General features: G+C 70.7%; 95 protein-coding genes, 2 tRNA genes and 1 pseudogene (1 of these 98 running past the window's edge). 34 read left to right on the forward strand and 64 right to left on the reverse strand.

What is annotated here, in order from left to right; all coding sequences use genetic code 11:
• Positions 1 to 182 precede the first annotated feature (182 nt).
• Positions 183 to 1856 carry a threonine/serine exporter ThrE family protein gene (locus ACFVYL_RS18875; protein WP_389717307.1) on the forward strand — a complete coding sequence of 558 codons (1674 nt, stop codon included), beginning with the start codon at positions 183 to 185 and terminating at the stop codon, positions 1854 to 1856.
• Positions 1857 to 1928: 72 nt separating this feature from the next.
• Here ACFVYL_RS18875 and ACFVYL_RS18880 read toward each other — a convergent pair.
• The 7 genes and pseudogenes from ACFVYL_RS18880 to ACFVYL_RS18910 all read right to left on the reverse strand — a co-directional run.
• Positions 1929 to 2556 (reverse strand): annotated as a pseudogene (locus tag ACFVYL_RS18880) (DedA family protein); the annotation flags it as partial.
• Between the two features lie 208 nt (positions 2557 to 2764).
• Positions 2765 to 3523: a MerR family transcriptional regulator gene (locus ACFVYL_RS18885; RefSeq protein WP_389717310.1), complete on the reverse strand. Its 759-nt coding sequence runs from the start codon at positions 3521 to 3523 to the stop codon at positions 2765 to 2767.
• Between the two features lie 93 nt (positions 3524 to 3616).
• Positions 3617 to 4258 carry a PadR family transcriptional regulator gene (locus ACFVYL_RS18890; protein WP_389717312.1) on the reverse strand — a complete coding sequence of 214 codons (642 nt, stop codon included), beginning with the start codon at positions 4256 to 4258 and terminating at the stop codon, positions 3617 to 3619.
• 72 nt (positions 4259 to 4330) lie between these two features.
• Positions 4331 to 4879 carry a DinB family protein gene (locus tag ACFVYL_RS18895; protein ID WP_389717315.1) on the reverse strand — a complete coding sequence of 183 codons (549 nt, stop codon included), beginning with the start codon at positions 4877 to 4879 and terminating at the stop codon, positions 4331 to 4333.
• A gap of 130 nt (positions 4880 to 5009) precedes the next feature.
• Complete coding sequence (locus tag ACFVYL_RS18900) at positions 5010 to 5744, reverse strand: S1 family peptidase (RefSeq protein ID WP_389717317.1); 735 nt, start codon at positions 5742 to 5744, stop codon at positions 5010 to 5012.
• A gap of 100 nt (positions 5745 to 5844) precedes the next feature.
• A complete protein-coding gene (locus tag ACFVYL_RS18905) occupies positions 5845 to 7302 on the reverse strand; it encodes an aldehyde dehydrogenase family protein (protein WP_389717319.1) in 1458 nt (485 codons plus the stop codon).
• 78 nt (positions 7303 to 7380) lie between these two features.
• Positions 7381 to 8244 carry a helix-turn-helix domain-containing protein gene (locus ACFVYL_RS18910; RefSeq protein WP_389717322.1) on the reverse strand — a complete coding sequence of 288 codons (864 nt, stop codon included), beginning with the start codon at positions 8242 to 8244 and terminating at the stop codon, positions 7381 to 7383.
• A 298-nt stretch (positions 8245 to 8542) separates the two neighbouring features.
• On the opposite strand from ACFVYL_RS18910, the gene ACFVYL_RS18915 reads away from it, so the two are divergent.
• Positions 8543 to 9031: an ATP-binding protein gene (locus ACFVYL_RS18915; protein WP_389717324.1), complete on the forward strand. Its 489-nt coding sequence runs from the start codon at positions 8543 to 8545 to the stop codon at positions 9029 to 9031.
• Positions 9032 to 9212: 181 nt separating this feature from the next.
• On the opposite strand, the gene ACFVYL_RS18920 is transcribed toward ACFVYL_RS18915, so the two are convergent.
• From ACFVYL_RS18920 to rpmG, 4 genes are all read right to left on the reverse strand, one after another.
• Positions 9213 to 9452, reverse strand: coding sequence for a DUF397 domain-containing protein (locus ACFVYL_RS18920; RefSeq protein ID WP_361725630.1), 240 nt, complete (start codon positions 9450 to 9452; stop codon positions 9213 to 9215).
• Between the two features lie 320 nt (positions 9453 to 9772).
• The gene (locus ACFVYL_RS18925) at positions 9773 to 10948 is read right to left on the reverse strand and encodes a CobW family GTP-binding protein (protein ID WP_389717326.1); all 1176 of its coding nucleotides are present in this window, start codon (positions 10946 to 10948) and stop codon (positions 9773 to 9775) included.
• A gap of 158 nt (positions 10949 to 11106) precedes the next feature.
• Complete coding sequence (locus ACFVYL_RS18930; protein WP_389717329.1) at positions 11107 to 11361, reverse strand: type B 50S ribosomal protein L31; 255 nt, start codon at positions 11359 to 11361, stop codon at positions 11107 to 11109.
• A gap of 5 nt (positions 11362 to 11366) precedes the next feature.
• A complete protein-coding gene (gene rpmG, locus ACFVYL_RS18935) occupies positions 11367 to 11531 on the reverse strand; it encodes a 50S ribosomal protein L33 (RefSeq protein ID WP_052836384.1) in 165 nt (54 codons plus the stop codon).
• Positions 11532 to 11720: 189 nt separating this feature from the next.
• Between rpmG and ACFVYL_RS18940 the strand changes: the two genes are divergently transcribed.
• Positions 11721 to 12272 carry a hypothetical protein gene (locus ACFVYL_RS18940; RefSeq protein WP_389717332.1) on the forward strand — a complete coding sequence of 184 codons (552 nt, stop codon included), beginning with the start codon at positions 11721 to 11723 and terminating at the stop codon, positions 12270 to 12272.
• Between the two features lie 63 nt (positions 12273 to 12335).
• Here ACFVYL_RS18940 and ACFVYL_RS18945 read toward each other — a convergent pair whose 3' ends face one another.
• The 3 genes from ACFVYL_RS18945 to ACFVYL_RS18955 form a co-directional block, all read right to left on the reverse strand.
• The gene (locus ACFVYL_RS18945; protein ID WP_389717334.1) at positions 12336 to 14861 is read right to left on the reverse strand and encodes an FUSC family protein; all 2526 of its coding nucleotides are present in this window, start codon (positions 14859 to 14861) and stop codon (positions 12336 to 12338) included.
• 159 nt (positions 14862 to 15020) lie between these two features.
• On the reverse strand, positions 15021 to 16190 hold the full coding sequence (locus tag ACFVYL_RS18950) for a DUF2786 domain-containing protein (protein ID WP_389717337.1): 1170 nt from the start codon (positions 16188 to 16190) through the stop codon (positions 15021 to 15023).
• A gap of 120 nt (positions 16191 to 16310) precedes the next feature.
• Entirely contained in the window at positions 16311 to 17153 is an 843-nt protein-coding gene (locus tag ACFVYL_RS18955; protein ID WP_389717340.1) for a nitrilase-related carbon-nitrogen hydrolase, read from the reverse strand.
• 103 nt (positions 17154 to 17256) lie between these two features.
• Between ACFVYL_RS18955 and ACFVYL_RS18960 the strand changes: the two genes are divergently transcribed.
• Positions 17257 to 18969, forward strand: coding sequence for a bifunctional 3'-5' exonuclease/DNA polymerase (locus tag ACFVYL_RS18960; RefSeq protein WP_389717342.1), 1713 nt, complete (start codon positions 17257 to 17259; stop codon positions 18967 to 18969).
• A 38-nt stretch (positions 18970 to 19007) separates the two neighbouring features.
• On the opposite strand, the gene ACFVYL_RS18965 is transcribed toward ACFVYL_RS18960, so the two are convergent.
• From ACFVYL_RS18965 to ACFVYL_RS18985, 5 genes are all read right to left on the reverse strand, one after another.
• Positions 19008 to 22082, reverse strand: a complete 3075-nt coding sequence (locus ACFVYL_RS18965; RefSeq protein ID WP_389717345.1) for a BTAD domain-containing putative transcriptional regulator — start codon at positions 22080 to 22082, stop codon at positions 19008 to 19010.
• 426 nt (positions 22083 to 22508) lie between these two features.
• On the reverse strand, positions 22509 to 24740 hold the full coding sequence (locus ACFVYL_RS18970) for a sensor histidine kinase (protein ID WP_389717347.1): 2232 nt from the start codon (positions 24738 to 24740) through the stop codon (positions 22509 to 22511).
• Positions 24730 to 25569: a response regulator transcription factor gene (locus ACFVYL_RS18975; RefSeq protein ID WP_389717349.1), complete on the reverse strand. Its 840-nt coding sequence runs from the start codon at positions 25567 to 25569 to the stop codon at positions 24730 to 24732. Before ACFVYL_RS18975 ends, ACFVYL_RS18970 begins: the two co-directional genes overlap by 11 nt.
• Before the next feature lie 199 nt (positions 25570 to 25768).
• Positions 25769 to 26362 carry a hypothetical protein gene (locus tag ACFVYL_RS18980; RefSeq protein ID WP_389717351.1) on the reverse strand — a complete coding sequence of 198 codons (594 nt, stop codon included), beginning with the start codon at positions 26360 to 26362 and terminating at the stop codon, positions 25769 to 25771.
• Between the two features lie 95 nt (positions 26363 to 26457).
• Positions 26458 to 27852 (reverse strand): PLP-dependent aminotransferase family protein, encoded by a 1395-nt coding sequence (locus ACFVYL_RS18985; protein WP_389717354.1) that lies wholly within the window; start codon positions 27850 to 27852, stop codon positions 26458 to 26460.
• 80 nt (positions 27853 to 27932) lie between these two features.
• Between ACFVYL_RS18985 and ACFVYL_RS18990 the strand changes: the two genes are divergently transcribed.
• Positions 27933 to 28730, forward strand: coding sequence for an alpha/beta fold hydrolase (locus ACFVYL_RS18990; RefSeq protein ID WP_389717356.1), 798 nt, complete (start codon positions 27933 to 27935; stop codon positions 28728 to 28730).
• A gap of 9 nt (positions 28731 to 28739) precedes the next feature.
• On the opposite strand, the gene ACFVYL_RS18995 is transcribed toward ACFVYL_RS18990, so the two are convergent.
• The 3 genes from ACFVYL_RS18995 to ACFVYL_RS19005 form a co-directional block, all read right to left on the reverse strand.
• Positions 28740 to 29516 (reverse strand): SDR family NAD(P)-dependent oxidoreductase, encoded by a 777-nt coding sequence (locus ACFVYL_RS18995; protein WP_389717723.1) that lies wholly within the window; start codon positions 29514 to 29516, stop codon positions 28740 to 28742.
• A gap of 76 nt (positions 29517 to 29592) precedes the next feature.
• Positions 29593 to 30093, reverse strand: coding sequence for a cupin domain-containing protein (locus ACFVYL_RS19000; protein WP_389717725.1), 501 nt, complete (start codon positions 30091 to 30093; stop codon positions 29593 to 29595).
• 175 nt (positions 30094 to 30268) lie between these two features.
• Positions 30269 to 30862, reverse strand: a complete 594-nt coding sequence (locus ACFVYL_RS19005; protein WP_389717358.1) for a TetR/AcrR family transcriptional regulator — start codon at positions 30860 to 30862, stop codon at positions 30269 to 30271.
• A 210-nt stretch (positions 30863 to 31072) separates the two neighbouring features.
• On the opposite strand from ACFVYL_RS19005, the gene ACFVYL_RS19010 reads away from it, so the two are divergent.
• A complete protein-coding gene (locus ACFVYL_RS19010) occupies positions 31073 to 33055 on the forward strand; it encodes a protein kinase (RefSeq protein WP_389717360.1) in 1983 nt (660 codons plus the stop codon).
• A 159-nt stretch (positions 33056 to 33214) separates the two neighbouring features.
• Here ACFVYL_RS19010 and ACFVYL_RS19015 read toward each other — a convergent pair whose 3' ends face one another.
• The 3 genes from ACFVYL_RS19015 to ACFVYL_RS19025 all read right to left on the reverse strand — a co-directional run bounded on the left by ACFVYL_RS19015 (position 33215) and on the right by ACFVYL_RS19025 (position 35605).
• Entirely contained in the window at positions 33215 to 34126 is a 912-nt protein-coding gene (locus ACFVYL_RS19015) for a sulfotransferase domain-containing protein (RefSeq protein ID WP_389717363.1), read from the reverse strand.
• A gap of 29 nt (positions 34127 to 34155) precedes the next feature.
• The gene (locus tag ACFVYL_RS19020) at positions 34156 to 34944 is read right to left on the reverse strand and encodes a class I SAM-dependent methyltransferase (protein ID WP_389717364.1); all 789 of its coding nucleotides are present in this window, start codon (positions 34942 to 34944) and stop codon (positions 34156 to 34158) included.
• A 106-nt stretch (positions 34945 to 35050) separates the two neighbouring features.
• Positions 35051 to 35605, reverse strand: coding sequence for an adenylyl-sulfate kinase (locus ACFVYL_RS19025; RefSeq protein WP_389717367.1), 555 nt, complete (start codon positions 35603 to 35605; stop codon positions 35051 to 35053).
• Between the two features lie 275 nt (positions 35606 to 35880).
• Here ACFVYL_RS19025 and ACFVYL_RS19030 point away from each other — a divergent pair, with 275 nt between their 5' ends.
• On the forward strand, positions 35881 to 36792 hold the full coding sequence (locus ACFVYL_RS19030) for a LysR family transcriptional regulator (RefSeq protein WP_389717371.1): 912 nt from the start codon (positions 35881 to 35883) through the stop codon (positions 36790 to 36792).
• Between the two features lie 62 nt (positions 36793 to 36854).
• Here ACFVYL_RS19030 and ACFVYL_RS19035 read toward each other — a convergent pair whose 3' ends face one another.
• Both ACFVYL_RS19035 and ACFVYL_RS19040 read right to left on the reverse strand, forming a co-directional pair.
• Positions 36855 to 38414 (reverse strand): MFS transporter, encoded by a 1560-nt coding sequence (locus ACFVYL_RS19035; RefSeq protein ID WP_389717373.1) that lies wholly within the window; start codon positions 38412 to 38414, stop codon positions 36855 to 36857.
• A gap of 162 nt (positions 38415 to 38576) precedes the next feature.
• Positions 38577 to 38939 carry a YybH family protein gene (locus tag ACFVYL_RS19040; RefSeq protein ID WP_389717375.1) on the reverse strand — a complete coding sequence of 121 codons (363 nt, stop codon included), beginning with the start codon at positions 38937 to 38939 and terminating at the stop codon, positions 38577 to 38579.
• Positions 38940 to 39405: 466 nt separating this feature from the next.
• Here ACFVYL_RS19040 and ACFVYL_RS19045 point away from each other — a divergent pair, with 466 nt between their 5' ends.
• From ACFVYL_RS19045 to ACFVYL_RS19055, 3 genes are all read left to right on the forward strand, one after another.
• Positions 39406 to 39804, forward strand: a complete 399-nt coding sequence (locus tag ACFVYL_RS19045) for a hypothetical protein (protein ID WP_389717377.1) — start codon at positions 39406 to 39408, stop codon at positions 39802 to 39804.
• A gap of 190 nt (positions 39805 to 39994) precedes the next feature.
• On the forward strand, positions 39995 to 41095 hold the full coding sequence (locus ACFVYL_RS19050) for a phenazine antibiotic biosynthesis protein (RefSeq protein WP_389717379.1): 1101 nt from the start codon (positions 39995 to 39997) through the stop codon (positions 41093 to 41095).
• Between the two features lie 68 nt (positions 41096 to 41163).
• The gene (locus ACFVYL_RS19055) at positions 41164 to 42525 is read left to right on the forward strand and encodes an aldehyde dehydrogenase family protein (RefSeq protein WP_389717727.1); all 1362 of its coding nucleotides are present in this window, start codon (positions 41164 to 41166) and stop codon (positions 42523 to 42525) included.
• Between the two features lie 113 nt (positions 42526 to 42638).
• On the opposite strand, the gene ACFVYL_RS19060 is transcribed toward ACFVYL_RS19055, so the two are convergent.
• The gene (locus tag ACFVYL_RS19060) at positions 42639 to 43697 is read right to left on the reverse strand and encodes a streptomycin biosynthesis protein (RefSeq protein ID WP_389717382.1); all 1059 of its coding nucleotides are present in this window, start codon (positions 43695 to 43697) and stop codon (positions 42639 to 42641) included.
• Between the two features lie 513 nt (positions 43698 to 44210).
• Here ACFVYL_RS19060 and ACFVYL_RS19065 point away from each other — a divergent pair.
• Positions 44211 to 45158 carry a LysR family transcriptional regulator gene (locus tag ACFVYL_RS19065; RefSeq protein WP_389717383.1) on the forward strand — a complete coding sequence of 316 codons (948 nt, stop codon included), beginning with the start codon at positions 44211 to 44213 and terminating at the stop codon, positions 45156 to 45158.
• Between the two features lie 94 nt (positions 45159 to 45252).
• Here ACFVYL_RS19065 and ACFVYL_RS19070 read toward each other — a convergent pair.
• The 11 genes from ACFVYL_RS19070 to bldG form a co-directional block, all read right to left on the reverse strand.
• Positions 45253 to 45326 (reverse strand) — tRNA-Thr (locus ACFVYL_RS19070).
• Between the two features lie 84 nt (positions 45327 to 45410).
• Positions 45411 to 46982 (reverse strand): alpha/beta hydrolase, encoded by a 1572-nt coding sequence (locus ACFVYL_RS19075; RefSeq protein ID WP_389717386.1) that lies wholly within the window; start codon positions 46980 to 46982, stop codon positions 45411 to 45413.
• A gap of 175 nt (positions 46983 to 47157) precedes the next feature.
• Positions 47158 to 48363 (reverse strand): DNA polymerase III subunit delta', encoded by a 1206-nt coding sequence (locus ACFVYL_RS19080; RefSeq protein WP_389717387.1) that lies wholly within the window; start codon positions 48361 to 48363, stop codon positions 47158 to 47160.
• 122 nt (positions 48364 to 48485) lie between these two features.
• Positions 48486 to 51767, reverse strand: a complete 3282-nt coding sequence (tmk, locus tag ACFVYL_RS19085) for a dTMP kinase (RefSeq protein WP_389717390.1) — start codon at positions 51765 to 51767, stop codon at positions 48486 to 48488.
• A gap of 165 nt (positions 51768 to 51932) precedes the next feature.
• On the reverse strand, positions 51933 to 54767 hold the full coding sequence (gene topA / locus ACFVYL_RS19090; protein WP_389717393.1) for a type I DNA topoisomerase: 2835 nt from the start codon (positions 54765 to 54767) through the stop codon (positions 51933 to 51935).
• Between the two features lie 470 nt (positions 54768 to 55237).
• Positions 55238 to 55435, reverse strand: a complete 198-nt coding sequence (locus tag ACFVYL_RS19095) for a hypothetical protein (protein ID WP_361725907.1) — start codon at positions 55433 to 55435, stop codon at positions 55238 to 55240.
• 178 nt (positions 55436 to 55613) lie between these two features.
• Complete coding sequence (locus ACFVYL_RS19100) at positions 55614 to 57137, reverse strand: methyltransferase (protein ID WP_389717395.1); 1524 nt, start codon at positions 57135 to 57137, stop codon at positions 55614 to 55616.
• Positions 57138 to 57365: 228 nt separating this feature from the next.
• Positions 57366 to 57935, reverse strand: coding sequence for a small secreted protein (locus ACFVYL_RS19105; protein WP_389717397.1), 570 nt, complete (start codon positions 57933 to 57935; stop codon positions 57366 to 57368).
• Positions 57936 to 58183: 248 nt separating this feature from the next.
• Entirely contained in the window at positions 58184 to 60586 is a 2403-nt protein-coding gene (locus tag ACFVYL_RS19110; RefSeq protein ID WP_389717400.1) for a sodium-translocating pyrophosphatase, read from the reverse strand.
• Between the two features lie 774 nt (positions 60587 to 61360).
• Positions 61361 to 61795 carry an ATP-binding protein gene (locus tag ACFVYL_RS19115; RefSeq protein WP_389717401.1) on the reverse strand — a complete coding sequence of 145 codons (435 nt, stop codon included), beginning with the start codon at positions 61793 to 61795 and terminating at the stop codon, positions 61361 to 61363.
• Positions 61796 to 61913: 118 nt separating this feature from the next.
• The gene (gene bldG / locus ACFVYL_RS19120) at positions 61914 to 62255 is read right to left on the reverse strand and encodes an anti-sigma factor antagonist BldG (RefSeq protein ID WP_003975386.1); all 342 of its coding nucleotides are present in this window, start codon (positions 62253 to 62255) and stop codon (positions 61914 to 61916) included.
• 80 nt (positions 62256 to 62335) lie between these two features.
• Here bldG and ACFVYL_RS19125 point away from each other — a divergent pair, with 80 nt between their 5' ends.
• Positions 62336 to 64786 (forward strand): DEAD/DEAH box helicase, encoded by a 2451-nt coding sequence (locus tag ACFVYL_RS19125; protein WP_389717403.1) that lies wholly within the window; start codon positions 62336 to 62338, stop codon positions 64784 to 64786.
• 318 nt (positions 64787 to 65104) lie between these two features.
• Here ACFVYL_RS19125 and ACFVYL_RS19130 read toward each other — a convergent pair whose 3' ends face one another.
• From ACFVYL_RS19130 to ssd, 7 genes are all read right to left on the reverse strand, one after another.
• The gene (locus tag ACFVYL_RS19130; protein WP_389717406.1) at positions 65105 to 65635 is read right to left on the reverse strand and encodes an Rv3654c family TadE-like protein; all 531 of its coding nucleotides are present in this window, start codon (positions 65633 to 65635) and stop codon (positions 65105 to 65107) included.
• Positions 65632 to 66045, reverse strand: coding sequence for a TadE family type IV pilus minor pilin (locus ACFVYL_RS19135; RefSeq protein WP_389717409.1), 414 nt, complete (start codon positions 66043 to 66045; stop codon positions 65632 to 65634). Before ACFVYL_RS19135 ends, ACFVYL_RS19130 begins: the two co-directional genes overlap by 4 nt.
• Entirely contained in the window at positions 66032 to 66169 is a 138-nt protein-coding gene (locus ACFVYL_RS19140; RefSeq protein ID WP_355810965.1) for a DUF4244 domain-containing protein, read from the reverse strand. The genes ACFVYL_RS19135 and ACFVYL_RS19140 overlap by 14 nt, the downstream gene beginning before the upstream one ends.
• A gap of 178 nt (positions 66170 to 66347) precedes the next feature.
• Positions 66348 to 67148, reverse strand: a complete 801-nt coding sequence (locus tag ACFVYL_RS19145) for a type II secretion system F family protein (RefSeq protein WP_389717412.1) — start codon at positions 67146 to 67148, stop codon at positions 66348 to 66350.
• Entirely contained in the window at positions 67145 to 67987 is an 843-nt protein-coding gene (locus ACFVYL_RS19150) for a type II secretion system F family protein (RefSeq protein WP_389717730.1), read from the reverse strand. Before ACFVYL_RS19150 ends, ACFVYL_RS19145 begins: the two co-directional genes overlap by 4 nt.
• Before the next feature lie 8 nt (positions 67988 to 67995).
• The gene (locus ACFVYL_RS19155) at positions 67996 to 69171 is read right to left on the reverse strand and encodes a TadA family conjugal transfer-associated ATPase (protein WP_389717415.1); all 1176 of its coding nucleotides are present in this window, start codon (positions 69169 to 69171) and stop codon (positions 67996 to 67998) included.
• Entirely contained in the window at positions 69168 to 70298 is a 1131-nt protein-coding gene (ssd, locus tag ACFVYL_RS19160; RefSeq protein WP_389717417.1) for a septum site-determining protein Ssd, read from the reverse strand. The genes ACFVYL_RS19155 and ssd overlap by 4 nt, the downstream gene beginning before the upstream one ends.
• A gap of 524 nt (positions 70299 to 70822) precedes the next feature.
• Here ssd and ACFVYL_RS19165 point away from each other — a divergent pair.
• Complete coding sequence (locus ACFVYL_RS19165) at positions 70823 to 71647, forward strand: HAD family hydrolase (protein ID WP_389717419.1); 825 nt, start codon at positions 70823 to 70825, stop codon at positions 71645 to 71647.
• Between the two features lie 413 nt (positions 71648 to 72060).
• Here ACFVYL_RS19165 and ACFVYL_RS19170 read toward each other — a convergent pair whose 3' ends face one another.
• On the reverse strand, positions 72061 to 72915 hold the full coding sequence (locus ACFVYL_RS19170) for an oxidoreductase (RefSeq protein WP_389717420.1): 855 nt from the start codon (positions 72913 to 72915) through the stop codon (positions 72061 to 72063).
• Between the two features lie 101 nt (positions 72916 to 73016).
• Here ACFVYL_RS19170 and ACFVYL_RS19175 point away from each other — a divergent pair, with 101 nt between their 5' ends.
• A complete protein-coding gene (locus ACFVYL_RS19175) occupies positions 73017 to 73997 on the forward strand; it encodes an ATP-binding protein (protein ID WP_389717422.1) in 981 nt (326 codons plus the stop codon).
• A gap of 26 nt (positions 73998 to 74023) precedes the next feature.
• On the opposite strand, the gene ACFVYL_RS19180 is transcribed toward ACFVYL_RS19175, so the two are convergent.
• Complete coding sequence (locus ACFVYL_RS19180; RefSeq protein WP_389717424.1) at positions 74024 to 75295, reverse strand: hypothetical protein; 1272 nt, start codon at positions 75293 to 75295, stop codon at positions 74024 to 74026.
• A 296-nt stretch (positions 75296 to 75591) separates the two neighbouring features.
• Here ACFVYL_RS19180 and ACFVYL_RS19185 point away from each other — a divergent pair, with 296 nt between their 5' ends.
• The 6 genes from ACFVYL_RS19185 to ACFVYL_RS19210 all read left to right on the forward strand — a co-directional run bounded on the left by ACFVYL_RS19185 (position 75592) and on the right by ACFVYL_RS19210 (position 83502).
• A complete protein-coding gene (locus tag ACFVYL_RS19185; RefSeq protein WP_389717426.1) occupies positions 75592 to 77919 on the forward strand; it encodes a bifunctional SulP family inorganic anion transporter/carbonic anhydrase in 2328 nt (775 codons plus the stop codon).
• A gap of 126 nt (positions 77920 to 78045) precedes the next feature.
• A complete protein-coding gene (gene acs / locus ACFVYL_RS19190; protein WP_389717428.1) occupies positions 78046 to 80004 on the forward strand; it encodes an acetate--CoA ligase in 1959 nt (652 codons plus the stop codon).
• A 247-nt stretch (positions 80005 to 80251) separates the two neighbouring features.
• A complete protein-coding gene (nhaA, locus tag ACFVYL_RS19195) occupies positions 80252 to 81652 on the forward strand; it encodes a Na+/H+ antiporter NhaA (protein WP_389717430.1) in 1401 nt (466 codons plus the stop codon).
• A 51-nt stretch (positions 81653 to 81703) separates the two neighbouring features.
• The gene (locus tag ACFVYL_RS19200; protein ID WP_389717432.1) at positions 81704 to 82201 is read left to right on the forward strand and encodes a phage holin family protein; all 498 of its coding nucleotides are present in this window, start codon (positions 81704 to 81706) and stop codon (positions 82199 to 82201) included.
• Positions 82198 to 83139: an alpha/beta fold hydrolase gene (locus ACFVYL_RS19205; protein WP_389717433.1), complete on the forward strand. Its 942-nt coding sequence runs from the start codon at positions 82198 to 82200 to the stop codon at positions 83137 to 83139. Before ACFVYL_RS19200 ends, ACFVYL_RS19205 begins: the two co-directional genes overlap by 4 nt.
• Positions 83140 to 83313: 174 nt before the next feature.
• Complete coding sequence (locus ACFVYL_RS19210; RefSeq protein WP_389717436.1) at positions 83314 to 83502, forward strand: hypothetical protein; 189 nt, start codon at positions 83314 to 83316, stop codon at positions 83500 to 83502.
• 33 nt (positions 83503 to 83535) lie between these two features.
• Here the strand turns inward: ACFVYL_RS19210 and ACFVYL_RS19215 are convergent, their stop codons facing one another.
• From ACFVYL_RS19215 to nth, 3 genes are all read right to left on the reverse strand, one after another.
• Entirely contained in the window at positions 83536 to 84741 is a 1206-nt protein-coding gene (locus tag ACFVYL_RS19215) for a MarP family serine protease (protein ID WP_389717438.1), read from the reverse strand.
• 49 nt (positions 84742 to 84790) lie between these two features.
• The gene (locus tag ACFVYL_RS19220; RefSeq protein ID WP_389717733.1) at positions 84791 to 85450 is read right to left on the reverse strand and encodes an NUDIX hydrolase; all 660 of its coding nucleotides are present in this window, start codon (positions 85448 to 85450) and stop codon (positions 84791 to 84793) included.
• A gap of 281 nt (positions 85451 to 85731) precedes the next feature.
• Complete coding sequence (gene nth / locus ACFVYL_RS19225; RefSeq protein ID WP_389717440.1) at positions 85732 to 86709, reverse strand: endonuclease III; 978 nt, start codon at positions 86707 to 86709, stop codon at positions 85732 to 85734.
• A gap of 360 nt (positions 86710 to 87069) precedes the next feature.
• Here nth and ACFVYL_RS19230 point away from each other — a divergent pair, with 360 nt between their 5' ends.
• Complete coding sequence (locus ACFVYL_RS19230) at positions 87070 to 87744, forward strand: Crp/Fnr family transcriptional regulator (protein ID WP_016642758.1); 675 nt, start codon at positions 87070 to 87072, stop codon at positions 87742 to 87744.
• Between the two features lie 110 nt (positions 87745 to 87854).
• Here ACFVYL_RS19230 and ACFVYL_RS19235 read toward each other — a convergent pair whose 3' ends face one another.
• From ACFVYL_RS19235 to ACFVYL_RS19250, 4 genes are all read right to left on the reverse strand, one after another.
• Positions 87855 to 88685, reverse strand: a complete 831-nt coding sequence (locus ACFVYL_RS19235; protein WP_389717442.1) for an MBL fold metallo-hydrolase — start codon at positions 88683 to 88685, stop codon at positions 87855 to 87857.
• Positions 88686 to 89032: 347 nt separating this feature from the next.
• On the reverse strand, positions 89033 to 89905 hold the full coding sequence (locus ACFVYL_RS19240) for an NUDIX hydrolase (protein ID WP_389717445.1): 873 nt from the start codon (positions 89903 to 89905) through the stop codon (positions 89033 to 89035).
• Positions 89906 to 90009: 104 nt separating this feature from the next.
• Positions 90010 to 90480, reverse strand: a complete 471-nt coding sequence (locus ACFVYL_RS19245) for a RidA family protein (RefSeq protein ID WP_389717447.1) — start codon at positions 90478 to 90480, stop codon at positions 90010 to 90012.
• Positions 90477 to 90638, reverse strand: coding sequence for a DUF4177 domain-containing protein (locus ACFVYL_RS19250; protein ID WP_003975360.1), 162 nt, complete (start codon positions 90636 to 90638; stop codon positions 90477 to 90479). Before ACFVYL_RS19250 ends, ACFVYL_RS19245 begins: the two co-directional genes overlap by 4 nt.
• 82 nt (positions 90639 to 90720) lie before the next feature.
• On the opposite strand from ACFVYL_RS19250, the gene ACFVYL_RS19255 reads away from it, so the two are divergent.
• Complete coding sequence (locus ACFVYL_RS19255) at positions 90721 to 91701, forward strand: ArsA-related P-loop ATPase (RefSeq protein ID WP_389717450.1); 981 nt, start codon at positions 90721 to 90723, stop codon at positions 91699 to 91701.
• The gene (locus ACFVYL_RS19260; protein WP_389717453.1) at positions 91698 to 93086 is read left to right on the forward strand and encodes an ArsA family ATPase; all 1389 of its coding nucleotides are present in this window, start codon (positions 91698 to 91700) and stop codon (positions 93084 to 93086) included. Before ACFVYL_RS19255 ends, ACFVYL_RS19260 begins: the two co-directional genes overlap by 4 nt.
• Positions 93087 to 93273: 187 nt before the next feature.
• Here the strand turns inward: ACFVYL_RS19260 and ACFVYL_RS19265 are convergent, their stop codons facing one another.
• Positions 93274 to 93618 (reverse strand): WhiB family transcriptional regulator, encoded by a 345-nt coding sequence (locus ACFVYL_RS19265; RefSeq protein ID WP_030782081.1) that lies wholly within the window; start codon positions 93616 to 93618, stop codon positions 93274 to 93276.
• A gap of 526 nt (positions 93619 to 94144) precedes the next feature.
• On the opposite strand from ACFVYL_RS19265, the gene ACFVYL_RS19270 reads away from it, so the two are divergent.
• Positions 94145 to 96469: a transglycosylase domain-containing protein gene (locus tag ACFVYL_RS19270; RefSeq protein WP_389717454.1), complete on the forward strand. Its 2325-nt coding sequence runs from the start codon at positions 94145 to 94147 to the stop codon at positions 96467 to 96469.
• Positions 96470 to 96681: 212 nt separating this feature from the next.
• Here the strand turns inward: ACFVYL_RS19270 and ACFVYL_RS19275 are convergent, their stop codons facing one another.
• Positions 96682 to 97146, reverse strand: a complete 465-nt coding sequence (locus tag ACFVYL_RS19275) for a GatB/YqeY domain-containing protein (protein ID WP_389717457.1) — start codon at positions 97144 to 97146, stop codon at positions 96682 to 96684.
• Between the two features lie 249 nt (positions 97147 to 97395).
• Here ACFVYL_RS19275 and ACFVYL_RS19280 point away from each other — a divergent pair, with 249 nt between their 5' ends.
• From ACFVYL_RS19280 to ACFVYL_RS19290, 3 genes are all read left to right on the forward strand, one after another.
• Positions 97396 to 98322 (forward strand): metallophosphoesterase, encoded by a 927-nt coding sequence (locus ACFVYL_RS19280; RefSeq protein ID WP_389717459.1) that lies wholly within the window; start codon positions 97396 to 97398, stop codon positions 98320 to 98322.
• 172 nt (positions 98323 to 98494) lie between these two features.
• Positions 98495 to 99205, forward strand: coding sequence for a Pr6Pr family membrane protein (locus ACFVYL_RS19285; RefSeq protein WP_389717461.1), 711 nt, complete (start codon positions 98495 to 98497; stop codon positions 99203 to 99205).
• Positions 99206 to 99251: 46 nt separating this feature from the next.
• Positions 99252 to 99325 (forward strand) — tRNA-Pro (locus ACFVYL_RS19290).
• Positions 99326 to 99450: 125 nt separating this feature from the next.
• Here the strand turns inward: ACFVYL_RS19290 and ACFVYL_RS19295 are convergent.
• Positions 99451 to 100218, reverse strand: a complete 768-nt coding sequence (locus tag ACFVYL_RS19295; protein WP_389717463.1) for a hypothetical protein — start codon at positions 100216 to 100218, stop codon at positions 99451 to 99453.
• Between the two features lie 804 nt (positions 100219 to 101022).
• Between ACFVYL_RS19295 and ACFVYL_RS19300 the strand changes: the two genes are divergently transcribed.
• The 6 genes from ACFVYL_RS19300 (at position 101023) to ACFVYL_RS19325 (ending at position 108293) form a co-directional block, all read left to right on the forward strand.
• Positions 101023 to 101676, forward strand: a complete 654-nt coding sequence (locus tag ACFVYL_RS19300) for a hypothetical protein (RefSeq protein ID WP_389717464.1) — start codon at positions 101023 to 101025, stop codon at positions 101674 to 101676.
• Entirely contained in the window at positions 101664 to 102734 is a 1071-nt protein-coding gene (locus ACFVYL_RS19305; protein ID WP_389717736.1) for a hypothetical protein, read from the forward strand. Before ACFVYL_RS19300 ends, ACFVYL_RS19305 begins: the two co-directional genes overlap by 13 nt.
• A gap of 72 nt (positions 102735 to 102806) precedes the next feature.
• Complete coding sequence (locus ACFVYL_RS19310; RefSeq protein WP_389717467.1) at positions 102807 to 103118, forward strand: hypothetical protein; 312 nt, start codon at positions 102807 to 102809, stop codon at positions 103116 to 103118.
• 7 nt (positions 103119 to 103125) lie between these two features.
• The gene (locus ACFVYL_RS19315; protein WP_389717469.1) at positions 103126 to 107571 is read left to right on the forward strand and encodes a DUF6531 domain-containing protein; all 4446 of its coding nucleotides are present in this window, start codon (positions 103126 to 103128) and stop codon (positions 107569 to 107571) included.
• Between the two features lie 4 nt (positions 107572 to 107575).
• The gene (locus tag ACFVYL_RS19320; RefSeq protein WP_389717470.1) at positions 107576 to 107884 is read left to right on the forward strand and encodes a hypothetical protein; all 309 of its coding nucleotides are present in this window, start codon (positions 107576 to 107578) and stop codon (positions 107882 to 107884) included.
• Positions 107885 to 107990: 106 nt separating this feature from the next.
• Positions 107991 to 108293 (forward strand): hypothetical protein, encoded by a 303-nt coding sequence (locus ACFVYL_RS19325; RefSeq protein ID WP_389717472.1) that lies wholly within the window; start codon positions 107991 to 107993, stop codon positions 108291 to 108293.
• A gap of 59 nt (positions 108294 to 108352) precedes the next feature.
• Here ACFVYL_RS19325 and ACFVYL_RS19330 read toward each other — a convergent pair whose 3' ends face one another.
• From ACFVYL_RS19330 to ACFVYL_RS19355, 6 genes are all read right to left on the reverse strand, one after another.
• Positions 108353 to 108667 carry an SCO5918 family protein gene (locus ACFVYL_RS19330; protein ID WP_389717474.1) on the reverse strand — a complete coding sequence of 105 codons (315 nt, stop codon included), beginning with the start codon at positions 108665 to 108667 and terminating at the stop codon, positions 108353 to 108355.
• A 61-nt stretch (positions 108668 to 108728) separates the two neighbouring features.
• Positions 108729 to 109133, reverse strand: coding sequence for a CBS domain-containing protein (locus ACFVYL_RS19335; RefSeq protein WP_389717476.1), 405 nt, complete (start codon positions 109131 to 109133; stop codon positions 108729 to 108731).
• Positions 109134 to 109179: 46 nt separating this feature from the next.
• Positions 109180 to 110694 carry a DEAD/DEAH box helicase gene (locus ACFVYL_RS19340; RefSeq protein WP_389717478.1) on the reverse strand — a complete coding sequence of 505 codons (1515 nt, stop codon included), beginning with the start codon at positions 110692 to 110694 and terminating at the stop codon, positions 109180 to 109182.
• A 373-nt stretch (positions 110695 to 111067) separates the two neighbouring features.
• Positions 111068 to 111271 carry a cold-shock protein gene (locus ACFVYL_RS19345; protein ID WP_389717479.1) on the reverse strand — a complete coding sequence of 68 codons (204 nt, stop codon included), beginning with the start codon at positions 111269 to 111271 and terminating at the stop codon, positions 111068 to 111070.
• 330 nt (positions 111272 to 111601) lie between these two features.
• Entirely contained in the window at positions 111602 to 111940 is a 339-nt protein-coding gene (locus ACFVYL_RS19350; protein WP_389717481.1) for a MerR family transcriptional regulator, read from the reverse strand.
• 893 nt (positions 111941 to 112833) lie between these two features.
• On the reverse strand, positions 112834 to 113487 hold the full coding sequence (locus ACFVYL_RS19355) for a hemolysin III family protein (protein ID WP_389717483.1): 654 nt from the start codon (positions 113485 to 113487) through the stop codon (positions 112834 to 112836).
• A 1233-nt stretch (positions 113488 to 114720) separates the two neighbouring features.
• On the opposite strand from ACFVYL_RS19355, the gene ACFVYL_RS19360 reads away from it, so the two are divergent.
• Positions 114721 to 115343, forward strand: the start of a protein-coding gene (locus tag ACFVYL_RS19360) for a hypothetical protein (RefSeq protein ID WP_389717485.1). It continues 3556 nt past the right edge of the window; 623 of the gene's 4179 nt are visible here — the first part of the coding sequence; it begins with the start codon at positions 114721 to 114723; its stop codon lies off the right edge, out of view.

Below are 115343 nucleotides of genomic sequence, written 5' to 3' on the forward strand. Positions count from 1 at the left end.
GGGACGCCGCCGCCGAGAGCGAGCTTCCCAACACGCGCTCAATGGCCGCGGGCGCCCATGGCCCGGGCCCCCCCCCCACCGGCCCGCGCCCCCCCCGGGGGTCACGCGGCCCGTTCGTGTATCTGTGCCCATACTGGCCATACGGAGGGTGCATACGAGTCATATGAGAAGTGAGGGCATCAGTGGCCGAGCAGGAGACCGAGGACCGAAAGCCTCAGTCGGACGAGGCCCGCAGTGCCTTTGTGCAGCCCACCGGTGTGGCGGCGCAGACGCCGTCGGTTGAGGACGAGTCCCAGACGACCTCCGAGTTCGCTCTTCCCACCGGGCTCGCGACGCCGGCCCCGACGACCCAGGAGACCGAGAAGTCGGCGTTCACCACGCCGCACACCTACAGCGCCCGCAACGCCCCGCAGGCCTTCACGCCCGCACAGGGCATACCGCTGGTGCGGCTCACCAAGGAAGTGCCCTGGCAGGACCAGATGCGCACGATGCTGCGCATGCCGGTCACCGAGCGGCCCGCTCCGGAGGCGGCGCAGAAGCAGGAGGACGAGACCGGCCCCGCCGTGCCGCGCGTGCTCGACCTGACGCTGCGTATCGGCGAGCTGCTGCTCGCGGGCGGCGAGGGCGCCGAGGACGTGGAGGCGGCGATGTTCGCCGTCTGCCGCTCGTACGGTCTGGACCGCTGTGAGCCGAACGTGACGTTCACGCTCCTGTCGATCTCGCACCAGCCCTCCCTGGTGGACGATCCCGTCACGGCCTCCAGGACCGTGCGCCGCCGCGGCACCGACTACACCCGGCTTGCGGCCGTCTTCCACCTGGTGGACGACATCAGCGACCCGGACCTCGACGTCTCCCTGGAGGAGGCCTACCGGCGTCTTGCGGGCATCCGGCGTAACCGTCACCCCTACCCCGGATGGGCGCTCACGGCCTCCAGCGGGCTGCTCGCGGGCTCCGCGTCCGTGCTGGTGGGCGGCGGCGCGCTCGTGTTCCTCGTGGCCGCTGTGGGCGCGATGCTCGGCGACCGGCTCGCGTGGCTGTGCGCGGGGCGCGGGCTGCCGGAGTTCTACCAGTTCGTCGGCGCCGCGATGCCGCCCGCCGGGATGGGCGTGGCCCTCAGCTTCGTCCACACCGAGGCGTCGATGGCCTCGGCGGTCATCACCGGTGGGCTCTTCGCGCTGATCCCGGGGCGGGCGCTGGTGGCCGGCGTGCAGGACGGCCTCACCGGCTACTACATCACCGCGGCCGCCCGCCTCCTGGAGGTCATGTACCTCATCGTGGGCATCGTCTGCGGCGTGCTGCTCGTGCTGTCGCTCGGCGTGATGCTCGACGCGACCAATCTGACTCCGGAGACGAAGTTCGGCGTGACCTCGTCGCGGCCGATCATCCAGATCCTGGCGTCGATGGCGCTGAGTCTGGCCTTCGCGATCCTGCTTCAGCAGGAACGTCACACCGTGCTGATCGTGACCCTCAACGGCGGCATCGCCTGGGTGATGTTCGGCGCCCTGGCGCAGACCCCGCTGGAGCTCTCGCCGGTCGCCGCGACGGCTGTCGCGGCCGGTCTCGTGGGCCTGTTCGGGCAGCTTTTCTCGCGCTACCGGTTCGCGTCCTCACTGCCGTACGTGACAGCCGCGATCGGTCCGCTGCTACCCGGTAGCGCGACGTACTTCGGGCTGCTCGCCCTGGCGCAGAACGATCTGAACACCGGCATCAACTCGCTCACCAAGGCCGTCGCGACGGCCCTTGCCATCGCGATCGGCGTGAACCTGGGGAGCGAGGTCTCCCGGCTGATCCTGAAGGTGCCGGGCGCCGCGTCCGCGGCGAATCGCCGTGCGGCGAAGCGGACCAGGGGCTTCTGACCCCGAGGGGCCCGAAGGACCCCTACCGCTTCGCGTGGCGGCCCCGCAGGGCCGGGCCGCCCTCGGCCGCCGCCGCCTTCTTGGACTTGCTGCGCGCCCGCAGGAACTCGATGGCGATCGGCACCACCGAGACGAGGACGATCAGGATGAGGATCGCTTCGATGTTCTTGTGGACGAACTCGATGTTGCCGAGCCAGGAGCCGAGCAGCGTGACGCCCGCGCCCCACAGGACACCGCCGATGACGTTGAACGTGATGAACGAGCGGTACCGCATCCCGGAGACGCCGGCGATGATCGGCGTGAACGTGCGCACGATCGGCACGAAGCGGGCCAGGACCAGCGACTTGGGCCCGTACTTCTCGAAGAACTCGTGGGCCTTGACCACGTTCTCCTGCTTGAAGAGCTTGGAGTCCGGGCGGTTGAAGAGCGATGGGCCGACCTTCTTGCCGAAGAGATAGCCCGCCTGGTCGCCCAGGATCGCGGCCACGCAGATCAGCAGCACCGCGAGCCAGAGCGGGAAGTCCAGCTTGTGCGTGGTGATCAGCAGGCCCGTGGTGAAGAGCAGCGAGTCGCCCGGCAGGAAGAAGCCGATGAGCAGCCCCGACTCCGCGAAAACGATCAGAAGCAGGCCCCAGACGCCGAACTGGTTCAGCAGATGATCCGGATCCAGCCAGCTTGGTCCGAGCGCAAGCGTCGTCACGGTTCCGGGCTCCTGAGGGTGAGGGGGCGGTGCGGCGGCGGGGTGCAGCCGCCCAAAGTTATCAACGCCGGGCGGCCCGGCCGGGTTCCACTGCCCTTCTGAGGGTGCGCTGTGCGACAACTGGGACAAACCCGTGCGCGGTAAGGGGCGCCCGCCATGGTCGGGTGCCCCTTAGAGCCTGTCTTACCGGCTGCTCACAGTGCTCGCGTCACGCGTTGCGCGCCGCGTTCGCCAGGATCGCATCCCGCAGGTAGACCGCGAGACCGGGCCGGATGGCCTCGTAGAAGGCCGTGAAGCGTTCGTCGCTCACGTACATCTCGCCGAGGCAGCCGTGCAGTTCGTGCGAGCACTCGTAATGGTTCGCCGAGATGAAGCGGCGGTGCTCCTCCGCGGCGTCCATGGCCTGCTCCGAGCCGGCGTCGACGCCCTGGGCAAGGAGGTCGCCCACGCGCGCGTGCACCGCGTTGAGCTCGTCGTTGATCCGCTTCCAGTCGTCCTTGGTGTACGAGGCGGACCTGCGCTGCGACTCCCGGTAGGCCTCGGTGTCGCCCCAGCGCCGCTCGACCTCCTCCGCGTACTGATCGGGATCGTGGTCCCCGAAGACCTCGAACTTCTCCTCGGGCGTGAGGTTGATGCCCATCTTCTTCGCCTCCATGGCGGTCTCGACGGCGGCGGCCATCTCCTGGAGCTTGCGGATCCGCGCGGTCAGCAGCCCGTGCTGGCGGCGCAGGTGGTCCCGCGGATCGGTGTCCGGGTCGTCCAGGAGGGCCGACACCGCGTCGAGGGGGAAGCCGAGCTCCCGGTAGAACAGGATCTGCTGCAGCCGGTCGAGGTCGGTGTCGCCGTAGCGCCGGTGACCCGCGTGGCTGCGCTCACCGGGCACGAGCAGGCCGATCTCGTCGTAGTGGTGCAGCGTGCGCACCGTCACTCCGGCGAATCCGGCGACCTGTCCCACGGAGTAGCTCATCGCTTCCGCCCTTCTTCTTGCGGTACGCGGATCAGCCTGCGTCCTCACGTCGCGTGAGGTGCAAGCCCGTCTCCGTCTCCCCGGCGGAGCGGGTCAGCGGTGGTCCTCCGCGTGCGGCTCGCCCTTGCCGTACGGGTTCTCCTCGCCGTCGGCGAGCACCGCGACGAACCGCTCGCCCTCGCCGGCGAAGGTGTAGGCGCCACCCTCGATCCGCTCCATCAGGCTCCGCGCCCACTCCATGCCGCCGTCGGCCGCGTGCACCCAGTAGTTCATGATCTCGCCGATGTGGCCGAGCTGACCGGGGCCTTCGGCGGGCATGTAGTACTCCGTGACGGACGCGCGCCAGGCCTCGATGGCGCGCACCCGCTCCGCGAGCAGCGAGAGCGCCTCGGCGCGCGGCAGGTCGACGATGAAGCCCAGGGCGGAGGTGAGCATGTCGGGCCGCTGGTCGTACGTGGTGAGGGCGCCGCGGAGCAGCGTGAAGTACTCCTCGGTGCCCTTCTCCGTGATCTCGTACTCGGTGCGCGGCGGGCCGCCCGCGGTGGACGGCGCGATCTCGTGCGCGTACAGGAAGCCCTGCTTGGCCAGCTGCTTCAGCGCGTGGTAGATCGAACCCGGCTTGGCGTTGGACCACTCGTGGGCGCCCCAGTACTCCAGGTCGTTGCGGACCTGGTAGCCGTGGGCGCGGCCGTGCTGGCGCACGGCCCCGAGAACGAGCAGCCGGATCGCTGACATGTACCGCGCCTTCCCTGAGCACCTCAGTCATCAACTTTGACTAGGGTACGGCCCATTCCGCTCCCGGCGCGGTCAGATCGAGGACTCGCCCCGCTCCAGGTCGACCAGCTCGAAGGCAGTCTTGCCGTCCAGGGACTCGCGGACGATGTCGGCGTGCCCCGCGTGCCGGGCGATCTCCTCGACGAGGTGCAGCATCACCCAGCGCATGGACACCACGCCGTCCTTCGGGAACCACGGCGCGGGGGGCAGCGGGAAAGTGTCGTCGAGGCTCGGCACCTCGCGGATGAACTCCTCGGTCTCGCGGGCGACCCCGTCCCAGAACGCCAGGATCCCGGCGACCGTCTCGCCCTCCGCGAGCCGGAAGCCCTCGCCCCAGGTCTCCTGCGTGCGGGCGCGCTCGTTCGGCTTCTGCTGGGCCATGCGCAGCCACGTGAGCTCGACCTCGGCGACGTGCTTCACGAGTCCGCCGAGGGTCAGCTCACTGGCACTGGGGCGGGCGTTCGCCTGCTCGCCGGTCAGACCGAGCACCGAGCGGCGCAGGGCGCCGCGCTGGGCCTCCACGAAGTTGATGAGGGCGCCGCGCTCGTCGCCGTGGGTTTCCGCGTTGACGTGGGTGACCATGGTGTCCGCCTCTCTACGGCCCGCTTGCGCGGGCTCCGTTCCGCCGGGCTTCCCGACACCCCAGACGCTACGGAGCCTTGCGGTCAGGTTCTGTCCGCAAGGCTCCGGGAGGTCCGAACCGGCCGTGGCGCTATCGGCGGATGACCGAGCGGATCCACGAGAGCTGCTGCGAGACCTCTCCGGCCTCGGCGCCCTTCTCCCGGTCCGAGCCGTTGAAGACGCCGATGAGGGTTTCGGTGCCCCGCGGGCCGACGGTCATCACGGGTCCGCCGGAGTCGCCCCCGGCGGGAATCCCGGAGACCTTCTTCATGCAGAAGTCGGGGCCGCCCGGCGCGGTGTGGCCCGCGCACCGGGGGTCGTCGGGCCGTACGACCTTCAGGTCCGACTGCTTGAGGACGGGCGACTGGCAGGCGCTCTCGTCCGTGGTGCAGGTGGCGCCCCACCCGTACTGCCGCACGGCCTGGCCGCGGTGGACGCCGACCGTGGACAGCCGCGCGACACGGACGTTCATCGGCGCGACCTTGACGAGCATCATGTCGGCGTGCGCGCTGCCCACGCGCTTGCCGCGAAGGGGACGGACGGTGGTGCCCCTGCGCATGTCGAGATGGCCCACCCGGAAGGAGATCCGCTTGTCGGCGACGGGCAGGGCCTGCTCGTAGAAGCAGTGCGAGGCGGTGAGGATCCACTGGCGGGAGACCGCTGTCCCGGTGCACGCCGGTTTGCCGTCCACGAGCATCCGTACCGCCCACGGGCCATAGGTGCTCTTCGACCCGCCGATGACGGCGGAGGCCGGAGCGGACGCCATCACCGAGCCCGCGACCAACGTCAGGACGGTCAGCAGCAGTACGCGAACGCGACGCACCATGCGGAACAACTCCTCTCAGGGGGGGTACAGCCGTACAGCTACTGAGAGCCCCCTCCGAGCAAAAGCGTTCCGCACGAGCCCCACGAGAACCGACCAACCGTCAGAACGGGAAGCGCGACCTGCCGTGCTGCACGGAGATCCACTTCTGCGTGGTGAAGGCGTCCACCGTCGAGTCGCCGTTCAACCGGCCGACGCCCGAGTGCTTCTCGCCGCCGAACGGCACGATCGGCTCGTCGTGCACCGTGCCGTCGTTGATGTGGATCATCCCGGTGTTGATGCGCTTCGCGAGCCGCACGCCGCGCTCGATGTCGCCGGTGTGCAGGGCGCCGCTCAGGCCGTAGCGGGAGTCGTTGGCGATGCGTACCGCCTCCTCCTCGCCGTCGAAGGGCAGGAGGAGCGCCACGGGGCCGAAGATCTCCTGGTTGAGGACCGGGGAGTCGGCCGGCAGGTCGGTCAGGACCGAGGGGGCCACCAGGTTGCCTTCGGTGCGCCCGTGCAGCAGCGCCGTCGCACCCGCGCCGACCGTCTGCTCGACGAGCGCCGTCACGGCCTCCGCCTGGGAGGAGTTGATGAGCGGGCCGATGTGGGTGGCCGGGTCGGCCGGGTCGCCCACCTTGAGCGTCGCGATCTTGGCGACGAACTTCTCGGTGAACTCGGCCTGGACGGAGCGGTCCACGAGGATGCGGTTGGCGGCCATGCAGACCTGGCCCTGGTGCACGAAACGGCTGAAGACCGCCGCGTCCACGGCGTAGTCGATGTCGGCGTCGTCCAGGACGATCAGGGCGCTGTTGCCCCCCAGTTCGAGGATGGACCGCTTGAAGTTCGCGGCACAGACCGTGGCGACGTGACGGCCGACCGCGTCCGAGCCGGTGAAGGAGATGACGCTCGGCACCGGGTGCTCGATGAGCGCGTCGCCTATCTCGGCTATGTCGGTGATGACGACGTTCAGCAGCCCGCCCGGCAGTCCGGCGTCCTCGAAGACCTTGGCCACCAGGGCGCCGCCGAGGATGGGCGCGTTCTGGTGCGGCTTGAGGACGACGCCGTTGCCCAGGGCGAGGGCCGGGGCGACCGACTTGATCGACAGCAGGAAGGGGAAGTTGAAGGGGCTGATGACACCGACCACGCCCACCGGGACGCGGTACAGCCGGTTCTCCTTGCCGTCGTCCGGCGACGGCAGGATCCGCCCTTCGGCGCTCAGCGAGAGGTGCACGGCCTCGCGCAGGAACTCCTTGGTGAGGTGGATCTCGAAGGCCGCCTTGAGCCGGGTGCCGCCCAGCTCGGCGATGATCGCCTCGGTGATCTCCTCCTCGCGCTCCTCGACGATCCGCAGGGCGCGCTCGAAGACGGCGCGCCTGGCGTACGGATTGGTCTCGGACCATGCCCGCTGCGCGCGCTCGGCCGCGCGGTAGGCCTGGTCGATCTCGTCGGCGGTGGCCACCGTGATGGACGCCAGCTTCTCCCCGTCGTACGGATTGAAGTCGATGATGTCCCAGGAACCCGACCCGGCCTTCCACTCCCCGTCGATGTACTGATGAGCCAGGTCAGTGAAGAAGGACATGAGACGGACCCCTTGCCGCGGCAGCAGACGGACGCAAACGGAAGCAGACACCTGATCTCACGTCATAGTACTTATGTTTCAGGTGAGTTGGAGCAGACCACGCAGAAGATCTCTGCTGCCCACGGAGTCGGGGCTGTCCTTCTGCAACTGCGCCACCACCCGCTCGTACTGGGCGACTTCCTCCGCCTTGTCGAGGTAGAGCGCGCCGGTGAGCTGCTCCACGTACACGACGTCGGAGAGATCGGACTCCGGGAAGCTCAGCATGGTGAAGGCGCCGCTCTCGCCCGCGTGCCCGCCGAAGCTGAACGGCATCACCTGGAGCGTGACGTTCGGGCGCTCGGAGATCTCGATGAGGTGCTGGATCTGACCCCGCATCACCTCCCGGTCGCCGTACGGGCGTCGGAGCGCGGCCTCGTCGAGGACGCAGTGGAAGCGGGGGGCGTGCTCGGAGATGAGGAGCTTCTGGCGCTCCAGACGCAGTGCCACGCGCCGCTCGATCTCGCCTCTGCTCGCACCCTTCATGCCGCGGGCGACGACCGCGTGCGCGTACGCCTCGGTCTGCAACAGGCCGTTGACGAACTGGACTTCGTACACGCGGATGAGGGATGCGGCGCCCTCCAGACCGATGTACGTCTGGAACCACCCGGGCAGGACGTCGGAGTAACTGTGCCACCAGCCCGTGAGGTTGGCCTCTTTGGCGAGCGAGAGGAGTGCGCCCCGCTCGGCCTCGTCCGTGACGCCGTAGAGCGTCAGGAGGTCCTCTACGTCCCTGGACTTGAAGCTCACCCGTCCCAACTCCATGCGGCTGATCTTCGATTCGGAGGCGCGGATCGAGTATCCGGCCGCTTCACGGGTGATGCCGCGCGACTCCCTGAGCCGCCTCAGCTGTGAGCCCAGCAGGATGCGCCGTACCACCGAGCCACTCGACTCCCCTGCGGTCACTTCGCTCAATCCTCCCCATCGACTGGAAGCCAGCAGTCTGCCATTAAACGCTTCGGGCCGTACACGTCCGGTTACAGAAATGGAAAGGCCCCGAAAGTCCTCCACAAGAAGTCGGAGGAAGAAATGGGCAAGAAGCGGCACGGTACCGACCAAGTCCGGCGCGTGCACGTGCATCTGCCCTTGCATCTGCTGTACGCATTCGGAACCATGGTCCGCGCGCCACCGCTGTACGCACCATCGGCGACCGACCGCGCCACCGCTCCATCGCTACGTACCGCGAAACCGGGGAGTGCCTCGCATGGGGACGAATGGATCGACCATGCTCGAGCCGTTACGGCAGGGGCTGCCTCCCATCGACCCCTCGGCCGTCTCCGACGCGGCCTCCGTCGCCCTCCCCGCCCGCTACGAAGCAGTGGGCAGCGCACGGCAGTTCACCCGCAGCACACTGGGCACGTGGGATCTGGAGGAGAGGTTCGACGACATCGCGCTCGTCGTCTCCGAACTCGTCACCAACGCGCTGCGCCACGCACTGCCCGCGGACACCCCGCGCGATCAGCAGGAGCCGCCCGTGCGGCTGCACCTGATGCACTGGGCGTCCCGTCTGGTGTGCGCGGTGCGCGACCCCAGCGACGACAGTCCGGTCACCTGCGACACCGACGACGACTTCTCCGCGGAGTCGGGCCGGGGTCTGTTCCTCGTGGACTCCTTCAGCGACAGCTGGGGATGGCACCCGCTCGCCGGCGCACTGCGCGGCAAGGTGGTCTGGGCGCTGTTCCGCCTGGGTTGAGGCGCCGTTCGGCCCCGCGACACGGGGCGCGGGGGACGGCGCCCTCGACCCGCACATGGCCGGTCAGCCGACCGGTCAGGGGCCATCGGGTCATCGTTCACCGGGCGGACCGACGGGTCCGACGAGTGTGACGAGTGCGAGGAGTCCTTCGGGGCCGACGGGTCCGACGGGTCCGGCGGGGTCACCCACCCGCCAGGTGGTCGAACTCCCCGTCCTTCATGCCCAGCAGCATCGCCTCGATCTCCGCTCGCGTATAGACGAGCGCCGGGCCGTCCGGGAACCGCGAGTTGCGCACGGCGACATCGCCGCCCGGCAGCTTCGCGAACTCCACGCACGAACCCTGCGAGTTGCTGTGCCTGCTCTTCTGCCAGACCACCCCGTGAAGCTCCGTGGCCGCCATGCCGTTAAACGCGTGGTGCACAGATCGCTCCCCGGTGGTGCAGTGCCATCAGTGGCTCTAGATGCAGTGGTCAACTGTCCCGGATCATAGCTGTGTTCACATGCCGATGCATGGGCAGATGCACGTGCACGCGGGGTGTCCCCTTGGTTACAGGCCTGTCACTACGTCCACCGCGCCCCACCTGTCCTACGAACGCCGGGCCCCGCCCCCGAAGTTCCGCGCCGCCATTCGCGCCGGTTCTCCCGGATAGAACCCTTCTTGCACCTGGAGAGACGCAGGCCGACTCCTTTCTGTTCCAGGGTTCAAATAATTGCTTCTCCGGAAAGGTTGGCCGGATCGGCCTACAGGAAGGCGTCGAAGGCGGCGGGCAGGCGCTTCCAGGCATCGCGCCCGGCGGCGTACTCCTCGTCGGTCAACAGGCACGACTCCAGCAGCCGTTCGAGGCCGTCACGGTCCAGGCCCGGCGACGTGAACACCAGGTGGGTGCGGCGGTCGCCGTGCTCCGGGTGCCAGTCGAGTGCGGCGGCCACGCGGCGCACCGCGGGCACAAGGTCCCACGCGGCGTCCGGCAGCGAGGCCAGCCACGGCCCGGCGCTCTCGACGCAGAGCGCGCCGCCCGCCGCGTCCCACCCGAGCAGCGTGTCCGGGTGGCCGGCCAGCCAGAAACGGCCCCGGCTGCGCACGGCGGCGCAGGTCAGATCCTCCAGGGCGGCGAAGAGCCGCTCCGGGTGGAACGGCCGCTCCCGGCGCCATACGAGGGTGGCGACCCCGCGCTCGTCGGCCTCGGCCGGAAGCAGTGCGCAGGCGGGGTGCTGGGCCGCGGCGGCCGCCTGCACGTCGAAGCCTGCCAGCGCCACCGCGGCCAGGCCGCTCCCGCCGGTGCGGGTGCGGGAGCCGGTGCCGGTGTCGGTGCCGCTGCCGCTGCCTGCGATGGCGACCCGGTGGGCCGTCGGGTGGAGCTGGGTGAGCAGGGCGCGGTCCTCGTCGTCGGCCTCCGCCGAGTCCGCGACCGCGAGCACGCGCGCGTACTCCAGCTGGCGCGCCCAGGTGTCGGCGACGGTGCGCCGGTCGGTGGGGGCCGCGGCGAGCCCCGCGTCCATCAGGTCGTCGCCGTTGCCGAGGCAGGGCAGGAGGAGGGCGGGGTCGACCGCCGTGACCACGCCGCTGAGCACGAAGCCGTCACCGGCGTGCGCGGCGACCACCTCGGCCATCGCCTTCGGCTCGACCGAGTCCCACAGCTCGACGACCGCGAGCCGGGTGAGCCCCGCGTCCGCGAGGCGGTGCAGCTCGGGCACCAGGTCCTCGCGGAGCGCGCAGCACGCGCAGTCGTCGACCAGCGGCGTCTCGCCGGTGGAGAGCACGCCGGTGGCGTCGCGGACCGTGCGGACGACCGTGCCCCGCACGGCGCTCGACAGGTCGTGGTGGAGGACGACGCTGCCGGGGACTCCAGCGAGGAGCTCGTCGACGGCGGCCCTGCGGGCGGCCGCGTGAAGACCGCCGACGATCACGACGTCCATGCGGCGCGGCCCACCGGCGCGGGGCGGGGTCGCGCTGTCCGGGTGGGGCTCGGGGCCTTCCCGGTGGGGCGGGGCCGCACGGTCCCGGTGGGCCTCGGAGCCTTCCCGGCGGGGCTCCGGGCCTTCCCGGTGAGGGTGGGGCCGGTCCGTGCCCGCCATCAGCGCTTGCCGAAGCGGCGCTCGAAGCGCTCGACGCGGCCCGCCGAGTCCATCACGCGCGCCGTGCCCGTGTAGAAGGGGTGGCTCGCCGACGAGACCTCGACGTCGACGACGGGATACGTGCGGCCGTCCTCCCACTCGACCGTCTTCGCGCCGGTCGCGGAGGAGAGGGTGGAGCGGGTGAGGAAGGCGAAGCCTGCGGCCTTGTCGCGGAAGACGACGGGGCCGTACTGGGGGTGGATGTCCTTGCGCATGTCGGTCAGCGCTCCTCTCGGAAGTCGACGTGGCGTCCGGCCATCGGGTCGTACTTGCGCAGCGTGAGTCGGTCGGGGTCGTTACGGCGGTTCTTGCGGGTCACGTACGTGTAGCCGGTCCCCGCCGTGGAGCGGAGCTTGATGACGGGGCGGAGTTCGTTGCGGGCCATGGGCCCAGTATATGAAAATGACTCCCGTTTTCAATAGGCGTTCCGGCCCATCGCCCGAGAGGTGCGTCACCTTGAACGAGAAGCGGCGTGCGCACGTCCTGCTGGTAGCTTGGCGCGCGATCTGGCCGGACGATCACATCGGCAACGCCAGCAACGTCGGCAACGTCAGTTTCATGAGGGGGACTTCAAGTGCGTACGTACGTCCGTAGTGTCCGTATGGGCGCCGCGGTGGCCGGTCTGGCCGCCGCGCTCGTGCTGACCGGTTGCAGCAGTGACGGGGACGGTGACGGGGGCTCGGGCGGCGGCAAGAAGGACCGCGGCTCGGCCGGTGCGAGCTCCTCCGGCGGGTCCGGATCCGAGTCCGACGACGAGGGAACGACCGGGGAGTCCGGCGGGTCCGGCGGCTCCGGTGGGTCCGGCGGCAAGGGCGGGAGCCTGGAAGGCACGTGGGTCGCCACGGCCGGCGGGAAGCCGCTCGCCCTCGCCGTCAGCGGCAAGACGGCGACGCTGCTCGGCGAGGACGTGCTGTGCAGCGGTACCGCGGGCGAGAAGGCGGGCTCGCAGATGATCGACCTGACGTGCCCGAAGGGCGATTCGGACCGCACTCAGGGGCGGGTCGAGTCCGTCGACGGCAAGTCGCTGAAGGTCGCCTGGGAAGGGGCCGGCACGGACGAGTTCCTGAAGACCAAGGGCGGCAAGCTGCCCGAGGGGCTGCCGACGGCGGGCATGCCGCAGTCCTGAACGCCCCCCGCCCTGATGTGACGTGGTGTGCCCCGGCGTGACCGGACCTGGTCCGGGGCGCCCTCAACGGGCCGCGGGACCGTCCGGGTTCCGCGGCCCGTCGGCGTCCGGGGCCGCCGTCGGCTGTTTCGTGGCCGCGCCGTCCACCAGCATCGGCGGGGGCGCGGTGTCCAGGGCGTCGGACAGTTCGTCGAGGGTCTCCAGGAGCAGGCCCGCTCCCCTGCGGACCACCCGGTCGGGGACGCCTTCGCCGTCCCACTCCGCCAGTGCCGTGCGGACCGCGTCCCACTTGGGCACGCGGCGTTCACGCACCGCCTTCGCGCCCTGCTCCGTCGCCTTGCGCAGCGCTTCGGCGAGGCGGGCCGCGGCGGGCACGGGGGTGTCGCCGCGCTCCGGCAGGTGTGCCTCCATCAGCATGGCGACGCGGCCCAGTTGAGCGAGCGCCTCCTCCGCGTCGGCGGCGGCCGCGCGGGACAGGCCGCGGTGGCGCACCGGCTCGTTCTTGGCCCGGCTGCCCGCGTCCTGCCAGGCGACCCGGGCGTCGCGGGCGGCGAGCAGGGCCTCCCGTACGTCGGGGCAGGCCTTCCCCGCCGGGTGGGCGTAGTGGTCGACGACCGCGGCGGCGTAACGGCCGTCCGCGATCAGCCAGTCGGCGAGGCGGGTGCGCAGGCGCGGGGTCTCCCAGGCGGGGTACACCGCGTACGCGATCATCGCGAGGACGCCGCCGAGCAGGGTCAGGACCACCCGCTCCGGAACGGTCTGCGTCCACTGCTGGCCGCCCATCCCGAGCAGGAACACGACGTACGCGGCCACGCAGGCCTGCGCCGCGACCTGGCCGGTGCGCATCAGCAGGTACATCATCCCCGCGCAGAGCACGGCGAGCGCGGCGGAGAGCCCCGTGCCGGGGTGGGCCAGCTGGACCAGGCCCGTGGCCAGCGCGACGCCGACGAGCGTGCCGCCGAAGCGGGCCACGGCACGGGAGTACGTCTGCGAGAAGTCCGGCCGCATCACCATGACCGAGGCCATGGGGGCCCAGTAACCGTGCCCGAACGGGAGCCAGGTGCCGAGCAGATACCCCGCGGCGGCCACGGCGGTGACCCTGATCGCGTGCCGGGTCACCGGCGAATCGTGCCGGAAGTCGGCGCGGATGGCCCGCAGGGCGGTGGGGAGCAGGGCGAAGAGGGTGGGGCGGAGGAGGGGGATGGGGGCGTCGGGTTTCGGGGGGACGTCCGGGGCGGGTTTCGGTGAGACGTCCGGGTCGGGTTCGGGTTTCGGCGGGACGTCCGGGGCGGGTTTCGGGGGGACGTCCGGGTCGGGTTCGGGTTTCGGCGGGACGTCCGGGGCGAGCCTTGGCGGGACGTCCGGGTCGCCATCGGGTGGGAGGTCTGGCTTGGCGTCCGGCTTGGCCTTCGGCGGGGCATCCAGCTTGGGCTTCGGCGGGGCATCCGGCCCGCGCTTCGGCGGGGTACCCAGGTCGGGTTCCGCCGAGGTGCCCTGCTCGGGCTCCGGCGACGTGGGCCGCTCGGCCTCCGGCGACGTGGCCGGACCGGGCTCCGGCGGTACGGGAACCGTGGGGGTCGCCGTGTCGTGGGCGGGGGTGTTCTGCGTGTTGCCCGCTGTTTCCAGTACGTCCCTCAGGAGCGCGCCCAGGCGCACCGCCGCCCGGTACGCCGGACCCGTCAGGATCGCCCCCGTGTCCGGGGTCCTGAGCGCGGCGAGCGCCGCCGGGGGGATCCTGACCGGGTCGCCGTGGCGGATCGCCCGGGCCGCGGCGTCCAGGACCGAGCCCGCCGCGGCCAGCAGCTCGCGCACCCTGTCCCGCTCCTTGCCCTCCGGCGGCACGCCGACCGCCGGGTCCGCCAGGGAGGCGAGGACCGGTCGGATGCGTTCGGCGATGCCTCGCGCGCCGTGCAGTTCGGCGGGGCGGGTGCGGGCCTGGCGCGGGGTGATCGTCGCCGCGTCGCGCGCCGCCATCAGGGGTTCGGGGTCGAAGGGTGCCACCGGGTCGTGGCGGAGCCTGCGGGCGTAGTCCGCCTCGGCCGCCAGCGCGTCGGCAAGGGCGTCCCTGTGGGCGCCCCATCTGCGTACCGGGAAGAGAATCACCAGCGCCGCCTGCACGCAGCCGCCGACGGTCATCATCGCCGCGTGGCCCGCCGCCGCGGCGACCGACGTGGGGATCGTGACCGTCACCAGCATGATCGCGACGTTGGACGACGCGATGATGCCGACCGTCGGGCCCGCCGCCCAGCTCAGGCCCGCCAGGAAGGTCCAGAGGCAGAGGAGGGCGAGGAAGAGGAGCAGGTGGGAGCCGGTGAGGTAGCCGAGGAAGGTGGAGACGGCGAGGCTGGTGCCGGAGGCCAGGGCGAGCTCGGGACGGGGGCGCCAGCTGCGCTGGAACGTGGCGATGGCCGCCTGGAACGCGCCGAAGGCGGAGCTCGCGGCCACCGCCGGGCCGAAGAGGCTGAGGCTGACGCCGATGATGATCGCCAGGCCTGCGGCACCGCGCAGGGCGACCAGGGGTTCCAGACGTTTGCGCTCGACGGTCAGACCCGAGCGAGCTGTCTCTTTCAGCGCGCGGAGCCAGGTCACTCTGTGATGATACGGGGCATATAGGGCAACACGGAGAGTGGGCGGGCGTCAGGGCCACGTTCATCGGCATGGTGACGGGTGGCGGGGTCGTACCCCGCCGTCAGGCCGCGCGTCTCCACCCGGCGGTGCCACTGAACGGGAGTTTGACCAGGGGCTTGTTCAGGGCAGCGCCGGGCCCCGGCCGCGCGCGGCCACGTGGGCGCGGTCCGCGGCCGCCGTGCCGTGCGCCCAGCCTTCGCCGTCCGTCACGCCCCGCACCCGGGTCGCGGTCGTCTCGGGGAACATCCGCTCGGTGTGGTCGGTGACGGCGACGTCGCGGGCGGCCAGTACGGGGAGCAGGTCCCCCGCGCCACGCGCCTCCTGCACCGCTTCCGTCACCGCGTGCTCGCCCGCCTCGGCCAGGCGCCCGCCGATCCGGTGCGCGTACGCCATCAGGAAGGCCTGCCGGAACGTCTTCGTGCGCTTGCGGCCCGCGGCGCGCTGGCCCGCCTCCGCCTTGGTCATCGCCGCCGTGCCCTGCACGAGCAGGGAGGTGTGGAGGAGTTCGACCGACTCCAGGTCGGATTCGAAACCGACGACGGTCGAGAAGCCGTACGCCTCGTTCCACACCGCGCGGCAGTGGTTCGCGGCGGCGACGGCGTCCAGAAGGATCGCCTTCGCCGTCTCGTACGGGGCGTCCACGCCGACGCGGCACGCCCCGGGGGTGTCCTTCGCGTGCGTACGGGCGGCGAGCAGCGCCTCGTCGAGGGAGTGCCGGGCCATCAGCTCCTGGGCCTTGGCGGTGAGCGCCTCGGCCTCCTCCGGGTAGCCGGTCGCCTCGGCCTTGGCGAGGAGCGCGCGGATGCGGGTGAGCGTGCGGATGCGGGTGAGCGTGCGGGGCTCGCCCTCGGCGGGGCCCGGGACGGTCTCGCCCGGGGGCGGTCCTGCCGGTTCGAGCGGAGGGAGGCGCAGGAGCAGGCGGTAGAGCTGGAGGTGGGTGGTGGCGCGGGTGAAGCGGTCCCGGTCGCGGGCGGGCTCCGCGGTCGGCCCGAGGTCCGCGAGCTGGGCCGCCCAGCGGGGCGGCAGGTGGGCGTAGCGGCCGGTCTCGGCGTGGATCAGGGCCGCGGTCAGGCGGACGTGCGGGTCGTCCAGGTCACGGCGGACCAGGCGGATCACGTCGGCGGGCTGCCAGCCGTTCCGCCAGGCGCGGCTCAGGTACTCCTCGCCGCGTCGGCGCAGTTCGGGGTCCGCCTGGGGGGCCGCCGCCAGGAGGGACGCGCCGGTGTCGAGGCCGTCGTCGCCGTCGCTGTACAGCGCCGCCGCGAACGCATCGTCGATCACCGAATCCATGGGGACAAGGGTATGGGGGCGCGGTGTGGGCCTGTCGCCACCACCCTTTCGTTCGTCCACAGGCTGTGGATATCGAACTCCTGCGCTAGCTCCAGGCACCAACGCCGTACCCGCCGCCCGTCAGCTGTCGCCGCCCTCGTCGATGAGCCGCCGCACCTCGCGGTCGACCATGCCGAGCCGCGCCTCGGCGACCAGCGGCACGGCGCGGCGCTGCCGGCGGGCCTCGTGCACGTCGATGTCGACCGTCACGAGGCCCGGCTCCCACTTCGGCGCCTGCGCGACGACCGTTCCACGCGGGTCGACGACACGCGAGCCGCCCCAGAAGGAGGCGCCGTTCTCGTTGCCGACCCGGTTCACGAAAACGACCCAGCACTGCAGCATGCGGGCGGTGTACGAGAGCAGCGTGTCCCAGTACAGGCCGGTGTCCATGGCCTCCGGATCCAGGCTCGCCGCGCTGTTGGTCGGTACGAGGATGACCTCGGCGCCGTCCTGCACGGCGAGCCAGGGCAGCACGGGTTGCCACGCGTCGTTGCAGATGAGGGTGGCCGCGCGGCCGAGCCCGCCCGGCAGGTCGTACGCGCGCAGGTGCTGGCCGGGGCTGACGTGCTTGCGCTCCTCCCACGCCAGGTAATTGGGCAGGTACAGCTTCCGGTGGACGTGCAGCAGCCGGCCCTGCGAGAAGTACGCGGAGGTGTTGTACGCCCGCAGGCTCGTGTGCTCGTGGAAGCCGACGAGCACGTCCGGGCCGCCGGGCTCCGTCAGGGCGAGCAGTCCCGGGTCGTCGGTGGTGATCGACGAGTCCTTCTCCAGGCCCCCCAGGTGGTAGCCGTGCAGGCTCAGCTCCGGGAAGACGACGAGGTCGGCGCCCTGGGTGGCCGCGAGGGTGACCTGTTCCCGTGCGGTTTCCAGGTTCTGTCCGACCTCGCCCAGGGCGCAGTCGGTCTGTGCCAGTGCCACGCGCATGGAGCGAGCCTCGCAGTGGAGGTGGGGTGGTGCACGTCGGGGGCGCCCGACCGTGGGTGCGTGCCGCCGGGCGATGTCAGTGGCCGGTGCGACACTCCGGAGCATGGAGAGTGGGCGGTGGGTCATCCGGGCCGGTGAAGGCCGTGGCGCCGAGCTCGTCCCCCTCGGGGACGACGGGCGGCCCGCCGGGCGCGTCGTCCGGGAGCCCGACCTCGCCGAAGCCGTCCGCAAGCGCCCGGCGGTGACCCGATGGGTCTGGCGGTCCACCGCCGACATCTATCCGCGCCTGCTCGCCGCGGGCGTCCGCGTGGAGCGCTGCTACGACATCGAGGCCGCCGAACTCCTCCTCCTCGGCCACGAGGGCCGCCTCGGCGAGCCCCGCTCCGCCGCGGCCGCCCTCGCCCGCCTGCGCGACGCCCCCGTACCGCCCGACCCGCCGCCCCGCGCCGCCGAGCCCGGCGCGCAGGACTCCCTCTTCGGGCTCTTCGAACCCCGCCCCGGCGGCGTCGACGTGTCCCTGACGGACCTCGTCGAGGTCCACGCCGAGCAGCAGCGACGGCACGACGCCACCGACCGCCCCGCCCGCATGCGCCTGCTCACCGCGTCCGAGTCCGCGGGCATGCTGGTGGCCGCCGAGATGAACGCCTCGGGCCTGCCCTGGCGTGCCGACGTCCACCGCGACCTCCTCACCGAACTGCTCGGCGAGCGGTACGGGGGCGGTGGCGAGCCCCGCCGCCTGGCCGAGCTGGCCGACGACGTGTCCGCCGCGTTCGGCCGCCGCGTCCGGCCGGACCTGGCCGCCGACGTCGTGAAGGCCTTCGCGCAGGCGGGCATCAGGGTGAAGTCGACGCGGCGCTGGGAGATCGAGGGGATCGACCACCCCGCGGTGAAGCCCTTCATCGAGTACAAGAAGCTGTACCGGATCTGGACGGCGCACGGCTGGAGCTGGCTCCAGGACTGGGTGCGCGACGGCCGCTTCCGCCCCGAGTACACGCCGGGCGGCTCGGTCAGCGGCCGCTGGACCACCAACGGCGGCGGCGCGCTGCAGATCCCCAAGGTGATCCGCAGGGCCGTCGTCGCCGACCCCGGCTGGCGGCTCGTCGTCGCCGACGCCGACCAGATGGAGCCGCGGGTCCTGGCCGCGATCTCCCGCGACCGGGGTCTGATGGAGGTGGCGGGGAGCGAGGAGGATCTCTACACCCGGCTGTCCGACCGTGCGTTCTCCGGTGACCGCGAGCACGCGAAGATCGCGCTGCTCGGCGCCGTGTACGGCCAGACGTCGGGCGACGGCCTGAAGAACCTGGCCGCGCTGCGCCGCCGTTTCCCGCTGGCCGTCGCGTACGTGGACGACGCGGCGAAGGCGGGCGAGGAGGGACGGCTCGTACGGACCTGGCTGGGCCGGACGAGCCCGCCGGCGGCGGGGTCGGGAGATCAGGACGAGGCGGGCATCCCCCAGGAAGGGGGCGCCGAACGCGCTGCGGCCGAGGACGAGTTCACGCCCGGTTACGCCTCGTCCAACGCCCGCGCGCGGGGCCGTTTCACGCGTAACTTCGTGGTGCAGGGCAGCGCGGCCGACTGGGCGCTGCTGATGCTGGCGGCGTTGCGGCGGGCGATCGCGGAGGGCGGGCTGCGGGCCGAGCTCGTGTTCTTCCAGCACGACGAGGTCATCGTGCACTGCCCCGCCGATGAGGCGGAGACGGTGGCGCTCGCCGTGCGGGAGGCGGGGGATCTGGCTGGCCGGATCGCCTTCGGTCAGACCCCGGTCCGGTTCCCGTTCACCACGGCCGTCGTGGAGTGCTACGCCGACGCGAAGTGAGACGTGCCGCCCAGGGCACGAACCCCTGAGCCCTGTCGTCACCTTCCCGTCGCCTCCAACTCAGCCAGCTGCGCGCGGAGTTCGCCGACCACCTTGCTGTCCGTGCCGTCCAGCGCCCGAAGCGCCGCCGTCCACTGTTCGTACGCCTCTTCGGCGCGGCCCGCCGCGCGGAGCAGTATGCCGCGCTGGTGGCGGGCCAGGCCCGTCATGTGGGTGTCGCCGCGCTGTTCGGCGTGGTCGAGCAGCGCGGCGCACTCGCGCGTCGCGTCGCCGAAACGGAGGAGCTCGCGCAGGGCGCGGACCCGGCCGAGGCGGGCCTGGGACGCGCCGTGCCAGTCCTGGTACTCGCCGTGCAGCCGCAGGCTCTCCTCGAAGTGGGCGAGGGCGGCGTCGGGTTCGCCGAGGGTGAGATGCGCGTAGCCGATGTTGCAGTGGGCGGACTGGCGGACGACGGCGTGCCCGATGGACTCGCCGATCGCGAGGCTGCGTTCGTGGTGGCTGATGGCGGCGCGGGCGTCCGTGTGCTCGTAGAGGTTGCCGAGATGGCTGAGGGTGATGGCCTCGCTCAGCGGGTCGGCGAGCTCCTTGGCGAGGTCGAGGCTCTGGTGGAGCGCGTCGGCCGACTCGGCGTGGCGGCCGAGGCCTTCGAGGAGGAGGCCTCGGTTGCCCAGTCCGCGGCGGACGCAGGACACGATGCCGAGGGTGCGCCAGAGAGCGAGCGCCTCGTCGTTCAGGGCGAGGGCCTCACCGCCCCGGCCGGACATGAAGTGCAGGCCGGCGAGGTCGGTGAGGGCCTGGGCCTCGGCGCCGAGGTCGCCCTGACGGCGGGCGGCGGCCAGGGCGAGCGTGCCGAGCGCGCCGAGCTCGGTGAGGCGGCCGCGGCGCTGCAGGTACGGGAAGAGGCAGCGGACCAGCACCGGGAGCAGCCCGGCGTGGTCCTGGTGCCGTTCGGCGAGGGCGAGGATGTTCGCCAGTTCGGTGTCGCCCCAGGCGAAGGCGGACTGCGCGGACAGGGGTGGTTCGGTGGTCGCGCCGGCTCGACCGGGACCGCCCGGGCGCGCGAGGCAGGTGTCCACGCCGCGCAGCCGGTCGCTCCGGTCCAGGCCCTCGGGCAGGATCGCCAGCAGGGTGCGGCGGGCGGACTCCGCGTACCAGCGGAAGGCCTCTTCCACGATGGCGGCGCCGGTGGCGGAGACGGCGCCCGCGGTCTCCCTCGCGAAGTCGCGTACGAGGTCGTGCGGGGTGTACCGGCCGTAGGACGTCTCGTCGAGGAGGGCGACGTCGACGAGGCGGTCGAGGGCCGCGCCCGCGCGCCGTTCGTCGACGCCCAACAGGCGTGCCAGCAGCGGCACTCCGTACGTCGGCAGGTCGAGCGCGCCGATCCGGGCGAGGGCGCGGGCGGCGTCGCGGTCGGCCTCGCGGTCCGAGGTGCGCAGGGCGTCGAGGGCGACGGCCAGGGAACGGCGCACGCTCAGGTCGTCGTACTCCAGGTGGTGCAGGCGGCCCCCGCTGGCGGTGAGGAGTTCGACCAGGGCGTCCGGGGTGAGGGCGCGCCGGGCGGCGAGGCGGGCGGCGACGATGCGCAGGGCGAGGGGGAGGCGGCCCGCGAGTTCGACGAGGGGGTGCCCGGCGTCGAGCCCGGCACGGCCGGAGACGGCGCGCAGGAGTGCGGCGCTGTCCCCGTCGGTGAGGAGATCGAGCGGGAAGCGCGCGGCGCCGTCGAGGGCGGTCAGGGGCGAGCGGCTGGTGACGATGACCGCGCAGCCGGGGCCCGCGGGCAGCAGCGGGCGGACCTGCGCGGCCGTCGCGGCGTCGTCCAGGACCAGGAGCGTACGGGTGGGCGCGAGCAGCGAACGGAGCAACGCGCTGGCCGCGTCCGGGGATGCGGCGCTCTCCGGGGTGTGGCGCGGTTCGGCGCCGAGGTCGTGCAGGAGCGCGGCGAGGGCCTGGCCGGGGGTGAGCGGGGTCATGCCCGGGGTCGCGCCGCGCAGGTTGACGTAGAGCTGGCCGTCCGGGAACTCCTCCCGCAACGCGTGGGCCACGTGCAGGGCGAGGGCGCTCTTGCCGACGCCCGCCATGCCGGAGACGACCGCGACGCGGGCGCCCTCGCCGAGGGCGCGCCGGAGGGCCCGGACGGTTCCGGCCCGGCCCGTGAAGTGGGCGGGGGCGGGCGGCAGTTGGGCGGGCCTGGCCGCACCGGGGCGGCCGGGACGCTCCGGGCCTCTACAGTCGGGGCCACCCCCGCCCTCTCCCGCCCCGCTCGGCTCCCCGGCCTCCGGCGCGGCGGGATCGCCCTCGGGTACCGGGCCGGTGACGGTCGCACCGCCGCTCTCCCCCGCATCGGGAGCCCGGCCCGCGACCGACCCCCGCAACACCTCCTGGTGCGCGTCCCGCACGTCCGCCCCCGGCTCCACGCCGAGTTCCTCGACCAGCCTGCGCCGCAGTTCCCGGTGGACGGCGAGGGCCTCGGCCTGCCGGCCCGTGCGGTGCAGGGCCAGCATCAGCTGGCGGTGGAAGGCCTCGCGCAGGGGGTGTTCGGCGACGAGGGCGGCGAGTTCGGGGACGTGCGCGGCGAGGCCGGTGCCGAGTGCCAGCTCGGCGTCGTACCGCCACTGGAGGACAAGGAGGCGTGCCTCCGCCATGCGCGGTACGAGGGGGTGGGCGGCCAGCGGGTCGGGGAGGCCGCTCAACGGCGCGCCGCGCCACAGCGCCAGCGCGTCCGCGGCGTGCTCCGCGACCCGCGCCCAGTCCCGCTCGCCGTGCGCCGCCCGCGCCGCCGCCACCAGGCGTTCGAAGACCCGTACGTCCAACTCGCCGTCACCGACCCGCAGCCGGTACCCGGGCGGCACCGCGTGCAGCCGCCGCGGATCGTCGAGGAGCCGCCGCAGCCGTGTCACGTGGTTCTGGAGGGAGGCCTGCGCGGACGCGGGCGGAGCGCCGTCCCACAGCGCGTCCTTGAGGGTGCCCAGGGAGACGGCCTTGTCGGGTTCCAGGAGGAGCGCGGCGAGCAGGGCGCGGCCCTTGGCGCTGCGCACGGGGTGCGGCTCGCCCGCGGCGTCGTACACAGCGGGAGCCCCGAGCAGGCCGAACCGCAGCCCGCGTCGCTCACTCACGCCTGCCCCCCGTGCCGTCCCGCCATGTCTCGCCCGTCCCGGCGGCCGCACCGCACCGCACCGTACCGGTGGACGGTGGACCGTTGGCCACATGTTAGCGATCTGTTGGTGAGTCCTGATCTGATCACTACATCGGACCTGGCCCGCCGGTACTCGCGCACAGCGCGTAGCTCGGGGGAGTGTCGCCGCCGCGGCCGGGTCCGGGGGCAGAGAGAGCCCCGGTCGGCGGAGGTGAACGACCGGGGCTTTCGCCCTGCCGCGCGCGGGTGCCGCGGGCCTGGACCGCGTCCTGTGCCGTGACTTGGGACGGTCCCGTGCGGCCCGTGACTTGGGACGGCCCCGTGCGGCGTGCACGGCGCTCTCCCGTGCGGCGTGCACGGCACGCTCCCCTCTCCTCCGCTCCCCCACGCCATCTCTGCGCGGCCCTCACGCCACCGGCAGCCGCACGGTGAACAGCGACCCCTTCCCCGGCACGCTCTCCGCCGTGACCGTGCCGTCGTGCGCCTCGACCAGCTTCCGCACGATCGAGAGGCCGAGCCCGCTGCCGCCCGTCGCACGGGTCCTGGACTTGTCGGCACGCCAGAAACGGTCGAAGACGTGCGGCAGATCGGCCGCCGCGATACCCGTACCGGTATCGGCGACCTCGATCAGTACCGCGTCGTCCGCGGTGCGGCAGCTGATGCGGACGCTGCCGCCCTCGGGGGTGTGGCGGACGGCGTTGGAGACGAGGTTGCCGATCGCCTGACGCAGCCGCAGCGGGTCGGCCCGCACCCACGGATCGCCGAACACGGTGGCCCTGAGCCGCACCCCGGCCGCGTCCGCGCGCGCCTGGTGCGCCGCCGCCACCTGGTCGGCGATCTCTGCGGCGCGCACCGCCTCGCGGTGCAGCCGGAGGGTTCCGGCGTCGGCGGCCGCCAGATCCTGCAGGTCGTCGACGATGTGCTGGAGCAGCAGGGCCTCTTCGAGGAGCGAGGTGACCAGCTCCGGGTCGGTGTCGACGACGCCGTCCTCCGCGGCCTCCAGCCAGCCTCGGATGTTGGACAGCGGAGTGCGCAGCTCGTGCGCCACGTCGCTCACCATCGCCTTGCGCTGTTCCTCCAGGGCCTTGCGGTGGGCCGCCATGTCGTTGAAGGCGGCCGCGAGTTGGCTGATCTCGCCCGCCGAGCGGGTGACCCGCGCGGGGACCGGCTCGCTCGTCTCGCCCGCCTTCATGCGCCGCGTCGCGGCGGTGAGTGCGCGCAGCGGCCGGGTGAGCCGGGTCGCGGCGAGCGCGGTGACGGCGACCGTGACGGCGAGCACGGCCGCGGCGAGTCCGGCAAGACGTGCGGTGTTGCCCCGGGAGAGGCTGAAGCCGGGCGTGCTGCGGGTGCCGTCGGAGCTGGTGATGAAGAGCAGTGCGGGCGAGGAGACGTAGGGGCCGAGCTGCTCGCGGCGCGCGGTGTCGACGCAGGAGGCGGTGGCGGCGGCCGTGGCGGCAGCGGCGGGATCGACGGCGCCGCTTTCGGCGGCTCCTGCGGGGCCGAGTTCCGCTTCGGCCCTCGCGGGGCCGCCCTCGGGCGCCACGGACGGGGTGGACGGCACGGCGGCGGTGACCGGCCTCGGCCCGGCCCGTCCGGTCAGGTCGAGGCCGACCATGACGGGGGCGAGGCCGTGCCGCTTCATGCAGGCCTCGGCGAGGGAGTTGAGCTTCTTGAGGGCCTTCTGCTCGGTCTCGGTGGGCATTTCGAGCGGGGGCATGCGGCAGCGGTACTTCAGGAACTCGTCCGGGTCGTGGCCGACCTGAACGGTGGGGCGTCCGCCCGGCCCGACGACGACTTGGGCGCTCGCGCCGAGGTCGGCCAGGCAGCCCGCGCTCTTGTCGGCCGCCGCCTTGAGCAGGTCGCGTTCCGCCGCGGTGAGGCGGTAGGGGCCCACCGCGCGCGGGTCGATGCGGTCGGCGGTCGCGTCCCCGGTGCCCGTGCCCGTGGCCGTACCCGTACCCGTACCCGTACCCGTGCCCGTGCCCGTGCCCGTGGCCGTGGCCGTGTTCGTGTCCTCGTCCGTACGTCCCGGGGACAGCGTGGAGTCGACGGCGAGTGGGTCGAGGACGGCGGAGGCGGTCGGGGGGAGGGAGGTGCGCCTGGAGTCGTCCTTGGTGGGGCCGTTCTTGGCGTGGTCGTTCTTGTGGGGGGATCCCTTGGCGGGGTCGCCCTTGCTGGAGTTGCCGCCGGACGGGCTGCCCTTGTCGGTGTCGTCCTTGCCGGAGCCGCCCTTGCCCGGCCCCCCCTTGCCCGCCCCGTCCTTCTTGGAGCCGCCTGCCGATGAGCCGCCTCCCGAGGAGCCCCCCGCCGCCGAACCCTGCCCCTTCGGAGCCGCCGAGTCCGCGATGATCCGGCGGTCCTGCGTGGTGAGGGCGATACGGCGCCCGGTGCTCCGGGCCAGTTCCCGCACGGCCTCGTCGGCGCCCCGCCACTCCGGGGCGCTCGCGCCGACGCCGAGGAGCCGGTCGTAGATGCGGGCGTCGTCGGCGAGGACCTGCCCCTGCTCCTGCCGCAGCGCACCGGACGTCGTCTGCGCCGCGAGCCACGCGGTCGCGGCGATCGAGCCGATGGAGACCAGGACGGAGACGGCGAGGAGGCGGGCGAGCAGGCTCTTGCGGAGCGGGATGTCACGCGCCACGCCGTGCCGCCGCCCCGTCCGTGGCCGAGCCCTCACCCGCACCGGTACAGGTACGGGTACCCACGCTGGCCCCCGAACCCGAGAGCGCACCCGCACCCGCACCCGCACCCGCACCCGCACCCGTCAGCTTGTACCCGACCCCGAAGACCGTCACGAGGCGCTCGGGATGGCGAGGGTCGGCCTCGATCTTCTTGCGCAGGTTGAGGATGTGCACGTCGACCGTGCGCGCGGATATGTAGCCGGACGAGCCGTGGATCCGGTCCAGGAGCTGCGGGCGCGTGAAGACGCGGTCCGGTTCCTCCGCGAGCGCCGAAAGCAGGTCGAACTCGCCCGGCGTGCAGTCGACGTGGCGCCCGTCAACCGTCACCTCGTGCCGCAGCGGGTCGACGACGAGACCGGCGACGCGCAGGACCCGCCGGCCGGCGCCGGGCAGCGGCACGTGGATGCCGCCCGCGCGGCGCAGCAGCGTCCGTACCCGGGCCATCAGCTCGCGGGGGCTGTACGGCTTGGTGAGGTAGTCGTCGGCGCCCAGGTCGAGCCCTTCGAGCAGGTCGTCCTCGGTGGAGCGGGCGGTCAGCATCAGGATCGGCAACCGGGACAGCTCGGGGGGCCCGTCGGCGTGCCGCAGGAGCCGGGTGACCTCCAGGCCGTCGGTGCCGGGCATCATCACGTCGAGGATCAGCAGATCCGGCGGCCGGTGCCGCACGGCGGCGAGGGCGGCGGACCCGTCGTGGACGACGGCGACGGCATGGCCCTCGCGCTCCAGGTAGCGGCGGACCAGCTCGGCCTGCTTCTCGTCGTCCTCCGCGACCAGGACAAAAGCGCACATGGCGTTGAGGATAGGCACGCCTGCCCTGTTGCAGGAGAGGCAAATGGGATTCGCATGGAGGCCTGACAGGATCCTCATAAGTGCCTGCCACTCTGAGCGCGCCGGGGCTCGGGCCGTGTCCGCGAAAGTCCTGCCCGTCCCGCTGGCCCTTGTCACGCCCCGCCTAGCCCTTGCCACGCCCCGCCCCGCCCCGCCCCGCCTAGCCCTTGTCACGCCCCGCGGCCGACCCGTCCACCGCCATGGAAAGGCCCCCGTTCGTCCAGGCGTAGACGGTGTCCCCGAGGACCGCGACCCGGTACTGGAGGAAGTCGCCGCACTCGGTGCGGGACCGGGTCGGCGTGCGGTCCGGCCACCACGGCGCGTCGAGCTCCGGCGCACCGACCCGGGACGCGCCGGCCCCGCAGTCCCTGCCCCGCCCCGCCCACGTACCCGCGCCACCGTGCTCGCCACGGCCGTCCGCACCGAGCGTGAAGCGGATGAGCTTCGCTCCGCCGGTCGTCTTCACCTTCACCCTGACGTTCTCGGCGTCCTTCGGGATCCAGGCGGGCAGCACGAACGCCAGGTCACCCCTGTCCGGCGCGTCCGCCGCCGTCGCGAAGGACTTCGTCTTCTCCTTGAAGACGTGCTCGCTGACGGCGTCCGGCATCAGCGCGCTGTCCTTGAGCGCGGGCGCCGCGACGGCGACGGTGCCGACGGCGACCAGGCATCCGGCCGTAGTGAGGACGACGGCACCGGCCTTCTTCTTGCTCAGGGGCGTGTTCAGGGGTGTGCTCGGGGGCGTGCGAAAGGGCATACGACCAGTCTTCGGCCCCCGTCCCCCGATCTCGTACGGCCACAGAACGAAAAGCCGCCCCCACCGCAAGACAGAGGTCGTACCCGGCGTCCCCCTCAAGACGTACGGGAAGCCACCCCCGGCACCCCGGACACTCCCGACATCCCCAGCTCCCCCAGCACTCCCAGCGCCTGCGCGAGGACCTCCGGCGGCGGTGACGCGAGGCCGATCCGTACCGCGTCGGGCGCCGAGTGGCCGTCCGCGACGAAGGCCGAGCCCGGCGTGACGGCGATGCCCCGGTCGGCCGCCGCCGCGACGAACGTCTCGGCGCGCCACGGCGCGGGCAGCTCCCACCAGCAGTAATACGCGCGGGGATCGGTACGGAACCGGCCCTTCACGCCCGCGTCGATCAGCCGCTCCCGCACGATGCGGTGCCGTACGGCCGCGTCGGCGCGCTTGGCCGCCGTCAGCGTCTCCACGGTCCCGTCGGCGACCCACCGCACGGCTGCCGCCAGGTTGAACGCCCCCGCCGTCCACGCCCCGGAGCGCAGGCCGCGCGCCAGGGCATCCGCGTGGGCGGGCGGGGTGACGAGCATGCCGACGGTGAGGCCGGGCGCCAGACGCTTGGAGAGGCTGTCCACGAAGACGACGCGTCCGGGCAGCAGGGCGGCGAGCGGAGTGGGCGCGTCCGGTGCGAGGAACCCCCACGTACCGTCCTCGACGGCGAGCACATCCAACTCCTCGATGGTGTCGGCCAGTTGCCGCCGCCGCTCCTCCCCCGCCGTGACCGACAGCGGATTGTGCAGGGTCGGCTGTACGTAGACACCGCCGAGGGGCGCCTTCCGGTGGGCGTCGGCGAGCGCGCCGGGCACCATGCCCTGATCGTCAACGGCGACCGGCACGAGCCGCACGCCGAGCTGCCCGGCGATGGCCTTCACCAGCGGATACGTCACTTCCTCGACGCCGATGCGGCCGCCGGGACGGGCCATCGAGGAGAGCGCGGCGGCGATGGCCTGCCGGCTGTTGCCCGCGAACAGCACCCGCTCCGGCTCCGGCCGCCAGCCGCCCCGCGCGAGGACGGAGGCGGCGGCCTCCCGCGCCTGTGGGGTGCCGTCCGGCGCCGCGGTCCGGGTCGACTCCAGCAGCACGTCGGGCCTCAGCAGCGGCGTGAGGGACCTGCTCATCAGCTCCGACTGGCCCTCGGTCACGGGGTAGTTGAGTTCGAGGTTGACGGCCGGGGGCGCGGGGCGGCCGGGCGGGACCTCGGTCAGGGCCGCGCCGCCGGGGTGCGGGGCGGCGGCGCGTACGAAGGTGCCGCGCCCCACTTCGCCGACGACCAGGCCCCGTCGGGCGAGCTCTCCGTACACGCGGATGGCCGTGGAGTTGGCGATCCGTCTGCGCCGGGCGAAGGCCCGCTGCGGGGGCAGCTGTTCCCCGGCCCGCAGCGCCCCGGCCTCGATCTCCCGTGCCACGTCATCGGCCACCCGCCGGTAGTCGTCCCGCTGAGCCATCACGCACCCCTCCATCCGGTCATTGCACCGAGAGCAAAGACCTTATTGCACCGACGAGTTCGCCCGCCTAGCCTCATCACATGGCTACCGCGCAGCTCAACGGCATCACCATCGGTTACGACGACGAGAGGGGAGGCGGAGGCGGCACCCGGGGCACCCTCGTCCTCCTCCACGGCCACCCCTTCGACCGCTCCATGTGGTCCCCGCAGCGCACCGCCCTCGCCGCGACGCACCGCGTCATCACCCCGGACCTGCGCGGCTACGGCGAGTCGACCGTCGTCCCCGGCACCACCGGCTTCGCCACCTTCGCCGCGGACCTCGCGGCGCTCCTGGACCACTTGGGCGTACGGGAGTTCGCGCTCGGCGGCCTCTCCATGGGCGGCCAGATCGTGATGGAGTGCTACCGCCTGTTCCCGGAGCGCATCACGGGGCTGCTCCTCGCGGACACCTTCCCCGCGGCCGAGACCCCGGAGGGCAAGGCCGCCCGCAACGCCCTCGCCGACCGCCTCCTCGCCGAGGGCATGAAGGGGTACGCGGACGAGGTGCGGGACAAGATGGTGGCCCCGTACAACACGGAGGCGTCCGCTCGCGTCCACCGCATGATGCTGGCCGCCCCGCCCGAGGGAGCGGCCGCCGCCCTGCGCGGCCGGGCCGAACGTCCCGACTACCGCGCCCTGTTGACCCGCGCCGACGTCCCGTCCCTCGTCGTCGTGGGCCGCGACGACACGTACACCCCGGTCTCCGACGCCGAGGCGATGCACGCCGCGCTCCCCGACTCCGCGCTGCACGTCGTGGAGTCGGCGGCCCACATGCCGAACCTGGAACGCCCCGACGTGTTCAACTCCGCGCTCCGCACCTGGCTGGCCCGCATCGCCTGATCTCCCCGCCTACCAGGTCGGCCGCGCCCCCACCCCGCCGTCCACCACCAGGTCGATCCCGGTGATCCAGGACGCCGCGTCCGAGGCGAGGAACACGCAGGCGCTGCCGATGTCCTCGGGCCGCCCAAGGCGCCCGAGCGGCGCCGCCCGGCCCCACCGCGCCACGCCCTCGGGCCAGTCCTCAGCCAGTCCCGGCCGGTCGATCAGTCCGGGCGAGACACTGTTGACGCGGATGCCGCGCGGCCCGTACTCCAGGGCCGCCGAGCGGGCGAACATGATCAGGGCGGCCTTGGACGCGCTGTAGTGCGCATGGCCGGGGGCGGGGCTCGACCCCTCGATCGAGGCGATCTGGGTGACCGTACCGCCGCCGTCCTGCCCGGCCATGAGCCCGGCGGCCGCCTGTGTGCAGCAGAACGCGCTCGTCACGTTGGCCTCCGCCACCTCCCGCCAGTCCGCGGCCGTCATGCCGGCGAGCTCCTGGAGCGGTTGGATCCCGGCGCCGTTGACCAGCGCGTCCAGCCGTCCCCGCCAGGCGTGCGCCCTCTCGACGAGGCGGTGGCACTCCTCCTCCCGCGTCAGGTCCGCCGGTACGGCGACGGCGTCACCGCCCGCCGCCACGATCCGCCCGGCCAGCTCCTCGGCCCGCTGCCCACCGCTGCGGTAGTGGAGGACGACCGCGGCGCCCGCCTGCGCGAACCGCCGGGCGATCCCCGCACCGATACCGCCGCTCGCCCCGGTGACCAGGGCCACGCGCCCGGAAAGCCCCGGCAACGCGCTGTCCCGCAGGCCGTCCCCCGCCCCGTCGTGCAGGTCGTCCCCCGCTCCGTCCCGCAGGCCGTCCCCCGCCCCATCGCGCAGGTCGTCACGCATCGGAGTCGTCCTCTCCCCGCATCCGCAGCGGTTCTCCGGGCCGGCACAGCTCCCGCACGAGCCGCTCCCGCCCCGGGTACCGCGCGCTCAGCTCCTCGGCGTCCCCGCCCTCGTAGTCCTCGTCGACGAACCCGGGCGCCATGGTCGTCCCGAAGAGCGCCCATCCGTACCGTCCGCCGTGCCTGACCCGCGCCCCCATCCACGTCCCCGCGGGGACCACCAGCTGTACGTGGCCGTCGGCGCCCAGGACCGCCGTCCGGTCCGTGCCGTCGGGCGCGAGGAGCAGCAGTTCCAGCACGTCGCCCTCGTAGAAGTGCCAGACCTCGTCGGCGGGCAGCCGGTGCAGGGCGGAGAAGTCGCCGGGGGCGGTGGTCAGGAGCGCGACGATCGCCGATCCCGCGGGGCGTCCTGTGGCGTCCGGCGGGCCCGCCCACGTCCGCCGGAACAGTCCGCCCTCCACGGGCAGCGGGCTCAGCCCGTACCGCGCGGCCACCTCTTCGGCTGTTTCGGCCGCTCCGTCCCGACCGGCCTGTCCCTGCCGACCGACCTGTCCGTCCCGACCGGCCTGTTCGCCCCGGCCGGCCTGCCCGTCCTGTTCGACTTTTTCGACCATGGTCGATCGCTCCCCGGGCCGAGAGCGTCATAACCCCGGCCTCAGAGCCTGTCTTTCACGGGCCGATCGAGCGCCAGATCCGGTCGGGCAGGACGCGCGCGGCCTCGTCGAGGTCGACATCGTCGATGCCGGAGAGCCAGCGGCGGGCGGTCGCGACGACGGGTCCCATGACCAGCGCCTCGACCAAGGGCACGGGGAGCGGGGCGAGCTCCCCCGAGGCGAGGTGCTCCTCCACCCAGTCGGCCAGCGGCGACAGCCGGGCCTCCTGGGTGTCGCGGAGTTCCTTGGCCCGGGCCATCCCGGCCCGGTCGGCGTAGGACGAGTGGAGGAGCCGGGCAGCGTCCGTGTGCTCCTGTACGAAGGCCAAGTAGGCCCGCACGAGGGCGCGGACCCCGGACCGGGCGGTGCGCGAGCCCGCCACGGCGGCGGTCAGCTCGTCGAGGAGCCGGCCGAGCCAGCGCAGCAGCAGCGCGTTCATGAGCCCGTCGACGCTGCCGAAGTGGTGGTAGAGGCTGCCGAGACTGACTCCGCTCGCCCTGCCGAGGGCGTTCACGGTGACGCCACGCTCACCGGACTCCGCGTACACCTGCAACGCCGCGACCAGGAGACGATCGGCGGTTTCCGCGCCGCGTTGTTGCTTGGGACTCATCGTGACAACCAGCGTAGAGCACTCCATTTCCACGGCATTTCCACGGCCCCGGCCGCGGAAAGGGAAGGGGCTTTGGAAGGGGTTTGGAAGGGGTTTGGAAGGGGTTTTGGAATGGGTTTCTAGAAAGATCTTCCACTCGGGCCGATCAATGGGCCAGACTGTGGCCGGACTGCGGGTCCGGCCACGGGGAGGCCGGTGAACGGGGAGAGCGTGAACGGGGCAGGCGGGACAAGCGGGGACGACGGGTTCGAGCTGACGGGCAGCGGCGCCGAACCGCTGCGCCCGCAGGACCCGCGGCGGATCGGGACGATCCCACTGGTGGGCAGGCTCGGCGCCGGCGGCATGGGACGGGTGTACCTCGGCGTCGTCGACGGGCGGTACGCCGCCGTCAAACAGATGCTGGCGTCCGTCGTCGCCGAGGACCGGGGGTTCCTGCGCCGCTTCGGGCAGGAGATGGACAACCTCGCACGGCTGCCGGCCGACGCCACGGCGCCCCTGCTCGCGAGCGACCGCACCGCCGAACCGCCCTGGTTCGCCACCGCGTACGTGCCGGGCATCACCCTGTCCGAGGCCGTCGGGCAGCACGGCGGCGCGCTCGGTGGCGACGCCCTGTGGCTGCTGCTGCGCGAGGTCGCCGAGGGCCTGACGGCCGTGCATGGCGACGCCATGGTCCACCGGGACCTCAAGCCGTCGAACGTCATGCTGACCCTCGACGGCGTCACCCTCATCGACTTCGGCATCGCCCGCGCCGCCGAGCAGAGCCAGCTGACGCAGACCGGGCTCGTCGTCGGTACGCCCGCGTACATGTCGCCCGAACAGGCCTCGGGGAAACGGGGGTTGACCAGCGCGTCCGACATCTTCGCGCTCGGCCTCCTCATCGGCTACGCGGCCAGCGGCCGCTGGCCGTTCTCCGACGCGGGCGAGGGCAGCCCGCTCTACCGCATCGTGCACGACGAGCCCGACCTCGCGCCGTTGCGCGAGCGCGACGCCGACCTTGCGGAGCTCGTCGCGACCTGCCTCGACAAGGATCCGGAGGGCCGCCCGACCGCCCCCGAACTGGTGGAACTCGCCGACCGGCACGGTCCGCCGACCGCTCCCGTCTGGCCCGCTCCCGTCCTGGAACTGCTGACGGAACGGGCCGCCTTCGCCGCGCGGGTGCCGCCGACGGCGCTGCCGGACACCCCACCGACGGCTCCCTCGACCACGCCGTCGACCACACCGTCGACCGCCCCCTCGACCGCCCCCTCGACCGCCCCGGAGGTTACGCCCGCGGCCGTCCAGGGCCCCGCCCCCGTAGCGGACACCACCCCCGAGGCCGGGCCCCCGCGGCGCGAGCGGCGGCGGACACGCATCATGCTGGCCGTCGTCCCCGTCGTGGTGGTCTCGGCGGGGGCGACCCTCGCCCTCCAGAACCTGCCGTTCGTCAGCGGGTCGGACGCCGCGGCGGGCTCGACGCCGTCCGTCTCCGTCGCGGCACCGGCCGACCCGTCGCAGCCGCCCGGCGCGGGCGGCACGGCGAAGCCCGGGTCGAAGAAGTCGAAGGATCCGAAGAAGTCCAAGGGCTCCGAGGACGGCGACGGCCGCAGGGATCCCAAGGACCCCAAGAACAAGGGCGACGCCAAGGACGGGTCGTCACGGGACGGGGAGGGCGGCGGGTCGGCCGGGGCCGGGGCCGGAGACAAGGGTGATTCCGACGGCGCCGGTGGTTCCGGTTCCGACGGCTCCGGTGGGTCCGGCGACTCCGGTGGCGCCGACGGAGACGGCCCGTCCGGCTCGGGCTCCGGTTCCGGTTCCGGCTCACCGGGCGGCGGGGGCTCAGGCGGCGGCTCCTCCTCCACAGGCCCCTTCCGCCTGAAGAACGCCGACACCGAGGCGTGCCTGACCCAGGTCTACGGCTCCGCGGACGCCGGGAGTTGCGGCGACCCGAGCGCCTCCTGGAAGACCGTGCGCGCGGAGAACAACAGCTTCAAGGTCGTCAACAAGCAGTCCGGCTCCTGCCTGGTCGCCAACATGCTGGGCCAGGCCGTGTTCGTCGGCGACTGCACCCAGGGCAGCGCACGCCTCTGGCGCTGGGGCTCGGGCGGCACCCTGAAGAGCACGAGCAACGGCGGCTGTCTCGACCTGGCCTACGGGGGCGGCGTGGCCACCGCGACGTGCGCGTCCGGCAAGGACTCCCAGCGCTGGGCGCGTTAGGTTCCCCGGCTTCGCTAGGCAGGCGGGAGTTGGACGACAGGGCCTGGCCGCCGCCCGTACGCGCGATCGGTACGGCCCACGCCGATGCCGTACCGCACGGAAGGCCAGGCCACGCGACACGTGACCTGGCCTTCCGTGCGTCTACGTCACCCTCTGCGCCTACTTCGTCGGCGTCGCCTCGTAACCGAAGCGGGCCGCCGTCGCCGTCAGGGCCGGGTGGGCGAAGCGTTCGGCCAGGTCTCCCTCGCCGATCCACTCGCGCCACTCGCCCACCTGCCCGCGCCGCATGATGCGGGCGTTCTTCGTGGACTCGTCCTCACCGGCGGACGCCGCGTCCTCGCGGGCGCGCATCGCCTTGAAGGAACTGCGGTCGGCCGCCCGGGCGACGACCTCCGGTGTCACCGAGAGCCCCAGCGCGGCGAGCATCGCGGTGATCGCGCCGACCGGATGGGACTTCAGGTCCTCGAACCGCACCACCGCGAACTTCGAGAACTCCGGCGCCGCCTCCAGCCAGCTCCGGTAGAAGCGGGCCCAGCCGGGGATCGAGGGCTCGCCGTCACCGAGTCGCACGCGGTCCAGGAAGTCCGGGTACGTGAGCTTCCCGATCATGTCGGCGGCGTCCGGTATCCACGAGCCGCCGAAGGACGAGAACCACTTGTAGGACGAGTAGATCGTGTCCCGCGGGTCCCGCACCACGAGGATCGCGCTGTTCACCGCGGAGTCGGCGAACACCTCGGGATAGAAGTGCGTCTTGATGAAGCGCTTCGCGTCGGTTCCGCCCGGCGCCTCGGCCACGCCGTCCCTGTCGCGCTCGGACGTGGCCGCCAACCGCTTGCGGTAGTACTCCAGTTGGGTCTCCACGGCCTGCGCCGCGCCGTCCCGCTCGTCGGGCGACTCGACGTACGGGTCGAGGTACTCGAAGCCGAGCTCGTGCACGATGTTGGCCACGAGCGCCTGCCCGGACCCCGGGTCGCCGGCCACGACGATGTCGTTCTCGCCGAGCAGCCGCGCGCTGCGCCGGGCCAGCTCGTCCGGCCGCAGCTTCTCCCGGACTTGGGAGTCCTCGGTCATGTCACACTTCCTGTCTCCTGCGGGGTGGGTCACTTCTTGGCGCGCGCCGCGACCGCCCTGGTCAGGTAGGTGACTTCGAGCTTCTGCGCGTCCGCGAGGCGCTCGCGGATGAAGTCCAGGAACTGCTCGAACTTGGCGTCACCGAGCTGGACCCGCACGTCGTTCACCGACTGCCAGAGGCCGATGTAGTGGTCGACGGTCTGCTCGACGGAGTGGCGGCCCTCCAGGACGACGACGTCGTCGAAGCGCGGGCTCGCGTTGAACTTGTCCGACAGCTCCTTGATCATCTGGGGGTGGGCGGAGGTGATCCGCTTGCGCTCCCCCATGAGCCGCTTGAGCTCGTTCTCGATGTCCACGAGGACGGGGTTCACCTCGATCAGCCGCGGGTTGTAGAGCGCGACGAACCAGCCGCCCGGGCGCAGCACACGGCAGAACTCCGCGGTGCCCACCTCGAAGTCGACCCAGTGGAAGGAGGACGCCATGCTGATGAGGTCGGCCGACTCGTCCGGCAGGCCGGTCTTCTCGCCCTGCCCGGCCCGCCAGTCGATCGAGTAGTCGGCGGAGTCCGAGATGCCCTCGGCCCGCATGTTGTCGTTCGGCTCGACCGCGGTGACCGAGCGGAATCCGCCGTCCGCCACGATGCGGGTCCACAGGCCGGTGCCCGCGCCGACGTCGACGGCGTCCAGTTCGGCGGCCGGGCGGCCCACCAGACCGATCAGGGCGTCCCGCACCGAGGTCGCGTACCCCTCGCGGTACTTCGAGTAGTCCTTCGCCAGGTCGGTGAAATCTCCGTGCTTAAGCTTCGTCGACGTCGTCATGCGAGGCAGAGCTCCTTTTATTTTTCACTGAAACAGAAAAGCCTTGGCAAGGCTCATCGAACCTTCGCGAAGGTTCACCGAATACGAGGCGGGCGGCTGCCCCCCCTCACGCCACCGCGGAACTCAACCGCTCCTCGTGCGCGAGTCGAATCATGGTCGCCGCGGCCTTGGGGTCGATGTCCCCGTAGTTGGTGACGACGAGATCGGGATCGGTCGGGAACTCGGCGGACTGCCCGATTCCGACGATGTCCTTCGCGTCGTTCCCGCTGTAGACGCCCTTGCTGTCCCGGCGCTGGAGTTCCTCGACCGGAACGTCGAGCAGCACCTCGAAGTAGTCGGGCTGGTTCTCGCGGTTCCACCGCTGCACCTCGTGGAACAGCGAGATCGTCGCGACCACGACGACATGCCCTTGCCCCGCGAGCAGTTGCGACAGGCGACCGTAGGTCATGGACGCCTTGATCCGGCTCTCCCGGTCGAAACCGGAGGTCATGCCGAGGGCGGTCCGCACCTGGTTTCCGTCCAGCAGAATCGGCTGCCGACCGCGCTGGAGCAGCTGTCGGACGAGTTCGCGCGCGACCGTCGTCTTGCCGGCTTCGGCAAGCCCGGTCACCCAGATGACCGTGCCGCCGGAATCGGCGCCTCCAACCCCGTTGGTTCCCATGGATGGCCTCCCTCAGTGGACGTACGGTCGCCGGAACTCTTCACAGCACGTCTGTGCTGCTGTAAAGTTCCTCAGAAATTTTGGGCCCCGAAAATTCACCATGCATTGCTGCACGTATTACTGCATGCAGCAATACATGCAGTAATACGTGCATTACTCAAGGAATTCCGAGCAGCCCCGTGAAATGGACGCCGATCGAGCGACCCCGTCAGTATTGTCCCGGCGTTTACCGGGCGTCCAATATCTGTTCGTACTGAAGCCTAGATCGGTCAGTTATGGAGATACGCCAACTCGAGTACTTCGTCGCTGTCGTCGAGGACGGCAACTTCACCAGAGCGGCCGCCCGGGTCCATGTGACGCAGCCAGGGGTGAGCGCGCAGATCCGGCGCCTCGAGCGGGAACTCGGATACGAACTGCTCGACCGGTCCGGCCGCACGGTCCGCCCCACCGCCGTGGGCGAGGCCCTTCTGCCTTACGCGAAGGCGGCGTTGGCCGCGGTGCGCAACGCCCGGCTCGCCGTCGACCAGGTGGCGGGGCTGCTGCGGGGCCAGGTGAACGTGGGCATGGTGACGGTGGTGGCGTCCCTGGACGTGCCCGGGATGCTCGCGGATTTCCAGGCGGCGCATCCCGCCGTGGAGGTGGCCCTGCGGCAGGGCAGCACCGACGATCTCGTCGATGGGCTCAAGGACGGCGAACTCGACATGGCGTTTCTCGGCATGGCCGTGGAGCCCCCGGCGTTCCTGCGCACGGAGGTCGTCCACGCCGACCCGCTCGTCGCGGTGCTGCGCGCGGACGACGAGCTCGCGGAGCGGGACTCCCTGTTCCTGAAGGAACTCGCGCCCCGTCAGCTGATCTCGCTGCCGAGCGACAGCGGCACCCGGCGCCAGCTCGACATCTCCCTGGCCACGGCCGGCATCGACGCGCCGATCGCGTTCTCGGCGAGTGATCCCCAGGCGCTCGTGGACATGGCGGCGCGCGGTTTCGGTGTGGCGATCCTGCCGCGGGGGGCCGTCCGTTCAGCGGGCGACGACCTGCGCCTCGTACCGTTCAGCGACCCGGACATGCACGGGCGGCTGTATCTGGCGTGGCCGGACGACCGGACGATCGACCCGGCGGCGCAGGCGGTCGTCCAGCATGCGCTCGACCGCATTCAGGAACGGGACGACGCGGCGCGGACAGCTTCCTGACGCCTCGTCAGCCTCGTCGGGGCACGGCCCGCCCGGCTGCGCGTCACTTCACCGGCCGCGCGTCACTTCACCGGCTGCGGCTCACCGGCTTCGACCCCGGCGTCCCGCGGCGGCGGCTTGGCGGCCAGGAAGTCCTTGGAGCGGATCAGGATGAAGGAGAAGAGCGCGCCGACCAGGGCCACGACACCGGTGATGATCAGCAGGTCGTTGAGCGCCTCGGCGTACCCCGAGTGGAGCGCGGTGGCCACCTGGTCCCGCAGCGGCGCGGGCATGTCGTCGCTCAGTCCGGACACGTTGCCGTGTTCGACGGCGGCGGCGATGGCCGGGGCCCGGTCGGCCAGCTCCGGGACGGCCGACAGGTTGCCGATGACGTCGTCGTGCAGCGACGCCGTGAAGATGGAGCCGAGTACGGGGATGCTGGCGGCCATGCCGACCTGCCGGAAGGTGATGTTGATCCCCGACGCGGTGCCCGCCCGGTCCGGTGTGACCACGCCGACGGCGGTCGAGGCGAGCGGCGGGTTCACGACACCGCTGCCGATGCCCGCCACGACGAAGCCCGGGATGAGGTGGACCCAGCTGCTCGACGCGTCGTTGCCCGACATGAGGAGCAGCCCGGCGCCGACGAGGAAGAGCCCCGGTCCGATGAGCCACTTCACCGGCAGGCGGCTGCTCAGCCGCCCCGCGACGGTCGACGCCACCAGGGCGCACACGCTGATCACCAGCAGGCGCACGCTGGACTCCAGGACGGAGTAGCCGAGTCCGTTCTGCAGATACAGCACGAGGTAGAGGAGCATCGCGAACAGCGAGCCGTTCATCGTGAACGCGGCGACCGACCCTCCGACGAACGTCGGGGTACGGAACAGCGACAGGTCGAACAGCGGCTGTTCGGAGCGGAGTTCCACGATCAGGAAGGTGACCAGGAGCACGGCGGCCGCGCCCAGCCACAGCACGACGTCGGTGTTGCCCCACTCGGTCTCGCCGGCCCTGATCAGACCGTAGATCAGCGCGACGAGTCCGCTGGTGAAGAGGACGAAGCCCGGCCAGTCCAGACGCAGCTTGCGCCGCACCGGGGACTCCTCGACCTGCCACAGCGTCACCAGGATGGCGAGGAGACCGATCGGTACGTTGACGAGGAAGATGCCGCGCCAGCTGATGTTGCTGGCGATCAACCCGCCGAAGACCGGCCCGAGTCCGGTGGCGATGCCCGTCACCGCGCCCCAGATGCCGAACGCCACGCCCCGCTCCTTGCCGGTGAAGTTCCGGGCGAGGAGCGCCAGTGACGTGGCGTACATGACGGAGCCGCCGATGCCCTGCGCGGCGCGGGAGAGGATCAGCATCAGCGGGGTGGAGGAGACGCCGCAGAGCAGCGAGCTGACGGTGAAGACGGCGAGTCCCACCAGGAACAGCTTGCGGTAGCCGAAGCGGTCGGCCAGCGAACCACCGACCAGCAACATCGCGGCGAGGGTGAGCGAGTAGGCGTCGACCACCCATTGCGCGTCGGCGAAGCTCGTGTCGAGCCCGCTCTGGATCTGCGGCAGCACGACCGTGACGATGGTGGCGTCCAGCAGGATCATGAAGGTCGACGCACAGACGACCACCAGGGTCCACCATCGTTTGGCCATGACCGATCTCCCCCACATCTGTCGCTGACGTGCGCGAACTCGAACCGGGCGGTGCTCGGCCGAACCGCGCTCGGCCGAGCGGTACTTGGTCGAGCGGTACTTGGTCGAGCAGCCGCGCTTGGTCGAGCCGTACTTAGTTGGGCCGTGGTTAGTTGGCCGTACTTAGTTGGGCTGGATGAACTCGGGCTGGTCGAGGATGCGCAGCCAGGAACCGTCGGCCTGGCGGCGGACCACCTGGGCGCGGGCGCCCGTGCCGTCCTTCGGCGGGGTCGACGTGAGCGCGATGTCACCGTTGATCAGAGTCGGGAGGGGCTCCTCCGGCTCGAACTTGGGGTTACGCGTCATCGCCATCTCCCACAGCTTGCGGATGGCTTCGCGCCCCTCGGTGATCTGCCCGGGCGGGAAGGCGACGACCGCGTCCTCCGCGTAGAGCTCCGCGACGCCGGTCGCGTCGCCCTTGTTGGCGCGCTCCACGAACAGACGCGTAATGTCTTCCGGCTTGTAAGCCTTCTCGTATTCGGACACAGGGGGGCCTCTCGTTCAGAGCTGATTTCCAGCACCGACCAGCTTGGTCGCGCGGAACAGGCAAGTCCAACTCCCATTGCTTCTGGCTGCCAGAAGCAATGGATCTGGATCGGTCCTGTGGCCGGGTTCGGGACATGAGCGGGTGGACGGGTACGCGGCACGAGCGGCTGGACGGGTTCGCGGCACGCGCGGGTGGCGGGGTTCGCGGCACGCGCGGGTGGACGGGTTCGCGGCATGAGCGGCTGCGGCAACTGAGGAATTCCTCAGTCATCACTTCGGCGCTCCCGCCGTACCATCACTGCCCCGACAAGCGGCCCGCCCCCTGCCGACGGCCCGCCCGCCCCCTCCCCTCTCTTCCCCCACCCCGCACACCGAAGACGGAGGCACCCATGTCACCCATGCGATCCACACGACCCACCTCCAGTCACACTCCGCGCATGCACAGTCACGCCACGCGAGCGTTCCGATGAGGGTCGACGTCGCCTGGTGGCATCTGGACGGCACGCCGCAGACCATCGATTCGATGCGCGCGCACCTGCGGGAGAACACGCTGGACCACTGGACCAAGGTGCCGGGCCTGCGGCTGAAGATCTATCTGGCGGACCGCGAACAGAACCGGTGGGGCGCGATGATGCTCTGGGAGCACGAGCGGCCACCGCTCGACCAGATGCCGCCGAACGCCGCGCTCGCACTGATCGGCCGACCGCCCGACGTGCGCGTCACCTTCGAGGCGGAGGGCACGGTGGAGGGCCTGCACGAACTGGCCACGCTGCAGGCCCTGGGCCCCGCTTTCGCCGGCCTGGAGACCGACGGCCGGCCACTGGGTCAGGTCATCGGCGATCCCGTCGGCGCTGACGGAATGTGAGGGCCTGACCGGTGTTGACACGACGGAATGGCCCCGGTTCCAATGTCTACGGTTTTCTTTCACGGGGAAAATTGTCGAGCCTCGCTCCAATCCATTTTCCCCGCCAATTCCGGGACTCCTGCCCGCACTTCGACACCGACTTCGGCACCGACTTCGAAATGGACCACATAGCCGGGAGGGCAACGACCACATGACGTCGAACACCTGGGATGTCCTCGACCTCCCGCCCGGCACCCGGCCCGACCCCGACGAATACATCAAGGCCGCGATGGAGTGGCACTTCGGCCCCGAGACCGGCTCTCCGTACTGGCTGGAGCGCGCGAAGTCCCTGGACTTCGACCCGCGCACCGACATCTCCAGCCACGCCGATCTCGTACGCTTCCCCAACGTCGCCGCCGAACTGCGCACCGTCCCCGCCGAGGACCTGATCCCGCGCGGTTACGGCGAACACCCGGACGTACGGGGCGTCTTCGAGAGCGGCGGCACCACCGGCGCCCCCAAACGCGTCGTCCTGCTCGGCGACTGGCGTGAGCGCCTGCTGGCCTGGACCAGCGAGCAGCTCGACGCACACGGCTTCCCACGGGGCGCAAACTGGCTGGGAATCGTTCCCAGTGGCCCGCACATCGTCGGCGAGTTCTTCCGGGGCTCGGCGACCACGCACGGCACCCACGGGTTCACCATCGACCTCGACCCGCGCTGGGTGAAGCGGCTGATATCCGGGGGCCGCGGCAGCGAGGCCGACGACTACGCCGAGCACGTCGTCGACCAGGCGGCGGACGTACTGCGCTCCCAGAACATCGGCATCCTCACCGTCACGCCACCGGTCCTGGAGCGGATCTCCCGGCGGGACGATCTCGTGGAACTGATCAACGAGAAGGTAAGGGCGATCCGTTGGGGCGGCACCCAGCTCGACCCGGACTCCCGCCAGGTGTACCGGACGGAGATCTTCCCCGACACCGTCTTCTCCGGGAACTACGGCAGCACGATGATCCTGGGCTTCGCCGGTGAACGCCCCGGCCTCAGCGACGACGACCCCTGCGTCTTCGACACGCTGAGCCCCTACGTGACCTTCTCGGTCGTCGACCCGGAGACGATGCGCCCGGTGGCGTACGGGGAGCGCGGCCGAGTGGTGGCCAGCCACATCAGCAAGTCGTTCCTGCTCCCCAACAACCTCGAACGCGATCTCGCCACCCGTGTCGAGCCGCTCGACGGCGGGCCCGGCGACTCCGTGGCCGACATCGCCCCCGTCTCCAGGTTCGAGAACGAGGACGTGGTCGAGGGGGTGTACTGATGGCGCCGGACAACACACCGGCACAGACAGCGGACAACGCACCCGTACAGACACCGGACAACGCACCCATGCAGCTCGACGCGCTCGGTCCGCGCGGCGCGTTCCGGGCCAGGAACCGTCAGTCGGTCACGGACGTGACCGGCCACCCCCTCGCCGAACTGAGCCTCGTACCACCGCCGTTCACCAGCCGCACGATGTCCGCGCTGCGACGCGCGGCATCCGCGCCGCCCGACGCGCGGATACGGCGGATCGCCGCGGCCGCCGACCTGTTCGCGACCGGGACCGTCGCCGGCCTGAGCGTGCCGGAGTACTGCCTGCTGGTCAGCCGTGTCGGCGGCGTCCCGCTCACCGAGGTCGCCTCGGCCGTCGACCGCATCGCCGAACGGCTCCGGGACATCGGGTCCGGCATCGCGCAGGCGCGGCCCGCCGGCGCGGTGACCGACTGGCGCGACCCGCTCGCCCGGTCCGGCCGGGCCGTCCACACCCGGCGCGGCGACGTGTTCGCCGTCCACGCGGCCGGCAACCACCCCGGCACCCACAGCCTGTGGCCCGAGGCGCTCGCACTGGGCTTCCGCGTCGCGGTCCGGCCCTCCCGCCGCGAGCCGTTCACCCCGCACCGGCTCGTCACGGCGCTGCGCACCGCGGGGTTCGGGAACGACGAGATCACACTGCTGCCCACCGACCACGCGGGCGCCGACGCCGTCCTGCGCGGCGCCGACCTGGGCATGGTCTACGGCGGCGAGGACGTCGTCCGCAAGTACGGCGCCGACCCCACCGTCCTGCTCCAGGGCCCGGGCCGCTCCAAGATCCTCCTGACGGCCGACGTCGACTGGCGCGACCACCTCGACACCCTCGTGGACTCGGTGGCCGGGCGCGGCGGCACGGGCTGCGTGAACACGACGGCCATCCTGGTCGAGGGCGATCCGGCCCCCCTGTGCGAGGCACTCGCCGAACGGTTCTCGGCGCTGCCCAGTTTCCCGCCGGAGCACCCGAAAGCCGTCCTGCCCGTACAACCGGTCGCGGGCGCACGGGCGCTCGCCGCATACGTGGAGCGCCGCGCCGCCGGTGCCAGGGCCTGGCTGGGCGCGGACACGGTCGCCGACGAACTGGGCGACGGCAGCGCGGTGTTGCGCCCCGCCGTCCATCAACTCGACCGCGCCGACGCCCCGCAGCTGGGCGCCGAACTCCCCTTCCCCTGCGTATGGGTGGCCCCTTGGCGCCCGGCCGACGGCATCGCCCCGCTACGGGACAGCCTGGTCCTCACCGCCCTGACCGGCCAGGAGCCACTCCTGGACCAACTCCTTGCGGAACCGACCATCGCCAACCTGTACGTCGGCGACCATCCGACGCACTGGATGCGCCCCGGGCTGCCGCACGACGGGTACCTCGCGGACTTCCTGATGCGCACGAAGACGGTGGTACGGGACTGATCGCGCGGAAGCGAGTCAGCTGGAGAGCCGGGAACTGAGGAGCGAGGGACACACGCACACGCGCCGAAGCCCCTCCCTCTCTCCCCCTCCCCCTCCCCCTCCTCAGTGAACGCTCACTTCAGCGAGGCGCGGCTGTCCACTTCCTGTGCGACGTTGAGCCAGACCTCACCGCAGGCCCGGGCCACGTCCGCCACCATGTCGACGCAGTGGGCGGGGACGCTCTCGATGAGCCGGTTCCACTCGTCCGGCGGGAGGGTGGCCGCGTCAAGGAGCCGCAGCAGCAGGCGGCCGGAGTCGGTGAAGCGGATGGAGGGGTCGCGCTTCAGGATCGGGATCAGCTCCGCGGCGACCGGCGCGACGGTCCCGGACGTCACCGGCGCCGCCGCCCCTTCCACGGGGTCGGGTGCCACCCGGGCCGACACGGAGGGCGTCGTCGCGCGGCCGGTCACCACCTGCGCCGGTACGGTCGCGCCCGGCGTGAGGTCGGGCGCGTCCTGCCGGGAGGCGCGCGGCCGTGGCAGGTCGAGGTCGTCCTGTTCCAGCTTTCTGCGCACGTCACGGGCGGTGGACCGGGACACCCCCGCGGCACCGGCGATCTGCCGCAGCGTGGCGTCGGGATGGGTCCGGATGAACTCGCCCGTGGCGGCGCGCGCCCCGGAACTGTTGACCGGACGCGTCCGGCCGTCGCGGCCGATCCGTACCGGCGCGGCGGGCAGCCCGTCGCCGAGCCGGCGCCGGATGCTGCCGACCGTCTTGGGCGAGAGACCGGCGAACGAGGCGATCATGCGGTCCGACCACTGCGGGTGGGAATGGATGATCCGCGTCGCCGCGGCGTTGCGGTCGGCCCGGGTCAGAGGCAGCCCGTGCGTGGTGTTCGCCTGGACGGCGACGATGAAGACGTCGGCCTCGTACCCGTCGAGGAACCGTACGGCGATCTCCCGGTCACCGCGCAGCACCGTCGCCCGCAGCCGGTGCATGCCGTCGATGACCCGCATCGTGGACCGGTGCACCAGGATGGGCGGCAGGTCGGCCCCGGACTCGGCGAGGACCCGGATGTGGTCGACGTTCTCACCGACGAGGCGGGGCGAGTCGGCCGACCAGAGCAGGTCGACGGCGACCCGTTCCACGGGCAGGGAGTGCGGCCGCACTTCCCACGGCTTCTCCCCACGCATTTCCTCTCTTACGTGGTCTCGTATTCCGTTCCCGGTCGTCTCGTCTTCCGCAACTTCTGTCGACTCGCTCGCATACATGAACCCGTCGCCCCCTGTTCAGAGTTCGCCCTCTGCTCGAACGCGCCACCCAACGAAACGGAATCGCCGATTCCCACAGGTTGATTTAGATACATGCTGATACATGCTTCGTAGAAAGCGCGGAACGGACTGCGCGCCGGCCGGACGGTAGCCCGACAGCGCGGTGTCTCGGCAGCATCGGGCATGGAGAAAGACGCCCCGGCGAGCCCGCACGAGCACTCACACCGAAGCCTGAAATAGTTGTTCACTTAAATTACCGCCCGCGTACCTGAAGGAGCCACTACGGAAGGTGTCACGCAAGCACCGACTGCGCGGTTTCAAGCCAAATTCCTCAAACGACTTGACAGAGACCCTCCTACTGAACTCCTACTGCACCCCCTCTGAAGAAACAAGAACCCCCACAGATCCCCCACCCCATTACTAGAATCAGGAGGCATGGAACTCAGGCAGCTCGAATACTTCGTCGCAGTGGCCGAGGAGGAGAACTTCACCCGCGCCGCCGAGCGCGTGCACATCAGCCAGTCCGGAGTGAGCGCCCAGATCAGGCAGTTGGAGCACGACCTCGGGACGTCACTGTTCGACCGCTCGGGCCGCACCGTCCGGCTCACCCCCGCCGGGGTCGCCGCACTGCGGCACGCCCGGTCCGCGCTGGCCGCCGCCGACGCCGTCCGTCAGGCGGTGGACGAGGTGAACGGCCTCGTCCGGGGCCGGCTCGTGGTCGGCATGGTGACCGCCTGCACGGTCACGCCACTCTTCGACGCACTGTCCGCGTTCCACCACCGGCACCCCGGCGTGGAGATCGTCCTGCTGGAGGACACCTCCGACCGCCTCCTTGAACGGCTCCGCGCGGGCACCGCCGACCTCGCCCTCGTCAGCACCTCCGGCACGCCACCGCCCGGCCTGGAGGCGTACGAGATCATCCGCGAGCCCCTGGTCGCCGCGATGGCGGTCGGCCACCCGCTCTGCGAGCAGCCCCAGGTGACCCTGAAGGACCTGGCCCACCACTCGGTGGTGAGCCTCCCGACCGGCGCGGGGGTGCGCAAGGTCTTCGACGACGCGTGCGCGGCGGCGGGCGTCGACATCGAGATCGCGTTCCAGGCCGGCGCGCCCAGCGCGATCGCCGACCTGGCCATCCGCGGCCTGGGCGTCGCCATCCTCTCCGAGTCCCTGGTGGCCCAGCACCGCCCCCGCCTGACGACCCGCCCCATCGAGGGCATCCACACCGAGCCCGTCCTCTCCCTGGCCTGGTCCTCCACGGAAAACCCGGCCCTGCGCGAACTGGTCCACCACTGCCGCCAGTCCTTCGCCCGCCCGGCCCCACTGGCCCCGACGCCCGAATCGGCCCCCACGTCAGTACCCCAGCCGACGCTGTCGCCGCAGTAGCACCGAAGGCACGGCTGACGGCCTGCGCGGGAGACCCGAAACGCCAAAAGCAAAAGCCCCAGGTCACGGCGAGTGAGTCCTGGGGCTTCCACGGAGCCGCCTTCGGGATTCGAACCCGAGACCTACGCATTACGAGTGCGTTGCTCTGGCCATCTGAGCTAAGGCGGCACGCCGTCCGCACCATCGTGCGATCGGCAACGCGGCCAAGTCTACACAGTTTTCGGGGGTGCTCCGCACAGCCCCTCGTCAGGGCTATGAGCAGCGCTTTCCGTCCTTCGGGACGGTGCCCTTCAGGAGGTACGCGTTGATCGTCGAGTCGACGCACTCGCTGCCGCGGCCGAACGCCGTGTGGCCGTCGCCCTCGTATGTGAGGAGATGGCCGGAGGAGAGCTGGGAGGCCAGGGCCTTCGCCCAGCGGTAGGGGGTCGCCGGGTCGCGGGTCGTGCCCGCGACCACGATCGGGGCCGCGCCCTTCGCCTCGATGCGGTGTGCCGTGCCCGTGGCCCGCACCGGCCAGTACGTGCAGTTCAGCGAGGTCCAGGCAAGGCCGTCGCCGAAGACCGGGGAGGCCTTCTCGAAGGCGGGGAGCGCCTTCTTCACGTCGTCCGGGGAGCTGAAGGCGGGCGGCAGGTCCAGGCAGTTCACGGCCGCGTTGGCGAACATGAGGTTCGCGTACTTTCCGTCGCCGTCCCGCTCGTAGTAGCCGTCGGAGAGGGCGAGCAGGCCCGAGCCGTCCCTGTTCTTCATCGCCGAGGTGAGCGCGTCGCGCAGCTGGGGCCAGCCCGCCTCGTCGTACATCGCGGCGATCACGCCCGTCGTGGCGAGCGCCTCGCCGAGCTGCCGACCACTGCTGTCGCCCGTGCTCAGCGGCGTGCCGTCCAGTTCGCCGAGGAAGGCCTTCAGGCGCTTGCCCGCGTCCTCGGGGCTCCTGTCGCCCAGCGGGCAGTCCGCGCCGCGTGCCACGCAGTCCTTCGCGAAGGACCGGAAGGCCGTCTCGAAACCGGCGGTCTGCTCCTCGTTCATGCGGCGCGCGGAGAGCGAGGGGTCCATCGCGCCGTCGAGGACCAGACGGCCCACCCGCGCGGGGTAGAGCTCGGCGTACGTCGCGCCGAGGAACGTCCCGTACGAGGCGCCGACGAACGACAGCTTCTCGTCGCCGAGCACCGCGCGCAGGACGTCCATGTCGCGGGCCGCCTCGACCGTGGAGACGTGCGGCAGGATGTCGGCCGACTGCTGCTCGCAGCCGGCCGCGAACGCCTTGAAGGCGGTGCTCAGGTCCTCCGTCTCGCGCCGGTCGTCGGGCGTGACGTCGGTCTGCGTGTACGCGTCCATCCGCTTGCCGTCGAGGCAGGTGACGGGTTCGCTGCGGGCCACGCCGCGCGGGTCGACGGCCACCATGTCGTAGTGGGCGCGGACCTCCTCGGGGTAGCCGAGACCCGCGTACGACTGGAGGTAGCCGATCGCCGAGCCGCCGGGGCCGCCGGGGTTGACCAGGAGCGAGCCGAGGCGGCCGCTCTTCTTGGTGGCCTTCTTGCGGGCGACCGCCAGTTTGATGTCGCCGGTCGCGGGCTTGGCGTAGTCGCGCGGCGCCTTCATGGAGGTGCACTCGAAACCGGGGACACCGCACTCGTGCCAGCGCAGCTTCTGCCCGTAGTACGGGGCGAGCTCGGCCGGCACCGAGCGGGACACCGACGCCAAGGAGGCGTCCGCCGTCGAACTCTTCGCCGAACAGCCGGAGATGAGCAGTCCGGCGGTCACGAGCAGAGTGCCCCACGTGCGGAGCGAAGGGTGACGGCTGCGACGGGCGCGACGGCTGGTGTCCATCACGCGAGGGTAACTCTCCGCGAGGTGGCGATCACTCACGGCGCTCGTACGAGTGACTGGGTCAATCCCGCACCGCGGATCCGGCGCCGCGGATTCGGCACCGCTGATCCGGCACCGCTGATCCGGCACCGCGGGCCGGAGCCTGCCGGGGACGTTCCGCCTGCCCCGCGCCCGGTCACCCCGCCCGCAGCGCCACCGTCATCGCCTCGACCGCGAGCAGCGGTGCCACGTTCCGGTCCAGGGCGGTGCGGCAGGCGCCGATGGCCTCGATGCGGCGCAGCGTGGCCTCGGGCGAGGTGCCCAGGGCCATCCGCTCCAGCATGTCCTGCACCTCGGTGTTGGCGATCGCCACCCTCGAACCCAGCTGCAGGGCCAGCACGTCCCGGTAGAGCCCGGTCAGGTCGATGAGCGCGAGCTCCAGACTGTCGCGCTGCGTCCGGGTCCTGCGGCGCTTCTGCCGGTCCTCGAGCTCCTTCATCACGCCGGCCGTGCCACGCGGCATCCGGCCGCCCTGCGCAGCGCCGAGCGCCGACTTCAGGTCCTCGGTCTCCTTGGTGTCGACCTCCTCAGCGACCTGCTTGGCGTCCTCCGACGCCGTGTCGATCAGCTCCTGCGCCGCCTTCAGACAGCCGCCGATCTCCGTGACCCGCAGCGGCAGCTTCAGGACGGCGGCCCTGCGCTCGCGCGCGCGCGGGTCGGTGGCCAGCCGCCGGGCATGACCGATGTGCCCCTGCGTGGCGCGCGCCGCGGCCGCCGCGACGTCCGGCTCGATGCCGTCTCTCCGTACGAGCACGTCGGCGACCGCGTCGACCGGAGGCGTACGCAATGTCAGGTGCCGGCAACGGGAACGGATGGTCGGCAGCACGTCCTCCAGGGACGGTGCGCAGAGCAGCCACACGGTGCGGGGGGCGGGCTCCTCGACGGCCTTCAGGAGGACGTTCCCCGCGCCCTCGGTGAGGCGGTCGGCGTCCTCCAGGACGATGACCTGCCACCGTCCTACAGCGGGCGAGAGCTGCGCCCTGCGGACGAGTTCGCGGGTCTCCTTCACGCCGATGGACAGCATGTCCGTGCGCACCACTTCCACGTCGGCGTGGGTGCCGACGAGGCTGGTGTGGCAGCCGTCGCAGAACCCGCAGCCCGGGGCGCCACCCAGCGCGCGGTCCGGGCTTGTGCACTGCAGGGCGGCGGCGAAGGCGCGCGCGGCGGTGGCCCGTCCGGAGCCGGGCGGGCCCGTGAACAGCCAGGCGTGCGTCATCTTCGACGACTCCGGCGGCGGGGTGCCCGCGGTGGTCGCGGTCACCAGCGCGTCGGCGTCCCGAGCGGCGGCACCCAGCTGCTCGCTCACCCGCTCCTGACCCACCAGGTCGTCCCACACGCTCATGGGGTCACACCGCCTTACGCTGCGCTCTGCTCCGGCCCGGGCGCCGGGTTCCGGTCCCACACCGGACTGCCCATTGTGGAGGACGCCACTGACAATCCCGGCGCCGCGGGCCGTCGCGGGGCTCAGCGGCCCTTGCGCCCGCGGCGCCCCCGCCTGCCCTCGTTCTGGCTCGCCTCGTCCTCGCCCTCGCCCTCGTCCTCGTGCGACCCGAGCAGTTCGTCCGCCAGCGACGGCAGGTCGTCGAGCGGCGTCTCCTCGGCCCAGTCGGAGCGGGGCCGCCGGGGCACTCCCTGCTCGTCGATCTGGGGCAGTTCCCGGGTCCGCTCGTTCGGGCTGTCGGACGACTGGGCGGGCCGCTCGTCCCTGAAGTAACCCGGCGGCACTTTGTCCTCCGAGACGGTCGGCAGCACGGCCGTCTCGTCCGCGGCGCCCTCGGGGGCGGGCGGCTGAGGCAGCACCTCGGTGTCCTCGGGGCCGGGCCTCTCGGCTCCGACCGCGGGCAGCACGGCCGTCTCGTCGGCCGCCCCTGCGGGCTGCGTCACGACGGGCGTGGCCACGGTGGTCTCGTTGTCCGTCTCGGGCTGCTCCGTGGAGGAGTCCTTGTGCTTCGTAGAAGAGCCCTTGTGCTCCGCGGAGGAGTCCTTGTGCTCCGCGGAAGAGGTCTGGTGCTCCGTAGAAGCGGCCTTCTGCTCGGAAGCAGGGCCCATAGACCCTGTAGACCCTGACCCCGTAGACCCCGACCCCGTAGACCCCTGCCCGGACGCGGGCCCACCAGGCCCAGCAGGAACCGACCTCGAAGAAGCCGCCGCAGCCGCAGCCGCCGCCGCGGAAGCCGCCGCGAGCCGCCGCGCCTCCTCCGCCCGCAGCAGCGCCTCCTCGGCCTTCCGCTGCTTCTCGAGCCGCCGCTCCTCCGCCTCGGCCCGCCGCCGCGCCTCTTCCTCGGCCTCCCGGCGGCGCCGCTCCTCCTCGGCCGCCCGGACCTTCTCCTCGGCCAGCAGCCTGGCCTGCTCCTCCTCGGCCTTGCGGCGCGCCTCCTCGGCGCGCTTCTTGGCCTCTTCGGCCTGGCGCTCGGCCTCGCGGCGCTGGGCCTCCTCCAGCTCGCGGCGCTTGCGCGCCTCCTCCTCGGCACGGAGCTTGGCGAGCTGCTCCTGGCGCTCGCGCTCCTGGCGCTCCTCCTCGGCCTTGCGCGCGGCCTCTTCCTCGGCCTTGCGCCGTGCCTCCTCCTCGGCGGCCTTGCGGGCCTCTTCCCGGGCCTTCACCTCGGCCTCGGAGAGCGGGAGCACGACGTCGAGCCGGTGCCGGATCACGGTCGTGACCGCCTCTGGCTCCTGGGCGGCGTCGACGATCAGGTACCGCCCCGGGTCGGCGGCGGCGAGGGTGAGGAAACCGGAGCGCACGCGCGCGTGGAACTCGGCAGGCTCCGACTCCAGGCGGTCGGGCGCCTCCGTGAACCGCTCGCGGGCGGCCTCGGGGGACACGTCGAGCAGGCAGGTCAGGTGCGGTACGAGGCCGCCGGTCGCCCAGCGGTTGATGCGGGCGATCTCCGTCGGCGACAGGTCGCGACCGGCCCCCTGGTAGGCGACGGACGAGTCGATGTAGCGGTCGGAGATGACCACGGCGCCGCGCTCAAGGGCGGGGCGCACGACCGTGTCGACGTGCTCCGCGCGGTCGGCGGCGTACAGCAGCGCTTCGGAGCGGTGCGAGAGACCGGCCGAGGACACGTCCAGGAGGATCGACCGCAGCCGCTTGCCGACGGGTGTCGCCCCCGGCTCGCGCGTGACGACAACCTCGTGGCCCTTGGCGCGGATCCACTCGGCGAGCGCCTCGGCCTGCGTCGACTTGCCGGCCCCGTCGCCGCCCTCGAGGGCGATGAAGAAGCCGGTGGCGCAGGTGCCCTGCGCCGGGTCGTCGCCGCCGCGCAGCGCGTCGAGGAGGTCGTGCCGGAGGGGGACGCCCTGCCGGTCGTCGGCCTTGGCGAGGACGATCGCGGCCACCGGCAGCAGCAGCGCGCCGACCAGCATCAGCGTGAAGGCGGCGCCGCCGTGGTCGAAGACGAACTTGCCGTTGACCATGCGGTGCGGGCCGATCGCCGCGGCGACCACCGGGGCCACCAGCGCGCCGAGCGCGAGGGTGAGACGTACGACGGCGTGGAGGTGTTCCGTGGTGCGGGCCCTGCGGTAGTCCTCGACCTCCTGGTCGAGCAGCGCGTGCCCGGTGTTCGCGGCGACGCCCGCGCAGACCCCCGCGAGAGCGAGGAGCAGCAGAACGGTCGTCACGTCGGGCACGAGGCCCGCGGCGAGCAGCGCCACGCCGGTGAGGGCGATGGCGAGCGCGAGCAGGCGGCGGCGCGAGAGCGGGGGCAGCAGGGACGGCGCGGTGCGGATGCCGACGGCGGTGCCGCCGGTGAGGGCGAGGACGATCAGGCCGTACGTGACGGGTCCGCCGCCGAGGTCCTTGGCGTGCAGTACGGCGACGGCGACGGCAGCCGCGACGGCTCCGGCGACGGCGGCGCAGGCCAGGACGAAGAGCGGGATGGCGCCGGTGCGGCCCTTGTCCGTGCTGGTGCCGGTGCGCGGCCTGCGCAGCCCTTCGAGCGGGCTGCGCGCGCGTGGCGTCTGCGCACCGGGAAGTTCGAGGAAGTAGACGATCGAGAGCGACGCGGCGAAGAGTCCTGCCGCCACGAAGGACGCGAGCCCGGCCTGGTGCAGGTCGAACCAGTCGAGACCGGCGCCGAGGAGGTTCCCGATGAGCGTGATGCCGACGAGGATCACGGCCGCGAGGGGCAGCGCGACGAATCCCGTACGCAGGGCAAGGCGCCGCAGCGCGTCCATGTGATCCGGCAGCGGCCTTATCGTCGCGCCCTCCAGGGGCGGCGCGGGCAGCAGCGCGGGCGCCGCGCTCTCCCTGGCGACGGTCCAGAAGCGCTCGGCGACGCCGACGACGAAGGACGTCACCAGGATCACCGCGAGGGCGTCGTCGGGCGTCCAGTCGATCCACAGCGGCGCGACGATCAGCAGCGCGGCCCGCACGCCGTCCGCCCCGACCATCGTCCAGCGGCGGTCGAGCGGTCCGTCCGGGGAGGTGAGGGAGGTGAGTGGCCCGAGGAGCACCGCTCCGAAGAGCAGCGTCGCGAGAACGCGCGCTCCGAAGACCGCGGTTACGGCGAGGGCCACCCCTCTGTAACCGCCTCCGAAGGCGCCTTCGGCGATGGCGGACTGGAGCGCGAGGATCACCAGAACGAGGAGCGCGAGCGCGTCGCCGACACTGTCGACGAGGTGGGCGCTCCACAGCCGCTTCAGTTGGGGTACGCGCAGCAAGGCGCGGACGGCACGCTCTCGGGAATCTGCGACCAGGGCGTCGTCGGGGGCCGGGATTCCGGCCGTTGGCTGCTCGGCACGCGTCATCCGTCCAGCCTATCTGGACGGACTGACTCCCCGCCGAGCCACCCGAACAAACGACCGTCTGGTCCATCTGGTCCAGTTGCGGGCGGAACGTGCCGTTTCAGGGGCGGACAGGCCGGTGCCGGGCGCCTCCAGTGAGGCGCCCGGCACTGGACAGGTCGGTGGAGGTCAGTCCTCCGAAGCCGCCTTGGACGCGGCCACCGTCTTCTTGGCGGTCGTCTTCTTGGCAGTCGTCTTCTTCGCCGCGGTGGTGGTCTTCTTGGCCGCTGTCTTCTTGGCGGCGGCCTTCTTGGCAGGCGCCTTCTTCGCGGCGGTCTTCTTCGCGGGTGCCTTCTTCGCCGTCTTCTTGGCGGGGCCCTTCGCACGCTTCTCCGCGAGGAGTTCGTAGCCCCGCTCCGGAGTGATGTCCTCCACGGAGTCCGCCGCCCGCAGCGTCGCGTTCGTCTCGCCGTCGGTGACGTACGCGCCGAAGCGGCCGTCCTTGACCACGACCGGCTTTCCGCTGACCGGGTCCTCGCCGAGCTCCTTGAGCGGCGGCTTCGCCGCGGCGCGGCCACGCTGCTTCGGCTTGGAGTAGATCTCCAGAGCCTCCTCCAGCGTGATCGTGAAGAGCTGCTCCTCGGTGTCGATGGAGCGCGAGTCCGTGCCCTTCTTCAGATACGGGCCGTACCGGCCGTTCTGCGCGGTGATCTCGACGCCCTCGGCGTCGGCACCGACCACGCGCGGAAGGGACATCAGCTTGAGGGCGTCCGCGAGGGTGACCGTGTCGAGCGACATGGACTTGAAGAGCGAGGCGGTGCGCGGCTTGACCGCGTTCTTGCCGGTCTTCGGGGTGCCCTCGGGGAGGATCTCCGTCACGTACGGGCCGTAGCGGCCGTCCTTGGCGACGATCTGGCGGCCCGTCTCGGGGTCCGCGCCCAGCTCGAAGTCGCCGCTCGGCTTGGCGAGCAGCTCCTCCGCGTACTCGACGGTCAGCTCGTCGGGCGCCAGGTCGTCGGGGACGTCCGCGCGCTGGTGGTTCTCGGAGTCGCGCTCGCCCCGCTCGATGTAGGGGCCGTAGCGGCCGACGCGCAGCACGACGTCGTTGCCGACCGGGAAGGACGACACCTCGCGGGCGTCGATCGCGCCGAGGTCGGTGACGAGCTCCTTGAGTCCGCCGAGGTGGTCGCCGTCGCCGTTGCCCGCCTCGGCGGCGCTGCCGGAGCCCTCGCCCTCGCCGAAGTAGAAGCGCCGCAGCCACGGCACGGCCTGCGCCTCGCCGCGGGCGATGCGGTCGAGGTCGTCCTCCATCCTGGCGGTGAAGTCGTAGTCGACGAGCCGGCCGAAGTGCTTCTCAAGGAGGTTGACGACGGCGAACGACAGGAAGGAGGGAACGAGCGCCGTCCCCTTCTTGAAGACGTACCCGCGGTCGAGGATCGTGCCGATGATCGACGCGTACGTCGACGGGCGGCCGATCTCGCGCTCTTCGAGCTCCTTGACCAGGCTGGCCTCGGTGTAGCGGGCCGGGGGCTTGGTGGCGTGGCCGTCGACGGAGAGCTCGTCGGCGGAGAGCGGGTCGCCCTCGTTGACCTGCGGAAGCCTGCGCTCGCGGTCGTCCAGCTCGGCGTTCGGGTCGTCGGCGCCCTCTACGTAGGCCTTGAGGAAGCCGTGGAAGGTGATGGTCTTGCCGGACGCGCTGAACTCGGCGTCGCGGCCGTCGGAGGCGCGGCCGCCGATCTTCACCGTGACGGAGTTTCCGGTCGCGTCCTTCATCTGGGAGGCGACGGTCCGCTTCCAGATCAGCTCGTAGAGCCGGAACTGATCACCGGTCAGGCCGGTCTCGGCGGGCGTGCGGAAACGATCACCCGACGGGCGGATCGCCTCGTGCGCCTCCTGTGCGTTCTTGACCTTTCCGGCGTACGTGCGCGGCTTGTCCGGCAGGTAGTCGCTGCCGTAGAGCTGCGTGACCTGCGCGCGGGCGGCGGTGACCGCCGTGTCGGACAGGGTCGTGGAGTCCGTACGCATGTAGGTGATGAAGCCGTTCTCGTACAGCTTCTGGGCCACCTGCATGGTCGCCTTGGCGCCGAAGCCGAGCTTGCGGCTCGCCTCCTGCTGCATCGTCGTCGTACGGAACGGCGCGTACGGCGAGCGGCGGTACGGCTTGGACTCGACCGAACGTACGGAGAAGTCCGTGTCCTGGAGGGCGGCGGCCAGCGAGCGGGCGTTCGCCTCGTCCAGGTGGAGGGTGTCGGACTTGAGCTGCCCGACGGAGTTGAAGTCGCGGCCCTGGGCGACGCGCTTGCCGTCGACCGTGGTGAGGCGGGCGACCAGCTGCGCGGGGTCGGAGGCGTCACCGGCGCGGCCGGTGCCGAAGGTGCCCGTCAGGTCCCAGTACTCGGCGGAGCGGAAGGCGATGCGCTCGCGCTCCCGCTCGACGACGAGGCGGGTGGCGACGGACTGCACGCGGCCGGCCGACAGGCGCGGCATGACCTTCTTCCACAGGACCGGCGAGACCTCGTAGCCGTAGAGGCGGTCGAGGATGCGGCGGGTCTCCTGGGCGTCGACCATGCGCTTGTTGAGCTCGCGCGGGTTGGCGACGGCGCTGCGGATCGCGTCCTTGGTGATCTCGTGGAAGACCATCCGGTGGACGGGGACCTTGGGCTTCAGGACCTCGAGGAGGTGCCACGCGATGGCTTCGCCCTCGCGGTCCTCATCGGTGGCGAGGAAGAGTTCGTCGGAGTCCTTCAGCAGGTCCTTGAGCTTCTTGACCTGGGCCTTCTTGTCGGCGTTGACGACATAGATGGGCGCGAAGTCGTGCTCGACGTCCACGCCGAGGCGGCGCACCTCACCGGTGTACTTCTCGGGCACCTCCGCGGCACCGTTGGGGAGGTCGCGGATGTGCCCGACGCTGGCCTCGACTACGTAGCCGGGGCCGAGGTAGCTCTTGATCGTCTTCGCCTTGGCAGGCGACTCGACGATGACGAGTCGGCGGCCGCCCTGTGCGGTCTCGCTGGTCGGGGACAACTTCGCTCTTCTCTCCGGTCGACGCTCGGTGGCACTGCGCGGTGGCGTTGCTCTCGGCAGTGCGGTGGCAGTGCCCGCATGGCTTGCGTTGCGCTGTCGCTGCGGAGTGTGACGGTACATCCCGCCCCCGTGTCAAACGGGAAAAGCCCGCAACGGCCACTCGAACGGTAACCCGACTACCGCCATTCCTGCCGCCCGGAGTGGCGACCCGCTGTTTTGGCACCGGGCCCGGCCACAGGCCCGGCCACACCTGCGTGATCACCGGGAGCGGAGTGTCCTGCGGGTCGGAAGGAGAGCGTCCGCGGGGTGGGGAGGGGAGCGTCGGCAGGGTCGGGAGGGGAGCGTTTCACCGGGCCCGGAGGGGATCGGACACCTTGCCGGGGCGGCGGGGCGTCGGCACGACCGAGGCCTGGTCGAACGGCCGCCCGGTCAACCGGAACGGCACGGTCCGCCGCGCTGCCGAGGCCGCGTCAGAGCCTCGTGAAGCACCACACGCCGAGGAGCAGCGCGCCCGATCCGGCGAGCGTGGCGAGTGTCACCGATGCGACGGGGCTCACACCCTGGGCGACGGGGGCACGGTGCGCGACACGCGCACCGGTCCACAGCAGCAGTCCGGCGCCGAACAGCGCGAACACCGTCCCCGCGAAGATCGCCGGTCCGCTCTCCATGGTCTGCCTCCCCGTGCCGATTCCCCTGTGGGACGCCTTGCGGTACGCCCTGCCGGATGTCCGGTCGGACTTCGGCGGGAATCCCTGCGGGGAGGCTGACACGTACGGGAATCGGGAGTGCGAAATCGGGGTGAACGACGGACGGCCTCGCCCGCTCGTCCCCGCGCGGCCCGGCTCGCTACTCCCCGACCGGCAGCAGAAAGCCCTGCTGTACGAGGAGCCTGATCTGCGCCGGCGTCCGGTCGCGCAGCAACACGGGGTCCTCACCGACCAGTTGCGCGATGGCGTCCAGGATCCGCCCCGCGCTCAGCGAGCCGTCGCAGACGCCCGCGAACCCCGCGCCCACCGTGTCCACCTTGGTGGCGCGCCGCATCCCGCGGTTCTGGCGCAGCACGACGTGCTCCGGGTCCTCGGCTCCCGGCAGCCCGACCTGCTCCTGCACGACCTCGTCGGCGAGCTTGAAGTGCCCGGCGAGCAACGCCGCGTCGTCGTGCGTCCGCAGGTAGTCCTGGCGCTCGAAGAACTCCCGCACGGTGTCGCCGAGCGGCTGCTCGACGGGGTGCGGCCACTCCTCCACGGTGACGGACGGCTCGGCGGCCCCGCTCTTCCTGAGCGTGATCCAGCCGAATCCGACGGCCCGCGTGCCCCGCGCCTCGAACTCGTCCAGCCACGCGTCGTACCGCGACGCGTACTGCGCGGGGTCCGTGCGGTGGTCCCCCGCGTCCCGCAGCCACAGCTCGGCGTACTGCGTGATGTCCTGCACCTCGCGCTGCACGATCCAGGCGTCGCAGTCGCGCGGCACCCAGGAGCGCAGGCGGTCCTGCCACTCCTCGCCGTCCACGTGCTGCCAGTTCGCCAGGAAGTGCGCGTACCCCCCTTCGTTCAGGTACTCCCCCGCCTCCTGAACGAGCGACCGGCACAGATCGTCCCCGCCCATCCCACCGTCCCGGTAGGTGAGCCGGGCGCCCGGCGAGATCACGAACGGCGGGTTCGACACGATCAGGTCGTACGTCTCGTCGGCCACCGGCCCGTAGAGCGAGCCCTCCCGCAGGTCCGCGTCCGGGGCCCCGGAGAGCGCGAGCGTGAGCCGGGTGAACCGCAGCGCGCGGGGGTTGAGGTCGGTCGCGGTCACGCGCGTGGCGTGCTGCGCGGCGTGCAGCGCCTGGATGCCGGATCCGGTGCCGAGGTCGAGGGCGCTCGCGACGGGCATACGCACCGTGATCCCCGCGAGCGTCGTGGACGCGCCGCCGACGCCGAGGACGACGCCTTCCTCGTGCTTGCCGATGCCGCCGGCGCCGCCGACCGCGCACCCGAGGTCGGAGACGATGAACCAGTCCTCACCGCTCGGCCCGCCGTACGGCCGCACGTCCACGGTCGCCCGCAGCGCACCGTCCCGCTCGGCGCTCTTCTCGTCCTCGGCCAGCCAACCGCTCTCCAGGAGTGCGTCGACGGGCAGAACGTCCGCCACGCGCGCGCGCGGCACGGATTCCTGCAGCAGAAAGAGGCGTACGAGCGCCGCGAGCGCCCCGTCCCCGCGCGTGGCCCGCAGCGCGGGCACGGTCTCGCTGCGGGCGAGCGCGGTGTACGCGGGCGCCCCGAGCAGCTCGAGCAGCCCGTCAGCGGTGAAGTCGGCGCCGAGCAGGGCCTCCCGCAGGGAGGCGGCGTGGTCGGACGAGGGCAGGGGGAGGCTGGCGTTACTCACTCCCCCATTGTGGCCCGCCCGGCGCGCCGACGCCCTCGGCGCCGTGTGTGGCGCCGAGGGCGTCGGGAACGCTCGGAGGACGTCAGGAACGCCCGAGGACGTCAGGAACGTACAGAGCCGCACGAGGACGGCTCTTGGTGGCTGGGGCCGGGGCGCCGGGGCTCGCTCTTGGCGGCTGGGGCCGGAGCGCTGGGACTCGCCTTGGCGGCTGGGGCTGGGGCGCCGGGGCTAGCTCTTGGCGGAGGGCGTGGCGGACGCGCTCTTGCAGCTGTCCTGCTTGCCCATCGCCTTGCCGACCTCCCCCTCCTGCAGCTTCTCCAGCGCTTCGTTACCGCTCTTGCTCAGCTTGTCCAGCTCGCCCGCGACGTCCTTGAGGCCGTCCGCGAAGTCCGCCTGGTTCTTGGTGTCCAGGCCGTCGACCTGCTTCTTCAGGTCCCCGTACGACTTGGAGATGGAGTTGAGTTCCTTGACGGCGTCGTCCGCCTTCTTCTTCCCGTCGTCGGCCGGCGGCGCGCCCGCGCTCTTCACGGCGTTGCCCATCGACTTGTAGGCGTCGGACATGTCCTTGAACGCCTTGGAGTCGGTCTTCTGGACGTCGGACGGGGAGCTGTTGTCGGATGTCTCCTTCTGGATCGCGGCGTTGGCGTCCGCGATCTTCTTCGACTGGGGCTGGACCGAGTCACAGACCTTCTTGGCCCAGTTGTCGAGCTTCTCGTCGCCGTCGTCGCTGCTGCACCCTGACAAAGCGAGTACCAGTACCGCACCGCCGGACAGTGCGGCTGCAAGCTTCTTGTTCACCGGATTGGTCCCTTCCGTGGCTCTCGGCCCCGGAACTTACACGCCAACTGGGCGACAACCGCATGTCGGGGGACCGGTACTGCCGCTATTGCAGCCATTTGCACCAAGCGGCGCACGGCATGCGAGAGAAGGCTCACGAGGCCCCGCGCACCCACCGGCCCGCGCACGGCGACGGGCGGACGGCGCCTCAAAAAGCGCCGTCCGCCCGCACGTTGGGCAGAGCCCGACCAGGAGTGACGAAGTCTCCGCTACGAGACCACGGCAGGGTCGACCGGTTTGGCCACCCGCTCGGCGTTGTCCTCGTCCCCGACGGCGATACCGCGCCGCTTGGAGACGTAGACCGCGCCGATGATGATCGCGATGGAGAGCGCCGCGATCAGCACCCGCACGCCGACGCTGGCGTCGTCCCCGTAGCTGAACTTGATGACCGCGGGCGCGATGAGCAGCGCCACCAGGTTCATCACCTTCAGCAGAGGGTTGATCGCCGGGCCCGCGGTGTCCTTGAACGGGTCGCCGACCGTGTCACCGATGACGGTCGCGGCGTGCGCCTCGCTTCCCTTGCCGCCGTGGTGGCCGTCCTCGACGAGCTTCTTGGCGTTGTCCCAGGCACCGCCGGAGTTGGCGAGGAAGACCGCCATGAGGGTGCCCGTGCCGATCGCGCCCGCCAGGAACGAGCCGAGCGCGCCGACGCCGAGCGAGAACCCGACCGCGATCGGGGTGAGCACGGCGAGCAGACCCGGCGTGGCCAGCTCGCGCAGCGCGTCCTTGGTGCAGATGTCGACGACGCGCCCGTACTCCGGTTCCTCGGTGTAGTCCATGATCCCGGGATGCTCGCGGAACTGCCGCCGCACCTCGTAGACCACGGCTCCCGCCGACCGCGACACCGCGTTGATCGCAAGCCCCGAGAAGAGGAAGACGACCGCGGCGCCGAGGATGAGCCCCACCAGGTTGTTGGGCTGTGAGATGTCCATCACGAGGTTCATCGGCGCGCCGTCGCCCAGTTTCTCGCCGACGTCCTTGGCCGCTTCCGCGATGGCGTCGCGGTACGACCCGAAGAGCGCCGACGCCGCGAGGACCGCGGTCGCGATGGCGATGCCCTTGGTGATGGCCTTGGTGGTGTTGCCGACGGCGTCCAGGTCGGTGAGCACCTGCGCGCCCGCGCCCTCGACGTCGCCGGACATCTCCGCGATGCCCTGCGCGTTGTCGGAGACGGGTCCGAAGGTGTCCATGGCGACGATGACGCCGACCGTGGTCAGCAGCCCCGTACCGGCGAGCGCGACCGCGAACAGGGCGAGCATGATCGACGTACCGCCGAGCAGGAACGCCCCGTACACGCCGAGCCCGATCAGGAGCGCGGTGTAGACGGCCGATTCCAGACCGAGCGAGATACCGGCCAGGACCACGGTGGCCGGGCCGGTGAGCGAGGTCTTCCCGATGTCCTGGACGGGACGCCGGTTGGTTTCGGTGAAGTAGCCGGTGAGCTGCTGGATCAGCGCGGCCATCACGATGCCGATGGCCACGGCGACGAGCGCGAGCACCCGCGGATCGCCGTCGTGGCCCTTGATCGCCGCGTCGGTGACCCCGTCCAGGTCCGTGTACGAGGACGGGAGGTACGCGTAGACGGCCCCGGCCACGAGCACCAGCGAGATGAACGCGGAGATGAAGAACCCGCGGTTGATCGCGCTCATGCCACTGCGGTCGGAGCGCCGGGGCGCCACCGCGAAGATGCCGATCATCGCGGTCACGACGCCGATGGCCGGGACGATCAGCGGGAAGGCGAGCCCGGAGTCACCGAACGCCACCTTCCCGAGGATCAGCGCGGCGACCAGCGTCACGGCGTACGACTCGAAGAGGTCGGCGGCCATACCGGCACAGTCGCCGACGTTGTCGCCCACGTTGTCGGCGATGGTCGCGGCATTGCGCGGATCGTCCTCCGGAATGCCCTGCTCGACCTTGCCGACCAGGTCGGCGCCGACGTCGGCGGCCTTGGTGAAGATGCCGCCGCCGACACGCATGAACATCGCGATCAGCGCCGCGCCGAGGCCGAAGCCTTCGAGCACCTTCGGCGCGTCGGCCGCGTAGACGAGCACCACACAGGAGGCGCCCAGAAGACCGAGCCCCACCGTGAACATGCCGACTACGCCGCCCGTGCGGAAAGCGATCTTCATGGCCTTGTGCGAGACGGCGGTGAGATCCTTTTCCGGCTCACCTTCCGCCGGGGTGGCCTCTCGGGCGGCGGCTGCGACGCGCACATTGCTGCGTACGGCGAGCCACATACCGATATAGCCGGTGGTCGCCGAGAAGGCCGCACCGATCAAGAAGAAGATCGATCGTCCGGCGCGCTGATTCCAGTCGTCCGCGGGCAGCAGCATGAGCAGGAAGAACACCACGACGGCGAATACGCCGAGAGTGCGCAACTGTCGTCCCAGATAGGCATTCGCGCCCTCCTGGACCGCTGCCGCGATCTTCTTCATGCTGTCGGTGCCCTCACCTGCCGCGAGCACCTGGCGGACCAGTACGCCCGCGACGACGAGCGCCGCGAGTGCGACGGCCGCGACGACCATCACGATGAGGCGATTGTCATCTGTCAGGACTGCGGCTGCGAAGGTTGAGGGGTGGTCAAACTGATGAGGGGTAGAAAGCCCCGCCATTCGTCCTCCTTGGCGCTTGGGCTGAGCTCAAGATGTGGACGGATTGTAGGGAGCGGAACCTGATCAAAACAGAGCGCCACAAACGGAATTGACCTGAGATTGCTTCTCAGCAAATGATCGCGCACGAGGATTGACCCCAAAAGCGGTAATGCCTCAAAACCGTTGACGCATGGAGACGCCGACTCGTCGATCTAGGTAAATAGCTGATCAGAAAAGGAAAAGGTCCTGTTCACCGTGGTGCCGGGCGGCCCCTTGGGAGGCCGCGAGCGGGAGCGCGATGGGGGCGGCGGGGCGCCGAAGGTCGGTGGGGTGGAGTGACGCGGGGAGGCTCGGAGAGGATTCGGGGAGAGCCGGGGGTGGAGGGGGCCGGGAAGAGGCCCGAAAGATGCCCGGAAGAGGCCACCAGGGAGCTGGGCGGGGGGATGGGGCCTGGATGGGGCCGGAACGCGGCGGGGGCGCCCGCGAGAGTGCGGCGGAGGCGCGGCAGGAGCGCGGCGAGAACTGGTCCAGGAAGGTTGGGAGTCTGCCGGGCGTGTCTGGGTCGGTCCAGGTCAGTCCGGAAGGGGGCCGGGCTCAGTGCTGGACGGGGCCAAGGGGCGGGGACCGGGACGGGTCAGGCGCGCGGGCGTGACCCGAGTGGGTCACGTCACGTCGGCGAGGGTGTCGACCAGGGCCTGGCGTCGGGCCGGGACATGCGGGTGCCCCGGAACGGTCAGGTTGAGGCGGGTCGGATGCGAAGCGAGGCAGAGATGAGGCGGGGCGGATCAAGGCCCGTCAGGGGACGAGCGGCGCCGGAGTCGTCGGCCAGCTCATGCGGATGAGGCCGCCGGACTCGCCGGCCGTGACCTCAACGTCGTCCACGAGCCCGCTGATGACCGCGAGGCCCATCTCGTCCTCGCCCTCCGCGTCGTCGCCGTCGCCGAGCCCCACGCCGGGCGCCCGGTCACCGGGGGCCGCACGGGGTGCCTCGTCGCCGACCTCGATGGAGAACTGCTTCTCGTCCTCGATCAGCGCCACCCGCACCGGCTCCGTCACGCCGCTGCTCTGATGCAGCCCGACGGCGCGCGTGCAGGCCTCGCCGACCGCGAGCCTGACCTCGTCGAGAACGGCCTCGTCCACTCCGGCCCTGCGCGCCACCGCGGCCGCCACGAGGCGGGCGGTCCTGACGTGCTCGGGCAGCGCGCTGAAGCGGAGTTCAACGGTGGCCATGCATCCCCCTCGACATACGCACGTGCTGTCAGGGGGCCGGGCCGCAGGCCCGGTCCCCTGCTGTACTGCCAACCCCGGGCCCAGGGCCCGGGAGGTCCGGCTTCCGGTCGACCGCCACTCAGTCGGTGGCGGCGACCGCTTCCTCGACCGAGGTGTGAATGGGGAACACCTTGGTCAGACCGGTGATACGGAAGATCTTGAGAATGCGCTCCTGGTTGCAGACCAGGCGCAGCGAGCCCTCATGGGCCCGCACCCGCTTCAGGCCGCCGACCAGCACGCCGAGCCCGGTGGAGTCGAGGAAGTCCACGCCCTCCATATCGACGACAAGATGAAAACTGCCGTCGTTCACCAGCTCGACCAACTGCTCGCGCAGCTTGGGCGCGGTATATACATCGATTTCGCCACCGACCTCGACGACCGTACGATCGCCGACGGTACGGGTCGACAGGGACAGGTCCACGGATCCTCCAGCACCTTGCTATCGAGCGGTCATCCCTCGGGACACCTCGGCAGAGCCCCCAGGACGGATCGCCAGCCGCGATGGCATTCAATCACTTACTGGTAGGCGCGCACGACGCCTTGGGACCATTGTCCATCCCGCCAGTGACACACTCGATGCCGATGGCCAAAATTTCCCCTCCCGGAGGACCCTCTGCGGGCGCCCCGGCACACACGTCCCCGCGGACCGTCCTTGACCGGCTCACCGCGGGGCCGAGCCGTGCATCGCGCGTCACTCATACGGAGCACTTGCCCCCACGTGAGGCCCGGTATGCAGTCTGGCCCGACCGCATCCGCCCCGAGGTCATATCCGCCGTCCGAGCCGCAGGCATCGAGCACCCCTGGGCCCATCAGGCGCTGGCCGCCGAGCACGCCCTGGACGGCGAATCCGTGGTCGTCGCCACCGGCACCGCGTCCGGCAAGTCCCTGGCCTACCTCACCCCCGTGCTCTCCGCCCTCCTCGACGGCTCCGAAGCCCCCAACGGCCGCGGCACCACCGCCCTGTACCTCGCCCCGACCAAGGCCCTCGCCGCCGACCAGCGCCGGGCCGTCCGCGAGCTGGCGGGCCCGCTCGGCAAGGCGGTACGCCCCGCCGTGTACGACGGCGACACCCCCTTCGAGGAACGGGAGTGGGTCCGCCAGTACGCCAATTACGTCCTGACCAACCCCGACATGCTGCACCGCGGGATCCTCCCCTCCCACCCCCGCTGGTCCGCCTTCCTGCGCGCCCTGCGCTACGTCGTCATCGACGAGTGCCACACCTACCGCGGCGTCTTCGGCTCCCACGTCGCCCAGGTCCTGCGCCGGCTGCGCCGCCTCTGCGCCCGCTACGGCTCCGAGCCCGTCTTCCTCCTCGCCTCCGCCACCTCCGCCGATCCCGCCGCGTCCGCGGAGCGCCTCACCGGAGTGCCCGTGCGCGAGGTCGCCGACGACGCCTCCCCCCGCGGCGACCTCGTCTTCGCCCTCTGGGAGCCCCCTCTCACCGAGCTCCACGGCGAGAAGGGCGCCCCCGTCCGCCGCACCGCCACCGCCGAGACCGCGGACCTGCTCACCGACCTCACCCTCCAAGGCGTCCGATCCGTCGCCTTCGTACGCTCCCGGCGCGGCGCCGAACTCATCTCCGTCATCGCCCAGGAACGGCTCGCCGAGGTCGACCGCTCCCTCGTCCGGCGTGTCGCCGCCTACCGCGGCGGCTACCTCCCCGAGGAGCGCCGCGCCCTCGAACGCGCCCTGCACTCCGGCGAACTCCTCGGCCTCGCCGCCACCACCGCCCTCGAACTCGGCGTGGATGTCTCAGGGTTGGACGCGGTCATCATCGCCGGCTACCCGGGTACGCGAGCCTCGCTCTGGCAGCAGGCCGGGCGCGCGGGGCGGTCCGGCCAGGGCGCCCTGGCCGTCCTCGTCGCCCGCGACGATCCGCTGGACACCTATCTCGTCCACCATCCCGAGGCGCTGTTCCAGCAGCCCGTGGAGTCCACGGTCCTCGACCCCGACAACCCGTACGTCCTCGCCCCCCACCTCTGCGCCGCCGCCTCGGAACTCCCGCTTGTCAAAGAGGACTTCGCGCTCTTCGGCCCCACCACCGAGGAACTCCTCCCCCAGCTCGAGGCCGCGAAGCTACTCCGTCGCCGAGCGAAGGCCTGGCACTGGACCCGCCGGGAGCGGGCCGCCGACCTCACCGACATCCGCGGCGAGGGCGGCAAGCCCGTCCAGATCGTCGAGGAGGGCACGGGCCGGCTGCTCGGCACGGTCGACGCGTCCGCGGCCCACACCACCGTCCACGAAGGCGCCGTCCACCTCCATCAGGGGCTCACCTATCTCGTGCGCCACCTCGATCTGGAGGACTCGGTGGCCCTGGTCGAAGAGGCCGTACCGCCCTACTCCACGACCGCGCGCGACACCACGGCGATCTCCATCCTGGAGACGGACACCGAGGTCCCCTGGGGCGCCGGGCGCCTCTGCTACGGCTCTGTCGAAGTCACCAACCAAGTCGTCTCCTTCCTGCGTCGCAAACTCATCACCGGCGAGGTGCTCGGCGAGACGAAGCTGGACCTCCCTCCCCGTACGCTGCGCACCCGGGCCGTGTGGTGGACGGTGACCGAGGACCAACTGGACGCCGCCCGCGTCAATCCCGAGATCCTCGGCGGGGCGCTGCACGCCGCCGAGCACGCGTCCATCGGCATGCTGCCGCTGTTCGCCACGTGCGACCGGTGGGACATCGGCGGGGTCTCCATACCGCTGCATCCGGACACGCTCCTTCCCACGGTCTTCGTGTACGACGGCCACCCAGGCGGGGCGGGCTTCGCCGAGCGCGCCTTCCATACGGCGCGTGAGTGGCTGACGGCCACGCGACAGGCGATCGCCTCGTGCGAGTGCGAGGCGGGCTGCCCTTCGTGCATCCAGTCCCCCAAGTGCGGCAACGGCAACGATCCGCTGCACAAGCGGGGGGCGGTTCGGTTGCTTTCGGTGTTGCTGAAGGGGGCGGGGGCGTAGGCGGCTGCGCTTGGGCGGGGGCGCCTGGTGTCCGGTGGTGGGGGGGCGGGGACGTGGGGGTATGTGCGTACTCGCCATCCCTGCGTCACGCTGCACGGACAAAGACGCCAGAGCATGCTCGGTGCTCCGTGCGCACATACCCCCACGCCCCCTCGGGCCGCTCGGGCGACTGCCGGCCGGTGGGGGCGGCTGGCTCCGACTCCCGCCATACGTCGCGGGGCAAACGCCCCGCTCCGACTCCCGCCGTACGTCGCGGATAAACGCCCCCCGCCCTTACTCCTGCGGATGGCCACGGCTAACCCCCACCCCCCCCGGCCCCTACTCCCGCCATACGTCGCGGGGCAAACGGGTGGGTGGGTGGGATATCTCCGCCGCGAAGCGGCGGGCCTGTTCGTACCGCGAGCGGGGAACCGGGGGAGGCCCCCACGCAGCCGCCCTTGCCGAGGGCAGGGAGGCGTGACGCCCCCGTACTGGCGGAGGCACGGCCCGCGGAGGCGGATGGCCCGGGCCCGCCCGGGACCTCACCGTGGCGGAGAAGGGGCCGGCCGAAGAGGTGGCCGCGACCTCGGAGACCTGCCCACGCAGCACGCACCGCAGGACCCGCGCCCCCTGCTCCTCGGCCACCCGAACGGCTCCCTCACACGCGTGGGAGGAACCCTCCGCCCACCGGTCCGCCGCAGCCAGCGCCGCCAGATCCGCCGCGCCGCCCGCCCGGTGCCGGGCCACGACGACCTGAGCCATCGCGAGCACCGCGCCGCAGACCACGCCGAGCACGGCCATCACGACGACCACCCACACGGTGGCGGCCCCGCGATCCCGGCCCTCTTCGCACCACCTTCCGGCCCTCATACGTCCACCCCCACCGTCTCCTCCGCCAACGCCACTGCCTCGGACCGCAGACGCAGCCCCAGACCAAGCACCCCGAGGCCCGGCGGGTCCGCCGCCACCTCGACCCGCACCAGGTCGCCCTCGTGCCGCACGGAGACGCTCGCCCCGCGCGGCGCCGCCTGGCGTGCCGCCGCCACGGCCGCGCTCTCGGGGTCCTGCCGGGCCGCGGCCCGGGCACCGGCCCGAGCCGCGTCCACACACTGGATCTGCGCGGATGCCGCCAGCAACGTCCAGATCAGCGCCATGGTGAACAGCACCAGCGTCGGCAGCACCACGGCCGCCTCCGCCGTCACGAACCCCCGGTCCGAGAAGGGCGACCGGTCCCGGAGTCGGACGCTCCGGAACCCTCGCACCACGTCAGAACGGGACATCGAGCGCCTTCTCCACGACCGCCTGCAGGGCCGCCTTGACCTGCCCGCTCGTCACCACTTTGTAGAGCAGCCCGGCGAAGCCCACCGCCGCGATCAGGCCCATCGCGTACTCGGACGTGACCATCCCCGTGTCCCCGTCCAGCGCACCGGCCCGCCACCTCAGCCCTCGCAGACCCGCGAAGCTCCACGGACGCCGACGTCGTTCCGACGTGAGCCCTCGTGTCGCCTCTCCTTGCATCTTCTTCTTCTGCAGCATTTCAACCTCCTTGAGAATTAGCTCTGTTGCCGGACAGCGCCGCCGATCAGCCCGTCTTCAGCAGGCCCTCCGCCATCCCGATCACCACCGGCAGCACCCCGACCGCGACGAACGCCGGCAAGAAGCACAGGCCCACGGGCGCCGTCATCAGGACCGCCGCCCGGCGTGCCCCGGCCGTCGCCGTCCGGCCCCGGTCCGCCCTGGCGTCCGCTGCGAGGCGGGCCGCCGGGGCCGCGGCCGGCGCTCCGGACTCGCCGGCCCGTTCCAGGAGCCGGGCCAGCGGAGCGGCGCCCGGCAGCGCTCCCAACTGGCGCCATGCTTCGGCCGGTTCGCCGCCCAGCCGCACCTCCGCCGCGCCGCGCGCCAGTCGCGCGCCGACCGGGCCCCGCAGGGACTCCCCCACCGCTTGAGCCGCCGCCACCGGGCTCGCCCCCGCGGCTACGCACGCCGCCAAGAGGTCGGCCGCCAGCGGGAGTTGTCTGGCTGCTTCGGCTGTCGTGCTCTCCTCTTCCGGGCCATCTCCCGGGTTGAACGGAGAGGCGCGCGTCCGCTGGTTGCGGCGCCAGGTGCCGTAGCCGGCCGCCGCTGCGGCCAGCAGGCCCGGGACTCCGCCCACCAGGGCGTAGGCAGCGCTCGCCGTGCCGGCCGTCAGCAGCCAGTGCCATGTTCTTGGCCAGTGGTTCGGGCTTCGTGGTCGGCGGCGTGTGGGCGGTTCTTGCCTGTGCAGCGTTCGTCCCGCCCGTAGCCGCAGTCGCCGTTCGCGTCGTGCGGCCAGCGCCGTCAGTACCAGCCAGAACACCGCCGCCGCACCCCACACGGCTACCCCCAGGCTGTGGACAAGGTTCATCGCTCCTCCGCCCCTCGTACGATCCGCAGCGCCCACCACGCCCCGCCGGCTTCCAGCGCTCCGCCCGCCGCCAGACACACAAGACCCGGCCCCGTGTGGAACAGCACCCGGAGCGGTTGCGCCCCCAGTGCGCTGCCCATCAGCAGTCCCAGGGCGGGCAGCCCGGCGAGCATCACGGCGGTCGACCGGGAGCCAGCCAACTGGGCTCGCAGGTCGGCTCGTTGGTCACGCTCCGCGCGAAGTGCCCCCTCCAGGCGTTCCAGCCCCGCGGCGAGCCCCGCGCCGCGGTCCACCGCTACCCGCCAGCACGCCGCGAGCCCGAGGAGGCCTTCGGCGCCTGGCTCGCGGGCCGCTTCTCGCAGCGCCCCCGGCACGTCCCCGCCGAACCGCGCCGCGGCCAGCACCGCGCTCCGCGAAGCACCGGCACCGCCCTCGCCCGACTCGGCCTCGTCGAGGGCCAGCCGCAGCGCCTCGCCGGGTTGCCGACCTGCCCGTACCTCCCCCGCGAGCTCGCCGCAGAGCGCGATCACCGCGTCGCCACGCCGCTGCCGGTCCCTGCGCGCGTCACGAGCTCGCCGCACGCGCGCCGCCAGCGGCACCCCTGCCGCGCCCACAGCCAGCGGCACCACGGACTGCGCCAGGATCGCGGCCGCCACCCCGGCCGCCAGGCACCACCATTCGTGGCGTACGCGGGCCGCTGCCCGCAGCCGGTGCCAGGGCGGGGTCCGGCCCGTTCGCGGCCCGTCCGGTCCGAGCAGCGATCGCAGTCGCCTGGCCTCTCGGTTCCGTCGGCCCATCAGCCAGGCCGCGCTTCCCGCACACAGCGCCGCCGCCCACATCGAGGAGTTCACCGGCCATCACTCCAGGCCCCGCCCGCGAGCAGGGAGCTCAGTCGCTCCCAGCCCGGCTCGCGGGTGAACGCCGACCGGCCCCACCGCAGCGCCGGTACCGTCACCACCAGGCCGGACTCGGTCCGCTCCAGGACGTGCACCTCGGCGATACGGCGGTGGCCCGCCCTGTCCCGCACGAGATGGATCACCACGGACAGCGCGGCCGCCAACTGGCTGTGCAGAGCCGCCCGGTCGAGCCCCGCAGCCGTCCCCAATGCCTCAAGGCGGGCAGGCACGTCCCCCGCGGCGTTGGCATGAACCGTGCCGCAGCCGCCCTCGTGCCCGGTGTTCAGCGCAGCCAGCAGATGCACCACCTCCGCGCCCCGCACCTCGCCGACGACAAGCCGGTCGGGCCGCATTCGCAACGCCTGCCGCACCAGGTCGTCCAGGCCGACGAGCCCCGCCCCCTCCTGGTTCGCGGGCCTGGACTCCAGACGCACCACATGGGGGTGCGCGGGCCTCAACTCCGCCGAGTCCTCGGCGAGAACGATCCGTTCCTTGGGGCCGACGAGTCCCAGCAGCGCGCTCAGCAGGGTCGTCTTGCCGCTGCCGGTGCCCCCACTGATGAGAAAGGACAGCCGGGCGTCGAGCAGGGCCCGCAGGAAACCGTCGCCACCGGGCGGCACCGTCCCCGCGGCGACCAGTTCCGCGAGGGTGAACGCCCTGGGCCGCACGACCCGCAGGGAGAGGCAGGTCGAGCCCACGGCCACCGGCGGCAGCACCGCGTGCAACCGGGTGCTGTCCGGGAGGCGTGCGTCCACCCAGGGCCTCGCGTCGTCGAGACGCCGGCCCGCCACTGCCGCGAGTCGCTGCGCGAGCCGCCGCACCGCAGCCGCGTCCCGGAACGTGACGCCCGTGAGCTCCAGGCCGCCGCCCCTGTCCACCCACACCCGGTCGGGCGCGGAGACCAGCACGTCGGTCACCGAGTCGTCCGCGAGCAACGGCTCCAAGGGACCCGCCCCGACCAGCTCCGAGCGCAGTTGGGCGGCCGCGCCGAGGATTTCGGTGTCCCCGAGCACCCGGCCCTGGGCGCGCAGCGCCTCGGCGACCCGGGCCGGTGTCGGCTCCGTGCCGTTCTCCGCGAGCCACTGGCGGACCCCTTCCAGCATCCGGGCCCCGACCACCGCGCTCATACGCCCGCTCCCGCGGCGTCGACCGGCAGCCGGTCCCAGAAGGCCGTACAGAACCGCGCCAGCGGTCCCCGTGCCGCTCCCCCGGGTGGCGTCCCCGCTGCCTGCGCCGACGCCAGCCCGGCCTCCCAGGGCACTTCGCCGGCCAGCGGCAGCCCGAGCAGGCGCGCGACCTCCTCCGGGTCGAGGCCACCGGTTCCCGCTGCCCCGGCGCCGCGCGAGACGAGCACCCGCAGATCCCGCAGCGCCATGCCCGCGGTCGAGGCCACCCGGCGCGCGCCCGCCACCGCCCGCAGTTCCGCGGGCACCACCAGGAGGCCGAGGTCGACCTGCGCGAGCGCCTCGGCGACCGCCTCGTCCACCCGGCGGGGCAGATCGACCACCACCACACCGCCACGCCTCCGGGCGGCGCCCACGACCGCGCGCACGGCCTCCGGAGCGACCGTGACCGCCTCTCCCCGGTCCCAGCTCAGGACGCGCAGCGCGTGCAGTTCCGGGAGCGATTCCTCCAGTGCTCCACCGCCGACCCTGCCGCGTGAGGCGGCGAACGCCGGCCAGCGGAGTCCGTCGGCGCTCTCACCGCCCAGGAGTACGTCGAGGCCACCGCCCAGCGGGTCCGCGTCGACGAGCATCGTGCGCCGCCCGGACCGCGCCGCCGTGACCGCAAGGGCACATGCCAGGGTGGAGGCCCCGGCGCCACCGCGGCCGCCGATGACGCCGATGGTGAGCGCGGGCCGTCCCACGCCCTCCACCACGTCGGCGATGCGGTCCACGAGCCACTGCTCGCCGTCGGGCAGGAGCAGCACTTGGTCGGCTCCGATCTCCACCGCCCGCCGCCAGACGTCCGGGTCGTCCTGATCCCGTCCGACCAGCACGACTCCGCGCCGCCGCGCGGCCCCGCGGACCCGGTCCGCCGCGTCGTCCCCGACCAGGACGAGCGGGGCCGAGTCCCAGCTGTCCCTCCGCGAGGGCCCTCCGTGGTGCACCTCCGGCAGCGCTCCGGCCGCGGCGCACAGCCGCAGCAGGTCGTCCAGCAGCTCCACGTCCTCCGTGACGATCAGCGGTCCGCCCTGCCGTGCGCCGGCCGGCGCGGCCCCGTCACGTGAAATGACTCCACCCACGGTCTCCATCCCCCTCACACCTCAAGCCCCTTGTGAATGCCTCGTACCGCCTCCGCGAAGAGCCGGCACAAAGCAATCCGGCCCTGGACTTCGCGAGTGGAACGGGCGGAATCAGCGTGCGGTGGTGTGGAAAATGGTGTGGATCTTGGTCAATAACTGTGGACAAGCCGGCGCCTGTGAATATCCCGGTCACCCATACCAGTGACATCTCACGGAGTTGGTGGCGACTTCCGCAGAGCAGCGCGACGACTACACACGGTGACGAACCTTGGGCAGCCCGAGCGAAGGTCGAGACGGGGATGAGGACCGCTCAAGGACTGGAAGAGGATCAGCGGAGGGTTCAAAAACCCATCCGGACATGCGACGACCCCCGCCGGGGGGGAGAGCGGGGGTCGTCCCCACGGTCCGACTCGGGGGGGGAGGAGCCAGACCGGGTTAGCACGGTCGCGAACGATCCGTGACTTCCATGGTGTACCCGAGAGCCTTCTCAGGCAAACCCACGCGCCTCAGCTTACGCCGAATGGTGGGCGCCTATGCTCGGCCTCGTGGAAAACCACTCCTTGCCTCGGACTGCCGCGTTCTTTGACCTGGACAAGACGGTCATTGCGAAGTCGAGCACGCTCACCTTCAGCAAGTCGTTCTACCAAGGCGGCCTGATCAACCGCAGAGCGGTACTGCGCACCGCGTACGCGCAGTTCGTCTTCCTCGCGGGCGGCGCGGACCACGACCAGATGGAGCGGATGCGCGAGTACCTTTCGGCGCTGTGCCGCGGCTGGAACGTGCAGCAGGTCAAGGAGATCGTCGCCGAGACCCTGCACGACCTGATCGACCCGATCATCTACGACGAGGCCGCCTCCCTCATCGAGGAACACCACACGGCGGGCCGCGACGTCGTCATCGTCTCCACCTCGGGCGCCGAGGTCGTCGAGCCGATCGGTGAACTCCTCGGCGCGGACCGGGTGGTGGCGACCCGGATGGTCGTCGGGGACGACGGGTGCTTCACCGGTGAGGTGGAGTACTACGCGTACGGTCCCACCAAAGCGGAGGCCATCAAGGAGCTCGCCCGGACGGAGGGGTACGACCTCGACCGCTGCTACGCCTACAGCGATTCGGCGACCGACCTGCCGATGCTGCAGTCGGTCGGCCATCCCTTCGTGGTCAACCCGGACCGCGCACTGCGCCGCGAGGCCACCACGCGCGCGTGGCCGATCCTCGACTTCCACCGTCCGGTCCGCCTGAAGCAGCGCCTTCCCGCGCCGCCCCGCCCCGCCGTCGTGGCGGCGGCCGCCGTGGGCGCGGCGGCGGCGACGGCGGGCCTCGTCTGGTTCGCCAGCCGGCGCCGGGCGACGGCGAGCTGACCCGCGAGGCGACAGGCCGCCGGAGAGCCGTGCGGAGACCGGTCGGAAACGCACGAAAGTCCAGCGCCCGATTCACACCTGTTTGAACCTAAAAGTAAAGAAGTGTGGCCAGCACTTCCGCTTATCCGTGGACTGGAGTACAAAGGAGTCAACGGCCCGCGAGACCAAGGACATCCGAGAGGATCACCTTTAAACGCAGTAAGGCCCCACGGACCGAAGCATGAACACCGAGCACCCACGCGACGTCGACCCGTCGATTACGGGCCAGCCGCACCAGGTGACGGGCAACGTTCCCGACCTGATGGGCATACTTCGAGGACGCTTGGTAACCCGGTGAACATGCCAGCGGCGGTACGGATTCCGTACCGCCGCAACCCTGTTCAGGCCCTTCCGGCGTGCCGCCCTCAGCCCCTCTAGGCCGCGCCGCGCTGCAGCGCCTCACAGACGGCCGTGGATTCCCTGACGCCGAGCTCCACCGCCTTACCGCAGTGGGCGATCCAGGCCGCCATGCCTTCCGGCCGCCCTGACGCGTAGCCGTCGAGGGCCGCGACGTAGGCCGCCCGCCCCAGCTCCGCGTACCCCGCCTCCGCCGGGCAGACCGACTTCGGGTCGAGACCGCTGCCCACCAGGACGATGCGCTCGGCGGCCCGCGCGACGAGGCCGTTGTGCGAGCCGAAGGGACGCAGGCTGAGCAGCTCGCCGTGGACCACGGCCGCCGTCACGAGGGCCGGCGCCGAGCCACCCGCGATGATCAGCCGCGAGAGGCCTTCAAGGCGGCCCGCCACCTCGTCCGCGTCCGGCAGGGGAAGCTCGACGAGCGGCTCGTCGACGGGCTCACCGGCCAGCCGCGGGCGCCCCGCCTCCTCGGCGGAGCCGGCCGCGGCGACCAGGTGCAGGCGCGCCAGGACCCGCAGCGGCGACTGCCGCCAGATGGACAGGAGTTGACCGGCCTCGGCGGTCAGCCGCAGGGCCGCGCCGACCGTACGCTCCTCGCCGTCACCACTGAAGTCGGTGCGCCGACGCACCTCTTCGAGTGCCCAGTCGGCGCCGGAGAGCGCCGCGGAACCTCGGGCGCCGCGCAGCGCCGCCTCGGAAGTGATCTCGTTGCTGCGGCGCCGCATGATCCGGTGCCCGTAGACCCGGTCCACGGCCTTGCGCACGGAGTCCACGGAGTCGGCCACGCCCGGGAGGCCCCCGAGGGCCGCGAGCGGGTCTCCCATGCTCGAGCCGGATCCGGAGCCCGGGGAAGGATCAGCTGTCGTACTCATGAGTACGACCCTACGTACTCCCGGGCCGCCCTCCACGAAGGAGTGGTCTTCTTCACGCGGGTCGAGCACTCAACGTATGCGAGCGACTACGCTTCGTGGTTATGAAAATCGCTTTCGTAGGAAAGGGCGGCAGCGGCAAGACCACGCTGTCCTCGCTCTTCATCCGCCACCTCGCCGGCACCGGCGCCCCCGTCATCGCCGTCGACGCCGACATCAACCAGCACCTGGGCCCGGCCCTGGGTCTCGACGAGGCCGCGGCCGCCGAGCTGCCCGCTCTGGGCGCCCGACTGCCTCTGATCAAGGAGTACCTGCGGGGCTCCAACGCACGGATCGCCTCCGCCGACACGATGATCAAGACGACGCCGCCCGGTGACGGCTCGCGGCTCCTGCGGCTGCGCGAGGACAACCCGGTGTACGACGCGTGCGCCCGCACCGTGGAACTGGACGACGCCGCCGTGCGTTTGATGGTCACCGGGCCGTTCACCGAAGCCGACCTCGGTGTCGCCTGCTACCACTCCAAGACGGGAGCGGTGGAGCTCTGCCTGAACCACCTGGTGGACGGCCGCGACGAGTACGCGGTCGTGGACATGACCGCAGGCTCGGACTCCTTCGCCTCCGGCATGTTCACGCGCTTCGACATGACGTTCCTGGTGGCCGAGCCGACGAAGAAGGGGGTCTCCGTCTATCGCCAGTACAAGGAGTACGCACGGGACTTCGGCGTCAGCCTCGCCGTCGTCGGCAACAAGGTGCAGGGCCAGGACGACGTCGACTTCCTGCGCGAGCAGGTCGGTGACGACCTGCTGGTGGCGGTCGGGCACTCGGACTGGGTGCGCGCCATGGAGAAGGGGCACCCGCCGCGCTTCGAGCTCCTGGAGGACGACAACCGCCGCTCCCTGCAGGCGCTTCAGGACGCCGTCGACGCCTCGTACGAACGACGGGACTGGGAGCGGTACACGCGCCAGATGGTCCACTTCCACCTGAAGAACGCGCAGAGCTGGGGCAACGAAAGGACCGGGGCCGACCTGGCTGCCCAGGTCGACCCCGACTTCGTCCTGCGCGAGCGGATGACCGCGACGGCCTGAGCAGGCCGCAGGATGGCCGCAGGGTGCTACCGCTTGACCGCCGGAGCGCCCGGGACCCCCTTGGGGGCCGGTGCGGGCTGGGCGGAGAGGAACCTCGCCCAGCCCTCCTTCGGCGCCTTGCCGACCGGAAGCCCGGTCAGCTTCGCCAGCGTCTTCGGGTCCTGCGCGTCGAGCCAGTCAGCGAGTTGGCGGAAGGAGACACAGCGCACGCCGGGCTTGGTGCACACCCGCTCGACGGTCTCCTCGATGGCCCGCATGTACGTGCCGCCGTTCCAGGACTCGAAGTGGTTGCCGATGATCAGCGGCGCGCGGTTGCCCTTGTAGGCGCGCTTGAAGCCCTGGAGCAGGCCGTCCCGCATCTGGTCGCCCCAGTACTCGTGCATGGACGGGTCGCCGTGCGACGTCGAACCGGACTGATTGACCATGAAGTTGTAGTCCATGGTCAGCGTCTCGAACTTGCGGCCGGGGACCGGGACGAGCTGCATCGACAGATCCCACAGCCCCTCCTTCTTCTTGGGCCAGACCTGGTTGTTGACGCCGCTGGTGTCGTAGCGGAAGCCGAGCTCGCGGGCGGCCCGCATGAAGTTCTTCTGGCCTTCCAGGCAGGGGGTGCGGGCCCCGACCAGCTCCTTGTCGTAGTCGAAGGGCAGGGGCTGCGCCTTCTTCAATCCGGTGTTCGTCTTCCACGCCTTCACGAAGGACTTGGCCTGCCTGATCTCGCTCTTCCAGTCCTCGACGGACCACTCCCCCACCCCGCGCCCGGCGCCGCAGAAGTGGCCGTTGAAGTGCGTACCGACCTCACTGCCCTCGAGCCAGGCGCCGCGGAGCTGCTCCACGGTGTCCTTGATTCCCTTGCGGTCGTTGAAGCCGATGTCCGAGCTGCCCGCCATGTGCTGCGGTGGCTTGTAGAGCCTGCGCTTGCCCTCCGGGAGCATGTACACGCCGCTCAGGAAGTACGTCATGCTGGCGTTGTTCCGCTTGGCGACCTTGCGGAAGTGGGAGAACAGCTTCTGGCTGTCCTCGCCCGCCCCGTCCCAGGAGAAGACCACGAACTGCGGTGGCTTCTGGCCCGGCTTCAGGCGGGCGGGCCGGGGCAGGTGCGGCTGCTTCCCGGTGAAGGACGTGGAGCCGTCGCCGATCATGCGGACGGGACTCTTGGGGGCCAGGGCTCCGGCGGCCTTCTTCGGGCCCTGGGCGCCCTTCTTGGCGCCGGAGCCGCTGTCGGCACAGCCTGCCAGTACCGCTGTGCACGCCACGAGGGCGGTGAGGCTCGCGGCAATCCTCCGGGTGGCGGCCATCTTCCGCCCACCTTCTTCCGTGCAAGTAGGGACAGAACGGCCTCAACTTCACACGGAGCCCAAAACGTATTTGTACGACAAGCCGATAAGATTTTTTATTCACTCAGCAGAGTGATTCATTACCCCATTTGCGCCGAAAAGCCTTTGGAACCCTTTACTCTGGATTACGATCCGTTTACCGAGAGTTGAGAAATCCCGCCGCTGCACGCCGTGACCCACGGCCGCGACCCGCCCTCCGGAGAACTCCGGAGGACCCCTTGTTCCGCGACCGCGCTGCCCCGGAGGAGACGGGAAACATGTCTGCTTGCGTCCCCACACGCCCCACCGACTCGGCTCACCCACCCCGCGCCCACAAGCCCCACGCCCCGCCACCCGGCAAGAGGTTCCGCATCGCGGGCGCCGACCTCTCCGCGTCGGTCGCCGTCTTCCTGATCGCCCTGCCGCTGTCCCTCGGCATCGCCCTCGCCACCGGGGCACCGCTCCAGGCGGGCCTCGTCGCCGCCGCCGTCGGCGGCATCCTCGTCGGAGCGCTCGGCGGATCACCGCTCCAGGTCAGCGGCCCGGCCGCCGGGCTGACCGTCGTCACCGCCGATCTCATCCAGCAGTACGGCTGGCGGACCACCTGCGCCATCACCGTCTTCGCCGGACTCGCCCAACTCGGCCTCGGGTGCGTGCGCGTGGCCCGCACCGCGCTCGCCGTCAGCCCCGCCGTCGTCCACGGCATGCTGGCAGGCATCGGCGTCACGATCGCGGTGGCCCAGCTGCACATCGTGCTCGGCGGCACCCCGCAGAGCTCCGTGCTCGACAACGTCAGCGCGCTGCCCGCCCAGTTGGCCGACCTCCACCCGGCCGCCCTGACGATCAGCGTGCTGACCCTGACGATCCTGCTGCTCTGGCCGCGGATCCCCGGGCGGGCAGGGCGTATCGCCCGGATTCTGCCCGCGGCCCTCGTCTCCGTCGCCGCCGCGACCGCCGCCGCCTCGCTCGGCGGGCTCGGGGTCGACAAGGTGAACCTGCCGTCCTGGCGCAGCCACGCACTGGCCGGGCTGCCGGACGGACCCGTCCTCGGCCTCATCGCCGCCGTGCTCACCACCACCCTGGTGTGCAGCGTGCAGTCGCTCCTCGGCGCCGTCGCCGTCGACAAGGTCGTCGCCGGACAGCACGACCTGCACCAGGGCGTGCGCCGCTCCGACCTCGACCGCGAACTGCTCGGCCAGGGCGCGGCGAACATCGTGTCCGGCACGCTCGGCGGGCTCCCCGTCGCCGGAGTCGCCGTGCGCAGCATGGCCAATGTGCGCGCGGGCGCGGTCAGCAGGAACTCCACGATGCTGCACGGCGTTTGGGTAGTGGTGGCCGCGCTGCTCCTGGTCCCCGTCCTGGAGCTGATCCCGCTCGCGGCCCTCGCCGCCCTTGTCATGGCCGTCGGCATCCAGATGGTCAGCCTCAACCACATCCGGACCATCACCCGCCACCGCGAGATCCTCGTCTACGCCGTGACCACCCTCGGCGTGGTCACCTTCGGCGTCCTCGAAGGCGTGGCACTCGGCGTCGCCGTCGCCGTGGCCGTCTCGCTGCACCGGCTCGCCCGCACCCGGATCACCCACTGCGAGGTGGACGGCGTCCATCACGTGCGCGTGCGCGGGCAGTTGACCTTCCTCGCGGTGCCGCGGCTCAGCCGGACGCTGCACCTCGTCCCGCACGACGCCCAGGTGATCGTGGAACTGGACGGCTCCTTCATGGACCACGCCGCGTACGAATCGCTGCAGTGCTGGCAGGACGCGCATGCCGCGCACGGCGGCAGTGTCGAGATCACCGGCCGCTCCGGGACCCGTATCGCCGAGCCCGGCAGTGCCGCGCACTCCTGCTGCCGGCCCTGGACCCCGTGGCGCAACCACCACTGCGACCGGCCGCAGGAGGAGGAGCAGGCGGCGCGGCCCAGTTCGCACCAACTGGCGAGCGGGATCAGCGCGTTCCAGCGGAACACCGCACCGCATGTGCGCGGCGAGCTCGCCAGGCTCGCGCGTGAGGGGCAGCAGCCCGCACAGCTCTTCCTGACCTGCGCGGACTCCCGGGTCGTCACCTCGATGATCACGTCGAGCGGTCCCGGTGACCTCTTCGTCGTACGCAATGTGGGCAATCTGGTGCCGGTGCCGGGTGCCGAGAGCGGGGACGATTCGGTGGGCGCCGCGATCGAGTACGCGGTCGACGTGCTGCGGGTACGGTCCATCACCGTCTGCGGGCACTCCGGGTGCGGTGCCATGCAGGCGCTGCTCAACACACCGCCCGGCGGCGCCCAGACCCCGTTGAAGCGGTGGCTGCGGCACGGCCTGCCGAGCCTGGAGCGGATGGGCGCGCAGGACAGGTCATGGGCGCGCCTGGCCGGACGCGCGCCCGCCGACGCGGTCGAGCAGCTCTGCCTCACCAACGTGGTCCAGCAGTTGGAACACCTGAAGGCGCACGAGTCGGTGGCGCGCCGACTTGCCGAAGGTGATCTTGAGCTGCACGGTATGTACTTCCACGTCGGAGAGGCGCAGTCCTATCTGCTGACGGAGGGGACCGGCGCCGAGCAACTGCCCGACGAGGTCTTCGATCAGGTGGCGCCCACAGCGCGGATCAAGGTCTAGCGGATGCCTTCCGGGTAAAGGTCTAAACCAATTTTCGGCAGCCCCTTGTCACCACGGGTTGTGTCTGATGAGCTGTGGCTTCGGACACAACGGTCGCCCCCGGCAAAGCAGCGCAAGGGAGATGTCGTGAGCAATGAAAGCCTGGCCAACCTCTTGAAGGAGGAGCGTCGCTTCGCGCCGCCGGCGGAGCTGGCAGCCGCCGCCAACGTCACGGCGGAGGCGTACGAGCAGGCCAAGGCTGACCGGCTCGGCTTCTGGGCCGAGCAGGCCCGTCGGCTGACCTGGGACACGGAGCCGACCGAGACGCTCGACTGGTCGAACCCCCCGTTCGCCAAGTGGTTCGCCGACGGGAAGCTCAACGTCGCGTACAACTGCGTCGACCGCCACGTGGAGGCGGGCAACGGCGACCGCGTCGCGATCCACTTCGAGGGTGAGCCCGGCGACAGCCGGGCCATCACCTACGCCGAGCTGAAGGACGAGGTCAGCCGGGCGGCCAACGCCCTGACCGAGCTCGGCGTCCAGAAGGGCGACCGCGTCGCCGTCTACCTGCCGATGATCCCCGAGGCGGTCGTCGCGATGCTGGCCTGTGCCCGCATCGGCGCCGCCCACTCGGTGGTCTTCGGCGGCTTCTCCGCGGACGCCATCGCCACCCGTATCGAGGACGCCGACGCCAAGGTCGTCATCACCGCCGACGGCGGCTACCGCCGGGGCAAGCCCTCCGCGCTCAAGCCCGCCGTGGACGAGGCCGTGGGCCGCGTCGACGGCGTGCGCAACGTCCTCGTGGTGCGCCGCACCGGTCAGGACGTGGCGTGGACCGAGGGCCGCGACGTGTGGTGGCACGAGATCACGCAGAAGCAGCCGGCCGAGCACACCCCCGAGGCCTTCGAGGCGGAGCACCCGCTCTTCATCCTCTACACCTCGGGCACCACGGGTAAGCCGAAGGGCATCCTGCACACCTCCGGCGGCTACCTCACGCAGACGGCGTACACCCACCACGCCGTGTTCGACCTCAAGCCCGAGACCGACGTCTACTGGTGCACGGCCGACATCGGCTGGGTCACCGGCCACTCGTACATCACGTACGGCCCGCTGGCCAACGGCGCGACGCAGGTGATGTACGAGGGCACCCCCGACACCCCGCACCAGGGGCGTTTCTGGGAGATCGTCCAGAAGTACAAGGTCTCCATCCTGTACACGGCGCCCACGGCCATCCGCACGTTCATGAAGTGGGGCGACGACATCCCCGCGAAGTTCGATCTCAGCAGCCTGCGGGTGCTCGGGTCGGTCGGCGAGCCGATCAACCCCGAGGCGTGGATGTGGTACCGGAAGAACATCGGCAACGACGCCTGCCCCATCGTGGACACCTGGTGGCAGACCGAGACCGGCGCGATGATGATCTCGCCGCTGCCGGGCGTGACCGAGACCAAGCCGGGCAGCGCCCAGCGTGCCCTGCCGGGCATCTCCGCCACCGTCGTCGACGACGAGGCGAACGAGGTGCCGGACGGCGGCGGCGGTTACCTCGTCCTGACCGAGCCGTGGCCGTCGATGCTGCGCACCATCTGGGGCGACGACCAGCGCTTCCTCGACACGTACTGGTCCCGCTTCGAGGGCCGGTACTTCGCCGGTGACGGGGCCAAGAAGGACGAGGACGGCGACATCTGGCTGCTCGGCCGGGTGGACGACGTGATGCTCGTCTCCGGGCACAACATCTCCACCACCGAGGTCGAGTCGGCGCTCGTCTCGCACCCCGCGGTCGCCGAGGCGGCGGTCGTGGGCGCGGCGGACGAGACGACGGGCCAGGCCATCGTGGCGTTCGTGATCCTGCGGGGCACGGCGAACGCCGACGACGAGGGGCTCGTGGCGGAGCTGCGCAACCACGTGGGCGCCACGCTCGGCCCGATCGCCAAGCCGAAGCGGGTCCTTCCGGTGGCCGAGCTGCCGAAGACCCGGTCCGGCAAGATCATGCGCCGTCTCCTTCGGGACGTCGCGGAGAACCGTGAGCTCGGCGATGTCACCACGCTCACCGACTCGACCGTGATGGACCTCATCCAGACGAAGCTGCCGGCCGCTCCGAGCGAGGACTGACGGCCGCCCGGCATTGATTCACGTACGCACGAAGGGCCGTCCGGCAGCGCGCCGGGCGGCCCTTTTGTGCTTAAGGTGAAGATCACCGGATAGGTCCGGGCGTACGTTAGGTAAGCTAAGGATCGCGTCAACGTCGCGACAAGGTTCAGCGTCGCGACCCGATGACGCGACGCGAAGAACCTAGGTGCGCCGGGAAGTCTGGTCGGCATGTGCTCTGCCCTGCCCGCCCGACCGGAGGTCGTCTCTCGTGACCGCGCCCGCCCCCCACGACAACCGCAAGGTTCTCGGCCGCCTCTCGCTGCCTGAGCGGAACTTCATCGCGGAGGCGCTGCGCGCCGAGACCGTCGGCGGTGTGCTGCTGCTCGTCGCCGCGGTCTCCGCACTGATCTGGGCCAACACGGCCGGCGGCTCCTACGAGTCCGTACGGGGCTTCCACATCGGCCCCGGATCGCTCGGTCTCGACCTGTCCATCCAGCACTGGGCGGCCGACGGACTGCTCGCCGTCTTCTTCTTCGTGGCGGGCATCGAGCTCAAGCGCGAGCTGGTGGCGGGCGATCTGCGCGACCCCAAGGCCGCCGCGCTGCCCGTCGTCGCGGCGCTCTGCGGCATGGCCGTGCCGGCGCTCGTGTACTTCCTGACCAACACCGTGGGCGGCGGCTCGCTCGACGGCTGGGCCGTACCGACCGCCACCGACATCGCCTTCGCGCTCGCCGTCCTCGCGGTCATCGGCACCGCGCTGCCGTCCGCGCTGCGCGCCTTCCTGCTCACCCTCGCCGTCGTCGACGACCTCTTCGCGATCCTCATCATCGCGGTCTTCTTCACCAGTGACCTCAACTTCGCGGCGCTCGGCGGCGCCGTACTCGGCCTCGCGGTCTTCTGGCTCCTGCTCAGGAAGCGGGTGCGCGGCTGGTACATCTACGTGCCGCTGGCGCTCGCCATCTGGGGCCTGATGTACAACAGCGGCATCCACGCCACCATCGCGGGCGTCGCCATGGGCCTGATGCTGCGCTGCCACAAGGAGGACGAGAGCGAGGAGCACTCCCCCGGCGAGCACGTCGAACATCTCGTACGGCCCCTCTCCGCAGGCCTGGCCGTGCCGCTGTTCGCGCTGTTCAGCGCGGGTGTGGTCGTCTCGGGCGGGGCTCTTGGCGATGTGTTCACCAGGCCGGAGACGCTCGGCGTGGTGCTCGGTCTGGTGGTCGGCAAGGCGGTCGGCATCTTCGGCGGCACCTGGCTCGCGGCCCACTTCACCAAGGCCGAGCTGAACGAGGACCTGGCCTGGCCCGACGTGTTCGCGGTCGCCTCCCTGGCCGGCATCGGCTTCACCGTCTCGCTGCTCATCGGCGAACTCGCCTTCACCGAGGACCCGCTGCTCACGGACGAGATCAAGGCGGCCGTCCTGACGGGCTCGCTGATCGCGGCGGTGTTCTCCGGGATTCTGCTGAAGATGCGCAACACCAAGTACCGCAAGCTGTGCGAGGACGAGGAGCGCGACGACGACCTCGACGGCATCCCCGACATCTACGAAATGGACAAACCGGACTACCACCTGCGGATGGCCGCCATCTATGAGAAGAAAGCCGCGGAGCATCGCAGGCTTGCCGAAGTCTCGGGTGGGGAACGCAAGGACGGCAACGGTCCGGCATGATCTGAGCAGACATATCCAGAAGAGATCAGAAGAGAAAAAGGGGAGAACGCGATGAGCTCACCCGACGGCCCCGTCGGCGCCGAGCGCAGCCTCGGCCAACTGGTCGCCACGGCGACCGGCGAGATGTCCGCGCTGGTGCACGACGAGATCGCCCTGGCCAAGGCCCAGCTGCGACAGGACGTCAAGCGCGGTGCGGTCGGCGGCGGAGCCTTCGCCGCGGCCGGCGCGGTCCTCATCTTCTCGCTGCCGATGCTGAGCTTCGCGCTCGCCTACGGCATCCGCACCTGGAGCGACTGGAACCTCGCGATCTGCTTCGTGCTGTCCTTCGCCGCCAATGTGCTGGTGGCCGGGGTGCTCGCGCTGATCGGCGTCGTCTTCGCGAAGAAGGCCAAGAAGGGCAAGGGCCCGCAGAAGGTCGCCGCATCGGCCAAACAGACGGCTGCCGTACTGGGGAACGTCAAGCCGCATCCCCGCCCGGTGAGCCCTGCGGGTGCCGTCGAGGTCCGAGTCGGTGAGACGGGAGCGACTGTGGCACGCTCGTCCTCATGACGGACCCCGCCGCCCCATCGGCCCAACCCCCCGGCTCAGTCGTACGCATCGAGGGGCCCTGGACCCACCGGGACGTTGCCGCGAACGGGGCACGCTTCCACATCGCCGAGATGGGCGACGGGCCGCTGGTCCTTCTCCTGCACGGCTTCCCCCAGTTCTGGTGGTCGTGGCGGCACCAGCTGGTGGCGCTCGCCGACGCGGGCTTCCGGGCCGTCGCGATGGACCTGCGGGGCGTGGGCGGCAGCGACCGCACGCCCCGCGGTTACGACCCGGCGAACCTCGCGCTCGACATCACGGGCGTCGTACGTTCCCTCGGCGAGCCGGACGCCGCGATCGTCGGACACGACCTGGGCGGATACCTGGCGTGGACCGCGGCCGTGATGCGGCCCAAACTGGTGCGCCGCCTCGCCGTCTCCTCGATGCCGCATCCGCGGCGCTGGCGCTCGGCGATGCTGTCGGACCGCAAGCAGACGGCCGCGGCCTCGTACGTGTGGGGCTTCCAGCGGCCGTGGGTGCCGGAGCGTCAACTGATCGCCGACGACGCGGCCCTGGTGGGGCGTCTGGTGCGGGACTGGTCCGGGCCGGGACTGCCCGACGACGACGCGGTGGAGACGTACCGGCGGGCCATGCGCATCCCCTCGACGGCGCACTGCTCGATCGAGCCGTACCGCTGGATGGTGCGGTCGATGGCGCGTCCCGACGGCATCCAGTTCAACCGGCGCATGAAGCGTCCGGTGCGGGTGCCGACGCTGCATCTGCACGGATCCCTTGACCCCGTGATGCGCACGAGGAGCGCGGCGGGATCCGGTGAGTACGTCGAAGCGCCGTACCGCTGGCGGCTGTTCGACGGCCTCGGGCACTTCCCGCACGAGGAGGACCCGGTGGCGTTCTCGACGGAGCTGGTGAACTGGCTGAAGGACCCCGAGCCCGACCGGTGAGGTTGGGGCGGGCGCCGCTTCCCGGCGACTCGTGGGCTTTCCAGGGGCTCGTGGATGCTTGGCCGGGAGCCTTGAGGGAACACCTGTCCTACGAACGCCAATTGCCTCGCGCATAGGCCAATTGGGTCCCCTGGGCGCGGTTACCGACCATGAGGCCCGGGCACACGTCGGGGTATGGGCTGGACGCACGACTACAGTGACGTAGCACGCAATCGCCGCTCGGCCACAGCGCTGAACAGCCGCGAGAGGGGCGGGCCACAGGAGCAGGACCATCACGGCCCCCCTCAAGAGATGGGCATTCCCCACATTCTCCGCCGCAGGGCCCGCTGGGTCTCCGCGCGGCTCCGCCACACGCGCGACTGACCCCGCCGCCCTCCGGGCCCGACGACCGCCGCTCTAGAGCGCGCAGCCCTGGCTGTCGACCTCTTGGTTCGCGGTGCGGCCCCGCTCGATGTCCTCGCGCACCTCGTCCGCCGTCAGCGCATAGCCGGTGTCCGGATCGTCGAGGGACTTCGCGAAGACCACGCCGTAGACCTTGCCGTCGGGCGTGAGCAGCGGGCCGCCGGAGTTGCCCTGGCGGACGGTCGCGTAGAGCGAGTACACATCGCGGTGCACGGTGCCGCGGTGGTAGATGTCCGGGCCGTTGGCCGTGATGCGCCCCCGCACGCGTGCGGGCCGGACGTCGTAGGGGCCGTCCTCGGGGAAGCCCGCGACGATGGCTCCGGCGCCGCTGGGCGCGTCCTTGGGCGTGAACTGCAGGGGCGGTGCCTTCAGCGCGGGCACGTCCAGGACGGCGATGTCGCGCTCCCAGTCGTAGAGGACGACCTTCGCGTCGTACGTCTGGTTCTGATCGCCTATCTGGACGGTCGGCTCGTCCACGCCGCCGACCACGTGGGCGTTGGTCATCACGCGGCGGTCCGCGAAGACGAAACCGGTGCCTTCGAGGACCTTGCCGCAGGAGCGGGCCTCACCGCGGACCTTCACGATGGAGCGCATGGCCTTCGTGGCCACCTTGCTCTTGGCGAGCTTGGGGTCCGGGGGCTGGACCTCCTTGATGGGCTCGTTCGAGAACGGACTGAAGACCTGCGGGAAGCCGTTCTGCGCGAGGACCGAGGAGAAGTCGGCGAACCAGGTGTCGGCCTGGCCCGGCAGGGTGCGGGAGACGCCGAGCAGGACCTTGGAGTTGCGCACTTCCTTGCCGAGGGTCGGCAGCGTCGTGCCCGCGAGGGCGGAGCCGATCAGCCAGGCGACGAGGAGCATCGCCACGACGTTGACCAGCGCGCCGCCGGTCGCGTCGAGGGCACGGGCGGGCTGCCAGGTGATGTATCTGCGCAGCTTGTTGCCGAGATGAGTGGTGAAGGCCTGGCCGATCGACGCACAGACGATCACGATGACGACCGCCACCACCGCCGCGGTCGTACTCACCGTGGCCGCGTCGTCGTCCGTGAGGGCGTCCCAGACGATCGGCAGGAGATAGACGGCGACGAGACCGCCGCCCAGGAATCCGATCACCGAGAGGATGCCGACCACGAAGCCCTGGCGGTACCCCACGATCGCGAACCACACGGCGGCGAGCAGCAGCAGGACGTCCAGCACGTTCACCGATTCAATCCTCGCCTCGCATCGCGGTCGCCCGTTCCACGCAACCTTGTCATGCGCGCCAGTCGAGCGGGACCTGCCTCCTGCGGTCCCAAGGGCGCTCCCAGCCCGCGAAGTGCAGGATTCTATCGATCACGCCGGCCGTAAAGCCCCAGACCAGGGCGGACTCGACGAGGAAAGCGGGGCCGTGATGGCCGCTGGGGTGGACCGCCGTCGCCCGGTTCGCCGGGTCCGTGAGATCGGCCACGGGGACCGTGAAGACCCGGGCGGTCTCGTTCGGATCGACGACGCCCACCGGGGTCGGGGTGCGCCACCAGCCGAGCACGGGCGTCACGACGAAGTCGCTCACCGGGATGAAGAGGCGGGGCAGCTCGGCGAAGAGCTGGACGCCGTGGGGGTCGAGCCCGGTCTCCTCCTCGGCCTCGCGCAGAGCGGCGCGCAGCGGCCCCTCACCCTGCGGGTCGCCGTCCTCGGGGTCGAGGGCGCCGCCGGGGAAGGAGGGCTGCCCCGCGTGCGAACGGAGGGATCCGGCACGCTCCATCAGGAGCATCTCGGGACCCTTCTCGCCCTCTCCGAAGAGGACGAGTACGGCGGACTGGCGCCCGGCGCCGCTCTCCGGAGGCAGGAAGCGGCTCAGCTGGAGCGGCTTGACGGTCCGGGCGGCGTGGACGACCGGGTCGAGCCAGGAGGGCAGGCCGACGGTGCTGAGCAGGGGATGACCGTCCTGATCTGTGGGTTGGGTGGGGAGGGGGGTGTGGGTGCTGCGGGTGTTGGTGCCGTGGGGGTCGGTGCTGTGAGTGTCGGTGCTGTGGGTGTTGGTGCTGTGGGTGTTGGTGCTGTGGGTGTTGTTCGCGGCGTTGTTGGTGCTCGCCGTGTTCGCCGTGTTCTTGGTGCTCGCCGTGTCCGTCGTATCGCTCGCGTGCGTCATCGGCACCCCCGTCCGTCTCTGGACAACGCTCTTTCCTCTCGGGTTCGTTCCGTCCGCCGTCCGTGTCACCCGGCGGCGAGCGGCGGCGCCGGCTTGCCCGGGTAGTCCGACGGGGGCTTGAGGCGCTGGCCGGGGAAGCCGCCCATCTCGTACTTCAGCAGCTTCTTCGCCTTCTCCGGATCGGTCTCGCCCTCCCCGTACGACGGGCAGAGCGGGGCGATCGGGCAGGCGCCGCATGCGGGCTTGCGGGAGTGGCAGATGCGGCGGCCGTGGAAGATCACGCGGTGCGAGAGCATCGTCCACTCGCTCTTCGGGAAGAGCGCGGCGATCGCCGCCTCGACCTTCACCGGGTCGGTCTCCTCGGTCCACTTCCAGCGGCGGACCAGACGGCCGAAGTGGGTGTCCACGGTGATGCCGGGCACTCCGAAGGCGTTGCCCAGAACGACGAACGCGGTCTTGCGGCCCACTCCGGGCAGCTTGACGAGGTCGTCGAGACGGCCCGGCACCTCACCCCCGAAGTCGTCCCGCAGCGCCTTGGCCAGACCCATGATCGACTTGGCCTTCGCCCGGAAGAAGCCGGTCGGCCTGATCAGCTCCTCGACCTCCTCGGGGGCGGCCGCGGCCAGGTCCTCCGGAGTCGGGTACTTGGCGAAGAGCCGCGGGGTCGTCTGGTTCACGCGCAGGTCGGTGGTCTGGGCGGAGAGCACCGTGGCGACCAGGAGCTCGAACGGGTTCTCGAAGTCCAGCTCGGGGTGTGCGTACGAGTACACGTCCGCGAGCTCGCGGTTGATCCGCCGGGCGCGGCGGACCAGGGCCGCGTGGGACTCCGTCCGGGTGCCGGCGGTTGCGGGCTTCTCGACCGGGGAGGGGGTGTTCTTGGTGGGCGCCTTCTTGGCCGGTGCCTTCTTGGCGGCCGTCTTCTTCGCAGGTGTCGTCTTGGCCGCGGCTTTCTTCGCGGGTGCCTTCTTGGCGGCCATCTTCTTCGCCGTAGCCTTCTCGGGCGGGGGCGTCGTCGTCGCGGGCGTCGTCTTCTTTGCGTTCACAGGGTCGACCTCTTCGCCGGGGACACCAGGGGAGCTGTCCTTTTTGTCGCATTCTCAGGGGTGCCGGACGCATGTTCGCCCACAGCGGAATAACGGGGTGCGGTCACCCGCTCAGCCCCCTCGGCCTGCGCTCTCACCGGCTTTTTGGACACCCGGCCAGCCTAGAGCCCGACACTGACATCCGTCCCTGACCCCATGGATCGGCCCCCAATTGGCCCCCTCCCGCACAGCTTGCGACGCCGGTGCGGCAGACTTGTGACTGATCACACTGTTTGGACCGTCCAGCAAAACGGGGAACACGGTCCCCTGATATGACGGGGGAATCAAGATCCCCTGAGCAGGTCGACAAGGAGAGAACTCGTGGACGACGTTCTGCGGCGCGCCCCGCTCTTCGCGGCGCTCGATGACGAGCAGGCCGCGGAGCTCCGCGCCTCCATGAGTGAGGTGACGCTCGCGCGCGGGGATGCGCTTTTCCATGAGGGCGACCCCGGAGACCGCCTCTACGTGGTCACCGAGGGCAAGGTGAAGCTCCACCGCACCTCGCCCGACGGCCGGGAGAACATGCTCGCGGTGCTCGGCCCCGGCGAGCTCATCGGGGAGCTGTCGCTCTTCGACCCGGGCCCGCGGACCGCCACGGCGTCCGCCCTCACCGAGGTCAAGCTGCTCGGCCTCGGCCACGGCGACCTCCAGCCCTGGCTGAATGCCCGGCCCGAGGTGGCCGCCGCGCTGCTGCGCGCCGTCGCCCGACGCCTTCGTAAGACCAATGACCAGATGTCCGACCTGGTCTTCTCCGACGTGCCCGGCCGTGTGGCCCGTGCGCTTCTCGACCTGTCCCGCCGCTTCGGTGTGCAGTCCGAAGAGGGCATCCACGTCGTGCACGACCTCACGCAGGAAGAGCTCGCCCAGCTGGTCGGCGCCTCCCGCGAGACGGTCAACAAGGCCCTTGCGGACTTCGCCGGTCGCGGCTGGCTGCGGCTCGAGGCCCGCGCGGTGATCCTGCTGGACGTGGAGCGGCTGGCGAAGCGTTCGCGCTGACGCTGTGTCCGTACGGCCTGTCGGTATGACGTACCCGTACGTGGATGGGCCTCGCCTCTTCGGAGGCGGGGCCCATCGGCGTTTCCGGGAGGGGCTGAGGCCTCGGCCCGTCAGATCAGGCCGTGCTCCCGCAAGTAGTCCAGCTGCGCCCTGACCGAGAGCTCCGCGGCGGGCCACAGGGAGCGGTCCACGTCGGCGTACACGTGCGCGACGACGTCCGCGGCCTCGATGTGGCCGTTCTCCACGGCCGTCTCGACCTGGGCCAACCGGTTGGCGCGGTGCGCGAGGTAGAACTCGACGGCTCCCTGGGCGTCCTCCAGGACCGGACCGTGGCCCGGCAGGACCGTGTGCACGCCGTCGTCGACCGCCAGGGAGCGCAGCCGCCGCAGGGAGTCCAGGTAGTCGCCGAGGCGGCCGTCGGGGTGCGCCACGACCGTGGTGCCGCGGCCGAGGACCGTGTCGCCCGTCAGGACCGCCTGGTCGGCCGGAAGGTGGAAGCAGAGCGAGTCCGCGGTGTGGCCGGGGGTGGCGACGACGCGCATCTCCAGGCCACCGGTGGTGATCACGTCGCCGGGCGCCAGGCCCTCGTCGCCGAGCCGCAGGGCGGGGTCCAGGGCGCGGACGTGAGTGCGGGTCAGTTCGGCGAAGCGGGCCGCGCCCTCGGCGTGGTCGGGGTGGCCGTGGGTGAGGAGCGTCAGAGCGACGCGCTTGCCCGCCTTCTCGGCCGTCTCGATGACGTGGCTCAGGTGCGTGTCGTCCAGTGGGCCCGGATCGATGACCACCGCGAGCGGAGAGTCGGGCTCGGAGACGATCCAGGTGTTGGTGCCGTCCAGGGTCATCGCGGAGGGGTTGGGCGCGAGGACGTTGACCGCGCGGGTGGTGGCGGGGCCGCTGAGGACCCCGCCGCGGGGCTGGCCGGGGAGGGCGGCGGCATCGGTCATGCGGGGGTGACTCCTGTCTGGGCTGGAGGCGGGGGATGAGGACTAGGGGGCTGGGGGGCTGGGAGGGCTGGGGCAGGTGTTCTCGGGGCTGTGCGGGGCTGTGGAGCCTCTGGGGGTGTTCGGGCCGCTGTGGGGTGGTGCGGGCCCTTGCGGACTGCGGGTGCGGCGCCTGGGGCTCGTCTGGGGGTGCGGGGACGTGGGGGTACGTGCGTACTCGCCATCACTGCGCGCCACGCCTCAAGAACAAAGACGCCAGAGTGCGCTCAGTGCTCCGTGCGCACGTACCCCCACGTCCCCTCCTGTCTCGATCGCGGCCGACCGCCGTCCCGGGGTCGCTCCGGGTGGCGTCATTGGGGGGTGCTTGTCGCGATGCGCTTCGTGAACTCGTCGTGGCCCGGCCAGGACAGGATCAGTGCGTCACCCTCCAGACGCGCTTGGGCCAGGACCGGCGTCATGTCCCGGGACGGGGCCGCGGCCAGGGCGGCCAGGGGCGACGGATGCGCGGTCAGGGACCGCAGTGTCGCGATGGTGGGCGGCATCATCAGGAGTTCGCCCGCGTCGTAGCGGACCGCCGCCTCGGACGGGGTGATCCAGACCGTGCGGTCGGCCTCCGTGGAGGCGTTGCGGGTGCGCTGGCCCTCGGGCAGCGCGGCCACGAAGAAGAACGTGTCGTAGCGCTTGGGCTCGAACTCCGGGGTGATCCAGCGGGCCCACGCGGCGAGGAGGTCGCTGCGCAGATACAGGCCCCGGCGGTCCAGGAACTCCGCGAAGGAGAGGTCGCGGACCACCAGCGCCTCGCGCTCCGCCTCCCAGTCATCGCCCGTGGTGTCGCCGACGACCGTCTCCGGAGTCGGCCCCGCGAGCAGCACGCCCGCTTCCTCGTACGTCTCACGGACCGCCGCGCAGACGATCGCCTGGGCGGCGGTCCGTGAGACGCCCAGGCGGGCCGCCCAGGACTCCCGCCCGGGACCCGCCCAGCGCACCAGGTGGTCGTCGTCGCGCGGGTCGACCCCACCGCCCGGATACGCGTACGCGCCCCCGGCGAAGGCCATGGAGGCGCGTCTGCGCAGCATGTGTACTTGCGGCCCGCCGTTGTCCGGCCCGCCTCTGAGCAGCATGACGGTCGCGGCGCGGCGCGGGGTCGCCGGAGTCAGCTCGCCGCTCGCGAGGGCGCGGATGCGGTCGGGCCACTCCGGGGGGTACCACTGCCCATTTGCCATGGGCGGAGGCTATCCCCTGGCGAGCTGATGTTCGAGAGGCAACTACCGGTACCTACAGGGACCCCGGTACGCGAAACCGACGTCCCCGTAAGGCCAAAAACGGCTTACGCCTCCGTCAGCTCCACCTGGATCTCGACCTCGACCGGAGCGTCCAGCGGGAGCACGGTGACGCCCACGGCGCTGCGCGCGTGCACGCCCTTCTCGCCGAGGACCTCACCGAGGAGCTCGCTGGCGCCGTTGATCACGCCGGGCTGGCCCGTGAAGTCCGGGGCGGACGCGACGAAGCCGACGACCTTGACGACGCGCGCGACGCGGTCCAGGTCACCGGCGACCGACTTGACCGCGGCCAGCGCGTTCAGCGCGCAGGTGCGGGCCAGGTCCTTGGCCTCCTCGGGGGTGACCTCGGCACCGACCTTGCCGGTCACGGCGAGCTTGCCGTCCACCATCGGGAGCTGGCCCGCGGTGTAGACGTACACGCCGGACTGGACGGCCGGCTGGTAGGACGCCAGCGGCGGCACGACCTCGGGCAGCGTCAGGCCGAGCTCGGCGAGGCGGGCGTCGACTGCGCCGCTCATGCCTGCTTCTCCCGCTTCAGGTAGGCCACGAGCTGCTCGGGGTTGTTCGGCCCGGGCACGACCTGGACCAGCTCCCAGCCGTCCTCGCCCCAGGTGTCAAGAATCTGCTTCGTGGCGTGGACGAGCAGAGGCACGGTTGCGTATTCCCACTTGGTCATGTGGCCGACTGTAGTCGGTGTGACGGGTTGCTCAGGGTGGGCTCCTGCATGGTCCGGGCAGCGACTGGTTAGGCTCGGAAGGGTGAGCAGGCTCCAGGTCGTCAGCGGCAAGGGCGGTACCGGCAAGACCACGGTGGCCGCGGCCCTCGCGCTCGCCCTGGCGAGTGAGGGAAAACGCACCCTCCTCGTCGAGGTCGAGGGCAGGCAAGGCATCGCGCAGCTCTTCGAGACGGAGGCGCTGCCCTATGAGGAGCGGAAGATCGCCGTCGCTCCCGGGGGCGGGGAGGTGTACGCCCTAGCCATCGACCCCGAACTGGCACTCCTTGACTACCTCCAGATGTTCTACAAGCTGGGGGGCGCGGGACGGGCCCTGAAGAAGCTCGGGGCCATCGACTTCGCGACGACCGTCGCGCCGGGCCTGCGGGACGTCCTGCTGACCGGCAAGGCCTGCGAGGCGGTGCGCAGGAAGGACAAGAGCGGGCGCTACGCGTACGACTGCGTGGTGATGGACGCCCCGCCGACCGGGCGCATCACCCGCTTTTTGAACGTGAACGACGAGGTCGCCGGGCTCGCGAAAATAGGGCCCATACACAATCAGGCGCAGGCCGTGATGCGGGTCCTGAAGTCCACCGAGACGGCCGTGCACTTGGTGACTCTCCTGGAGGAGATGCCCGTCCAGGAGACGGCGGACGGCGTGGCCGAGCTGCGGGCGGCGCAACTGCCCGTGGGACGGCTCATCGTGAACATGGTGCGCCCCGCCCTGCTGAACGAGGCCTCGCTGAAGCTGGGCCTGGAGCAGGCGCCCCGTACGGCCGTCGCCAAGTCCCTGTCCACCGCCGGGCTCGGCGGTGCGCGGCGCGGCGGGGCCGCCGAGCGCCTGGTCGATCCGCTCCTGGAGCAGGCCGCCGAGTACGCCGAGCGGTTCGCCCTGGAGCGCGACCAGCGCGCTGTCCTCACGGAGTTCGGCCGGCCTCTGCACGAACTCCCGCTTCTCGCGGGCGGGATGGACCTCGCGGGTCTCTACGAGCTCGCCACGGAACTGCGGAAGCAAGGGATCGCATGACCAGGGAGCGCACGACCCGGACGACGACACGGACTCTGGAACCCGGCCTCGCGCTGGACGTGGACGCCCTGATCGACGACCCGGAGACCCGGATCGTGGTGTGCTGCGGCTCCGGCGGCGTCGGCAAGACGACCACGGCGGCCGCGATCGGGCTGCGCGCGGCGGAGCGGGGCCGCAAGACCGTCGTGCTCACCATCGACCCGGCGCGCAGGCTCGCGCAGTCCATGGGCATCGACTCGCTCGACAACGTGCCGCGCCGGGTCAAGGACATCGACGGCTCCGGCGAACTGCACGCCATGATGCTCGACATGAAGCGCACCTTCGACGAGATCGTCGAGGCGCACACGGACAAGGAACGCGCCAAGGCGATCCTCAACAACCCCTTCTACCAGTCGCTTTCGGCGGGCTTCGCGGGCACGCAGGAGTACATGGCGATGGAGAAGCTGGGGCAGTTGAGCTCCCGGGACGAGTGGGACCTGATCGTCGTCGACACGCCGCCCTCGCGTTCGGCCCTGGATTTCCTCGACGCCCCCAAGCGCCTCGGGTCCTTCCTGGACGGCAAGTTGATCCGCGTCCTGATGGCGCCGGCGAAGGTGGGCGGCCGGGCCGGGATGAAGTTCCTGAACGTCGGCATGTCGATGATGACGGGCGCCCTCGGCAAACTGCTCGGCGGGCAGTTGCTGCGTGACGTGCAGATGTTCGTGACGGCCATGGACAGCATGTTCGGCGGCTTCCGCACCCGGGCCGACGCGACGTACCGGCTGCTGCAGGCGCCCGGCACGGCGTTCCTCGTGGTGGCATCGCCGGAGCGGGACGCCCTGCGGGAGGCCGCGTACTTCGTGGAACGCCTCGCCGCGGACGACATGCCGCTGGCGGGCCTCGTACTGAACCGTGTGCACGGCAGCGGCGCCGCTCAGCTGTCGGCCGAGCGGGCCCTCGCCGCCGCGGAAAATCTTGAGGAACGCCGCATTGTGGATCAGGAGGACGGGAAGGTAGGAGTTCGTAACTCCCCCGAGACTCCCGCGACTTCAGAGAATCCCGCACCGTCCGAAGCCCCCGCGCATCCCGAGGACCCCGCCGCCACATCTGACACCGCGGAGAGCGGTGCACCTCACGAGCCCGGACCTCATGAGCCCAAGCCTGAACCTCATGAGCCCGAGCTCGAACCTCATGAGCCGGTGACCGACGCATGCGTCGAGCAGATGACCGCCGGTCTCCTGCGCCTGCACGCCGAGCGCATGCAGTTGCTCGTGCGGGAACAGCGCACGCGTGATCGTTTCACCGCGCTCCACCCCGAGGTCGCGGTGGCCGAAGTGGCCGCGCTTCCCGGTGATGTACATGACCTTGCGGGGCTACGGGCCGTGGGGGATCGGCTGGCGGGCTGACGCGACGCGGGGATCACCCGCATCGCTCGGACCCGGCCGTGGGGGTTTGCATCACCCCGCGGGGAGGGCGTCACCTGATGGCCTGTCGGGTGATGGTCTTTCGGAGGGCATCGCCTGATCGTCTGTCGGAGGGCATCGCCCGATGGCCTGTCGGAGGGCATCGCCTGATGGCCTGTCGGTTATCGGTCTACCCCACTGCCGCGTAGCTCTCGTACGTCTCCTCGTCCTCCAAGTCCACGGGCAACAGGCCCGCACCGCGCTCGTACTCGGAGCGCGCTGTCTCCAGGAGCCTGCGCCATGAGGTGACGGTGGGGCGCCTGCGCAGCAGTGCGCGGCGCTCTCGCTCCGTCATGCCACCCCACACGCCGAACTCGACGCGGTTGTCCAGCGCGTCGGCCAGGCACTCGGTCCGCACCGGGCATCCGGTGCACACCGCCTTGGCCCTGTTCTGCGCTGCTCCTTGAACGAATAGTTCATCCGGATCGGTAGTGCGGCAGGCCGCCTGCGCACTCCAGTCGGTTACCCAGCCCATACCGGCGCCGTCCTCTCCCGAATCGAGGCTCCCCCACGGCGGCAGCGGCATATGCACCGCCGCCAGTTGAGGACGTTACGGAAGGTGGGCACAGCGCAACACCCCCTTCGGGCCCAATCTTGAATGGCCCGAACGGACTATGCGTAAGCGGCAGATCACCCGACGGAGTGAGCTGACGACATCCGTGAGGAACCCGGCATTCCGGGACAGTTCAGTTGAGTCACAACGGACGCTGAGCGTCACATGAGGCGAATTCGGACATGAATCCGCCTGATTCGGGAGGGGGGAGGGTCTGGTGCCGAACCGCACGGCTGTGACAGTTGAGAGCAGCTTAGGCCAAGGCATTGAGGCCTGTCCGGCGAATCAGAACGTCGGCGCCCCACCCTTCTGAAACATCGGCGTCCCGCACTTCTGAGGCTCCAGGTGACAAGCGTGCCACCGGGCTCAGAGGTGCCGGAGGTACGCGAACATCCCGAGGAACCCTCGCTCCCTCGGAACCCCGGCGGCGACGGATTAGGCTGCCCTCATGGGAAAGAAGCGCTCGGGCGGTGGTCTGTCACCAACTCAGCAGGCCGCGAAGTTCCTCGGAGTCAGCGTCCTGGCGGGTGCGGTGCTGGCCGGGATCGCCCTGCCCGCGGCCGGAGCGCTGGGCCTCGCGGCCAAGGGTTCGGTCGAAGGGTTCGACGAGATCCCCGCCAATCTGAAGCAGCCGCCCCTCAGTCAGCGCACCACGATCCTGGACAACAAGGGCGGCCAGATCGCCACGGTCTACTCGCGTGACCGCACGGTCGTCCCGCTCAAGGACATCTCGCCGTACATGCAGAAGGCGATCGTCGCGATCGAGGACTCCCGCTTCTACGAGCACGGCGCGGTCGACCTCAAGGGCATCCTGCGCGCGCTCAACCAGAACGCGCAGAGCGGCGGCGTCTCGCAGGGCGCGTCCACGCTGACGCAGCAGTACGTGAAGAACGTCTTCGTGGAGGAGGCCGGCGACGACCCGACGAAGGTCGCCGAGGCCACGCAGCAGACGCTCGGCCGCAAGATCCGCGAGCTGAAGTACGCGATCCAGGTCGAGGACAAGCTGGGCAAGAAGCGCATCCTCAAGAACTACCTGAACATCACCTACTTCGGTCAGCAGGCGTACGGCATCGAGGCCGCGGCGCAGCGGTACTTCTCCAAGCCCGCCAAGGACCTGGAGGTCCAGGAGGCCGCGCTCCTCGCCGGCATCGTGCAGTCCCCCAGCCGGTACGACCCGGTCAACGACTCGGCGGAGGCCACCAAGCGGCGCAACGTGGTGCTGCAGCGCATGGCCGACACGCACGACATCTCCCAGCAGCAGGCCGACGACGCCAAGAAGACCGAGCTCGGCCTGAAGGTGAGCCGCCCCAAGAACGGGTGCATCACCTCGGTCAGCGGCGCCGGCTTCTTCTGCGACTACGTGCGCGAGGTGTTCCTCAACGACCCGGTCTTCGGCAAGACGAAGGAAGAGCGGGCCAAGGTCTGGAACCGGGGCGGCCTGAAGGTCCGCACGACCCTCGACCCGCAGGCGCAGGACTCCGTGCAGGCGTCGATAAAGGATCACGTGAACAAGACCGACGACGTGGCGACCGCCGCCTCGATCGTCGAGCCGGGCACGGGCAAGATCCTCGGCATGGGCCAGTCGCGTCCCTACGGCTTCAAGAAGGACGAGACCACGATCAACCTCTCCGTGGACGACTCCATGGGCGGCGGCGCGGGCTACCAGCCCGGTTCGACCTTCAAGCCGATCGTCGCGGCGGCGGCCCTGGAGGGCGGCAAGTCGGCCGGGCAGAGCTATGCCTCACCGTACGAAATGCCGTACCCGAAGCGGGTGTCCGCCTGTGACGGCAAGCAGTGGGTGAACTCCGGCAACGCGAAGCTGACCAACGAGAACGAGTCCGAGGTCGGCCCGTACGGCATGCAGGAAGCGACCGCGAAGTCGGTCAACACCTACTACGTGCAGCTCATCGGCGACATCGGCATCTGCCCGGTGACGAAACTGGCCGCCAAGATGGGCGTCAAGCGCGCCGACGGCAAGCAGCTGGACCAGGCGCCGTCCATCGCCCTCGGCACCCAGGAGATGTCGCCGCTGACGATGGCGGGCGCGTACGCGACCTTCGCCTCGCGCGGCACGTACTGCACGCCCATCGCCATCGAGTCGATCAACACGCTCGGCGGCAAGTCGCTGCCGGTGCCGAAGTCGTCGTGCTCGCGCGCGATGTCGCAGAAGACCGCCGACACCGTCAACACGCTCCTGAAGGGTGTGGTCGAGGACGGCACGGGCAAGCAGGCAGGACTCGGCTCCCGCCCCAGCGCGGGCAAGACGGGTACGACCGACTACCGCTACGCAGCCTGGTTCGTGGGCTACACCCCGAACATGTCGGGCGCCGTCTGGGTCGGCGACCCGCAGCACAAGCGGCAAATGGTCGACATCACCATCGGCGGGGTCCCGTACGACAAGGTCTTCGGTGGCGAGGTGCCGGGCCCGATCTGGCGCGACGCGATGAGCGGCGCCCTCGCGGGCAAGCCCGGCCCCGGCTTCAACACCGTCCACATCCCCGGCGGGGACAAGGGCAGGGACGGGGACCACGGCCGCGACCACGACAACAAGCCGGGTGGTGGTGGCCACGACGGTGGCAATGGTGGCGGCAACGGTGGCGGCATTGGCGGGGGTGGCAACGGCGGAGGCGGCAACGACGGAGGCGGCGACCCCTGGCCGGACATTTCGATCCCGTCGGACGTCCTCGGCGGCAACGGAAACGGCGGGAACGGAAACGGGAACGGGAACGGTGGGAACGGCATCGGCGGCGGGTTCGGCGGCTGGCCGCAGTAGCCCTTCTGCTCGTACGGGAATCTCGTACGTGAAGCTCGTACGTGAAGCTCGTACGTGAATGAGGGCGCCCCCTGCTTCAGGGGGCGCCCTCATCGTCGTCACCGGGAGCGGGGGCCGACAGGGTTGGAGTCGGGGGCCGACAGGGTTACCGGGCCGAACCGGCCCCGCGCGCTACCTCACCCTCCCGCTACCTCACCCGCTCCACCGCGCTCTCAGCCCGCGAGAAGCTGCTTGACCGTGGCGGCGACGCGGCCGCCCTCGGCCAGGCCCGCGACCTTCGGGTTCACGATCTTCATGACCTGGCCCATGGCGCGCGGACCCTCGGCGCCGGCGGCCTTGGCCTCCGCGACGGCCTGGGCGACGATCTCCCGCAGCTCGTCGTCGGAGAGCTGCTTGGGGAGGTACTCGGCGAGGATCTCGCCCTCCGCCTTCTCCTTCGCCGCCTGCTCGGCACGGCCGCCCTCGGCGAAGGCCTCCGCGGCCTCACGGCGCTTCTTGGCCTCGCGGGCGATCACCTTCTGGACCTCGTCGTCGGAGAGCTCACGGGCCGTCTTGCCCGAGACCTCCTCCTTCGTGATCGCGGTGAGGGTCAGCCGGAGCGTCGAGGAGCGCAGCTCGTCGCGCCCCCGGATCGCGGCGGTGAGGTCATCGTGCAGCTTCGACTTGAGCGTGGTCATGGGTTGATTGTGGCAGGTGCGGAGGGTTGGCCGCCCGCCGATTTCCGCTGGGTGGGCGCGGGTTGCCCTCGCGGTCGTACGGGGGTGCCAGGGTGTGCCAGGGCGTGCCACTGGGATCCGCGGGCGTCGGAGCCCCACGTGGTGCCGCCCATTGCCCCCCCAGGGGCCCGCCTGGGGCCCACCCTGGGCCGCCCGGGGCCCGCCTGGGGTCCGACCGGCGTCTGACAGATTGTCTGACACGATGGGGAGATGCGCGCGCGATACGCAGTACCCCTGGGCATCACGGCGACGGCCGCGGCCGGTCTCGCCTACTCGGTGGGCTTCGAGGCCCGTTTCTTCCGGCTGAGGCGGGTCACGGTGCCCGTACTGCCGTCGGGGATGCGTCCCTTGCGGGTCCTCCAGGTCTCCGACATCCACATGGTGTCCGGACAGCGCAAGAAGCAGCGGTGGCTGCGCTCGCTGGCGGGACTGCGCCCCGACTTCGTCGTCAACACGGGGGACAACCTCTCCGACCCCGAGGGCGTCCCGGAGACCCTGGACGCGCTCGGCCCGCTGATGGAGTTCCCCGGGGCGTACGTCTTCGGCTCGAACGACTACTACGGCCCGAAGCCGCGCAACCCCGCCCGCTACCTCGTCGAGAAGGTGCAGGGCAAGCACGGCCTGAACGGCAACGCGCCCGCGGTCGGCGTCATCCACAACCCGTGGGAGGGCCTGCGCGACGGGTTCGACGCGGCGGGCTGGGTGAACCTCACGAACACGCGGGGCTCGCTGAAGATCGACGGCTACGAGATCGCGCTCACGGGCCTGGACGACCCGCACATCAAACGCGACCGGTACGCGCGCGTGGCGGGCGGTCCGGAGACCGGGGCCGACTTCTCGATGGGCATCGTGCACGCCCCGTACCTGCGCGCCCTCGACGCCTTCACCGCGGACGGCTACCCGCTGGTCCTCGCCGGCCACACCCACGGCGGTCAGGTGTGCATCCCCTTCTACGGGGCACTGGTCACCAACTGCGACCTGGACACCGACCGCGTGAAGGGCCTCTCCACGCACGAGGCGGAGGGGCGGAAGTCGTTCCTCCACGTATCGGCGGGGTGCGGGGCGAACCGCTACACACCGATGCGGTTCGCGTGCCCTCCGGAGGCGACACTGCTGACGCTGACGGCGCGGGGCTGACGGAAACGGGGCTGACGGCACGGGTGACGGCGGACGTCGACCCGGCATCCGCCCGAGCGGGCATTGCGTCGCGTCGCGTCGTGACGATGCTTACCGTGGGGACATGATCGCTCCGATACGTCCCATACATCCCCTACGTAAGGTACGTCCGGGTGTCCCGGCGGAGGCGGTCGTGCCACCCGTACGCCGCCCCCTCGTGGCCGCCTTCCGCGCCCTGATCGCGCTGGCCGCGGTGACCGGAATCGTGATCGACCTGGTCATCGGCAGCCCGCCGCGCGTCCTCAGCTACTTCACGATCCAGAGCAACGTGCTGGTCGCCGTGGTCCTCGGCCTCGCAGCTTGGCGCGCCTGGCGGGGCCGCCATCCGCTGCCGCCCTGGATCTCCGGCGGCACCGTCCTCTTCATCGCGATCACGGGCCTCGTCTACCACCTGATCCTGGCCAACGACGCGAGCGGCTTCTCGATGACCGACGACGCCGAGACCCTCTCCGCGATGCCGGCCATGTCCGGCTGGCACTCCCTCTCCAACCAGCTCCTGCACACCGTGACGCCGATCGGCGTGGCCCTCGACTGGCTGCTGCTCACCAGGCCGGGCGGCCTGCGCCTGCGCCACGCGGGCCTGTGGCTGCTCTACCCACTCGCCTACCTGGCCTTCGCCCTGGCCCGCGGCGCCCTGCTGCCCCCGGGCCCGCCGGCCCGCTACCCGTACCCGTTCCTGGACGTCGACATCCACGGCTACGCGGGCGTCCTGGGCAACGCCGTCCTCTTCGGCCTGGCCTTCGCCGCCCTCGCCCTGCTCGTCCTCCTCCTGGACCGCCTCCGCCCCCAGCCCCGGCCCCCCGAAAACCGGATTTCGTCTCCGGGCGCCGGTCCGCTAAAGTAATCGGTGTCGCCACGGCCTGCACCGCAGACCGCTGGAACAACGACATCGGGGTGTAGCGCAGCTTGGCAGCGCGCTTCGTTCGGGACGAAGAGGTCGTGGGTTCAAATCCCGCCACCCCGACAGCTGAAACACCAGGTCAGGGGCCTGATCCGCTTAGCGGGTCGGGCCCCTGAGTGGTTTCTGGGGTCGTCCTGGGAGCCATTTGGGAGCCAGTCGCCAGATCCGGCTCCCTAATCTCCCAGCAATCAAGCAGCCATCTCCGAGACGGGGGCGGGCCCCTCCGGCGGGTCGAGAAGCGTGAACGCGCAGTCCCCCGGGCGCCGCCCCAAACGCTGGACCGTCAGTGCGCCCAGAAGCGCGGCTCCAGGGCCGCGCACTGGCCCTGCCTCGGTACCTACGAAGACCAGGCCGTTCTCGTCCGGCTCCCACTTCCCGTACTCAGCCCCGGCAACCGACGCGAGGCAGAAACCGAGGAGGTCGGCCTGTAGCCCGGTGGGCAGCTCACCGCGGAGGAACACCAGCGGATGCGCCATCCCCTCGTCGTCGTAGCCAGCTGCCACGACGGCACCGAGGCCCTCAGGCAACGGGTACATGTCTTCGGGGATGTCCTCCACGACGCCCGCGAGATGAAGGACGGCAACCTCTTTCAACTCCGCGAGGACCTCCTCATCGCACCGCCAGCCGTCCTTCGGCGCCCAGTTGCCGTCGCCGTAGAGGTCCAAGGCGTCTGCCGTCACCTCCGGTGGCTCTGTCGGCATCGAAGCTGGCAGGTCATCCACTTCCTCCACCCTTACGCCTTGCCCGTTCGACTCCGGCCAGAGCGCCAAGAGGGGGTAGGGCCGGTGGATGTAGTGAGCCAGCAGCGACCGAATGGCGACTGTGACCTGCGGATCACTCAGACCGGGACGCACAAGTATGCAGAGCCGTCCTGAAACGACGGCCAGCGCCGCCTGCCTACCCTGCTCCCCCAGGTCGAACTCGACTGCCCGTGCGTTCATCGCATCCAAGAGCACGGGGAGCTCCAACGCCCAGGCGTCATGCGCCCGAATCCTGCCCGGCGACTTGTTCTGGTCCCGAGGGTCCTCTGATGCGCATTGCACCGCTCGCGCTTGCATGAGCTGTCCTTCCGTCGAATGAACCAGGTCCCCCACTCTTGAACCGGTTCATTCGACGGAAGGCGTAAAGTCACGAAATGCTTTCTCGTGCGTGCAGGGCCTGCCACGCTCAGCAGCACGGGTTCGCTGCCGACGTCTCCGTCCGCCGAACTCTCCCTCAAGTGCTGAGGGAAATCACCGAGCACGGCTTGTGCCGCGGTGTCCGCAGACGGAACGTCCATCCTCATGCACCTACCCAAGGAGGCGGGACGCCGGACGTACGACTGGCAGCGGGTCACTCCGGCACATCGCGCCTCGAACCGTCCGGGGAGCTGGAACTGCACGTCACCCAGCAGCACCAGGGGTACAGCCCCTACTCCGGTCGCGGTTGGGAGACGGACACCGACCAGAGCACGGAGCCGGGCGGCCCCGAGAGAACACCCCATCCGGGACAGCACGTCTCCTGCGTAGCCTCGGCCGCAGACCGCGAGGCAGCCCCGGACTCGGTAGCCCGAGCCGCCGTCGAACTCCTAGCTGGGCCGCTTCGTACGGACCAGGCCGTTTCCCAGCCGGGCAACGAAGCCATACGTAGGCGAAAGCAGCCGCCTTCAACAGGTACGCCCGGTACGTCTCAGCCATAGCCCGACCCGCTCTCATCGTCACCAGTCGGCCGCGGATAGCGTTGCTTCGCTCGGGTAAACCCTCACCTCACCGGAGACAACAGTGACTCGCTCGACCCGGCGCGTGGTGGCCGCGCTCACGGCCTCCGCCGCCCTGCTGCTGACCGCCTGCGGCGGATCGGACGACAGCAAGGACAACGACAAGATCGCCGGCGCTGACGCGGGCAGCGGGAAGTCGGCATCGCCGTCGTCATCCACGCCAGCGGACGGGACCGACCGGCCGGAGATCAAACTGCCCTCTGACGTGAAGCTGACCTTCACCCCAGAGCGGGCGGGGGATTCCGTCAAGGACGCGATCCTGCGGGACAACGCGGACATGATTCGTGCGCTCAACATGGCCATCGTGGCTGGAGATCCTCAGCTGCCCGCCCTGGAGTTCTACACCGAGGGCGAGGGTGCTGTGGCCGCCCGGGACTGGGCGAAGTCGTTCAAGGATGCGGGCTGGACCGTCACCGGGACAGTGCGCTATTTCGACCGGAACGTGAAGGTCAAGTCCAAGGACAGCGCGGCGATCGGATACTGCGCCGATGAGAGCAGGGGCTTCAGCAGAGACGTCAAGACGGACGAGATCAAGCGGACGAAGGTGACGAAGGACAGCTACGTCGCCTACAGCGCTCAGCTCAGGAAGAACAAGCAGGGGGTCTGGGAACTCATGAAGATGACATCCACCCGCGGCGCGACGGGCTGCCAGCCGTGAGTCGGCTCCTGCGTACCGCCGCGATCGCGGCGGTAGCGGGAGCGGCCTGGCTGTGCGCGGCGCCAACCGCCGTCGCAGACCAGAAACCTCCCGGAGGAGGCGGCTCATTCGGTGGCGGGCCGGGAAGCGACGCCAGTGTCTCCGGCGATGCCAGCGGTCCCGCCCTCTCGGCGTCAGCCAAGGGGATCGTCTACGACTTCTCGAAGAACGGAAAGGGCAGCTCCGCCGGTCCCGTCACTTCGTCTTCCGCAACGTGGACTCCCCCTGCCTGCTACTACGCTCCCAAGTACACCCCGAAGTCACTTGAGGGGTACATGCGGTACCAGTGGATGGGCACTTCGACCACCGAAGAGTGGGACAAGGAGACGCAGGGCCAGTACGTCGACAAGGGCGGCGACTCCGACAAGGACTTCAACAAGGACAAAGCCGGCAAGGGGAATTGGTGGGGCGCCTTCGTGACCGAGGGGCGAGAGGCTGACCCCGCGGCGCAGGACTGCGACAAGATCCCCTTCTGGGTCGACAAGGGGGACCCGCCTCCCGCTGACGCTCCGCAGGCCGTCACCCCGGAAATCCTCGCGCAGCTCGCCTACTCCGAGATCCGTGTTCCCGGTACGAAGGTCGAGTTGAAGCCGCAGAACAAGTCGACGGTGAACCTGCCGACGTGGGCGTGGCTGGAGAAGGCGGAGTTCAAGCCAGTGTCGGTCACCGCCTCCGTTCCCGGGCTCGGGATCGAAGCAACCAGCACGGCCGCGCCCGCCGCACTCAAGATCGAACCAGGGACGCCAGATGCTGAACTGCACCCGGCCTCCGGACAGTGCCCGATTCAGGGCGGCCGCATCGGCGTGCCGTACAGCAGGGGCAACAGCGGCGACACCCCTCCGTGCGGCGTGACGTACTTGCGGGCGTCCGGCGACGACGCATATCAGCTCAAGGCCACCGTCACCTGGGAGATCCATTGGACAGGAACCGGGGTCGCGGGCGAACAGAAGCTTCCTGATGGCGTGTTCGGCACTGAACAGGACGTCGTCGCGCAGGAGGTCCAGTCCATCAACCGCTGACCGGGGCATGGGTCCCTCGGCTGGTCGGCACACCACACGCACAACCATCTCAACCAACGGGGGCAGGGCAGCATGTCGGACCTGAGGAAGGATGCGGAGTCGCTGCACAAGGCGGCTACCGCACTGGGCAAGGCGGATGACCACACCCGTAAGCCGCTGCACGACTTCAAGTCGGCCTCGTATGACATGTCTGCGTTCGGGGTCCTTGGCTCGCTGATGGGCGCCAAGGACGACATCCAGGACGGCATGGACACCATCGCCGAGCTCACGGCGAGCCTGCACAAGGAGTGGGAGGCCGAGGCGAAGTTCATGGGTGATGTGTCCGACGCCTTCGACCTCCTTGACGTCCTGTTGAGTGCCGCGGCCCGCGCCAGGAAGAGCTGAACCGCACGTGGGCATCGACCTCAACCCTCTGCACTGGATCAACAAGGCCAATCACGCCTTCGGGGACACCCTGGCAAGCAATCTGGAGTTCCTGGGCATCACCGACCCGGCCGTCGATCCCGACGGTATCCGCGAGATAGCCAAGCGGTGGCGGGCCCTGGCCAAGGGCCTGGACGCTGCCGCGCACGCCGCCGAGACGGCGCTCAAGGACCTGGAGTGGAAGGGCGAGGCGGCCAAGGCCCTCCACAAGCGGGCCAAGGCCTCTCGCACGCAGGCCAGCGATATGGCCGAGTCGCTGCGCAAAGGTGCCAAGGCACTGGACGACTTCGCCGACGAAGCCCACGAACTCCTCACCGAGATCGGTGTAATCCTCGCGGAGATCGCCGAGTTCGAGATCGCGAGCCTGGCCCTGTCGGTGCTGACCGGTGGGCTTTCCGTGATTGCCGGGAATCTGGCGGCCGGCGCCCGGGCCGCGAAGGTCGTGGCACTGATCGCCCGGATCGAGAAGTCCGGAACCCGCATGGCCTCGGTCATCCGCACCGTCATGGAGGCCATCCGCGGCCTGGAACGGGCGCTGAAGGCGCTCGGAGAAATCAAGACGATCGCGAAGGCCGGGAAACTCGCGGGCGAGGGCATGAAGTTCTCCGCCTTCGACGCCGCCCTGCAAGACCCTGGTGCGTTCAAGGATCCGGACAAGCTGGCCGGGCTCTTGGCGGAAGGCGCGGTTTTGGGCATCGGCGGCGGAATGCTGGGCAAGGCTCTCGGCAAAGGCCTGAAGAAGCTCAAGCCCAGTGAACTCGCCAGACTGAGCAGGTCGTTGGGGATCGGCGGATCCGACGTCACCAGGCTCAAATTGAAACCTCGTGAGGCTGAGCAGCTCAAGGCTGGAATTCGCGCGGCGGAGAAAGAGCTCAAGGTCGACCCGATCGACGTGGCCACCGGAGACATGTTCCTGGCGCAGACCGATGTCCAACTCCCCGGTGCCCTCCCATTGATCCTGGAGCGTACCCACCTCTCCTCCTACCGCTGGGGAGGCTGGTTCGGCCCCTCCTGGGCCTCCACCCTTGACCAGCGTCTACAGGCGAGCGACGAAGGCATCACGTACGCCACGGCGGACGGCGCCCGGCTGGCGTACCCGCTCCTCGATGCCGAGGCCGAGGGCCCCGTCTATGCCGGTCCGGTCAAGTCCTTGCCGCTGAGCTGGGACACAGAGACCGACGGTGCGCTCCGGGTGAGTGACCCCGCTTCGGGCCTCGCGTACGTGTTCCACACCCCGCAGCCCACCGATGAAGGTGAGGCTGTGGATCTGCCTTTGCAGGCGATCGTGGACAACAACGGACAGCGCATCACCGTTCAGTACGCCGACGACGGCACCCCTACCGGACTCGTTCACTCCGGCGGATACCGAATAGCCCTGGATCAGCACCCCACCCTGCCGCGGATCTCCGCCCTTCGCCTGCTCGATCCGGAACACCCCGGCGGCCGCGGGACGACGCTCGTGTCGTTCGGCTACGGCGACGACGGCAACCTCACGGAGGTCATCAACTCCTCCGGCCTGCCGACCCGGTTCACGTACGACGAGGCGGACCGGATCACCTCATGGACCGACCGCAACGGATCGGCCTACCAGTACTTCTACGACAACCGCGGCCGCGTCGTGCGCACCGACGGCAGTGGCGGCTTCCTCGCAGGCACCCTGACCTACGACGACGTCACCCGTACGACGACAGTCACCGGCTCGCTCGGCCAGACGACCCGTTATGAGCACGACGAGGCCCACCGCCTCGTCCGCGAGACCGATCCGCTCGGACACACGCGGTATCAGGAGTGGAACGCCTACCACCAGCTCGTCGCTGTCACGGACGCCCAGGGGCACACCACACGCTACGAGTACGACGAGCACGGGCAAGTGACATCCGTCGTCCGCCCGGACGGCAGCGAAATCCGGTCCGCGTACAACGAATTCGGCCTGCCCACGTCACTGACCGGGCCTGCCGGTGCGGCCTGGCACCAAGACTACGACGCCCGCGGCAACCTCACGGCGATGACGGACCCGGCCGGAGCCACCACGCAGTTCGTGTACAACGAGGCAGGACACCGGAAGGCCGTCACCGACCCGCTGGGCAACACCACTCACCTGCGCTGCGACCGCGTGGGGCTCCCTCGTGAACTGACCGACCCGCTCGGGGCCGTAACCCACTACGAGCGAGACGCCTTCGGCCGCACCAGTGCCATCACCGACCCTCTGGGGAACGTCACTCGCTTCGAGTGGACGGTCGAGGGCAAGCTCGTGCGCCGTACGGCTCCGGACGGCGCCTCGGAGTCCTGGCAGTACGACGGCGAGGGCAACTGCATCGCGCACACGACCCTGGACGGGGGCGTCACCCGCTTCGAATACACCCACTTCGATCTCGTGGCGGCCCGCACCGACCCCGATGGCACCCGCTACGAGTTCACGTACGACACCGACCTGCGGCTGGTCAGTGTCACCAACCCGCAGAATTGTTCCTGGAGTTATTCATACGATGCCGCGGGCCGACTCGTGTCCGAGACGGATTTTGACGGCCGGGGATCGGAATACTCCTACAGTCCCGCGGGGCACCTGACTTCCCGCACCAACGCCATGGGGCAGATCACCCGCTTCCAGCACGACGCGCTCGGCCGAGTCGTTCGCAAGGACGCCGACGGTGCGGTCACCACCTTCGAGTACGACCACACGGGACTCCTGGTCCGGGCGGCCAACGCTGATGTGGCCATCGAGCTGGAGCACGATGCCGCAGGGCGCGTGCGGAGCGAATCCGTCAACGACCACACCACCAGGTACGTCTACGACCCCGCCGGGCGCAGGACGAGCCGCACAACACCCAGCGGCGTCACAAGCGAGTGGGTGTACGACAGGGCGGGCCGCCCCACTGTTCTGCTCACGGGCTCCGGACACGCGGTCGCGACCGACTACGACACGGCGGGCGGCGTAGTCGGCCGTCGCGTGGACGGCATTGCCACATTGGCGCAGACCCTTGACCAGCTGGGCCGCCTCACCGACCAGTCGGTCATCGCTCCAGGTGGACTGACCGTCCAGAACCGGACCTATGAGTACGGCAGCGACGGCAGCCCGCGCCGGATCGACGACCGGCTGAACGGCGCACGCCATTTCGACGTCGACCGCGCCGGACGCGTCACCGCCGTCCAGGCCCACGAGTGGAGCGAACGGTACGCCTACGACGAGCTGGGCAACCAGACCGAGGCGGCCTGGCCCTCCACTCACCCGGAGCAAGAGGCCACGGGCACTCGCACGTACCAAGGCACCCTGGTCACGCACGCCGGTGCTGTGCGCTACGAGTACGACGCCCAAGGCCGCGTCGTCCTTCGCCAGAAGACCCGCCTGTCCCGTAAGCCGGACACCTGGCGCTACGCCTGGGACGCCGAAAACCGTCTCGTCTCGGTCACGACTCCAGACGGGACTACATGGCGCTACCTCTACGATCCGTTCGGACGCCGCATCGCCAAACAGCGCCTCGCAGCCGACGGCACGTCTGTCACAGAACAGACCGACTTCGCCTGGGACGGCACCACCCTGTGCGAACAGAGCACGAGCTCCGCCGACCTGCCCTCCTCCGTCACAGTGACGTGGGACCACGACGGCACACGCCCCGTCGCGCAGACCGAACGCCGCGTCGCCCCGGACGCACCACAGGACCAGATCGACGCACGCTTCTACGCCATCGTCACCGACCTCGTCGGCACACCGACCGAACTGCTCGGCGAGGACGGAGACATTGCCTGGCGCGCCCGCAGCACACTGTGGGGCGTCACGGCATGGTCCACGCAGAGCACCACGTACACGCCTCTGAGATTCCCGGGCCAGTACTACGACCCCGAATCCGGCCTCCACTACAACTACTTCCGGCACTACGACCCGGAGACCGCCAGATACCTGAGCCAGGACCCGCTCGGACTCGCCCCTGCCGACAATCCCCGAACGTACACAGTGAACCCTAATGTCTGGACTGACATATTGGGGCTCGCTCCTGGCACTTGCCCCGTAACCGGGCAGCAAATAGACCCCAAGGGGTATACGTCCCTTTTTGAAATGCAATTGGATCCGACGGACTTCGGACGGGGCCGCGGCGTCCACTTCAATCGTGCGAACGCCGCGCTTGACGATGCGATTAAGGCGAATCCTGAACTGGGCGCCTACCTGGACCAGTTTTCTCCCGGAATCGCGGACCGCGTGAGCTCCACCGGTGGCCGAAGGGACCCGCTTGGTCACACGTGGCAACACGAGCCGGCCGCCAATGCCGGGGGCCGTCAGGGAGTTATCCGCCTTGTGCCCCGCTACCAGCACACTCCGGGATCCCCCTGGTGGGACGTACTCCATCCCGGAAACTCCGGAGGGTATGCTGAATGGGCGATACCCAATGGAGCCCCTCCAAATTATCGACGCAGAAGGTGAATTGATGTCCTATTTTATGCGCGACGCAATGGGGTCCGACATTGATGATCCCAATGAGGAGCAGATCCGAGAGATCGTCGCAAGCCTGGAAACGTCGGCTGATGACGAACACACAGACGTTTCGCTGCAGCACGAGTCGGAATGGTGTCTCAGTGTTTTCGCCGATCGGACACTGTGGTGGGAAAACGTCGAGGATTCCTCCGTCAGTCCTCGTCGTATCACGCTCGAATCCTGGGACGAGGTCATCGAAACCCTCCTCAAGCTCTCCCGGGGAGACATTGAGGGAGTGAATCAGCTCGATTGGCAAGAGTAACCGAGGGACGTCCGTGGACGGTGCGCCTCGATATCCGATCTCGGCACCGTTGTCCTACCTGATTACGGCATCCTCAATTCTCGGACGCGCGGGCACGCTCGCCGTCATGCTGGAACAGCTCCGCGAGCGCGAGGTGTTCCCCAGCGACGACGGATTGCTGGAAGCGCGCCGTCTGCTCGCTCTGCGCACCGACGCAGTCGAACGCTTCGGGCACGCCTGCGATGTGTTGTTGCGCTGGGTCCTACGCGTGGGCGGGAGGCAAGCCTCTGTTCCGGCGCTGGCATTCCTGGAAGACCCGCTGTGCAGCTTCGCCGGGGCTCCCCTGACCGAGGATGAAGTTCTCAGCGCGCTCGACTACCTGCGCGAGCACGCTCTTGTGAACACCCGCTACCTCCACACGGCTTCGTGAGATGTACCGCGTGCCGAGGGAGTCTCGGTACGCGGTACAGGGTCCGACCGGCCCGTCGGTCAGACGGCCGCGGGGGCTCCGAGCAGCGCGGAAGCCTGTTGGAACGGGTTGGGAACGCGCGTGGGCGCGGCGGCGGCCTGGGGCAGGCCGCGGCAGGTGAAGCCGAGCTGGGTCATGGCCCGGAGGACTTCGCCTGCGCTGAAGTCGCGGGGGTCCTGGCGGGTGATGACCTGGCCGACCTGCTTGACGGGGTAGGTGCGACGGCCGATGATCACGGACGCGCCGGAGACCAGCTCGGGCTTGATGCCCTTCATCGTTTCCAGGACGCCGCTCTTGGTGAGGTCGAACGGGAAGCGGGCGATGACACAGCGCATGATGCCTCACAAGGATCACAAGGAGAAGAGCCGAAGGGGGTTTCTGCCGCGGTGAGTTGGTTCAGTCGGCAAGGGCGAGGACGCCCAGAGCACTGCCGTGTTCGTCGACGGCAGGCAGCGCGTCGAACCTGTGGCTGCGCGTCGCGTGCCCGGCCTCGGTCATCGTGGTCACGGGTGAGGTGAACGGCCCGCGGTTGCCGAGGACGTCGCGCAGCTGGACCCGGTCGGTGTAGGCGGGGCTGTCACGGAGTGCGGCGAGCTGGGCGTGGGTGACCAGGCCGGTGCACAGGCTGTCGTTGTCGCAGACGAGCAGGTGGCCGGTGCGGGCGCCGGCCATGACGGACAGGGCGACCTCGATGGTCATGTCGTCACAGACCTGCGGTGCGGCCGCGTCCATGGTGTCGGCCACCGTCCGGCGTACGGGGGTGGCGTTCGCCGGGCGGGGCTGCATCTGGACCAGCGTCAAAACGTACCTCCTGCAGAGATGAGTCAACTTCCTGAGCACGAAGGTTCTAGGCCGCCGCGTCAAAGGAGGGCTGGCGCACATTGGCGCGGCGACTGGCCGAAGCGGGGCTGCGCCGGCCGCGTGAGGACGAAGCGCGCTTACGTCGCTCGGTCACCGGTGCGGTGATCGTCACGGGGATGCCGGAGGGCGCCTGGGCACCGGTGATCTGGCTGAGCGCCTCTTCGCCGGAGCGGACCTGGGTGGTCTGGGGCACGATGCCGGCGGCGGTCATGAGACGGGTCATGTCACGGCGCTGGCCCGGGGTGACCAGGGTGACGACGCTGCCGGACTCACCTGCCCGTGCGGTGCGGCCGCCGCGGTGGAGGTAGTCCTTGTGGTCGGTCGGCGGGTCGACGTTGACGACGAGGTCGAGGTTGTCGACGTGGATGCCGCGCGCCGCGACGTTCGTCGCGACGAGCACGGTGACGTGCCCGGTCTTGAACTGGGTCAGGGTGCGGGTGCGCTGCGGCTGGGACTTCCCGCCGTGCAGGGCGGCGGCTCGTACGCCGCTGTTCAGCAGGTCCTGGGTGAGCCGGTCGACGGCGTGCTTGGTGTCCAGGAACATGATCACCCGTCCCTCGCGCGCCGCGATCTCCGTGGTCGTCCGGTGCTTGTCGGCGCCGTGGACGTGCAGGACGTGGTGTTCCATCGTGGTGACCGCGCCTGCCGAGGGGTCGACGGAGTGGACGACCGGGTCGGTGAGGTAGCGACGGACCAGGAGGTCGACGTTGCGGTCGAGGGTGGCGGAGAACAGCATCCGCTGGCCCTCGGGGCGTACCTGGTCGAGCAGCGCGGTGACCTGGGGCATGAAGCCCATGTCGGCCATCTGGTCGGCCTCGTCCAGGACGGTGATCGCGACCTGGTTCAGCCGGCAGTCGCCGCGGTCGATGAGGTCCTTCAGGCGGCCCGGCGTCGCGACGACGACCTCGGCGCCGCCGCGCAGCACGCTCACCTGCCTGCCGATCGACATTCCGCCGACGACGGTGGCCAGGCGCAGCTTGACCGAGCGGGCGTAGGGGGTGAGCGCGTCGGTCACCTGCTGGGCCAGCTCGCGCGTCGGCACGAGGATCAGGGCCAGCGGCTGGCGGGGCTCGGCGCGCTGTCCGGCGGTGCGGGCGAGGAGCGCCAGGCCGAAGGCGAGGGTCTTGCCCGAACCGGTGCGGCCACGGCCGAGGACGTCGCGGCCCGCGAGGGTGTTGGGCAGGGTCGCGCCCTGGATCGGGAACGGGACGCTCACGCCCTGGGTGGTGAGCGCGGCCAGCAGCTGGTTGGGCATGTCCAGTTCGGCGAACGCCTCGACGGCGGGCAGCGCGGGGGTGATCGTCTTCGGCAGGGCGAACTCTCCCTGGACCGCTGCGGGCCGCCGGCTGCGGCCGCCCGAGCGGCTCGGACCACCTGAACGGCTCGGGGCGGGCGAGCTGAAGCGGCTGCCTCGGCCGGAACCCGCGCCGGTGCCGAAAGCGGGAGCGCCGGTACGGCTGCGGCTGCGGGAGGAGCGGTTATTCGTACGTGTGGGGTTCATGCGGAACCTTCCTTGATACGGCACGTATCAAGGAATTCCCGCAGCGGAAGAACAGCGCGGGGAATCACAAGAACGGACCGAACAGAATGCGAGAGTCAAACTGACCTGCGGCGGACCCGGAGGCGGAGCGCAGGCAGCGAAATGGGTGACGTCATGCGGACGTGCGTCATGCGGACGTGCGTCATGCGGACGTGCAATTCAGAATGTCGAAGGGTGCGGAGCAGACCCGAATGAGCGAGCACCCTTGAAGGATGGGCTGCACGCTGCGGTTGCTCCGTACGACACCGCGTACGACACCACTGCGGGAAAATGCCCGCAGCTGGGGCCCGCACCCCGAGGGATGCGGGCCCCAGCTACGAAGTACGTGTCAGCGTCAGGACAGAACGATGTTCTCGGCCGTCGGGCCCTTCTGGCCCGGCGCGATGTCGAAGGTGACCTTCTGGCCTTCGAGCAGCTCGCGGAAGCCCTGGGCGGCGATGTTCGAGAAGTGGGCGAACACGTCAGCGCCGCCACCGTCCTGCTCGATGAAGCCGAAACCCTTGGCCGCGTTGAACCACTTCACAGTGCCTGACGCCATGTCATATCTCCTTTGGGGCAGTACGCCGGAACCCGCAATGCACGGACACCGGGTCGCCGCGATGATGCCCCGCCGGATAATGACCGGAAATACAGAACACTTCCGCCGAAAGAGAGAAGCGGCGAAGGTGTTCGAAGTTTGGGAACCACAACTGCAACTGAGAACGACAGTAGCATGCCGCAATGGTCCACGTACGGTAAATAATTCCACTCTCTTCGCTGCGGCAAAAACGCTCCCAGTGCGAAGCGTTAAACCCTCAACTCGCGGCCATAGATATTGATCTGCCCGGAGCGCAGCGTTGCGGGAGGATTTGTCACCCGAAGCTGGGAGTCAGACCGCGTCCGGCGGGTCGGCCGACTCGGCGGTCCGTCGGTGTTCGGCGTTGATGCGCTGGGCTTCTTCGAGCTGGTCTTCGAGGATGACGATGCGGCAGGCGGCCTCGATGGGGGTGCCCTGGTCGACGAGTTCGCGGGCGCGGGCGGCGATGCGCAGCTGATAGCGGGAGTAGCGGCGGTGTCCGCCCGCGGAGCGCAGCGGGGTGATGAGGCGGGCTTCGCCGATGGCGCGCAGGAAGCCCTGGGTGGTGCCGAGCATGTCGGCGGCCCGGCCCATGGTGTAGGCGGGGTAGTCGTCGTCATCGAGACGGCCGAACGAGTCGTCTGCTGTCATCGCACCTCTCTGTGGAACGCGTGGAGGGGCCCGGGTGCCGTACGGCACCCGGGCCCCGAAGGAACTGCTACACCATCTGTCGGCCCTAGTGCTGCGCCGACCTTCTGTGTCCGCACGTCCACCTGGGAGCAGATGGGGAATGCGGGGATCGCGGTTGCTTGACCGGAGACCACCTCACTATCGATGTCCTGCGGTACCCGGGCTCAAGAATCCACCCGGGCGATCCTGATGGCGCTCGGCTCCTCCGTTCTTCCCTCTGGGATCAATCACTTACCTAGTGGTACTGCGTACTGCTGGTACTGCGTACTGCTGGTGACGCGTACTACTTGGTGTTGCGAACTGCTCGTGGCCTGCACAGCGCCACTCTTCGGCAGCCAGCCCCGTCGCCCATCCTGCATCTGCTCTGGCTTAGAACCCCACTGCCGAACCTCCCGGTGCGCGCGCCCGCAGCCGACGCCTTCACCGAGGTGCTTCTCACTGAACTTCACTGCTGGGTACTGCGAACTGCTACTGCGTGAACTGCGGTACTGCTGAGCGGCGGCCCCTGATCACTGCGGGCCACCCGGTCCGGTCGTCAGTCCCGTCGCCGTCCTGCAACCGCTCTGGCTTCGAAACTCCACCACCGCACCGTCCTGCGTACTGCACCTGCGGGTACTGCACTTGCGGGTACTGCTGCCCGGCAGTTCGTCTCTGCCGGGCTTTGCTGATCTCGGTTACGAGAGAAACCATAACCACACCACCACCCAATGTCTACCCCAGCCGACACAGATTTCTGTCTGTCGGCCAGAGAGATAGTCGACCGCGACCGCGGATGGGGCGCGTGGCAGTCCCACTGCAGCCGGGACGAGCGCTCTGAGCAGCGGCGTTACGGCCGTAGCGGACCGCGGGCACGGTCAGTAAGTGGCCAGGGAAATGGCGATGTAGTGCGCGACGAAGGCTGCCACGGTCAGTGCGTGGAACACCTCGTGGAAGCCGAACCAGCGGGGTGAGGGGTCAGGGCGCTGGAGGGCGTAGACGACTGCGCCCGCGCTGTAGAGGAGACCGCCGACCACGATCAGGGCGAGTACGGCGGCTCCGCCGGTGTGCAGGAAGTCGGGCAGATAGCGCACCGGCGCCCACCCCAGGAGCAAGTAGCACGGGGTGTACAACCAGCGCGGAGCCGCGACCCACAGCACCCGGAACGCGATGCCGGCCAACGCGCCCGCCCACACGATCCACAGCAGCACGGATCGCTGTTCCGGTGGGAGGAGCAGCGTGGCCAGGGGGGTGCAGGTGCCGGCGATGATGAGGAAGATGTTGGCGTGGTCGAGGCGCCGTAGAAGAGCCTCGCCGAGCGGCCCCCAGGTGCCGCGGTGGTAGATGGCGCTCGTCGCGAACAGAAGCCAGGCGGTGACCGAGTACACGGCGCAGGCCAGGGCCGCCTGACGGGTGGGCGCCAGACAGATGAGCACGATGCCCGCGATCAGTGCGGCGGGGACCATTCCGGTATGGAGCCAGCCGCGCAACCGCGGCTTGACCGGTTCGGCCAGGTCGGCCACCCGCTCCACCAGAGCGGCAACCGGGTGGGTGTCCTCCCCGGCATCGTCGCCTTGTGATCCACATGGCAGCCCGGCTTCACCACGTTCTGCACGTGCTGAGGCGATGTGTACGTGTGCGGCTTCATCGTGTACGTGTGCGGCTTCATCGTGTACGTGTGCGGCTTCATCGGCGTCGCGGGACACAGCTTCCCGTCCTTCCTCGGGCTCCTGGGTGTCACTGGTGATTATGCGGTCGTCCTGCTTGTGTCCTTCAGGGCGCTGTGCTGCCGAGGGCTCCGTCGTCGGTGTCGTAGGTGTCGTAGGTGTCGTATTGGGTCAATGAACCGCATGCCCGAATACGTGGAGTTGCGCCGCAGCGGCCGGATTCCTCTGATCGGGATTCCGCCGGTATGGCCGGGCGGCTGCCCCTTGGGCCCTGAGTTCTGGCTCCTGGGTCCTGAGCCCTGAGACTGAGACTTGAGTCGGCCTCTACCGGGGCACTAATTTCTCCCGCTTTTCCGCCGTGCGCGTCCGATGCCCCAGAAGCCTTGATCGGGTCCCGCATTCTTGGCCGGAGGGTCCTTGATGAACGCACAAAGGGCCTCGGGGGCCGAAATGTTGCCGTCGCCGGCGAAGGAGAAGAAGGGCGGAGAGGAGAAGGGGGGAGAAGGCCCGAGGAGGGCGGAGTGGGCGTCGACCTGTTCCCGGGCCTCGCCGACCCCGCAGAGCGGCGCAGCCACACCAGCGGCACGGCAACCCGATCGGCCACGAGCTACGAAGCGGTCACGAGCGGACCAAGCAGCGAGGCAGCGAGGCAGCCAAGCAGCCAGCCCCCCATACGACAGACCGCGTCGTATCGGTGCCGGTCCCTCCCCTCGTGGGGACCGGCACCGATCGACGCGGACAGCGCCGACCGCCGTGAAACTGCGTATCGACGCGGATCGGGGAAAATCCGGATCCGAGTTCGATGTGAAAGCGGTCCGGGTATGGCCGACTGCACGCATCTGTCGAGCCCACGCGACGAACCCGGCGTGACTCCGGCGCAAGGCGGGCTCAGAACGATCGGTGGTGTGTGCCACCCCTGTGAGCCCTGAGCCGGTGACCTGCCCGGACGCTGCGTGGTTGGTTCGCTACTGCGACGAGATCCTGCCAGTTGCGGCTCCCCCGGAGGAGGCTCCGGTCCTGTCCGGACGCCTTCTGCGCAGGTCAGCCGTATAAAGTGAGTTTTCCGGTCCGGATGTCCAGGTGCGGCGGAAGTAAGGGGTGGAGACCTTGAGTTCCGACTCAGGGGCACGCACGAGCTTCGCGGAACGCCTCGCGCTGCTGTACAAGGAGGCCGGTAATCCGCCCCTCAAACGCGTGGCCGAAGCGGTCGTCCGGCTCCAGCGGGTCGACGAGCGGGGACGTGCCGTACGCGTGTCCGCGCAGCGGATCAGCGACTGGCGGCGGGCCAAGAACGTGCCCGCGCAGTTCGCCGCCCTCGCCGCGGTGCTGCATGTCCTGATCCCCGAAGCGCGGCGCGAGCGGCCCACGCCGGTCTCCACGGGTCTGTACGACATGACCCAGTGGCACCGCCTCTGGGAGCGCGCGGTGGCCGACCCGGTCGGCGACCGTGCCGCGGGGGGCGACGAGGACGAGGGGGCGGCGGCGGCCGAGGCGGCGGCCGTCCCGAGCGTGTGCCCGTACCGGGGGCTCGCCTCGTACCGGCAGGAGGACGCCCAGTGGTTCTTCGGCCGGGACCGGAGCACCGGGGCCCTGCTGGCGCAGCTCCGCACGGCGGAGGCGACCGGTGGCCTGGTCATGCTGGTGGGCGCCTCGGGGGCGGGGAAGTCCTCGCTGCTCAACGCCGGTCTCGTACCCGCCCTGCAGAGCGGCGCGCTGGGCGG

The sequence above is a fragment of the Streptomyces sp. NPDC058308 genome, from assembly GCF_042880275.1.
Lineage (GTDB): Bacteria > Actinomycetota > Actinomycetes > Streptomycetales > Streptomycetaceae > Streptomyces.

Excerpts from the sequence above, each read along its gene's own strand:
- ACFVYL_RS18885 (WP_389717310.1), bottom strand. The coding sequence starts at position 3,523 with ATGAGCTACTCCGTGGGACAGGTCGCCGGATTCGCCGGAGTGACGGTG.
- ACFVYL_RS19275 (WP_389717457.1), bottom strand. The coding sequence starts at position 97,146 with ATGACCACGCTCAAGTCGAAGCTGCACGATGACCTCACCGCCGCGATC.
- ACFVYL_RS18915 (WP_389717324.1), top strand. The coding sequence starts at position 8,543 with ATGGGGACGAATGGATCGACCATGCTCGAGCCGTTACGGCAGGGGCTG.
- ACFVYL_RS19265 (WP_030782081.1), bottom strand. The coding sequence starts at position 93,618 with ATGGGCTGGGTAACCGACTGGAGTGCGCAGGCGGCCTGCCGCACTACC.
- ACFVYL_RS19050 (WP_389717379.1), top strand. The coding sequence starts at position 39,995 with ATGACGTCGAACACCTGGGATGTCCTCGACCTCCCGCCCGGCACCCGG.
- ACFVYL_RS19280 (WP_389717459.1), top strand. The coding sequence starts at position 97,396 with ATGCGCGCGCGATACGCAGTACCCCTGGGCATCACGGCGACGGCCGCG.
- ACFVYL_RS19015 (WP_389717363.1), bottom strand. The coding sequence starts at position 34,126 with ATGACCGAGGACTCCCAAGTCCGGGAGAAGCTGCGGCCGGACGAGCTG.
- ACFVYL_RS19345 (WP_389717479.1), bottom strand. The coding sequence starts at position 111,271 with ATGGCGTCAGGCACTGTGAAGTGGTTCAACGCGGCCAAGGGTTTCGGC.
- ACFVYL_RS19180 (WP_389717424.1), bottom strand. The coding sequence starts at position 75,295 with ATGGCCGCCACCCGGAGGATTGCCGCGAGCCTCACCGCCCTCGTGGCG.
- ACFVYL_RS19205 (WP_389717433.1), top strand. The coding sequence starts at position 82,198 with ATGACGGACCCCGCCGCCCCATCGGCCCAACCCCCCGGCTCAGTCGTA.
- ACFVYL_RS19110 (WP_389717400.1), bottom strand. The coding sequence starts at position 60,586 with ATGGCGGGGCTTTCTACCCCTCATCAGTTTGACCACCCCTCAACCTTC.
- ACFVYL_RS18900 (WP_389717317.1), bottom strand. The coding sequence starts at position 5,744 with ATGGTGCGTCGCGTTCGCGTACTGCTGCTGACCGTCCTGACGTTGGTC.
- ACFVYL_RS19250 (WP_003975360.1), bottom strand. The coding sequence starts at position 90,638 with ATGACCAAGTGGGAATACGCAACCGTGCCTCTGCTCGTCCACGCCACG.
- ACFVYL_RS19185 (WP_389717426.1), top strand. The coding sequence starts at position 75,592 with ATGTCTGCTTGCGTCCCCACACGCCCCACCGACTCGGCTCACCCACCC.
- ACFVYL_RS19005 (WP_389717358.1), bottom strand. The coding sequence starts at position 30,862 with ATGAGTCCCAAGCAACAACGCGGCGCGGAAACCGCCGATCGTCTCCTG.
- ACFVYL_RS19165 (WP_389717419.1), top strand. The coding sequence starts at position 70,823 with ATGCTCGGCCTCGTGGAAAACCACTCCTTGCCTCGGACTGCCGCGTTC.
- ACFVYL_RS18890 (WP_389717312.1), bottom strand. The coding sequence starts at position 4,258 with ATGTCAGCGATCCGGCTGCTCGTTCTCGGGGCCGTGCGCCAGCACGGC.
- rpmG (WP_052836384.1), bottom strand. The coding sequence starts at position 11,531 with ATGGCCCGCAACGAACTCCGCCCCGTCATCAAGCTCCGCTCCACGGCG.
- ACFVYL_RS19320 (WP_389717470.1), top strand. The coding sequence starts at position 107,576 with ATGTCCTATTTTATGCGCGACGCAATGGGGTCCGACATTGATGATCCC.
- ACFVYL_RS19330 (WP_389717474.1), bottom strand. The coding sequence starts at position 108,667 with ATGCGCTGTGTCATCGCCCGCTTCCCGTTCGACCTCACCAAGAGCGGC.
- ACFVYL_RS18975 (WP_389717349.1), bottom strand. The coding sequence starts at position 25,569 with ATGTGCGCTTTTGTCCTGGTCGCGGAGGACGACGAGAAGCAGGCCGAG.
- ACFVYL_RS19270 (WP_389717454.1), top strand. The coding sequence starts at position 94,145 with ATGGGAAAGAAGCGCTCGGGCGGTGGTCTGTCACCAACTCAGCAGGCC.
- ACFVYL_RS18955 (WP_389717340.1), bottom strand. The coding sequence starts at position 17,153 with ATGCGCGTGGCACTGGCACAGACCGACTGCGCCCTGGGCGAGGTCGGA.
- ACFVYL_RS19340 (WP_389717478.1), bottom strand. The coding sequence starts at position 110,694 with ATGAACCCCACACGTACGAATAACCGCTCCTCCCGCAGCCGCAGCCGT.
- ACFVYL_RS19150 (WP_389717730.1), bottom strand. The coding sequence starts at position 67,987 with ATGTGGGCGGCGGCGCTGTGTGCGGGAAGCGCGGCCTGGCTGATGGGC.
- ACFVYL_RS19175 (WP_389717422.1), top strand. The coding sequence starts at position 73,017 with ATGAAAATCGCTTTCGTAGGAAAGGGCGGCAGCGGCAAGACCACGCTG.
- ACFVYL_RS19035 (WP_389717373.1), bottom strand. The coding sequence starts at position 38,414 with ATGGCCAAACGATGGTGGACCCTGGTGGTCGTCTGTGCGTCGACCTTC.
- ACFVYL_RS19075 (WP_389717386.1), bottom strand. The coding sequence starts at position 46,982 with ATGGACACCAGCCGTCGCGCCCGTCGCAGCCGTCACCCTTCGCTCCGC.
- ACFVYL_RS19140 (WP_355810965.1), bottom strand. The coding sequence starts at position 66,169 with ATGGTCACGTCCGAGTACGCGATGGGCCTGATCGCGGCGGTGGGCTTC.
- ACFVYL_RS18985 (WP_389717354.1), bottom strand. The coding sequence starts at position 27,852 with ATGGCTCAGCGGGACGACTACCGGCGGGTGGCCGATGACGTGGCACGG.
- ACFVYL_RS19350 (WP_389717481.1), bottom strand. The coding sequence starts at position 111,940 with ATGACAGCAGACGACTCGTTCGGCCGTCTCGATGACGACGACTACCCC.
- ssd (WP_389717417.1), bottom strand. The coding sequence starts at position 70,298 with ATGGAGACCGTGGGTGGAGTCATTTCACGTGACGGGGCCGCGCCGGCC.
- ACFVYL_RS18895 (WP_389717315.1), bottom strand. The coding sequence starts at position 4,879 with ATGGTCACCCACGTCAACGCGGAAACCCACGGCGACGAGCGCGGCGCC.
- ACFVYL_RS19125 (WP_389717403.1), top strand. The coding sequence starts at position 62,336 with ATGGCATTCAATCACTTACTGGTAGGCGCGCACGACGCCTTGGGACCA.
- ACFVYL_RS18930 (WP_389717329.1), bottom strand. The coding sequence starts at position 11,361 with ATGCGCAAGGACATCCACCCCCAGTACGGCCCCGTCGTCTTCCGCGAC.
- ACFVYL_RS18905 (WP_389717319.1), bottom strand. The coding sequence starts at position 7,302 with ATGTCCTTCTTCACTGACCTGGCTCATCAGTACATCGACGGGGAGTGG.
- ACFVYL_RS19020 (WP_389717364.1), bottom strand. The coding sequence starts at position 34,944 with ATGACGACGTCGACGAAGCTTAAGCACGGAGATTTCACCGACCTGGCG.
- ACFVYL_RS19080 (WP_389717387.1), bottom strand. The coding sequence starts at position 48,363 with ATGAGCGTGTGGGACGACCTGGTGGGTCAGGAGCGGGTGAGCGAGCAG.
- ACFVYL_RS19155 (WP_389717415.1), bottom strand. The coding sequence starts at position 69,171 with ATGAGCGCGGTGGTCGGGGCCCGGATGCTGGAAGGGGTCCGCCAGTGG.
- ACFVYL_RS19310 (WP_389717467.1), top strand. The coding sequence starts at position 102,807 with ATGTCGGACCTGAGGAAGGATGCGGAGTCGCTGCACAAGGCGGCTACC.
- ACFVYL_RS19245 (WP_389717447.1), bottom strand. The coding sequence starts at position 90,480 with ATGAGCGGCGCAGTCGACGCCCGCCTCGCCGAGCTCGGCCTGACGCTG.
- ACFVYL_RS19095 (WP_361725907.1), bottom strand. The coding sequence starts at position 55,435 with ATGGAGAGCGGACCGGCGATCTTCGCGGGGACGGTGTTCGCGCTGTTC.
- ACFVYL_RS18960 (WP_389717342.1), top strand. The coding sequence starts at position 17,257 with ATGGAGAGTGGGCGGTGGGTCATCCGGGCCGGTGAAGGCCGTGGCGCC.
- tmk (WP_389717390.1), bottom strand. The coding sequence starts at position 51,767 with ATGACGCGTGCCGAGCAGCCAACGGCCGGAATCCCGGCCCCCGACGAC.
- ACFVYL_RS19240 (WP_389717445.1), bottom strand. The coding sequence starts at position 89,905 with ATGGCAAATGGGCAGTGGTACCCCCCGGAGTGGCCCGACCGCATCCGC.
- ACFVYL_RS19130 (WP_389717406.1), bottom strand. The coding sequence starts at position 65,635 with ATGAGGGCCGGAAGGTGGTGCGAAGAGGGCCGGGATCGCGGGGCCGCC.
- ACFVYL_RS18990 (WP_389717356.1), top strand. The coding sequence starts at position 27,933 with ATGGCTACCGCGCAGCTCAACGGCATCACCATCGGTTACGACGACGAG.
- ACFVYL_RS19210 (WP_389717436.1), top strand. The coding sequence starts at position 83,314 with ATGGGCTGGACGCACGACTACAGTGACGTAGCACGCAATCGCCGCTCG.
- ACFVYL_RS19325 (WP_389717472.1), top strand. The coding sequence starts at position 107,991 with ATGCTGGAACAGCTCCGCGAGCGCGAGGTGTTCCCCAGCGACGACGGA.
- ACFVYL_RS18950 (WP_389717337.1), bottom strand. The coding sequence starts at position 16,190 with ATGGATTCGGTGATCGACGATGCGTTCGCGGCGGCGCTGTACAGCGAC.
- ACFVYL_RS19145 (WP_389717412.1), bottom strand. The coding sequence starts at position 67,148 with ATGAACCTTGTCCACAGCCTGGGGGTAGCCGTGTGGGGTGCGGCGGCG.
- ACFVYL_RS18925 (WP_389717326.1), bottom strand. The coding sequence starts at position 10,948 with ATGGACGTCGTGATCGTCGGCGGTCTTCACGCGGCCGCCCGCAGGGCC.
- ACFVYL_RS19260 (WP_389717453.1), top strand. The coding sequence starts at position 91,698 with ATGACCAGGGAGCGCACGACCCGGACGACGACACGGACTCTGGAACCC.
- ACFVYL_RS19200 (WP_389717432.1), top strand. The coding sequence starts at position 81,704 with ATGAGCTCACCCGACGGCCCCGTCGGCGCCGAGCGCAGCCTCGGCCAA.
- ACFVYL_RS19170 (WP_389717420.1), bottom strand. The coding sequence starts at position 72,915 with ATGAGTACGACAGCTGATCCTTCCCCGGGCTCCGGATCCGGCTCGAGC.
- ACFVYL_RS19060 (WP_389717382.1), bottom strand. The coding sequence starts at position 43,697 with ATGCGTGGGGAGAAGCCGTGGGAAGTGCGGCCGCACTCCCTGCCCGTG.
- ACFVYL_RS19030 (WP_389717371.1), top strand. The coding sequence starts at position 35,881 with ATGGAGATACGCCAACTCGAGTACTTCGTCGCTGTCGTCGAGGACGGC.
- ACFVYL_RS19135 (WP_389717409.1), bottom strand. The coding sequence starts at position 66,045 with ATGTCCCGTTCTGACGTGGTGCGAGGGTTCCGGAGCGTCCGACTCCGG.
- ACFVYL_RS18980 (WP_389717351.1), bottom strand. The coding sequence starts at position 26,362 with ATGCCCTTTCGCACGCCCCCGAGCACACCCCTGAACACGCCCCTGAGC.
- ACFVYL_RS19055 (WP_389717727.1), top strand. The coding sequence starts at position 41,164 with ATGCAGCTCGACGCGCTCGGTCCGCGCGGCGCGTTCCGGGCCAGGAAC.
- ACFVYL_RS19025 (WP_389717367.1), bottom strand. The coding sequence starts at position 35,605 with ATGGGAACCAACGGGGTTGGAGGCGCCGATTCCGGCGGCACGGTCATC.
- ACFVYL_RS19065 (WP_389717383.1), top strand. The coding sequence starts at position 44,211 with ATGGAACTCAGGCAGCTCGAATACTTCGTCGCAGTGGCCGAGGAGGAG.
- ACFVYL_RS19115 (WP_389717401.1), bottom strand. The coding sequence starts at position 61,795 with ATGGCCACCGTTGAACTCCGCTTCAGCGCGCTGCCCGAGCACGTCAGG.
- ACFVYL_RS19045 (WP_389717377.1), top strand. The coding sequence starts at position 39,406 with ATGAGGGTCGACGTCGCCTGGTGGCATCTGGACGGCACGCCGCAGACC.
- ACFVYL_RS19235 (WP_389717442.1), bottom strand. The coding sequence starts at position 88,685 with ATGACCGATGCCGCCGCCCTCCCCGGCCAGCCCCGCGGCGGGGTCCTC.